A 115,343-nucleotide genomic window follows, 5' to 3' on the forward strand; every position below is an offset into this window, starting at 1 on the left:
CGGTACTTCCATTGGTGCAGGCATGCTGGCATTACCGCTGGTGTCCGCACTGACCGGTCTGGGCTGGGGCGTATTCCTGATGTTTTTGATGTGGGGGTTATCAACCTACGGCGGGCTGTTGATTGCCGAGGCCTGCCGGGCCTGCCCGGAAGCAGAGAATCTGCATGGTGTTATGGGGCGTTTGATGGGGCCGGTTGGCCAGGGTATTGCCGTGGTCGCCATGCTGTTTCTCTATTATTCCCTGTGCGCAGCTTACATTTCCGGTGGTGCCAACGTGCTGGGCAGCCTGTTGGCCAAAGAGGGTATTCACCTGCCTTTTCGCATCACGGCAACGGCGGTGGTGTTGCTGGTTGCCATTCTGGTGGTGACCGGTACCCGGGTGGTTGATGTGGTCAACCGGGTGATGTTCGCACTGATGCTGGCCCTGCTGCTGTATATCGTGGTGTCACTGTTGCCCGAGGTCAGTTTGAGTAATCTTCGGCTGGAGAACAGCACCCCTGGCATTTTATTCGCGGCGCTGCCGGTGTTATACACCTCATTTGGCTATCACTGTGCGGTACCCACCGTGGTTCAGTATGTGCAGGGAAAACCCCGGCGGTTTCGCTATGCCCTGATCGGTGGCAGCGCCCTTCCGTTCAGCATTTATGTGATCTGGATGGCGGTGGTGATTGGTGTGGTTTCTTCTGCAGTGGTGGTGACCATGGCACACCGTCCGGATGGTGTAACTTCGCTGATGGATGCCATAGGCCACCATTCCGGCGCGTCCGGTTTTGATTATATGATCAGTGCCTTTGCTGCCTTTGCCCTGGGCACGTCCTTCCTGGGGGTGGCTCTTGGGTTATTTGACTATCTGGCAGAAGTGTTCGGCCGTTCCCATGGTATTTGGGGGCGTATCGAAACCATCACGCTCACGCTATTGATTCCGTTGCTGGCGGCTATTTTTATGCCGGGGAGTTTTGTCACAGCCTTGGGGTATGCTGCTGTAGCCCTGGTGATTCTGGCGGTATTTATTCCCGTGGCCCTGGTCTGGAAGGTTCGTAAGCTCCATATGGAAGAACCCTATCAAGTGGCTGGCGGTATTCCGGCACTGGCCATTGCGATTATTGTGGGGCTTTTGGTGATTGTTGCCCAGTTTGGGGTGATCAGTGGTGTGTTGCCTTCTATTGGCTAAAAGGCTTTCTGGGAATAGACTCACTATTTCAGTGGCCCCGAACAATTCCTGCCGTGGTCAATTGGATCAAAAAGCAACTTGGAATCGTTCAGGAAGAGCAAAGAATGTCGGATGGATGTTGGTCGGTTTACATAATTCTTGCCAGTGATAGCAGCCTTTATACCGGCATCACCACGGATATTGAACGGCGCTGGCGTCAACATTGCGGTACTGCCGGGGGAGCCAGGTATTTCAGGGGGCGGAAGCCACAGCAGTTGGTCTATCTGGAAGGTAATCATAACCGTTCTTCGGCCAGCCGACGGGAAGCGGCCATCAAAAAGCTGACTCGCCCACAAAAGCTGAGCTTGCTCGCCTCACCGGAAAATTGCTGTGCTCTCTGGGCCGGGAAATTGCTTGATACCCATCGCTGACTCCCATAATCAGAGAGTGTCGCGCAAGCCTGAAGAACACGCTCCGAAGCTGGTCGGTTCCCGCTGACCCCTGGTACATCATTTCGATGAGTTTGCAGGGTTCCCTCTATCAATGACGCCCAAACTCCGTTCGTCCTGAGCGGAGTCGAAGGGCGTAAACACCACACCCTGAATAAAGACTGTGCCAATCACCCTTCGTCCGTACATCCTGAGCTGAGCCGAAGGGCGCTCAGGGTGAGTGGAGATTGTACACCTCAAACGCATCGAAATGATGTGCTGGCCCGAAAGCTTTTTAGCGCAAAAAGAAGCATAAATTATCATTTTGGGTTCAAGGTTGAACGTTTAGATAGTATGATCCTCAGAAATAGATGAAGCAAAAAGGATTTTTGTAAGACACCTGCCTCATAAAAAGCAGGCCAGGGAAATAACTGTTTCATCGCCTTCCGATAACAACAAAAAATAAGTATGAGGTGTTCATGGAAGCCAGTTTTTGGGATGGCAAGCGCGCCCCCGGTATTGCAGACCAAATTGATCTTGAAAAGTTCAAAAACCTGGGCGAAGTCATTGAACATGCAGTTCATCAATACGGCGACAGGCCAGCCTATACCAGCATGGGCAAAACGGTTACCTACAACGAAATCGATCAGCTAAGCACCCGGTTTGCTGCCTATCTCCAGAACCATACGACACTGAAGCCCGGTGACAGTATCGCTATTCAGCTGCCGAACCTTATTCAGTACCCCATCGTCGTTTATGGCGCAATCAAGGCTGGCCTGGTTATCGTCAATACCAACCCGCTCTACACCGCCCGGGAGATGAAGCATCAGTTTACCGACTCAGGAGCCAAGGCGCTGGTCTGCCTCAATGTGGTTGGCCACCTGGTGGAGGAAATCATTCAGGATACGCCCATCAAGCACCTGATTGTCACTGAACTGGCCGACCTGCTGCCCTGGCCCAAGCGATCACTGATTAATCTTGCCGTAAAACACGTTAAGAAGATGGTTCCCTCTTACCAGCTGCCACAGGCGCTGAGTTTCAATCAGGCCATGAAGCTTGGGGAAAAATCCCGGTACAGTAAGCCGCTACCGGCCAACCCTGATGATGTGGCGGTGTTACAGTATACCGGTGGCACCACCGGCGTGGCCAAAGGCGCTATGCTGACTCAACGTAGCCTGGTCAGTAATGTACTGCAGACGGTCAATGTGTTGTCCCAGACCGATGATAATGGTGTCCCAGTGGCAAAGCCTGATGGCAATACCGCAGTTGCGCCCCTGCCTCTTTATCATATCTACGCGTTCACCGTGCATCTGATGGCGTTCTTCCATCAGGGGGGACACAGCATTTTGATCGCCAACCCACGGGATATGGATACGTTCGTCAAGTCCCTGAAGCCCCACAGGGTGAATATCTTCATCGGCCTGAACACACTGTTTGTTGGCTTGATGAATCACCCGGAATTTAAAAACCTGGACTTTTCCGAACTGCGGTTAACCATGTCCGGTGGTACTGCCTTGCAGGCGGCGGTTGCCAACCGCTGGCAAACTATCACGGGATGTTCGATTTCCGAGGGTTATGGCCTCTCTGAAACCTCACCCGTGGTATCCCTGAACCCCGCAGGCAGTTACTCCAAACTGGGCACTGTCGGCTTGCCAATGTCCGGCACGGCGCTGAAGACCATTGACGATCAGGGTAATGAGCTGCCATTGGGAGAGCGTGGGGAACTCTGTGTCAAAGGCCCGCAGGTGATGAAAGGTTATTGGCGGCGCCCGGAAGCCACGGCAGAAGTGATTGACAGCGAAGGCTGGTTTAAAACCGGAGATGTGGCCATTATCGATGAACAGGGTTATGTGCAAATCGTCGACCGGGTTAAGGACATGGTGCTGGTCTCAGGCTTTAACGTGTACCCCAACGAAGTGGAAGATGTGGTTTCCAAGCACGATAAAGTGCAAAACTGTGCCGTTATTGGTGTACCCGATAAGAAAACCGGCGAGGCTGTCAAACTCTTTATTATTCCACAGGACAAAAGCTTAACGGCGGAAGAGGTCAAGGAGTACTGCCGACTGAACCTGACCGCGTATAAAGTGCCAAAGCAGGTTGAATTCAGGGATGTTCTGCCAATGACGCCAGTGGGTAAAATTCTGCGGAAAGATCTTCGCGCCGAAGAAATGAAGAAGCACGAAGCGGCTTCCTGATTTTATCGCATCAGCAAAGCCCCGTTACGTTCCGGGGCTTTGTAATTAAACTGACTTTTAATATGCTTGAAACTTATTGCTTCAATCCATTGATTCAGTTTCAGCCAGAATTCCGTTTTTTGGCGTATTTTTGAATATGAATTAAACTCAGTAATCAGGCTTTCATGAAGTAAGCAGGCGGCCACTTTTTATTTTTTCCTGAAATGCGAGTTAATGATTATGTTGGTAGTATTTTGATCAGTATTCTGGCGTTAATTAATCTTTCCTGTTTCATGCTGCTGATTTCTACCTTAACTGTTAACCTTTACTGACTCTCCAAACCATGTGATGAGGAACCTGATTCTTCGTATTATCCCTTATGACTTATGGCTCCGTCGTAATGTAATTGGCCGTTACGCATAACGATGTCGGAAAACACATTTTTGCGAGGTAATGGGAAAATATGCTCATTTTTTTATCAACTTTTTTACCAGCTATGCACGGGTTTTTGTCTATTTACAGGCAGAATTGTCAATGTTAAGTTTTTTACCAATTTTAAACCCTGCGTTTAATGGATCCTTTGATTTACCAGATTGGTTCAAACCATGAATATTTTTGATGAAGCTCTCGGTGTTCTGAAGTCTAAAGTTCAGGTGCGCAAGCTCTTTCACGATATGCACGCTGAAGACCTTCAGCGCGTTATCGGTCGCATTGAAGCCATTTACGAAGAAAAAGTGATGGCTCAAATGGAGGTGGAAGAGGAGCAGGCCCGCAAAAAAGAGGCGCTGGATGCGGTGGTTAAACAGATGAAAGAGCTTGGTCTCTCCCTGGGTGATATCAAAGACCTGTCAGAAGAGAAAAGCAGCGGTGGCCGTAAAGGAAAAACACGCCAGCGTTATTTGTTTCGCTACGAAGCCGTTGATGGATCATCAGTGGATTGGGAAGGGGCAACAACCGGGCGTATTCCTGCGGATTTCTCAGACTATCTTGAGCGAACCGGTAAAGATCGCAAGGCCTGTATCGTTTCTGAAATCTGATGCTTTAAACCCTTGCTTATTAAAGAGCCTGACAGGAACAGTCTTTAATTAACTTGCTGGTTTGGAACACGATCTCCGTTCATCCTGATTGCCATTCACCCTGATCTCCGTTCATCCTGAGCGGAGTCGAAGGGTGCCTGGCACAATGGTGAGCCGGAGTTCACGCCTTTGTTGCTTTCACGCCTGCCTATTTGATTTGACTGAGCCTTTTATCAATCATCTCCTTCAGAACATTTTCCTGGGTAAACCCACCCACCACCTCATCGGGAAACACCAGAGCCGGAGTTCCGGTAATGCCCAGCCTCTGGGCCAGCATGATATTACGGTCCAGTTGTTTGTTAATCTCTTTATCATCTACTACGGCGGTTTTCAGTGCCTCCACATCCAGCCCCTGTTTTCTGACAATGCTGGCAATGGAAGCCGAGTCATGCCGGGCACGATGAGACATCAATGCTTTATGCAGCGCCAGATAGGCGTCATTACCTTCAGCCCTGGCTGCCAATAAGAGTGCAGCCGCCTCTCTTGAACTTGGCCCGAGGATGGGCATGTCTTTATAGATAATTTTCAGGTCAGGGTAATTGTTGACCAGCACTTCCAGAACCGGGTCCTGTCGTTTGCAAAATCCACAGTTCACATCGCCAAAGTAGGCAATAGTCAGTTTGGGGGTTGAGGAACCGGCAAAGGGGTCATCACTGTGAAAAAGCTCGGCCATATTGCTGGTAAGCACCGAGTTTTGCGCCTGTGATTTGGCTAACTCTTCCCGCTTTTTCAACTCATTGACAACATCGAGAAAAATTTCAGGGTTTTCCATCAGGGCTTCACGCACCAGCTCTTTGACCTGTTGTTGCTGTTCCCGGTCCAGCGGTGCGGCCTGACTGCTGATTGGCAGGATAAGTGCGGTAGCGGCAATGGCCAGCAGCTTTTTCATGGTTAACGTCCAATGTAATGATCAGAAGTGTTTTTCACCATCATACCGGTTTGACGGGCGGTAATGGAATGCAGTCGCCATTGGTTAAGGCAATAATCTTGTAAATATTGCTATTTTTATTCTGCTTATTTATTAATCGCTGCCTTTGCTGATCAAAAAAGCCGGGACTCCGGAAAAACTTGATCCAGGTCAAAGTACATCGGGTCCAACCTGCGTATGGTTTTTATAGGGATAGCTTAAAGAGACCGCTTGAGAGCGTAGCGTCAAGACCGCTGGAGTACCCGAAAGAACAGATTATCGGTATCAGCCAATGAGATTGGAGAAGCCAAATATACTTCATTGCAGGTGTTGTATTGGCTTCAGGCATTTGCCAGAAAAACCCATTAAGCGGCTAAATGATCGCAGCCGGGGCCGATAACAACAGTTCCTTAAAAAAACACGTAAAGGACTGAAACAATGAAAGTAATTGCTGTTGCTGTAGCGGGAATGTTATTGGCTGGTGCTGTTCAGGCTGCTGATAAAGCGGAAGATCTTCAGAAACAGGGTATGGTCTGTTACTCAATGGGCCAGGTCAATGCCGAAAGACAATCCGGTGGACGTGGCATGGCTCCGGACCTTACTGTCAATATTGCTCCGACTTTTTATATCACCAGTGACCGTGACTATAAAGCCTGCCGTAAGATGGCGGCGGAAAAGGGCGCTCATGTGATTGTTGATCCGAATGCTTGATTTTTTGTTTGAAATGCAAAGGCTTGAGGTGCTGAGTGAAAATGATTTCTTGGTATTTCAGGCCAGTGTTTAGGTTCTGATCTTGTTCCCACGGGGCTCCGTGGGAATGTCTGTAACTCCCTGCCAACTACCTGCGACAAGAATATCTGCAAACTTCCATATGCATTCCCACGCTGAACATGGGATTGACTCACCCTGACTCTTACGTGTGCTGTTTCGTAGTTGATGCTAATTCTGTCAGTAAGGTTTTTCTGTGGGAGGGTGTAGCTGGTATGCATTCCCACGGGGGAGCGTGGGAATGAGGTCAGAACTTATGGGTAGGCTTGGACAGGCGTACATCCCTGACCAACAAAGTCTGAGTTAATGATAGTCTGGCAGTTCCAGCTGCCATCAGCAGCTCGATAAAGTCTTACATCGTTGTTTATAACGGCAGCATTTCCCACATTAAAGGTGAACTGGACGTAGCCTGCACCATTGCCGTCGTCATTAAAGGCAATTACACCGTTACTAGGCTGTACAACACCTAGATCTTGTGGCCTTTCACCTCTAATAAATGGTACTGCTGGGTTACCATTTTGAGCAGGTTGAGCGGCCCGTTCAGCTGTTTGGCCATCAGGGAACTCGCCAAAATTAAGCACATAATCCTCAAGGCTTGTTCTGTTAGAAGTCAAGCTAGCAACTGCAGAAGATACGTTAGAACGACCAACATAATTCTGATACTGCGGAATAGCCACAGCAGCTAGAATACCTGTGATTGCCACAACAATCATCAATTCAATCAGCGTAAAACCCTGTTGTTTTTTCATTTTTTCTGTCCCCCGGGAACATCATTTATAGTTTTTTTAGCATGCATCTTATTGCAAGACATGCGTCTTTTAACCACCCTACCCTGGGTACATCGTCCTTTCTAAGTGTGTATTCCACTAAGAGCTTATGGTTATCATTTATATAGCCCCGCAGAACACGAAAAAAGTAACATGGTTTGAAATGTGTCACAACACTAAAACCAGAGTTTTGCTAAGTTACAGCTTTTGTAGAACTCTCTCCTTGCGAGCCGACACCTGCTCCAACCCCCTAACTCCGTTCGTCCTGAGCGGAGTCGAAGGGCGTAAGCTCCATGCCCTGAATAAAGACTGTGCCAATCACCCTTCGACTCCGCTCAGGGTGAACGGAGATTGTACACATCAAACGCATTGAAATAATGCACGGTTACACGGTTCCAATGTATTTGATGGGTTCTCTCTATCAATGACGCCCAAACTCCGTTCGTCCCAAGCCCACCGACAGCATGATCAGTTTCAGGTATTTCATAAATTATGAACTGCCCGATTTATGGAAGAAGGCTGTCAGGAAGCGGTTGCCGTCAGGCGATGCGCCCACTTGGTTTTTGCTGCCAGCTGCATATCCACCACTTCGTCACTTTCATCGACGATTTCGCGGCCAAGCAGTGTTTCAATCATATCTTCCAGTGTCACGATACCACGGATATCGCCATATTCGGTGACCACCATGGCGATATGGCTGCGTTTTTCCAGGAACGTTGCCATCAGTTTTGGCAGTGGCTCCTTTTCCAGCACGGCAATAATCGGACGTTTCAGGCTTTCCAGTCTGGTACTGCCGCCTTCCCGAAGATGGGAAAGCAGAATGTCATTTCTCATGACAAAGCCGTTGATATCATCCGGGTCTTCACCGTACACAGGAATACGCGAGAAGCTGGAACCGGTGAACTCCTTCATATAAGCGTCAGTGGTCGTAGATTCCGGTAATGAAAACAGCACTGAGCGAGGCGTCATGATTTCCACAATCTGGAGATCACGAAACTTCAGCATGTTTTTCATCAGCTCAGACTCGACACCCTGCAGTGCACCCACCTGAAAGCCAAGGTCAGCCATCGCCTGAATTTCATCACGCAGATAAGGGTTGGTTTTGTCCTTCGGACTCAGCTTGCTGGTCAGTAACTCGGTGATCCAGATAATGGGCAGTAGCAGCTTAACCATAAAGCGCACACCAACGGCCATGACCGGAACCAGGGATTGCCACCAGGACGCACCAATGGTTTTTGGAATAATTTCAGACAATACCAGGATCAGTAAGGTCAGCACGGCGGAAAAAACTCCAACAGCGGCATCACCAAAGACTTTCGCCGCCTGGGCACCCGCACTTGCCGCACCAATGGTATGAGCAATGGTATTCAGGGTAAGGATAGCGGCCAGAGGGCGGTCAATATGATCGTGCAGCTCACGGACAATCTTTGCCCATTTGCTGTTTTTCTGCTCAAGGCTAACCACATAGGCCGGGGAGATACTGAGTAGGACGGCTTCAAACACCGAACAAACGAAGGACACCGCAATAGCGATGACAACATACGCAACAAGCGTAACCACGCATGGCTCCAAAGGTAATCAAGGGAATGCTATTCTAGCCTGAGAATTTAATCTTTGGCGATAGAAATTTCCGAATATTACATTGTAAAGATACGGAACATTCTTGCTAAATTGTGGTCAAAATGAATTGTATGGATCATTTGGCCAGCTTCTGACTGGAGAAGACTTGCGGATATGAATGTTTTCGAAAGAATTTCCGGTTTATTCCTTGGAGGTATCTTCCCCTCCAGTCCTCCGGCTGTTGGCAATTCATCATCAAGTGACGAGTTATTTGATGAATACACTCCATTTCTTCAGATGTCACCGGAAGATGATACTTCTTCCAGTGGCCCGGGCCGTGAAAGACGACCAATTCATAGCTTTGATATTGCCGCAACGGAAAAAAAGAGAGCGGATACCGCCAACCCGGTGAAGTTTGACTGTGTCATCATGCCACCTGATGATGACGTAGATGCACTGTTGGACAGGCTGTCTACCTTTGAGTATCAACGTGCACAAAATGGTGAGGCCGGTGCTGAGATTCACCTGATTCAAAGTTTTGAAGATTTGTCCAGGGACAACCTGCGCCAGCGTATTCATCTGGAAGGTGGTGGCAAATGCCAGCGTTCACCCGGCAAGTTATTTGACAACAGTCGCCCGATCAAGCTGGTGGTTGATTTACAGAAGATGCACCCCAGCGATACCGTGGCACTCAATGACCTGCTTGACCCGGAAAGCCCTGCATTAAATAAAATCAGATTAGGCAGTCATGTTGAGATACTGGTCCTGGTGCAAAAAAAGCAGCTTCATACCGGTAATACCTTTTCATTGGGTGCCGATACCTGTCGGCGCATAAACCGGGTAGACAATACCTGGGATTATCAGAAAAAGCTGGCATCCCTCACCAGCGTTCCTGAAGCACACCGCTCTATTCTTGATATCTCTCCCTGCGCCCCGGATGACAATAACCCGGCCCATGAACATGAAAAGTTCTCCATTAATTTGTGTCACGGCAGTGTTCCCTGGCGGCAAACACTGCTCGGGAGCTACGGTGTTAAGGCCGATCATGGATTCGGCTGGGAGGCGGGAGCCATTGAGAGAGAGGCACCTAAAAAACTGTGGATAACCGATGCCCCCGAAGGGGATCCGGCATTTACCCAGGCGCTGCGGAATATAAAAATCACCAGGGAAATCGAAGCACAGGGAGAAAAACTGTCACTGCCTGAAGAGATGTTCTTCCGGGTCAGACAATCCGGGGGGGAAGACAGGTCCCGGCTCCTTGGCAGTATCAGGCTGCTAGCCAATATCCCTGACGGTCCGCTCATCACCATCAATTCCGCTAATGTTAAAAGCTGGCTGAGCACAGTGGGGATTAACGACAAAGGAGAGAGTTGCGAACACCATCCTCTGAAAGAAGCCATTCAGGCAGGAGGGTCAATAGTGGTGACCTCGTCATTGGAGGAGGCGCAGTGGACACAATTACTTCATCGGCTCACAACGCTGATGGAAGCAAAAGAAACGAAAGTTCCGCTGACATTGCTCGAAACCAGACAACCAGAGTCTTTTTTTCCTGCCAGGCCTGACAGTTCGCCACAATTGGCGGGTGACGCATTTGAGCCAATGATCCGGATCCAGCGCAGTGAGGATCACGAAGCACTGGTGAATGATCTGTTCAACAGACACCCGGAGGCTGAGATTGTCCGTGTCAATCCTGAAACGACCCTGACACAGCTGGTTAATAACCCACACATAGCCTCTGAAGCCAGATACCAATACGGATTCCGCTGGTCCGGCTTGATGAAGGCTTTGCAGTCAAATAAACCGGTTATCTTGTGTGGCCTGGAGCAAAACCCCAGGTTGCAGCTTGAACTGGAAACCCTGCTGTTGAAACCGGGCCACTTCTTTGTCAATGGCAGTAAAGAGCAGATACCGGCGGATTCCAGAATTTACCTGGTATGGCCTGAAGGTGTCAGGACGGAATCGCCGGTATGGCACAGTGCAATTGCCCGGGAAGTGGCCGTGACTCCGCCGGCTCCTGAACACTCCCAAGCCTGGCACAAGCTGAAAGAGGGGCTGAAAAAACTGCACAGTGCTTTAAGGACGCTGCCGGAAAGGTTTGCCACTATTAATTGGCCAGCGTTGTCGGATGCCATGGTGCAATCGGTACTGAATGAAGCCAATGCCATCGTCGCGGAGGAGGGCGGCACCGAAGCGCTTCCTGTCCACTATCGCAAAGCCGTTGCAACATTGGTGACACATGTCGCCAGAAAAGAAAAACAAGTCAGAGCGTTCGCAAAGTCAATTACCCGACAAATATGGCCCGACCCGAATGGCTATTGGGTGGATATTGATAAGCTGACTGCGGTTCTTGGGGATGGTCACCTGATCAACAGTGCCTATATTACCAGCAACGGATGGGAGCTGGTTGAACTGTTCGGCGAGGGATTTTTCTCACACCCTGAGCCAATGGCGCTTGATTATAACCAGCCTGGCCACAGGAAAACACTGATCGCGCTGCTATGTCGCCACGCCCCCAGAGTTTACCAGCGGACGTTGAAAAAAAGACTTGGGTGTGATGATGAACTCTTGAATACACTGCCTGAGGCGACCTGCCGCTCATCCGTCATTACCCGGATTCTGAACAATGCCCTGTACGCCGGCTGGGATTTTCGGAAGCAACAGAGTATTCCGGTTCAGACGCGACTGGAGAACCTCTCCACCCGGATTCTGAGAATCCAGCAAAATGCCTCCGAAAACCAGCAGCGGAATTTGATCCGCAGCCTGCTGGAACGGCAATTTATTAATATTAGTGATGATGATCCGTCGGTGCTGGAGCAAATACTTTCAAAACGCATATCCCAGTACAGCAGGGGGCTCAGGAGGCTGGCTCGACTCAAACGACGAATCCGTGGTAATAAATTGATCACCCTTGAGGGCACCACCGGTACGGGCAAAAGCTATCTCGCCCATCAGGCAGCAAAATTGTCAGGCCCTACGTTTACCCTGACCATTGGCCCCAGCGCAGAAGAGAGCCATCTCCTCAAACGGTGGGTCTGGCAACCTCAGGGTGATGACCGTGAGATGACAGAGCAGGCGGGAATTATCCTGAAATGGGCCAGAACAGAGCCCGAACCCGGTGAGATGGTGACCCTGGTGGTGGATGAAGCGAATCTTGCCGCTAATCTTCTGGATAACGTGCTGGCCGGTATCTGGTCGGCCAATCCCCATATATTCTGTGGTTCCGAAAGAGTGGACATTTCACCTCAACACCGGGTTGTGTTCACCTGTAATCCCGGTGCCTACTCCGGCCGCAGTGAGCAAACGGTCCTGCAGGATCGGGGTATAAGGGTTCACTATCCCGCTTTAAGCCCTGAGTTCCTGAAAGAACAGGTGGTCTTGCCGACACTGAACAGGCTATTTTATGGGGCCTCTTTAAAAGGGCTGGATGACACTGCGGCCCGGCAGACTGCCGACACGGTGATGGAGCTGCAAAAGCAACTGAAACTGCTGCTGCCGGACCGGGTCTTCAGCCCCCGGGATCTCACCGACGTCTGTGGCTGGATCGCCTGTCAGCTCCATTACAGCGGCAGGCGTGTCACGCAAACCCAGCTCGATGATATGGTCTGGAACGGGTTTGACAGTGTCATCGCTCACTCACTGAATAATCAGACTCAGGCGTCTTACCAGATTTTAAAGCTGTGGTTTGAGCACCGCTATGAGGCCCACAAACTGCCAGCCACTGTGACAGGATACGACCTGCGTCTTGATCAGCTTTACGACACATTCTGTCGCTATGTTAACCGGGCAAAACCTGAATTTGATACATCATCACAGTCCGTTAAATCATTAATGCAGACGCTGGCCCAGGATCTTGATCGCCTCCGTCTTGAGCATGAAAGTGGCGTTCGCCATTCAGGGCGCAGGGCGACACTGGTTGAAGGCCCGGCCGGCAGAGGCAAGGACGCAACCTTGAAGTTGCTGCTGGATATGTGGGATGCCAGTGGTGAGACGGGCAGGCCCACCAATGTCCGTTACTTCAATGCCGGAGACTGTGACTGGGCTGAACTGAAGCAAGCCATCAGGGAAGCCCAGCAGGAAGGGACGGTTCTGGTGGTTTCAGAGTTGAACATGATCAGCAGTGCCGACCTTGAAGGTGAACTCAATGATGTACTGACCGAGCCTTGCACACCCGGCTTCCACCTTTTTGCCACCACCAACCCACCGGAATACAGCGGGCGCAGCGCATTTTCACCGGCACTTAATGATCGTTTCCGGATTATCAGAATCGATGATTACAATGAGCAGGAGCTGCGCAGGATTGCCCGGCAATTATTACCCCCGGAAAACCCGGATCAAACCGCTGAGCGTATTGCCGCCCTGCATTGTTACGTTTACCAACGGTTAAAAAAATCCGGGCAGGCCCTGTTCCCGGTTTGCCGTGATCTGCAAAAGCTCGCGGCAGCAGTCACGGCACAATCGGATTTAACGGCATTATTCTGTCAGCATTACTTCCTCTATATGGCAGCCGGAAAAATCGCCAAAGAGGAGGTTGCTGGTTTCCTTCGGGATTCAATGCCAGAGCAACCAGCAACGGTAGATGGTCATCGTTACGATCACGGGTTATGCCGCTGGCTTTTTCAAACCATTCCCGACCTGGACAGACCATTATTTATCCAGCGCTCAACATCCGGTGGTTTTGGTGTCACGCAGACACGGGAACTCGTTATTGATGAGAAGCTGTCGGATAGCGATGCCAGGGCAGAAATTATCAAGCGGACTGCCCAGTGGTTATGGCGGCACGAGACCGATCTGCCAGATGATCTGGGAGTCGGTGGTGATAATCAAAGCAAGGCGCTCTATGTTATGCAGCAGCGACAGTGGTTTCGTGCACGCATAAAAGACAGCGACGTTCTACCTTCGGAGGTATTTAAGCTCAGCGGCTGGAAGGCGGGTCCTGCCGAGTTGCAGGTTTCAGCCGGGCACATGGATGCTCTGAGGTACCTGGATGGGTTCCGACACATTTTTTCAGAAAGAGAGATCTGGGAACGCTTATTGGGCGGTGACCTGCAAGTGGACATCGACAGGCCAGTTTCAGTCTGGGAGGCTTATCTGAAGCCTGCCTGTCTGCCGGTTGCGGTGGTTTGCTGTCTTCCCGCTCTTGCCATTGCACGGTGTTTGCCTTACTTGCGTCGAACAACTGGCAAGAAACTTGACGGTAATGTGACGTCTCCTGTTAGAGAGCAGCCCCGGCAACGTGTGGGTTGGAGAGATGGTGGGAATGGCTACCAATCCATAGAAACCAGAACGGTCATTGGATGTTGCGGGTCTCAATCCGAGCCTGTATGGAGGGAAAGAACATTCTACGGTGAGGACATCATGAAATATCGGTTAGATGTCATTCGTTATCAAGTGACCGGTGAAGGCGATATTTACACGAAGGATTGGACACCCGGAAAGAGCGATTTAATCAGGGTCTTTCCTGAGGCAATGGCTCCAAATACTACGGTTCAACTGTATCCGTGGGAATCTTATGGGTGTCACACAATCAAGGTCGGACCAGGCCATAAATTGTTTCCTCTGCCCGGCAGGCAACCCAGGGAGGAGATAACTGAACTTCGAACGGAGCCGGTGCGGGCTCACCAGGTATTCCTGGATAACTATACTGGCCAGCACTGGATTCGGTTTTCAGGTTTAATCATCAACTGCAGTATTCATGTCCACTATAAACTGAGCAAAAAATGCGGTGACGCTGGTCTGCTTGAAAAAGCCAATGTCAGTAAAGTGCATGATACTCAACCAGTAGCGACTCAGAAAAAAAACAAATGCTGTTGCCTCCCGGCAGAACTGTTCAAACCCCATGATCGTAATCAGCGTGATGACCTGATCTCTCCACAGGGCAACCGTTGTCCGGAACCGGTCAGGCATCGCGTTGATGTCCTGTTCAATACGGTGCGGGCAGCTGCACAAGCCCCCATAATGCTGACCGCTAAGCAGCAGTTGGTACTGGATATTATCAACGCAACGGATGATCAGGGGCGCATTGCCGCAGCAGCGGAATATTGTCGTCAGTTTGACAATCAAAGTCACCTTAAGATCAAAGATGATTTGGCACAGATTCTGCTCTCAGAGGCTGTTGGCGCTTGCAGGCACCGTGCACCTGTTTTCAAATTTATTATGCAATATTTTGGTATCACCTGCCGTATTGTTAAAAGTGAGATCCATGTCTGGGCAGAAGTCTGGAATGGCCATGATTGGGAAACCTATGATTTGGGCGGTGCTTATTCGGAAGAGGATATTCATGGCCACAATCCTTACTTTCCAAAAATTGATGTTCATGATTTCGCAGAGCGGGAGACTGACCAGTACTCCCTTACTGCTTTAGCCCCCGGGGTAGTAGGGCATTTCAAAAAAGCCAATCTGGAAGGCTTTAGTCAGGGATGTGAACGCTTGTCAACCTGCAAACAATATGACAGCTCCTTCGTTGAAGAACAAAGGCAGGTGGAAGAGTCATTATTGGCTGGTTTGAATCAAATGGCTGAGTCGGGTTCAGATGACTGCAGGCAGGTTGTGGAACATATTGAATATGCTCAACATCAACTTGATGCACCGTCTCGCTACCATCCTCCGAAGAAAATGTGGGGTTTCCTTGAATCGGTACTGACTAAGCACTTGAAGCACTGCATTGAAAAAAAAGTGACTAATATCGGATGGTGTTCTGTTTTGGCTGCTTTTATTGTCCAAAAAAAGTGGTTTAAACCCAGAGTAGACTATTCATTTAATCTCTTTCTAAATCTCAAACAGTGGCGCTGGATCGAAGCAAATGTCCCATCGTTGGGAATGCTTGCCAACCAGAATATTGAAAACTGGTATGATCTCTGGAAGAACAATGAACTCCCTTTCTCTTTCTCGAGGCGTTATACCCAACAGATCAACGAGATGGTGACGGAGATAGATGAAGACACCCTGCCCACCGGGTGCTCGGAAACCTTTGAAACGTTGTTGGGCGCTTCTGCCAAAATTGAGCAGTGGACTGATCAGCCAGAAGATGGAATACCCGATATCAGTCGTCTTCTCCATGGGATCCCTGCCTACAGAAAAGTGACCTCAAGCCAGTCCCAGGTGGGTAAGCCTCTCTTCCTGATGACCAATGGCTTTATCGATACCCGCAACCAGCCGGAAGAGACTCAAACCCGTTTTGCACACTATCTTTACAAGCGTGCCCAATCTTTGAAGGCACCCATGAGCATTGGTCTGGCCGGAAGAGAGAATCTCAGTTTCAGACCGTTCCATGTGGTTAAACCAACAAGCACGGTTGACGTTAAAAATCTGCTACTCAACTATGATAAGTTCTTTTTCCCAGGTAAGTACTACCGTGATCAATACATCTCTGAGTTTGTCGCCAAACAGAAAGACAATGCTGAAATGTTGGAAAACACCAGAATCAAAAAAATGATGGATAGCGAGGATCTGGTGGTTATCAGGTCAGAAGATGTGCAGAAGATTTATGATGAATATGTCGAAAGCCTGGGGGTACAAAGCTGAAGTGGGTGGGTGCTGTTCAGCTTCTTACAGTAGACAATAAGCATCTATCCATTTAAGTGACTACTGTTCTGTGTTTGAACCACCAACCCATGGACCCTTTGTGCAATGCTTGCCAGCCATAGACCAGCTTTAGTCCTGCGTCCCTTCAATTGCTGGTATTTACCTTTATTTTGTGAAATCGATTTCGTTTTTTGGTTTATAAGTGTGGTTTTTCACACTTTTAGTGGGTTTTTCTTGTACTTCTTATGCTTTTGATTGTTAGAAACTCTAATACTACGAAAGGGCATAGAAAATTATTTTGTGTGTTGGTAATTCAGTGCAACGTTGTTGGAGTAATTGAGAATGGGAAGGTCGCTCCCCTCGTCTGAATGCACACATTATAAAGAGAGTTTCTATGTGGAATAAACTGAACAAGTCGATGATGTTCTGCCAAATGATGTTTGGCTTATCTTTTTATGGCGTAATGGTCATTTTGACCCGTTTCTTCCTGGAAGAGCTGCAATACAGTGAAGCAGACACCATGATGATCGTTGGTGCCTTCTCTTCCATCGGCCCTCTGTTCGCCATTGCCGGTGGCTTCATTGCTGACAAATTTCTGGGAGCCAAACGCTCACTGACGCTGGCTTACATGGCATTCGCAGCAGGTTACGCGCTGCTGGCATTTGGTGCTTCCATCACCAATGCTCCAATGGCTCTGCTGGGGATTGCTCTGGCCAGTTATGCCCGGGGCCTGATGTCTCCTTCTTACCCAAGCCTTTATAAGCGTACGTTCAAATCTCAGGAAGACTTTGAAAACTGCTACCCGATTAACTACTCGGTTAACAATATAGGTGCCCTGCTGGGTCAATATCTGTACCCAATGCTGGTGCTGGTTATTGGCTTTAAAGGTGGTTTTGCGCTCTCTTCTATCATGGCGGCTCTGGCGGTTACCATGCTGGTTATTTTCCACAAGCCACTGGTCGAGATTGGTGAAGATATCGACAAGCAGCCATTGAGCTCTATGAACATTGCTATCTTCCTGGCGCTGTCTGTTATCATGCTCGGTATGGTGTTCTTCATGTTCTCCGACATGGATACCGGCAAGTACGTTGTCTACGCCATTGGTGGTACCGCACTGTTGTATTTCATCTCCCTGATGTTCAAAGCCAGTCGGTCGGATGCTCTGAAAATGGGTACCATCCTGATCATGGCATTTCTGGCGACTGCATTCTTTGTGTACTACGGCCAGATGATGACTTCCATGACCATGGTGACTATCAATACCATGCGTGGTGAACTGCTTGGCTTTATCCCTCTGGCTCCAGAGGCATCCATGGCGATGAACCCTCTGTGGTGTATTGTTGCAGGTCCGGCCATTGCCGCGAGTTTCACGGCTCTTGAGAAGCGTGGTATTAACCTGTCTACTGCCAGCAAAGTATCCATCTCTTTCGTACTGGTGACTATTGCGTTTGGTATTCTGACCATGGCAGTTAAAGGCATTGATACCGATGTTATTATCAGCCCGGATGTATTCCTGGTGATCCACGGTTTCCTGGCCTTTGGTGAAGTGATTGTAGGTTCTCTGGTGGTTGCCTTTATTCTTTCGGTAACACCCAAGAAGATTGAGGGTTTCTCCGTGTCCCTGTTCTACATTGCCATGGCTCTGTCTGGCATCATCGGTGCGGTGATCTCCGGCAGTATTGCCATGGAAAAAGGACAGGAAATCACCCAGCAGTTTGTTCAGGGTGTTTACGGTGACTACTTTGCCATGCTGACAGCAGCCGCGGTGGCGATGGTGATTATTGCCCAGGTGTTTTCTTTTGTTATTCGCAAGATGCTGGACAGTGCAAATCGGCCTGAAGAAGATCTGACTTCTGCGTCCCAGACACCGCTCAGGCAATAACTGGTTATCCACTGAACTCATCATGGAGCAGCACAAACTTCCATTTTTGATGCCATCGAACCGCATTTCGAGACGTATCAGCTTGTTTGTGCTCATCTCATGATCTCACACCTGACGCAGTCAAGCTGCGTCTTTTCTGTAACGCTCACCACAGCGGTTCTGTCTTTAACTTCCCAAGGCAGTGGGTCGCTATAGTTCTTAAGGAATCTTCCTGACCATCAAACCCTGCCACTTGTACTGTTGAAGATAAAACCTGAGCCAACTATCAGCGGCAAGAAACACCTTTTATTCTTCCTTTCTTATGAGTGGAATAAGCAATAGTGTGGAATTTATAGAACTTTTTGCGTCAAGGAAGGTCTAAATGGAATGAGTATCTTATCAGGCATACGTTATAACCTTATTCAACGCATTTCTCCTGTACCCATACACGCCGACGTTGTGAAGCAGTGTTCTGTTTGCCTGGACGATATAACCGGCTCCCGGAGAGTTTCTGTCAATATTTGCAATCATTATTATCATACATCGTGTATTAAGAAATGGCTGAAGACAAGTAAAAATCCAACTTGCCCATTGTGTCGTCGTGATATTTGTATTATCACCGATACGGGGTTACCTCTCCACTATGCAGCTGCTCACGGCCAGCAGAAAGCCATTGGTGCTCTGATTGACAGAGGTGCGAACGTCAACTCTCGAACCAAAGACGGGAGGACGCCCCTCCACTGTGCAGCCGCTTAAGGCCAGCTGGAAGCCATTGGGGCTCTGATTGCCAGAGGTGCTGACGTCAACTCTCGAACCAAAGACGGAAGGACGCCCCTCCACTGTGCAGCCGAGACAGGCCGGCAGGAAGCCATTGATACCCTTATTGCCGCAGGTGCGGACGTCAACGCTCGAACCAAAGACGGGAGGACGCCCCTCCACTGTGCAGCCGAGACAGGTCGGCAGGAAGCCATTGATACCCTGATTGCCGCAGGTGCGGACGTCAACTCTCGAACCACAGACGGGAGGACGCCCCTCCACTGTGCAGCCGAGAACGGCCAGCGGAAAGCCATTGATGCCCTTATTGCCAGAGGTGCGAACGTCAACGCTCGAACCGAGGAAGGAGATACGGCCCTAAAAAGGGCCAGCGACAATAAAAAGTTAAGTCTCTCAATGATCAAGAGTTTTGCTAATGCTGGATTTGATGTTAATGCACCGTGTAATTATTTAGGTTCAACAATGCTTGTGTGTGCCGCTGAGGCTTGTGATTGGGGGTTCGTCGACGAATTGATGGCCAAAGGTGCTGATATTAACGCCCCCAGGAATATAAAGACTAAATATACGCCCCTCCACTTTGCAGCCGAGAAAGGCCAGCCGGATGCCATTGATGCTCTGATTACCAGAGGTGCGAACGTCAACGCTCGAACCGAGAAAGGAGATACGGCCCTAAAAAAGGCCAGTGAAAATAAAAAGTTAAGTATCTCAATGATCAAAAGTTTTGCTAATGCTGGATTTGATGTTAATGCACCATGTAATCATTTTGGTTCAACAATGCTTGCGTGTGCCGCTGAGGCTTGTGATTGGGAGTTCGTCGACAAATTGAAGGCCAAAGGTGCTGATATTAATGCCCCCAGAAATATAAAGACTAAATATACGCCCCTCCACTTTGCAGCCGAGCAAGGCCAGCAGGAAGCCATTAATGCTCTGATTACCAGAGGTGCGGACGTCAACGCTCAAACCACTGACGGGAGGACGCCCCTCCACTTTGCAGCCGCTCAAGGCCAGCAGCAAGCAATTGATGCTCTGATTGCCAACGGTGCCAACGTCAACGCTCGAACCGAGAAAGGAGATACGGCCCTAAAAAGGGCCAGCGACAATGAAAAGATAGATATCCCAATGATCAAGAGTTTTGCTAATGCTGGATTTGATGTTAATGCACCGTGTAATTATTTAGGTTCAACAATGCTTGTGTGTGCCGCTGAGGCTTGTGATTGGGGGTTCGTCGACGAATTGATGGCCAAAGGTGCTGATATTAACGCCCCCAGGAATATAAAGACTAAATATACGCCCCTCCACTTTGCAGCCGAGAAAGGCCAGCCGGATGCCATTTATGAACTGATTGCCAGAAAAGCGGACGTCGATGCTCGAACCAAAAATGGGTTTACGCCCCTCCACTATGCAGCCGCTCAAGGCCAGCCAGAAGCCATTGATGCCCTTATTGCCGCAGGTGCGGACGTCAACGCTCGAACCAAAAACGGGTTTACGCCCCTCCACTATGCAGCCGCTCGAGGCCAGCAGGAAGCCATTGATGCTCTGATTGCCGCAGGTGCGGACGTCAGCGCTCGAACCAAAGACGGGGTTACACCCCTAAAAAGGGCCAGCGACAATAAAAAGATAAATGTCCCAATGATCAAGAGTTTTGTTAATGCTGGATTTGATGTTAATGCACCATGTAATAATTTAGGTTCAACAGTGCTTGCGTGTGCCGCTGCGGCCTGTGATTGGAAGCTCGTCGACGAATTGGTGGCCAAAGGTACGGATATTAATGCCGGGAATATAAATAAATATACGCCCCTCCACTATGCAGCCGAGAAAGGCCAGCAGAAAGCCATTTATGCTCTGATTGCCAAAGGTGCGTACGTCGACGCTCGAACCAAAAACGGGGCTACGCCCCTCCACTATGCAGCCGGGAAAGGCCAGCTGGATGCCATTGTTGCTCTGATTGACAAAGGTGCAGACGTCAGAGCTCGAACCAAAGACGGGTTTACGCCCCTCAAATATGCAACCCAGCAAGGTCAGCAGGCAGCCGTTGATGTCCTGATTGCCTGCGCTGCAAAGCTCAAGAAGAGAACCACCGGTGCTCATGTCCGAAAAAAAACAGTAAGACAATGCTAAAAATCACCGCAAAAACAGCAGTAACGCAACCATTTAATGGAAGCCCCTGATAACAGAGGCCTTTTGAGGGGGGGATCAGGAAGTCATATCGTCAAAGAACTTCTTGACGCCATCAAAGAAGGATTGCTTTTTAGGCGACTGGTGACCGGCACCTTCTTTTTTGAAGGTGTCATCCAGCTCCTTGAGCAACTCTTTCTGACGCTCCGTCAGTTTCACTGGAGTCTCAACCACAACCCGGCACATCAGATCTCCGGCACTGCCACCACGGACCGGGACAACACCCTTGCCACGCAGACGGAACAGTTTACCCGTCTGGGTTTCCGCTGGAATCTTCAGCTTCACCCGGCCTTCCAGGGTGGGGACTTCCAGTTCACCGCCCAGTGCGGCATCGACAAATGTGATGGGTACTTCACAGTAGAGGTGTTTGCCGTCACGCTGGAAGATCGGATGATCAGCAACACTGACCTGAACGTACAGGTCTCCGGCTGGTCCACCATTGACACCCGCTTCGCCTTCACCGGCCAGACGGATACGGTCGCCGGTATCAACACCGGGAGGAATCTTGACGGAGAGGGTCTTGTATTCCTGAACGCGGCCTTCACCGTGACAGACGTTACAGGGGTCCTTAATCATCTTGCCTGTGCCGCGACAGTCAGGGCAGGTTTGCTGCACAGAGAAAAAGCCCTGCTGCATACGCACCTGACCAATACCGCCACAGGTGGTACAGCTGACAGGCTGAGTGCCTTTTTTCGCACCGGAGCCATCACACCCGTTACAGCTCACCAGTGTCGGAATACGGATTTTCTTGCTAACGCCGCGAACGGCTTCTTCAAGGCTGAGTTCCAGTTGATAGCGGAGATCGGCACCACGCTGGACGGAACTGCGGCTGCGACCACCGCCAGCACCGAAAATGTCACCAAAGACATCGCCGAAAATATCGCCGAAATTACCACCGGCAAAACCGCCAGCACCGCCCATGCCACCCATGTTCGGGTCAACACCGGCGTGGCCGTACTGATCGTAGGCCGCTTTTTTCTCGCTGTCGGAAAGAATTTCAAAGGCTTCGTTGATTTCCTTGAAGCTCTCTTCCGCTGCTTTATCACCCGGGTTACGGTCGGGGTGATATTTCATGGCCATACGACGATAGGCCTTTTTTATGTCCTTGTCTGAAGCGCTCCTTTCTACACCCAGCACTTCGTAGTAGTCGCGTTTTGACATCAGAAAAACCCTGAGCTACCTGCATTCACCAGTCGAGCATGAAAACACAGAGCTAACTGGATTCATGGTCAAGTCTGACAAAGCCATCATTTTGATATATACGACAACGCGGGAATGAATCCCGCGTTGTGACCTTATCATCAGTCATTGATGATCGAGTTGGTCTTACTTCTTGTCATCTTTTACTTCTTCAAACTCAGCGTCAACGGCGTCGTCAGCTGCATCCGCCTTTTGGTCGGCACCGGCATCAGCCTGGGCTTCGCCCTGCTGCTGAGCTTCAGCGTACATCTTCTGGGCCAGACCGGCAGAGGCTTCAGACAGTGCCTTGGTCTTGGCTTCGATCTCTTCCTTATCGTCACCTTTGACCGCGGCTTCAACGTCTTCGATCGCCTTGGTGATGGCCGCCTTCTCTTCTTCAGTGGCCTTGTCACCGGCTTCTTCCAGCGTCTTGCGGGTAGCGTGAGCCAGACTGTCAGCCTGGTTACGGGCCGCCGCCAGCTCTTCGAACTTCTTGTCGTCTGCTGCGTTGGCTTCAGCATCCTTGACCATTTGATCGATCTCTTCGTCCGACAGACCGGAAGATGCCTTGATCACAATAGACTGTTCTTTGCCAGTTGCCTTGTCTTTTGCAGAAACATTCAGAATACCGTTGGCATCCAGGTCGAAGCTGACTTCGATCTGTGGCATGCCGCGAGGTGCTGGCGGAATGTCTGCCAGGTCGAAACGGCCCAGGGACTTGTTGTGAGTCGCCTGCTTGCGCTCACCTTGCAGCACGTGAATGGTGACTGCGCCCTGGTTGTCGTCGGCCGTAGAGAACACCTGGGACTTTTTGGTCGGGATGGTGGTGTTCTTTTCGATCAGCGGAGTCATTACGCCGCCCATGGTTTCGATACCCAGGGTCAGCGGAGTAACGTCCAGCAGCAGAACGTCTTTAACGTCACCGGCCAGAACCGCAGCCTGGATGGAAGCACCCATGGCCACCGCTTCGTCAGGGTTAACGTCCTTGCGAGGCTCTTTACCAAAGAACTCGGCCACTTTCTGCTGAACCAGTGGCATACGGGTCTGACCACCCACCAGGATAACTTCGTCGATGTCAGACAGGTCCAGGTCAGAGTCCTTGACCGCGATGCGGCATGGCTCCAGGGAACGGGCAACCAGGTCTTCTACCAGGGATTCCAGCTTGGCACGGCTGACTTTAACGTTCAGGTGCTTGGGACCGGTGGCGTCGGCAGTGATGTAAGGCAGGTTGACGTCTGTCTGCTGAGTAGAAGACAGTTCAATCTTGGCTTTTTCAGCGGCTTCTTTCAGACGCTGCATGGCCAGTGGGTCGCCTTTCAGGTCGATGCCCTGGTCTTTTTTGAATTCGTCGGCAAGGTATTCGATCAGGCGCAGGTCGAAGTCTTCACCACCCAGGAAGGTGTCACCGTTGGTGGCCAGTACTTCAAACTGGTGCTCGCCATCTACGTCAGCGATCTCGATGATGGATACGTCGAAAGTACCGCCACCCAGGTCATAAACGGCGATGGTCTGGTCGCCTTTTTTCTTGTCCATGCCGTAAGCCAGCGCCGCAGCGGTTGGCTCGTTGATGATCCGCTTGACCTCCAGACCCGCGATACGGCCTGCGTCTTTGGTAGCCTGACGCTGGGAATCGTTGAAGTAGGCAGGAACGGTAATAACCGCTTCAGTTACTGACTCGCCCAGATAGTCTTCAGCGGTTTTCTTCATCTTCTTCAGGATTTCGGCAGAGATCTGAGGCGGTGCTTTCTTGTCACTTTTAACCTCAACCCATGCATCGCCGTTGTCCGCTTCGATGATTTTGTACGGAACCATCTTGATGTCTTTTTGAACGACGTCGTCTTTAAAGCGACGGCCGATCAGACGCTTGATGGCGAACAGGGTGTTGTCGGGGTTGGTAACCGCCTGGCGCTTGGCTGGCTGGCCTACCAGAATCTCACCGTCGTCGGTGTAGGCGATGATGGAAGGGGTGGTACGTGCGCCTTCAGCGTTTTCGATGACTTTGGATTTATCGCCGTCCAGGATCGCCACACAGGAGTTGGTGGTACCCAGGTCAATACCAATGATTCTGCCTTTACTCATTTTGAGTCTCTCCATTGCCCATAATCAGGGCGGAAAACTTTGAAATCTTTGTTCGCTGCCCAATGCTTTCAACCGATGTTGAGTCTGGTGAAACAGCGTTTAGGTGGTGATTACCACGATCTTGGTTTGCTATATGGGAGCGGTCTTTGCTTTTTCAAGGGGCTCTTGCAAGATTCTCGATCAGCCTCCCGGAGCCCCTCTTTGGTTAAGCCGCTTTGGAAACCACCACCATGGCCGGACGGATAACACGACCGTGCAGTGTGTAGCCTTTTTGGAAGACATTCATCACGGTGTTGGGTTCCATATCCGGGTTGGGCACCATGGAAATGGCCTGATGGAAGTTCGGGTCGAACGGCTGGCCTTCAGGGTTAACCTGCTCAACACTGAATTTTGCCAGGGCATCCAGCAGCTGCTTGTGGGTCAGGCGCATGCCTTCGAGCATGGTCTCGTGCTGACCTTCACCCTGTTCTGCGCTTTCAATACCTTTTTCCAGGCTCTCAACCACAGGGATCAGTTCGTTGACGAACTTCTCCAGGGCAAATTTGTGGGCTTTTTCAACGTCCTGCTCTGCGCGGCGCTTGGTGTTCATGGCTTCGGCATGAGCGCGCAGCGCCTGGTCTTTAGCCTGGGCTAGCTGCTCTTCGAGTTCTTCGATTCGTCTGGCGCTATCGTCGTTGGCCTGCTCTTCGGCTTGATCTTCTGAATCAGCCGCCTCTTCCAGAATCGGGTCAACGGCTGCCTCAGCGTCAGCAGAAATTTCAGTTTCGTTGGCTTCAGGTTGCTCGGCCTGATCTTCTGCTTTGGTGTTTTCTACAGTCATTCCAACGTTTCTCCGGATGTCAATCCAGCCTGAAATGCTGGCTGGAACGTGTCTTCGTGTTATGGGCCGTATTGCTTCCGTAGGGCCCCGGCAAAAGTAAATATTAAGTGATAGCCTAATATGGGGTTCATGGCAGCTTATTCAAGGGGAAATTTGCTTTACCAATTCGGGTTTTAAGTTTACTGTATAAATAAACAGTAACCCGATATGCAATTGGGATCGTGAGAGCTGCCATGCTGAACCAAATTTCCATCAGCAACTATGCCATCGTTGACCACCTTAACCTGGACATCAATCCCGGGATGACCGCCATCACCGGGGAAACCGGTGCCGGTAAATCCATTATGCTGGATGCCCTCGGGCTGGCCCTGGGAGGCCGGGCGGGCAGCGACTGTGTGCGTGATGGCGCTGATCGGGCCGATATCCGCGCCTGCTTTGACCTTCAGCGCATACCTGCCGCAATAGAGTGGTTGCAGGAGCGAGATTATGACGGTGAGCATGCTGGCGGTTCCGAATCCTCGGCGAACGAATGTATTTTGCGCCGGGTGGTTACCCGTGAAGGTCGCTCCCGGGGCTATATCAATGGTATCCCGGTCACACTTGCCGAGTTGAAGGGGCTGGGGGAGCTGTTAATCGATATTCACAGCCAGCATGCCCACCAATCATTGTTGAAAAAGAGCAATCACGCTGAGCTGCTGGATGAGTTTTCCGGCTCGCTGGCGCTGTCCCGGGAAGTAGCGGATATGGCCGCAGATTACCGCCAGACCTCTGCGCAATTGCATGCTTTATTGTCCGATCAGCAGGACCGGGAAGAGCGGGTTCAATTGCTGAGTTATCAGTTGCATGAGTTGGAGCAGTTAAACCTTCAGCCCGGGGAGGTTGAGCAGTTGGAGCAGGAGCATCGCCAGCAATCCCAGGCCGGTGCAACCTTATCGGCCTGCCATCAGATCACCCGGGTTTGTACCAGTGATGATGGTGATAATTTGCTGCAGCAGCTCTCTTTTTGCCTGCACCGCCTCAGTGAACTGCAGCTTGAGCATGCCGCCATCAATAACTCTCTGGAGATGCTGTCATCCGCGCAGATTCAGGTGGAGGAAGCGGTTGGCGAGCTGAATCATTTTATTGATCACTTTGATGCCGATCCGCAAAGGGCCCGGGAAATCGAAGACCGGCTCAGTGCTATTTTTGATCTGGCCCGCAAACACCGTATCCAGCCGGAAGCGTTGCTGGAAAAACAACAGCAGATCAGCGAAGAGCTGGAAAAAGTTCAGTGTCATGATGAACAGGTCGCCGACCTTGAACTGTCCCTGGAACAGCAGCAGAAAAAACACAATCAGTTAGCCGAAAAACTGTCTGCCAGACGTAGGGCCGCTGCGCGCAAACTGGAACAACAGGTGTCTGAACGCATTGCCTTGCTGGGTATGCCCAAAGGTAAGTTCTGTGTCGAGCTGACAGACATTCCTGATCGCACGGTTGCCTCTCAGGGCTTTGAATTCATCGAGTTTCTGGTGACCACCAACCCGGGGCAACCTCCGCGCGCCCTGGCCAAAGTGGCTTCCGGTGGAGAGCTTTCCCGTATCAGTCTGGCCATTCAGGTGATTATTGCACAAACCACATCAACGCCAACGCTGGTGTTTGATGAGGTGGATGTCGGTATTGGCGGCGGCACAGCAGAAATTGTGGGCAGTATGTTGAGAGAAGTGGGTAAAAAAGGGCAGGTGCTGTGTGTTACCCATCAGCCCCAGGTGGCATCCCAGGCCCATCAGCATCTGCACGTTAGTAAAAAAGTCAGTCGTAAGGCGTCCAGCACCCGTATTCTCGAGCTGGATGGTGAACATCGCGTACACGAAATTGCCCGAATGCTGGGAGGTGTTGAGCTGACCGCACCAACATTGAGTCATGCCCAGGAGATGCTGTTTCAGGCTCAGGTGCAAGCCGTATAAATGCTTCCGGTAAAGTTGCTTTAAATGAATTAAAGCAACCTCACAGGTTTGGATGTGGCGGAGTTAATGAAAATTTTTACCTGGTTTGCCACCTTTTTTGTCTGCTTCATTATCTGATTCTGATTCTGGTTCTGTCTCTGCATCAGCCTTTGTCTTTGCTTCAGGGTCGAGCTGAACCTCAATATCAATTTCAAAATCACCTTCCACGGGCTCAAGGGCTACGATTGGAAAGGTTGAGTGTCTGAGTTTTTCATATTCGAACCACTCGCAGCAGTAACTATAAGTACCATCCTCCATCGGGTATTCATAGGTAACGCAAAGTACTGGGCCACCGGCTCTCAGGCGGACGAGTTGACCGATTTTTGCTCTTATTTCCATATCTTTGAATCCTTATGCAAGTTTGATAGTTTTTTTAATAGACATTGTTTAATCATATTAGTTCCATCGTTTATTCTTGAATGAGTATTAGTGATAGTTTTTACCCTTATCGCCCTCTTCTGCTTCCGCTTCTGTATCTACTTCTGCTTCTGCTTCTATTTCCACTTCGGTGCCGGGCTGACCCTTAATACTGGCTTCAAACTCACCTTCCACCGGTTCAAGGGCTACGATTGGAAAGGTGTAATCTCTCAGTCTGTCATCTTCAAACCACTGGCAGGTATAGCTATAAGATCCATCAGCCATAGGGTATTCGCACGTAACACACAGTACGGGACCACCGGCTCGTAAGCGGACAAGTTGACCGATTCTGGCTCTTATTTCCATTTGCTTGATTCCTTTTGATTGAAAGTCTTTTTATAGACATTTTTTTATTATGTTAGTTCCATCGTTTTGCTCTTGACGGAGTTTTTGATTGGATAGTTACGTTTAACTATCTGGTTTGGCACAAAAATCAAGGGATCAATTACGAAACGAATGTTGATCTATCCGTTCTGATTAATTTCACTAACCTATTGAAGAAAAAATGAATTCCCCCTCGGCAGAAGCAGAGGGGGCAAGTGATCTCACAGGTTAGAGGTTAACTCTTGTTTTTTTCTTTTTTAATGCTGCTTATTTTTTCTTCTTTGGACGTACATAGATCACCAGATTGTGATCCACAATTTCAAAGCCGTGCTTTTCAGCAATAGCGTACTGACGTTTCTCGATTTCTTCGTCAATAAACTCGATAACGTCTCCGCTCTCCATGCAAACCATATGATCATGGTGCCCCCCGCGGGCGAGCTCAAACACGGAATGACCGCCATCAAAGTTATGGCGAACCACTAAACCGGCACTCTCAAACTGGGTCAGTACCCGGTAGACGGTGGCCAAACCCACATCCTCTTCAGCTTCAAGCAGAGCCTTGTAGACATCTTCCGCCGACATATGCTTCTCTTCGGCACCTTCAAGGATCTGCAGAATCTTCACACGAGGCAGGGTGACTTTTAGTCCTGCTTTGCGTAACTCTTGATTTTCCAACACGTTTCCCTAACCCTTTGCAAGATAATCCTGCTATTATCACATTTTCGTGCAGCTTTTTCATTTTGCTCTGCGAGCAGGCTGCTAGTCATTTTTGAGCAAGATAGTGGAAGTCTGAAACCGATGCCAAAAACCACGATCGCCCTGGCCGCCGCACTTTTCTCAGCCACCCTTCTGACAGGGTGCGCCAGCTCCACGGACAGTGGTTCGAAGCTTATCAGTTTCCCCGGTGCCTATAAAATTGATATTCAGCAGGGAAATGTCATTACCCGGGAGATGGTTGACCAGCTCCGTCCGGGCATGACCCGAGCCCAGGTCCAGTATGTCATGGGTACGCCATTGATCGAGGATACGTTTAACAGCAATCGCTGGGATTACATCTACAGCTTGCAGCCCGGTGGTAAGAGCCGTGAGCAGAAGACGGTTACGCTGTTTTTCGTAAACGATCAACTCCATTCCATTCAAGGTGACCTGGTACCTGGTAGTAATCAGCAGTAATCACTGCTGATACCACTCCTGAAGAACATCATCCTCAGTTATTACTGTACAGAATTCTTCTGTTTCGCCTGTTCAGCCCTGCGTTTGCGAACCTCTTTCGGGTCGGCAATCAAGGGGCGGTAAATCTCAACCCGTTCGCCTTCTTTAAGTAGCTGTTCTGCGGGCTTTAACACGGCCTTGCCAAAGATGCCCAGTTTCGCCTCGGCCAGATTAATCTCCGGAAAGTAATCAACGATGCCCGATTTCCTGGCTGCTTCCAGAACTGTAGTTCCCTCTTTGACCTGCAGCGCGATAATCTTCTGCTCATGGGCTCTTGCATAGGCCACTTCTACGTGGATAGTGGGTTCATCCATTAACATCTTAGCCATAAATCTGCTTCGCTCTTTTGCCAAAGGCATCGACCATGGCATTCATCATGTGGCCAATCAGACCACCCAGTGTTGCCTGAGTCAGTTTATTGCTCATCTCAAACTCCAGCTCAAGGGAAACCTTGCAGCCATCCTCAGCCAGGGGCTGAAATGTCCAGATACCGGATAAGTGTTTAAATGGCCCTTCCAGCAGTTGCATCTCAATAGACCTCCCGGGAATCATTTGGTTCCTTGTGGAAAAGCTATGATGCAATCCGGCCTTGCCAACTTCCAGGGTGGCTTCCAACTGTGCGCCTTCCTGACGGTCAATACGACCACCGGCACACCCCGGCAGAAATTCTGCATACGACTCAATATCGCTGACCAGATCATACATCTGTTCAGCGGAATACATGACCAGTGCGGAACGGGAAATCCTTGGCATACAAAGCGCCTTTCATAAAAAAAGGCCGGATAGAATAACCTATTCCGGCCCTTGGATTAATAGACAGTGTCAGGGGCTGTTGAGATCTAGAACAGCGCGGTAATCAACACCGTCAATACACACAGCGGCACGATCACACGGATCATGGCACGCCACAGGTTGAATACTCCCACGCTCAGGCCCAGCTCATGCACCAAGGTTGAACGCTTCATTATCCAGCCAGCGAAGATGGAGACCAGCAGACCACCCACAGGCAGCAGGATATTGCTGGTGAAGTAATCCAGCAGGTCGAAGAAGTTCTTCCCGAACAGCGTGAAGGTCAGGTCACCACTCATGGAGAACACGGTGCCCAGGCCAACAAACCAGATGGCAGCACAGAGAATCACCGTCGCGACGGTACGGCTCAGTGGTGTGCGCTCGATCAGCCAGGCCAGTGCCGGTTCAACCAGGGAGATAGCCGAACTCAGCGCAGCAATACCCACCAGAACAAAGAACAGGAAGCCAAACAGCTCACCCATCGGCATGTGCACAAAGGCGGCCGTCAGGGAGACAAACAGCAGGCCGGGTCCGGCAGAGGGCTCGAGACCATAGGCAAATACGATCGGGAAGACAATCAGGCCGGAGATAATTGCCATCAGGGTATCCAGAGCGGCAACGTTAATGGCGGTTCTTGGAATGGAGTTATTGGCGGGCATATAAGCGCCGTAAGCCATCAGGCAGCACATGCCCAGACTCAGGGTAAAGAACGCCTGACCCAGTGCAGCAACAAACGCTTCACCGGTAACTTTGGAGAAATCCACGGAGAACATAAAGTCAAAACCGCGCATAAACTGTCCGGTTTCCAGCATGCTGTAGCCCAGCATGATCAGCAGCAAGGCGAACAGGGCGGGCATCATCACCTGCAGGCCTTTCTCAAGACCTTTATGGATACCTCGGGCAGTAATCACCAGGGTGATCACCATAAAGACGGTGTGCCAGAAGATCTGACGTGGTGCCGATGACACCAGCCCACCAAAAGCATCACCCACCTGATCGGTGTTCATGCCGCTGAAGGCCCCGGTCACAATGTCCCAGGCATAAGAAAGGGACCAGCCAGCGATGACACTGTAGAAAGAGAGAATCAGGAAGCCCGCCAGCATACCCATCCAGCCGATAATGCCCCACAGTTTGCTGGCCCCCAGGTCACTGGTCAGCTTGCGAATGGCATTCAGGGGGCTCAGGCGGGTATGACGGCCAATGGCCGTTTCTGCCATCAATAGAGGTACACCCATAACGGCGATGCACAGCAGATAAAGCATAACGAAGGCACCACCGCCATATTGCCCGGCGATGTATGGAAATTTCCAGATATTACCCAGGCCGATGGCAGAGCCGGCGGCGGCCAGCAGGAAGGTCCAGCGGTTGGCCCAGGTTTTTTTCGATGTCGTTGGATTTTGTCCGGACATGGGTTCCCCAATGAGTCGAATTATTTTACTCAGAGGCTGTTTGAAAGGCAGGTGAGGTCTAACAACACAGAATAATTCTTATGGATAAGATACAGCTGCGACCATCTTTATCCATAAGGCCGGTTGTCAAAAACCAGAACAGCAACGCTGCATTTCAGACGGCTTCTTGCTTCTTGAACAATTGCCACGCGAGATTTTCACGGGAACAACACAATCCCGGTAAACCTCCAAGCCGAACAATCAGCTATAAAGACTACCTCAGATGAAACAGCATGCTGATGGAAGAGCGGAGAAGATCACACAGGTTGGTCGCTATTGTACCGGTCAGGCACTTCATCTCAACCGTTTTTTCCGTCTAATTGGTTAAAATAGAGTTTTTTGAATATTAAGGTTATTAAATGCAGAAATATTCACTATGCTAAACCTTCGTTGATCCGGTGCTATTGTCGAAACCCGTCCGGATCCCGCAGAATTAGTGACTTTACATTTAGCTGCTCCTATAATCCGCGCCATGGCAAAAAGTTCAAAGAAAGGCAAACAGGGCGACTCATCCATCGTCGTCAACAAGAAAGCCCGTCACGATTTTCATATCGACGAGACTTTCGAAGCAGGCATTTCCCTCGCCGGTTGGGAAGTGAAAAGCCTCCGGCAGGGCAAAGTCCAGCTGGTGGACAGTTACGTCCTGCTCAAAGATGGCGAAGCCTGGTTGATTGGTGCCCAGATCACACCGCTGATCACCGCGTCCACCCATGTTGTGGCAGACCCTCTGCGTGACCGTAAACTGCTGCTGCACCGCAGAGAACTGGCTAACCTGTTCTCGGTAACCCAGCAAAAAGGCCACGCCTGCATCGCCACCAAACTCTACTGGAAAGGCCATCTGATCAAATGCCAGATTGCCCTTGCCCGGGGTAAAAAAGAGTTTGATAAGCGTGCAGCCACTAAAGAGCGTGAGTGGAATATTGAAAAGCAGCGGGTTATGCACCGCGGCTGATAACCCCTGGCACACGGTTTCACTGTGTGCCGCTTACTCCTTTTTCTTAATGCAATTCACCTGGCTATTGAATTCGGGACTTGTTTCTGAGCAGTGCCTGTACAGTGAATAAAAACAGCTGGCGATGGGTTTCCCGGCTCAGTACTTCATACAGAAGGTGCTTATAGTCTTTCTCAGGAAAATTTAACGACAATGGTATTTTTTGCAGTGTAAAAATACTTATGTACTAAACACAGTTGCATTTGCTATCCACTTTTGGCATAAATACGACAGAGTTTTGTTACTGGGGGCGATCAGGATTCGACGACGGTTACGAAACCCAAGGTGCATGTCGAGGGCGTAGCGGCTCTCGTAAATCAAAACGCTACAAACGTATAGTTGCTAACGATAATAGCTTCAACGGAGCAATGGCTGCCTAATAACAGCTTTCTCCCGATCACTCTGTCTTGTCTGTTGGGTGGAAATTGATCGTTACCGAAAATAGAATCGCCACATCGGTCTTCCTGGAACCGGTGGGTTAAATCCACAGGATCGCGCAGTGTCACCCTGACCGTTGGGTCGTTCTGCGTTAACTTAATAACGGAAACTAAGCATGTAGAGCCGAAGGCGTAGAGCTGGCGGACGCGGGTTCAAGTCCCGCCGCCTCCACCAACCACCAAAACTGACTCAGGCCGACACAGGCAGAGTCAGGCAGATTAAAGGGCGTAAATTCAAAAGTTTACGCCCTTTTTCTTTTTTGGGAATTTTTGTTTCTGATGAAGAACTCGCATTACACGAATATCTTTCCCATCCACCCAGTATGAAACAATCATGGATACTTCCGGAATGATCAGCAATCTGCCACGGATGCCTTCACGCTGAACCCCCATAAGCGGTTGTTCTAATAAGTTTTCAACTTTCGTTTCAATGATCAGATCAGTCTTTTCTGCGGCTTCAGGATTAAAATCATAAAGAAACTCAAAGATCTTTTCCCGATCATTCAGAGACTCTTCTTCCCATAAAACCATCACTGACTGCCTCTGTTGCGAATTTTTGCTTTGCGCTTAGCCATCTCGTCTTTGGCTTTATCGTGTTCAACAAAATCCGCTGCTCCAGAGTCCAGTTTCTCAAATGCCTGGTTGACTTGTTGGGTTAGCCATTGATCGTGGGAGGATAACTTGCGCTGTTGTTCGGCCAGTTGCTCCGTAAACTCCCGGCATGCATCACTGATAGTGCGCCCCTGACTTTCAGCCATTTTTTGAGCCAGGCGTTTTGTTTCCTCATCGACTCGAAATTGTATTCTTGTTTCCATCGTGGTTTCCTTATTGCTGTGAGTACAAATGTTAGCACGATATAGAGAGGCTCACAAAAAACGAGTTAGGTGATTTGGCTATATCAGCATGGAACACGGTAAATCCAATTAGCCGTTCAAACGCCCCTCGTTTGGGAATTCAAAAATTATATGCAGAAAAAATAAGGCTTATTTAATCGATGTATTCCTGACAGGGGTTGAAAGGCAGGCGAACTCTCTGCAAAACTCGCTGGTCTTCGACTTATGACTATAATGCTGGACAGACGAAAAGCCTGTGACCAGACGTCGGCATAAATGCAACAATGCTATGAATGCTATGCAAAGAAAACCAACCACGGGCAGTGGTTGAGGCACCGGTAACCGGCCATCAATTTGTTCTGCCTTTGGGATCAAACATCCATAACTAAATCATGGTACTGACTACTAATGAATAACAGTAACTCCCCCGCCAAACCAACCATGGATTATGCCCAATTGCTGGAAGCCCTGAATCAGGCCAGCACCTTTGATCTGTTCCGGCTGAATGCCATGATTGATCGTGAGCTAGAGTCGTCAGAGCGTATTGGCCGGATCAAGGCGGCGCTGACCGTTGGACAAAAGCTGAGCTACTTTGATCGAAACAGCAACTCGCTGCGTGACTGCGAGGTGTTGCAGCTTAGGCAAAAGCGGGCACTGGTACTGGATTTTTCTGATGGCAAACGCTGGACGGTGCCCTACTACATGCTCAATCTTGAAGGTGCCGATGCCCGCGTTAATCATGAAGCTCAACAAGGCCTGAGTCGCCATGCCATTGCTGTGGGAGATCTGCTGGGTTTTAAAGATAAGCATGGGGAAGAACATTTTGGTCATGTCCTTCGTCTGAATACTAAATCAGTCTCCCTGCAGGTGGCTGAAAGACAATGGCGGGTCGCTTATTCTCTGCTCTACCGTGTTCTGGATGGGCAGGGTGACCAGGAAGGGGAGCTGTTGATTGACGGTGAGAGGGCAGATCAAAGCGGTGATGCTGTCCAGGGTTCATTGCTTGAGCTCTGATAAAATGACAATCAATCTGCCTGTAAAACGCTAAGACTGAGAACAGTATTTACCGAAGAAACCAGATGATTGAACGACACGCTGGAATACTTCGCTGAGAACCTTGATCCGCTGACCGAGCAATTGCAAAAAGGAGCGGTATTTTACATACCTCGAACCATTTTTTTAATTTTCCTCAATCCCCTGATGAGCGTATATATGGTTTGCTGATGCATTCTGAATAATCTACCGGGTTTGTCCAGCCAGCTGATGAATTAACCGTGCTGCCAGTCGGGCCGTGTGTGCATCGATATCATGTTTCGGGCAGGTTTCAGCGATATCAAAGAGTTTCAGCTTGCCGCAATGTTTGATGATATCCAGCAAAGGTTCGACAACCTCCGGTGGAATGCCTCTGGCAGCGGGTGCGCTGACGCCGGGGGCCAGGGCGGCAGGGAAGGCGTCAATGTCGATGGTCAGATAAATATGATCCACCCGGTCGATAAACTGTTGGAGATCTTGCTGTAACGATGGCAGGTTCAGCAGTGTCATTTCTTTATCGAGTCGATAGGCGACACCCAGCTGATCAGCTCGATTAAAAAGCGCCTGAGTGTTACTGCTTGCACTGATGCCAAAACAAAGGTAGTTAAACGGGATACGGTGCTCTCGGGCGTATTCAGAAGCCTGCCAGAATGGCGTTCCTGAGCTGGGACCCGCTTCGGGTAAACGGAGGTCAAAGTGGGCATCAAAATTGATAATGCCGACATTGATCGGGTCTTTACCCTGCCTCTGTTTTTCCAGATGCATCATCAGTCCCTGGTAAGAAGCCCAGCCAATTTCATGGCCTCCTCCCAAACCAATCACTAATTGATCATTGTCTAATAGTTGGCACATCTGCCCGGCATAGTCCTGTTGTGCCTGTTCAAGGTTGGTGCCATGGCAGTGAAGGTTGCCTGCATCCCAAACCGGGGCAGTGCGATTCCAGGGAAGGTTGGTCAGTGCCTGTCGAATATGGTCGGGCCCTTTGGCGGCCCCGGGTCGGCCCTGATTTCTCCGGACGCCTTCATCAGACTCAAACCCCAGTAAAGCAGCTCCTGGTTCGCCCCCCGGTGCATAAGGGCGAACTTTCTGGTGCCAGCGCTGTGCAGCCTGTGGATCGGTTTCCTGATCGATGCGGCCAGACCAGGAGAATGGTGGGTTTCTGGAGATGGTTGATTGCACAATTTGGCCACTTTTTATGATCAGGGAAGGGGAGATGCCCGTGAGCCCGGCCACCAGAGAGGCTGGATGGCTGACAGGCCAGAGTAACAGGTCGGCATCCAGTCCTGCTCTGATTCGGCCAGTTTTTTCTTGCAGACCCAGTGCCTGTGCCGCATGGCGGGTACAACCGGCCAGTGCCTCGGAAGGCGTCATACGAAACAGGGTACAGGCCATATTCATCATCAGTCGTATAGATGCGAAAGGGGAGGTACCAGGGTTCAGATCGCTAGCAATGGCAATGGGAACGCCAGCTTTTCTTAATGCTTCAATAGGTGGCAACTTGGTTTCCCGAAGAAAGTAGAAGGCTCCCGGCAACAGAGTGGCTACCGTGTTGCTGTTTTTTAACGCTTCAATACCGGACTGGCTGAGGTATTCCAGATGGTCCACGGATAGCGCCTGATATTTTACCGCCAGTTGGGTGCCGCCGCTGTCAGAGAGTTGCTCGCCATGGAGTTTGATGTTCATCCCATGGGCTTTGGCTGCTTTAAATACCCGTTCAGTCTGTTCCGGTGAAAAAGCAATGTTTTCACAGAACACATCCACGGCATCGGCCAACTGTTCTCTGGCCACCGCAGGCATCATTTCAGTGCAAACGTGTTCAATGTAATCGTCAGCCCGGTTTTTGTATTCCGGCGGCAAAGCGTGGGCACCCAGAAAAGTTCGAACGACAGTGACAGGGTACTCACTGGCCAACAGACTTGCGGCCCGGAGCATTTTGGTTTCGGTTTCCGTATCCAGGCCGTAGCCGGATTTGATTTCCAGTGTGGTCACCCCTTCAGCCAGTAATGCCTCAAGTCGTGGGCGGGAGTCGTCAACCAGTTCTTCAACCGTGGCTGCCCGGGTGGCTTTGACGGTGGAGAGAATGCCACCTCCCTGTTTGGCGATGGTTTCATAGCTGACGCCTTCAAGCCGCTGTTCAAACTCTCTGGAGCGGTCGCCGGCATAGACCAGGTGGGTGTGGCAGTCGATCAGGCCGGGTGTTAGCCAGTGTCCTTGTCCATCGATGGTCTCTTTCGCATTGCTACCTGGCGGTAATTCTGACTCTGCTCCTGCCCAGGCAATCTTGCCGTCCTGCACGAGCACGGCACCCTGGCTGACGCTGTGATAGGGGCAGGTGGCAGTGCGGGCCGGGTCCATGGTGGCAAGGTGAATATTCCGAATGAATAGGTCACAGGCGGTCAGTGATGGATCAGCGTTACTGTTGTTCATGGTGTTAGGCCGTTATTGGTTGACTGAATGATGAGCCACAGCTTCAGGAGTAATCAGCATTTGTTGTCTCCTTTAGATAATGCATGAACGTCAAAATAAATACTTGCCAGAAAAGTTCAAACGATACTCGATTAATGAAGTAATCGGTTCCCATATCCATTCTTGGGAAAAGAGCCGTGTGAAATTATCTTCTGAGTAAGGCGGCGATCATATTACCAAGTGCAATGCCAAGGAGTACTTCCACAATCAGGGCAAGAATAGCGTCCACTTCCTGCCTCAACAACTCACTGGCCATTCTGGGGAAGTCAACGGGGTTATTGTTGTTGGGTCGGATAAAAGCGACTCCGATCAACAGATCAAGAAATTTTGCAAAGGAAAAGAAGGAGCGTAACTCCATAGCCAGTGAAAGTATTCTGGCATTGTCCTCGAAGGTAATCGAGTTATAAGCAAATAACGTCGATAAAGAAATTGCGACAATACTCCGACGAGACAATACCCTGTCTATAATGCTCCAGTCACCTGCCCTGTCTACTTCAAAGGGAAAATATGCATGTCGGCATAAAGGGCAGTTCAGTTTTCGCTCTCCCCACTGGACGATGCATGAGCGTCCAAAAGTATGTCCACAACTCATTAAAGCCCGATAGTGTGTGGGAACATCATCATATTCTCCCAGACAAATACTGCACTGATCACTGGTAACGTTGTTCACTCTAACCTCGAGAAAATCCTTGAATTTTTTAGCGAAATCGTACAATTTGCATTATCTTGTTGTATATACAACTATATACAATAAGATAATATAATCAAACTCAGGATCCCCGGGATCGCCGGAACGTCTGAAAAGCTCCAATTGGCACAAATAAATTATGAATCAGAGCCTGTTACCCCGTTATCAGCAGATTAAGCACTATATTCTTGACAAGATTGAGTGCGGTGAGTGGACAGAATCCCGCAAGGTGCCTTCTGAGAATGAGCTCTGCCAGCAATTTTCGGTAAGTCGGATGACCGCCAGGAAGGCGCTGCAGGAGCTGACGGCATCGGGCGTACTGATGCGCCAGCAAGGGTTGGGTACGTTTGTGGCTCCTATCGAGCCACAATCGTCAATACTGACGGTAAAAAATATTGCCGACGAGATCAGGGGGCGAGGGCATGGTTACAGCAACCGGGTATTGCTTCTGTCTGAAGAACAGGCGTCCGAGGCCATTGCGGTTTCCCTTGAGTTACCGGAGTCAGCGAGCGTTTTTCATTCCATTATTATTCACTACGAAAATGGCCTGCCACTGCAATGGGAAGAACGTCATATTAACCCGCGGTTTGCTCCGGATTACCTGAAACAGGATTTTTCAAGGGAAACGCCCAATGTTTATCTGACCGGGGTTGCAGCGCTTACAGAAGCGACACATGTCGTGGAAGCAGTATTGCCTTCAAAAGAAGTGGCCGAAGCTCTGGCTATGGAAGCCGGTGCTCCCTGTCTGAGAATCACGAGAAGAAGCTGGTGTCGGCACGGTGTCGTCAGTCTGGCCAGGCTGATGCACCCCGGTGACCGATACCGCCTGGGAGACCATTTACAGTTTTCCTGATGACCTGCCGACAAGTCGGATCACAGGAGTAACACCGACAGCCTTCCGGGGCAATAACAACGATTGTGCAGGTGACAGTTCCACAATAAAGCAGCGTAACGTAGAGGACGGTGAATATGGCAAGTGAACAGGAGAAGATGCTTATAGCCGGTGGTAAAGAACCCGTTGGTAAAACCGGCAGTAAAGGCCATCAGCGATTTGATCCGGACCGAATCATTCGGGCTCCCAGAGGTTCTGAGCTGAATACCAGCAGCTGGCAGGTAGAAGCCCCTCTGCGTATGTTGATGAATAATCTGGATCCGGAGGTGGCAGAGCATCCTGAACAGCTGGTGGTTTATGGCGGTATTGGCCGGGCTGCCCGGGATTGGGCTTGCTACGACCAGATAGTGGCCACTCTGCAACGTCTGCAAACCGATGAAACATTGCTGGTTCAGTCCGGAAAACCGGTCGGGGTATTCAAGACCCACCCCGGTGCTCCCCGGGTGTTGATTGCCAACTCGAACATTGTGCCTTATTGGGCAAACTGGGAGTACTTCCATGAGTTGGATAAACAAGGGCTGATGATGTATGGCCAGATGACCGCAGGCTCATGGATCTACATTGGTTCCCAGGGCATTGTGCAGGGTACCTACGAAACCTTTGTGGCCATGGCCAAAACCCACTTCCAGGGGGATGCTTCGGGCAAGTGGATTCTCACCGGTGGCCTTGGCGGCATGGGGGGCGCGCAGCCTCTGGCGGCGACCATGGCCGGTTTTTCCATGCTGGCCTGTGAAGTGGATGAGTCCCGAATCGACTTTCGCCTGAAAACCCGTTACCTGGATAAAAAAGCGGCGACGCTGGATGAAGCACTGGCGATGATTGAACAGGCCAAATTGGCAGGCAAGGCGATTTCGGTGGGCTTGCTGGCGAATGCGGCGGATATATTCCCCGAGCTGGTTGAACGCAATATTACGCCGGATGTGGTGACAGATCAGACATCTGCCCATGACCCATTGAATGGTTATTTACCCAAAGGGTGGACGTTGGCACAGGCCTGCGAACGTCGTCAGGCGGATGAAACGGCTGTTACCCGTGCTGCACGAGAATCTATGGCTGTGCAGGTGAGGGCCATGCTGGAGCTGCAAAAGCGGGGGGCGGCAACTGTTGATTACGGCAACAATATAAGACAGATGGCGAAAGAGGTTGGGGTTGAAAACGCGTTTGACTTCCCCGGTTTTGTGCCTGCTTATATTCGTCCACTCTTTTGCCAGGGTATTGGTCCTTTCCGCTGGGCAGCCCTGTCCGGTGACCCTGAAGATATCTACAAGACTGACCAGAAAGTCAAAGAGCTGATTCCCGACGATGCACACCTTCATAACTGGCTGGATATGGCCAGAGAGCGCATCGCTTTCCAGGGTCTGCCAGCCCGAATCTGCTGGGTGGGTTTGCAAGACCGGGCCCGCCTTGGGCAGGCCTTTAACGATATGGTGGCCAGTGGTGAGCTGAGTGCGCCAGTAGTGATTGGTCGTGATCATCTGGATTCCGGCTCGGTTGCCAGCCCTAACCGGGAAACCGAAGGGATGCAGGATGGCAGTGACGCCGTCTCTGACTGGCCTTTGCTGAATGCCCTGTTGAACACTGCCTCGGGGGCAACCTGGGTGAGTCTCCATCATGGTGGTGGTGTAGGGATTGGTTACAGCCAACATTCCGGTGTGGTGATTGTCGCTGATGGTACCGAAGAAGCCCGGAAAAAACTGGGCAGAGTGCTGTGGAATGACCCGGGAACCGGAGTCATGCGCCATGCCGATGCAGGGTATGACATTGCCCGTGAGTGCGCACAGGACAATGGTCTGGACCTGCCCATGCAGTCGGGAGGGCAAAGGTATGAATGAGTTAGTGATTTCCCCCGGAAAATTATCGCTGAGTGACCTGCACAGGGTTAGTCGTCACGAGGTTCAGATCAAGCTGGGCTCGGACTGTTATGAAGCCATTCATAAAAGTGTGGCCTGCGTGAATCATGCGCTGGCAGAAAATCGGGTTGTGTATGGTATCAATACCGGTTTTGGTCTGCTGGCCAATACCCGGATTCCGGATCAGGAGTTGGAGGATTTGCAAAGGAGCATTGTGCTTTCGCATTCGACAGGTGTTGGACAGTTTATGGATGAAAGCACTGTCCGCCTGATGATGGTATTAAAAATCAACAGCCTTGCCCGGGGATTGTCGGGAGTGAGGCTGGAATTGATTGAAGCACTGATTCAACTGATTAACCTGGAGGTTTACCCCTGTGTCCCCGAGAAGGGGTCCGTAGGGGCCAGTGGTGATCTTGCGCCGCTGGCTCATATGAGCTGTTTATTGCTGGGTGAGGGGCATGCCCTGGTGGATGGTCAGCAGTTGACGGCCATGGAAGCCCTGACCTACGCCGGTATGGAGCCCATGAAGCTGGCACCGAAGGAAGGACTGGCACTGTTGAATGGTACCCAGGCCAGTACGGCCTTTGCCTTGCAGGGACTGTTTGGTGCGGAAGATTTAATGGCATCAGCCATCATCGCCGGGAGCCTCTCCATTGAAGCCGCCATGGCCAGCCGTCGTCCTTTTGACCCGCGCATTCACGAGGCGCGGGGGTTGCAAGGGCAAATTGATATTGCTCATGCCTACCGTACCATGCTGGATCACAGTGACATTGAGCAGGCACACATAGATTGTGACAAGGTTCAGGATCCCTACTCACTGAGATGCCAGCCTCAGGTGATGGGAGCCTGCCTGGAACAGATGCGTTATGCCGCGGGTCTGCTGGCAGTGGAAGCCAATGGTGTTACCGATAATCCCCTGGTCTTTGCTGAGCAGAATGAAATACTTTCCGGTGGCAACTTTCACGCCGAGCCAACCGGCATGGCTGCCGAAGCACTGGCTCTGGCCATTGCCGAAATCGGTGCCATCAGTGAACGCCGCATTGCGTTGCTGGTGGATCAACACCTGAGCGGATTGCCGCCATTTCTGGTGAAGAACAGTGGCGTCAATTCCGGCTTTATGATTGCCCATAACACGGCGGCTGCCCTGGCCAGTGAAAATCGTTGCCTCTGCCATCCTTCGGTTGCCGATAGTCTGCCCACTTCTGCCAACCAGGAAGACCATGTCTCCATGGCAACTTATGGTGCCCGTCGTTTACGGGAGATGAACAGTAATACGGCGTCTATTGTGGGTATCGAATTGCTGGCGGCGGCACAGGGAGTGGATATGAGGAAACCCTGCAAAACCTCGGAAACGTTGCAGCGGGTGATGAAAACAGTGAGAAAGGATATACCGTTCTATGATCAGGACCGGTATTTCTTTCCTGATATCCAGAAGGCATCGGAGCTGGTGGCCAGTGGTGAGTTAAGCGTTTATATGCCAGCAGAGCTGCTGCCAAGTCACTCTTAGTTTATGCAGGTGGCTAAATGCTCAACATCTGGTTAACTCATTCACGAGTCGGCTCCCTTCGGGGATCGACCTGTGCACGAAACCAATGTGCGCTATCCATATCTATTTTGGAATTTTTGTTCTGGAACTTGTCAAAACACATATGAATAGTTAATTAATCCTTACCTGTCTTGCAACAAGCTTTGTTGACAACAGCCCCTTGAAGAGAAAAGTTTCTTCGCTTACGCCATGCTCATACTCAACTTCATAAAGCAGCGTAAATGGTAGCCCGTCATTGCTGCCCAGCCAGTCGCTAAAACTGGAAAACCAGCCAACATATTGATGACTTTTATAATTGCCCAGCTCTTTCGCTAATAGCGGCTTGTAGGTTTCCCGGTGCTGGCCGGTGGTGGTAATCCAGTGATCTTTGGTTCGGATAATCAAAGCTGACTTATCGGTCGAGAGACTGTTGATATCCAGATTCGAGAAATAGCTGTCAACTTTCTTCTGATAAAAGAACTGCAGACTGATAAAGCCAGTGATAAAGGCTGACAGAGCAATGATGAATGCAATACCAATCCGTGCCAGCCATGAGCCTAATTGGTTATTTACCAGGGTTTTATTTTGCATAGCCATGCCTGCCTTTTTGAACCGTTCTTGAATAAGTACCGTCATTACTTTGGCTATCGGACGAATGGCAAAAAAAAGTAGCTGATCTGTCAAAAGAAGTGTGGCTGGGGGTACTGCACGATAAGCGGTATGGATGGTTTCACTCTATAAGAAGTCGGGTTTAGTGGTTTTATTATTCTAATCAACGGGATATGTCGTATTTATGGTGAGTTTGCCCTGTTGGCAAAACGACTTACAGGGTTTTGCTGCCACCGGGTTTGTGAGTGGGTAGCCCTGCACCATTACTGCACTTAACTATCCTGTTTAAAGGGCTGCAGGACGGTGCCGACAGATTGAGCAATGGACTTCAGCGCGCTGTCAAAAAACTCATTGGTCGAGGAAAAAAATATGAAAACAAGGATGTCGGAAATCCGTAAGATGTCGGGTTTTACCCTGATTGAATTGATGATCGTTGTGGCGATCATTGGTATTTTGGCATCGGTAGCGATTCCACAGTATCAAGCGTATACCAGGAACTCAACGGCTCAGGCAGCACTGAGCGAAGTGAAAGCATTTCAGACAGCTGTAGCGATTTGCGCACAGACAGCTACCATTCAATCCTGTCAACCTGGAGCTGCTGGTAGCGGTGTACCCACGGTGGATGGCACCAGAGTGTCCATTGGTACATACATAGACAATACTTATGCAGAGCTGATAGTGACGCCAGGGAGTTCATTTGGTGCTCAAACTCTGATTTTCCAATCGGATGCTACCGGTGGTAACTGGAAGATGTCTTGCCAAAATGGTGGAGATACAACGGCAAATAATCTTTGTGGTACAGATGCTGTCACGAAGTCCAAGCAATGGAGCGGTAAATCTGACGGTACTTTTGGAGGTTAACCCTTGCCTCGTTGCTTCTTTCCCACGCTCTGCGTGGGAATGCCAACCGCAAATACCAGTAGCTCCCGCTCTCAAACAAGCCCCAAGGCTTGAAAGCAATTCACCACAAACTCTATAAAAACAATGGCTGAACATTTGGCCAGCTCTGGTATGCATTCCCACGCAGAGCATAGGAACGAGACTCTTGGGGGTAGACTGTGTATTTACCCGGTTTTCCCACTACCAGGCTCAACCAGAAACTCAATCAACTCTCTAACTTGCTTCCTGTTCACATAGTCCTGTAAATCTTCCATCCGTTTACTGCCAATCGTTGGGCACTTGTCTGAAATCTGCCGGGATAACAATCCTCGTAAACCCGTGATACACCCAGCCAACTCGCGGGCATTGGTTTTCCCGATGCCTGGAATGCTCAGCGCACGGATCTCTTGCTCCAGGCTTTTTGGTCGTCGAATGGATTCGAGATATTGCTGGATATCCTGCGGATGCATCCCTGCCGATTGCAGTGAATGGGGTGTCAGCTGCAGAATGTCCACCAGTGTCTGGATGGTTCCCGTTTGACCCCATTGATGAATGGCTGGCTTGCTGATCGCTGCAAGATCAAGCCCCTGCTTACCGGTTAGCCATACCAGGCGAGCGATAAACTGTTGTTCACAACCCGGTGCCATAGAGAGGCAGGTAAAGGGCGTATAACGGCTTGTATCCGGGAGTTCCGGGCTTACCCTGTTTGCCGGACGAAACAACACCTTACCAAAGACCGGTATGGCACTCCCTTTGAGCTTGATACTGATTTGATCCCCCACGGCAATCGCTTTCTTTTCCAGATTCTGAACAGTGCCCAGTGAAAGGGTTGAGAGGGTTCTGTTTTTGAACAGTACGGGCTTAATATGAACCACGGGTGTGATATTGCCGGTTCGCCCAATGGTAAATTCAATCGCCTCCACATTTGATGTGGTGGTTGCTGGTGGAAACTTCCATGCCATGGCCCAGGCTGGAGTATCACCTGTCCAGCCCAGCTGCTTTTTGAAAGTTTTGCTGTCGGCCTTAATCACAATTCCATCCATTAAAAAAACGGGTTTGTTGATGGTTGCGTAGTGCTCAAGGCGCTGTTTGATTTCAGGGTAGGATGTTGGTTTGTGGGTATGCTCCAGGGTCAGAGGAAAGCCCATGTTCGCTAAAGCGGTTATTGACTGTAAACCGCTATTAAACGGGCTGTTTACCCACTGCCATGGGAAAAAATCAAAGGCTTTTACGGCTTCCGTTTCTGGATCAGACCGATTGAGCTGACCGGCAACCAGGTGTCGGGCACTGGCATACTGCTTAAGAATTGATGGAGCAATTATATCAAGCCGAGTGAATAGCTCTCCATGAAGAATGAGTTGGTTTTTTTCATCATTACCCAGTGTTTTTGGGATCAATGGCATCTGCCGGATATGATGGAGGATATCGACTCCAACTTCGCCATTTCCCCGGGTGGAAGCCTGGATTAACCGTCTGTTTTTATAGACCAGCTCCACCGCAACGCCATCAATCTTCGGCTGTACCAAAACACCACTGTCAGCGATTCGCTGTAAAAAGCGTTTTACTTCTTCTGCAGACTGCGCTTTCTTCAAGCTGCCCATTGGAGCCTGATGGTGAATTGTGTATTTATTGTGAGGCGTTTGGTTAAGGGATTTCTCTGTTGCAATGGAAGGGAAGCACGCTTGCCAGTATTTCAGTCTGGCAAGCAAGTCGTCGTATTCACCATCGCTGATAATCGGGGCGTTCTGGTTGAAATACAGTTCATCATGGTAAGCCACTTCATCCAATAGCCTGCTGATCTGCTCAGTGGCTTCTCCCTGATCCCAATGTGGGCAGTTATCTGCCCGGGCTTGTAGAAGAAAGATTAACAGGAGCGGTATTATTTTTTTCATGCTTCGATTAAAGCATGAAAAGGCGGGTGGTACCCCTCTTTTAGCTTTTCAGCAGCCCCAACGCTGGTTAACTGTGATAACCGTTTGGATTCGCCGACTGCCAGCGCCAGCTATCAGACACCATATCTTCCAACCCTTTTTCCGCTTTCCAGCCCAGTTCGCTCAGGGCTTTGTCCGGGTTGGCATAACAGGCGGCAATATCACCGGAGCGTCTTGGGGCGATCTGGTAAGGGACTGGCTGTTGTGATGCCTGTTCAAAAGCGGCGACCATTTCCAGCACGCTGTAGCCTGTACCAACCCCCAGGTTCCAGGCATGGATTCCCTCAGTTTTCTGCAGCTTCTCGATAGCTCGCACATGGCCAATAGCGAGGTCAACCACATGGATATAGTCCCTGACTCCGGTTCCGTCGTGGGTTGGGTAGTCGTTACCGAAGACACTGAGCTTGTCCAGCTTGCCAATGGCAACCTGAGAGATATAAGGCATCAGGTTGTTGGGAATATCATTCGGGTCTTCACCGATTCTACCGGAAGGGTGAGCACCAACCGGGTTAAAGTAGCGCAGCAAGGCAATTCGCCAGCTATTGTCCGATACCTGAAGGTCCTGAAGGATTTCTTCTATCATCAACTTCGAACGACCATAAGGGTTGGTGGCCGAGGTCGGGAAGTCCTCGCTGATGGGGAGGCTGGCGGGGTCGCCATACACCGTGGCAGAAGAGCTGAACACCAGGGTTTTCACCTTGGCCTGTTTCATGGCTTCCAGCAACACCAGTGTTCCGTGTACATTGTTATCGTAGTAAGCCAAGGGCATGGAGACGGATTCGCCAACGGCTTTCAGACCGGCAAAATGAATAACAGAGGATATCTCATGGTTGCTGAACAGTGAGTGCAACAGCTCATGGTCGCGAATATCCCCTTTGACAAACTTCAGTGTCTTACCAGTGATTTCCTGAACCCGCTTCAAAGACTCCTCACTGCTGTTACTGAGGTTATCCAGCACAATGATGTCATAACCATCGTTGAGCAGTTCGACGCAAGTGTGGCTGCCAATATAGCCAGCGCCCCCGGTTACAAGAATTTTTTTGTTCATAGTGTTGTTGCTCAAGGCTGCCTCCGTGTGTTTTAAAGCTGCTCGATGATCCGCATGGACAGATCCACAGACTGGCAGTCTTTGGTTAGTGTGCCAATAGAGATAAAGTCGACTCCGGTTTCGGCAATGGGCACCAGCGTTTGATCATTAATACCACCGGAGGCTTCCAGTTTCGGCGCTTTTCCGGAGAGTTCCCGGTTCAACCGGACGGTTTCGGCCAGCTGGGCCAGCGGGAAGTTATCGAGCATGATGATATCGGCTCCAGCCTCTCGGGCAATATTGAATTCTTCCATGCTTTCCACTTCGATCTCTACCGGTTTGCCGGGGGCGATTTCGTGAGCTTTGCCGACCGCTTGAGCAATGCCGCCACAGGCGGCAATATGATTTTCCTTAATTAAAAAGGCATCAAAGAGTCCGATTCGGTGGTTGTGGCAGCCTCCGGCAGCGACGGCGTATTTCTGGGCAACCCGCAGGCCCGGCAGGGTCTTGCGGGTATCCAGCAATTTGACGCTGGTATTACTGACCAGACTAGCATAGCGCTGGCAGCGGGTTGCGGTGCCAGAGAGGGTCTGCAGAAAATTCATCGCGGCCCTTTCGCCGGTCAGAAGGCTTTGGGCAGAACCTTTCAGGACTACCAGCACCTGGTTCGGCTCAACCCGTTCACCTTCATCTATATGCCATTCCAGCTGGACATTGGGATCAATCTGGCGGAAGACCTCGTCAAACCAGGGGCGTCCACAGATGATGGCATGGTTTCGACAGATAATTCTGGCGACAGATTGTTGGATTTTTGGAATCAGGGATGCCGTAATGTCTCCGGAACCTATATCTTCAGCCAATGCCTGACGAACATTGGTTTCTACGGCACCGTGAAGCTGGTCTCGCACAACCGGGCTCAGGTTTTCAGGCAGTGTATAGGATACTTTCATGGTCATTCCGGAGGTTACTGGTGTTCTTTGGCGAGGATTATATACATAAAGGAGAAGCCGTTGCAGGCTGGCCTGTTTTGACGCCGACAGCGCTGAGCCGATCCATCAGTTGGTGATGGCCGTTGACGGTGACTCCCAGGGAATTGGCCTGTTGGATCAGAAAATCGTTGATATAGGCAAGTTCCGTGGCTCTTCCCTTACGTGCGTCCTGGCAGGTTGATGATAGATTGCTGGCAGTGATCTGGCAGACACTGTACACGCTGTCTTTAAGTGCGGTGGCTGGAATCCCCAGCGCCTCCAGAACCTCGCTGGTCTCAATAATTAATTGATTCAGCCAGACCTGCTTTTCACCATTATCCAGCAGCTCGCCATTACGGCAGTCGAACAATGCCGTGAGGCCGTTGATACAACTGTTAATGGCCAGCTTTTCCCATAACTTCTGCTCAATGAAATCGCAGTGGTTGACCTTTAATCTGAAATTGTCGCAAAGCTCATGAAAGCCCTGTTCGGATCGTTGCTGATTGCGGAGAAGGCCAATCCAGGTCTGACCCTGGCCAGCGTGATGTACCTCAAAAGGGGCTGACAGATAAGCTCCATCGGTACTGGAGCCTGCCCAAATCGATTGTGTTGGTAAAGCGTCCCTGATGGTCTGCTGGCTCCCCATGCCATTTTGCAGCAACAGTATTTGGCAGTTATCCGCCAGATGTGGCTTTACGCTGTTCAGTGCAGACAGTGAGTCCTGCGCCTTGGTGCAGACAATCAGACGGTTGATGGTGCTGTCGATGGTTTCTGGCGAGACGATATCGACAGCAAATCGAGAGGTCTGGTCTGGCGTTGATAACTTAAGTGAAATGCGTTTCTTGTTAAATTGCTGATAACTGCTTTCTCTCAGGATCAGTCGGGGGCTTTCCCCCTTATGGAAAAGGCTGGCAGCCCAAAGGCAACCGATGCTGCCTGCGCCCAGAATATACCAGGGATCATTGTCCATTAATCTCTAAAGTCCATCAGCGAATGAAGATACGCCGAGTCTACCATTTGCTGCCTATACTCAAACAGCTGGTGTTTTACAGCTTTTCTAAACAAGAGTGGGAGATAGACAATGAGTCATACCTATAAAATGACTGAACTGGTAGGCAGCTCAACGGTCAGTAGTGATGATGCTATTCAAAATGCCATCGCCGCCGCTGGCATGACCCTGGAGCATATGGGCTGGTTTGAAGTGGTGGAGCAACGAGGCCATATCGAGGATGGCAAAATTGCCCATTGGCAGGTGACGGTAAAAATTGGCTTCAGGCTTAAGGGCAAAGATCAGTAGTTTCCGTCAAAAGGATCTGATCCTGCATATTCACCTGAACCTTGTCACTGGTGTATTGATTTTCTCCATGGTCTTTCCAATACAATCATGGATACAATAGTTGTTAATTGTTTCTTTCGATTTCTCAAGGAGATCATTCGCTATGCCTTCATTTGACATTGTCTCTGAAGTGGATATGCATGAGCTGGCCAACGCTGTTGACCAGGCAAACCGTGAACTGACTACCCGCTTTGACTTTCGGGGCGTTGCTGCCAGCTTTGAGAAAAGTGGCGAAAAACAGATCGTTATGACCACCGATGCCGACTTTCAGCTGGTTCAAATGGTAGAAATGTTGAAAACCAAGATGGTCAAACGGGGTATTGATGTTAAATGCCTTGAAGTAAAAGACCACTACGGTTCTGGCAAACAGGTCAAGCAGGAAGTGGTGGTTCGGCAGGGGCTGGAAAAGGATATTGCCAAAAAGATCGTGAAAATGATCAAGGATGCCAAGCTGAAGGTTCAGGCCGCCATCCAGGGCGATCAGGTTCGGGTGACCGGCAAGAAAAGGGACGATTTGCAGACTGTGATTGCCTTTTTGCGGGAAGCCGATCTGGACATGCCGTTGCAGTACAATAATTTCAGAGATTGATTGACTGTTTGTGACACAGAAAACCGTTTTCATTGGATGATGGAAACGGTTTTTTATTTCTCGGCTAAGCTGATATCTTCTTTTTTAAAATAGAACGTCTATTACAAGAAGCATGGCGCTGTAGAATTTCATATTTGCGATGGAGCATATTGCATGGGGCTGGCAGCAGATTCTTCGAAGAATTGGGGTGACGCTTGGAAAAGCTTTTTTAATCGTCGGGTGATTGCACTTCTTTTTCTTGGTTTTTCAGCAGGCCTGCCCATTCTGTTGATTTTCAGTAGCCTTTCCCTCTGGCTTCGTGAGGCTGGGGTAGAACGCAGTGCTGTCACTTTTTTCAGCTGGGCAGCGTTAGGTTATTCCTTCAAGTTTGTCTGGGCACCGCTGGTTGACCGCATTCCACTGCCGGTTCTGCATGATTTGCTTGGGCGTCGTCGGTCATGGTTATTGTTATCCCAGGCCTCGGTTATTGCCGCGCTGTTGTTTATGGCGGCCCATAACCCTGCTGAAGGTCTGTTCTGGATAGCCTGTGGTGCGGTAATGCTTGGCTTTTCCTCGGCCACACAGGATATCGTTATTGATGCCTATCGAATAGAAGCGGCGGATGATGACCTGCAGGCCATGATGTCCTCTGCTTACATTGCCGGGTATCGAGTGGGTATGCTGGTGGCCGGTGCTGGCACCCTGGCACTGGCCAGCTGGTTTACCATGACGGACGAAGGCAATTACGACTATCTGGCCTGGGCCTGGGCCTATCGCTGTATGGCCGTGTTTATGCTGATTGGGGTGGTTACCACTCTGATGGTTGCTGAGCCGGATGTTGATCGTACTTCCGAGTCGGTACACAGCACTGTTGATTATCTTCGCTTTCTGTTGCTCTTTGCCCTGGCGGCGACCGTATTTGTCATCTCTTTTACTCAGCTGGCTGATGCCTTTGGTGCTCTGAAAACCTTTTTGGTGGAGACCGGGCTGTCTACGCCCATCGCCGGTTTTCTGGCCGGTGCCGGTCGATTTGCAGGCAGTGTGGCAGCTGCTGGGGTTACTGCCTGGTTGCTGGTGAAAGTTCATCTGGCACCCAGAGCAATGGTGAAGGAAACTTATGTCGCTCCCTTTGCCGACTTCTTTGAGCGCTATGGTAAAGTAGCTATCTACATATTGTTATTGGTAGGCACCTACCGTATTGCTGATATTGTTATGGGCACCATATCCAATGTGTTCTACAACGATATGGGCTACACCAAAGAGCAAATCGCTACCATTACCAAAACCTTTGGCCTGATCATGACCATTGTCGGCGGCTTTTTGGGCGGAGTGTTAGCCATTCGCTTCGGTGTGTTGAGAATTCTCTGGGTAGGCGCATTGCTGGCGGCATTGTCGAATGTGCTGTTTGCGTTTCTGGCCAATCTTGAACCATCCAGCCTCTATCTAAGCCTGGTGATTGCGGCAGATAATCTCAGTGGTGGCATGTCGTCCGCCGCGTTTATTGCCTTTTTATCCAGCCTGACCAACCGGGCCTTTACGGCCATGCAGTACGCTATTTTCAGTTCGCTGATGACGTTGCTGCCCAAGCTGTTGGCCGGTTATTCAGGCACCTTTGTGGATTCCCTGGATTATCCGGTCTTCTTTATTGGCTCAGCGCTGCTGGGGCTGCCGGTTTTATGGTTAGTGTCGTATGTAGGGCGATTGCTGGAACGTCATGAGGCGGTAACTAAAACGTATTCTGAAGAGGGTAGCTGTTCCTGAGACAGAGAGTGTGTTGCAAAAGGCTATTCAGCCTTTTGCAACATCCTGTTAATGGGTTTCAGCCGGTGTGTCGTTTGATGAGTCCAGGAGTTCGGCAATCAGTCTCTGCCGCCAAAATTCCCGGGTTCCGTCGTTGGGTAGTTTGTTCAGTGTATCCTGACAGATGTGAACCATCGCCTTGAGAATATTTTCTTCCGGATAATTCAGGTTTTCCAGCTGGCGAATAATTTCGACGGCCAGGGCAATATCTTCCGACGCTCCATCCATGTATTTACTCTCCATGCCATTGATGCGCTTTCAGGTTGATTTTTCCGGATGAAATTGTCACTCCCTCCTGCTCCAAACGTTGTTTTTGCAGGCTGTATCGACTCGACCCATCAGGGAATGAAATCTGACCTTTGCCGTTAATAACCCGGTGCCAGGGAAGGTCGGTCCCGGCGGGCAGCTGTTTCAGGATATTGCCCACAACGCGCGCATAACCGGGGGCTCCTGCCATATCTGCCAGTTGGCCATAGGTTACCACACAGCCTTTCGGAATCCTGCTGATCAGATACCATATTTCCGAAGGGGTAAAGGGGGCGGTCAATGTTGGTTCTCCACGATACTTTCTATGATGATCGCCATGATACTCTTCATCATAAGTTCGACCACAAATAATAGATGTCAGGATATTTGAAAAGTTTGGAATGGGAAAGGAAATTGTGGAGCCTGTCGTATTTATGAGTTTTACAGGTGGATAACCTGTTCAGGAGAATTCCTTTTATGTTGCTCCAAAGGAGCCTTCGCTGTTTATCAAGGCTGCTGGGAATATTCTGTCTGTTTTCTATCAGTATGACATGGGCTGATACCGTCTGGATGAACAATGGCGATGTGTTGTCTGGCGACATTGTCAAGCTGGATTCTGGCAAGCTGAGTTTACAAACAAAGTATGCAGGTACTATTGAACTGGATTGGCGCTATGTCACGGCCCTGGACTCGGATAAAACATTCTGGGTCAGCCTGATTGGTGAAGAGAAGGCCAGATTGCGGCGGTTTGAAGGCCAGCAGACAGGCGTTACGGTTATTGATGAGAGTGGTCGAAAGCGCTCTTTCTCAGCAGTATGGCCGGTTGCCGCTATCCATATTGAAAAGCCGGTGATTGCCGATACCTGGGCGCTGGGAGGTAAGCTGGTGGCCACGCTGGACAGCAAATCCGGCAACGATGATGAGTTGTTGGTTGGTGTTGAAGGCAAGCTCAATATTGATGATCAGTGGAATAAAAATGCTTTTTACTGGGATATTGAAGTGGAAGATGATGACGGTATTAAAAGCTCTGAGTGGCAGGTTGGCTATTCATACAGCCGTTACCTGGATGAGCACTGGTTTGTGCAGGGAGCCGCAGAACAGGAATATGATTCGGAAGACGATCTGAGAACCCGTACATCAGTGGGTGGTGCCTTGGGCTATCGTTTTTGGGAAACCGCTGAAAGGGCGTTGAAAACCAGTGGGGGTATCAGTCAGCTCTGGGAAGACTATATTACCAATGAATCGCAGCGGGATTATGCCCTGACCTGGATCTTTAACTACCGAACACGACTCATGAATAACTGGGAATATTTTGCCAACAGCCGAACGTTCTTCCGGCTAAAACAGTCTACGACACTGGTTAATGTCAATCAGGGGTTAAACATTGGACTGACCGATCGCATTACCTGGAATCTGACGCATATTGTTGATTACGACAGTGACCCGGTGGATAAGACCAGAAATGTCGACAGCCGAATCAAAATGGGGATTGGTTACCAATGGTGAGGTCCGGAGCGCGGCAGGTGGGTGCATACTGGCAGTCGTCCTCTTGTGGGCATAAAAAACCGGGTTCTTATCAGGCAGCGCCGGAACGGGTACTGCCTTGAGGGTGGGAAAGCCGGTTTCTGTTGCTCAGGCTGCTCAGTAAGTTGCTTCTCTTCACGCTGTTCTTGTAAAGCCCGCATAGTGGTTTCCAGCCAGTTGGCTGCACGATAGAGCAGCGAGTGTCTGGTTAAATTGTCAGAGTGTTGATGTTCAAGGGGAAAAATCAGGGTTTTTCTGACTTTCATTGCTACCGGGTACTTTTTCAGAATTACTTCTGTTAATAGCGGCAGCACGGCGTTTTGATTGATGACAGATTACGGTTTTTTTACCCTCTCGCCTTTGGCAATGTACAGGCTCCTAAGGCTCCCGGAAGTAAAGAGGTGCTGCCCGTACAGTAAGCAGACACTCCAAAACCTCGGGCTGGTAAAAGACAGGATCGTCAATTGGGTATAGTACGGGCTATTGGGGTCATAAACCAGAGGCAGAGACGCTTTCAGCCACTTCTTCACTGAGGGGTGTCATTTCAGCGTAGGCTTTTCTATCCCGTTGTGATGTAGGGCAGGGTTGATTTCCGTGTGAACAGAAAACACAGCAATCGCCTTCCTGTGGGGTAATCAGTTTCTGGCAATTTCTGCATTCGTAAAGGTAAACACAGGCATCCTGAGGCATGGTTTCAACCGCATGGTGCAGACAGTCCGGGCAGGTGATGATGGACGTAGATACAAGAGTTTTTGCGCTTAAGGTATAGTTTTTACTGGACATACTCTTTCTCCTGGCACTTCTTGTGCCGTTCGTTGCATTTTTCTCTTTGGGCATAGGATAGAGTTATCGGCCTCCGTGTTGGTTTATTGACAATGAATACGTAAAACAAGGTGCACTGTCGTTTTTTGACGAACAAACACGTAACAAAAGCACCTCTTTTCAAACTACCCTATCTGACTTTTTATAAAAAGAGCGGCATGAATCAGGCCAGTTATGATGTAAGCATAAAAGGGGAATATGACCGTTTACTGACAGCCATAAAAAAAACCGGACATTTCTGTCCGGCTTTGTATGGGAAGAATTAAACGAACTTAGTCGTTTTCAGCCTGAATCGCAGTCAGGGCAATGGTGTAAACGATATCGTCAACCAAGGCACCACGGGAAAGGTCATTAACTGGCTTGTTAAGACCCTGAAGCATTGGACCGACACTGATAACGTCTGCACTGCGTTGTACCGCTTTGTAGGTAGTGTTACCTGTGTTGAGATCCGGGAAGATAAACACGGTCGCACGACCCGCGACGTTACTGCCGGGAGCCTTGCTCTGGGCTACCGACTCAACGGAGGCAGCATCGTACTGCAGAGGGCCATCGATAATCAGGTCCGGACGTTTGGCTTTAACGATTTCAGTGGCCTCGCGCACTTTCTCTACATCAGCACCGATACCAGAGGTTCCGGTGCTGTAACTGATCATCGCAATACGTGGCTCAATACCGAACGCCGTGGCGGAGTCAGCGCTCTGAATGGCGATATTGGCCAGCTGTTCTGCATCCGGGTTTGGATTAACGGCACAGTCGCCGTATACCAGAACCTGGTCAGGCAGTAGCATGAAGAAGACGGAGGAAACCAGTCCGCCAGCATCTTTTTTCGTCTTGACCAGCTGGAACGCCGGACGGATGGTGTTGGCGGTGGTGTGTACTGCACCAGAAACCAGACCATCTACCTCGTTCAGAGCCAGCATCATGGTGCCGAGTACTACAGTATCTTCCAGCTGAGCTTCCGCCATCGGGGCGGTAAGGCCTTTGTTCTTGCGCAGCTCAACCATCGGGTCAACATAACGGGTGCGGATGCTCTCAGGTTCCATGATGATCAGGCCATCCGGCAGTGTGATGCCGTTGTCTTTAGCGACCTGTTCAATAACGCTGCGCTGCCCGAGAAGGATACACTGGGCGATACCACGCTCCTGACAGATAACGGCAGCCTGAATGGTGCGTGGCTCATCGCCTTCTGGCAGAACAATACGCTTATTGGCACCCAGGGCTCTCTGAACCAGTTGGTAACGGAAGGCCGGGGGGGAGAGTCTGCGCTCTGCCAGGGCAGAGCATTGTTGCTTCAGCCACTCGGTGTTCAGGTTGGCAGCGATGGTATCCATAACCAGTTCAACACGAGCAGCGTCGTCAACCGGCAATTCGTTATGGCGACGATCCAACAGGGTTGCCGTGGTGTAAGAGTCTTCCCCGGTGAGCATGACAGGAAGACCTGTACCGATGGCCTTGCTGCACAGTTCCATCACGGGTTTGGAGGGAGTGATACCGCTGGTCAGCAGAAGACCCGCCAGGGGAACACCGTTCAGGGCCGCCATGCAGGTGGCCAGAATGATGTCATCACGGTCGCCCGGAGTAATCACCAGATTACCTGGCTTCAGGTGATGAATCATATTGGTGGGCGTTCTGGCGCTCAGGGTGTAAGAAGTCACCCGACGGGTATCCATCTCACCGGCATTGATGATGTCTGCTTTCAGGTGCTCGGCAATATCCATGGTTCTTGGGGAGGCCAGGTTATTGTCAAACGGAATATAGCCCAGCGGCTGGAATGGCTTGCGGGCAAATTCTGGCAGGCTCTGGAAATGGCCGTCTTTATTCAGGCTGGCAACCACGTCCGGCGTCAGTTTATTCAGGGCATAGCCGACGACATTCGGGTTCTTGATGCCACCAAAGCTGTCGGCAGCGATTTCCAGTTTGTCGGCCAGGTCTGCCAGAGAATCATTACCGGGCTCAGACACCAGGATGATGTCGGCATTAATGGTTTTGGCAATGCTGCTGTTCAGGCGATTGGCGTAGGGCATTTCCCGGGTCGGAACCAGACCTTCTACCACCATCACGTCACAGTCCTGAGAAGCCTGTTCAAACAGGGCTACGATCTCTTCCATCAGGACATCGCCCTTGTTATCACCCAGCAGGTCTTCAGCACGGTGGGAGGTAATGGGGGTAGGCGGCTCATGGTCCATGATACGCTGGACCAGTTTGGTGGAACGCTCTGGTCCAGTGTCGCCTACATGCAACTGGGCAATGGGCTTGAAGAACTTGACCCTGAGACCGAGATTATCGAGTGCTCGAACCAGGCCCAGGGTAACGGAGGTCAGGCCAACACCATAACGTGTTGGTGCCAGGAAAAATGTACGCATATCCGGACGAATCCTTCTCATGAAATACTGATATAAAAACAGGAGGTGAAACCTCCTGTTGCTTACATCATTTAGATAACCAGTTTAGCCAGCAATCAGCGCTTCGGTATCACGGGCAATCATCAGTTCTTCATTGGTCGCGACAACCATGGCTACGGTTGAGCCGGGTTTGGTGATAACACCGCTCTTGCCACGGAAGGTCTCTTCGTTGGCTTGTTCATCAACGTCAAAGCCGAAGATGGACAGACGCTCCATGACATTCTTACGGATCGTGCTGGAGTTCTCACCGATACCGCCGGTGAAGACCAGTGCATCAATGCGGCCCAGTTCAGCGGCAAAACCAGCGAGTTTTTTGGCCAGAACGTGGCAAAAGATGTCCAGGGTGAGCTGGGCACGCTCATGACCTTCTGCTGCGGCATTTTCAAGAACACGGCAATCGTTGTCCAATCCAGACAGACCGAGCATGCCGGATTTTTTGTTCAGGAGGTCGATGATCTCGTCCAGGGAGTAGCCGCATTGCTTGTTCAGGAAGCTGAAGACGTTCGGGTCAATATCACCGGAACGAGTACCCATTACCAGCCCTTCCAGCGGCGTCAGGCCCATGGTGGTATCAACGGATTCGCCGTTTTTGATCGCACAGGCACTGGCACCGTTACCCAGGTGCGCAACCAGGATAGCACTGTTGTCCAGGTCAAGACCCAGCATGTCGGCAGCGGTTTTGCTGACATAACGGTAGCTGGTGCCGTGCATGCCATAACGACGCAGGCCGTGCTCTTCGTACAGGTTGTAAGGAACCGCGTACAGGTAGCTTTCTGCCGGCATGGTCTGGTGGAATGCTGTGTCAAATACCACGGACTGTGGCAGCTCCGGGAAGTATTTTATGCAGGCACGGATACCCAGCAGGTGAGCAGAGTTGTGCAGAGGTGCCAGGTGGCTGCAGTCTTCGATGCCCTGGATTACTTCATCAGTGATCAGGGTGGATTGGGTGAACTTCTCACCACCGTGAACAATGCGGTGACCGATGGCTTCGATGTGTTCCATCAGGTTGTTCTCACGGAGAATGCCCACCAGTGCTTCGATAGCACCTTCGTGGCCAGCAGCGCCAAGATTCAGGGTTTGCTTCTCACCGTTCAGTTTCCAGGTGATGGAGGCTTCGTTGCCCACGAGGCATTCAGCAATGCCACTGATGCTTTCCTCTTTGGTTTTCGGGTTGATGACTGCGAACTTCAGGGAAGAACTGCCACAGTTGATAACCAGAACGCTGTCTTTGCTCATAGAATCTATTACCAGTGAAAATGACCGCACAGTTTTCGAAAATGCCCGTTTAATGCTTTTAATGTAAGCGAATTGTCACGAATATCGTCAAACGCCGCGGCCGGAACCAATCACAAGGAGGCTGTCTGGAAATAATGTCCGTAACGGAGATGGCAGAACATTGTGGAGGAAACATCGTTTTTGTGCGGTGAATAGTGGTGCTATTTACCGGAAAAACGAATGTCTGAACCCATGTGCTGTCACAGCAGCAGGACGGTCTATTCCAAGGCAACCTCCCGGATGATCATGACTTGTATAAAGTAGAAAAGCGGTATGAAAATATTATAACCATTGACCTGTGTCGGTGGACTGCGTATTGATGCGTATATCGTAACAAGGCTGTGGTTAATTGTTCTCCAATGTGTCAGAGCATATCAGAGGTTTTGTTCCAGTGCCGGAAGAACCAGCTGATCAATCATTTCCGGAACATTGGCAGCCAGCTGCAGCAGCTCATTCTGGTAAAGCCAGCCATAGGATCCTGCGGCAATCAGGGCCAGTAATGGAATCCACAGGCCAAAAACCTGGGCAATTCTCCCGGCGGAATAGGGAGTTGGCCCAAACCGGTTGGTACTGGCAGTACCTGAGGAAAAGGTCAGCCATAACAGAAACAGAAGGTTGATGCCCGGGATCACTAGCAGCAGGCTCTTCCAGCCACTGCGGTCAAAATCATGAAGCCTTCTGGCAGCCATGGTCAGCATAAGGAGGCAGGCAATAGTCATCAGGCCCAGTGTCAGGTGCAGTGACTCCAGAGGTGGGTAGAAAGGTGTCAGGTGAGGGGTTAAAAGCCCCGGAACCCAGCAGGCGCAGACGACCAGCAGCGCAATTACCCAGAGGGAGGCGATAAATCGTACTCTTCCCATTCTGGGGAGCAGTTGAAACTGCCCGGATGATTCGGCCGGTTGTTTCTGCTCCTGCTCCGGGATGGTTTCCGGTGGCGTTTGGGGCAGTTCTTCATTACTGGTCATAGAGAGAATCCGGCAATGGGCTCCTGCCTTCATCATGGCTCTTTCATAAGGACGGATTTCACTGGCGGTCATATTCTTGCGAATAATAACCGGCTTTCCTGAGAACAGACATTTCAGTTCTGCCTTGTCGGCATTCAGGAGCTCTTTCAGGTTTTTCCGAACCTTTCTTTCCTTAAAACCCGGCAGTATTTCTCCTTCGAAAACCAGTTTATAGAATGAGTCATCCATGGCGACCTGTCCTGAAATATGTCCTGAGACAGGTTATCGGCGGGCATGGTGGAGACTGAGGCTTTTTTGTGGTTAACCCCAGGGAGTATAAATATCGTAAAGGAGCAGTGGGTTCCCTTGGATTTTATGCTCCAGATGGTCAGCCTTCTAAAAGGGCTTAACAACCACCAGAATGACAATACCCACAAGGAAGACCACAGGAATTTCATTGAAAACCCTGAAAAATGTGTGGCTGTGGGTACTGGTGCCGTTGGCCAGTTGCTTCATATAGCGGGCGCACATATGGTGATAGCCCACGGTCAGAACTACCAGGGTCAGTTTTGCATGCATCCAGGGGGCACTGATGTAGCTGGGGATATAGTGTAACAGCCACAGGCCAAGCGTCAGGGTGGCAATCATGGAGGGGGTGGCGATGCCGCGCATCAGCTTTCTTTCCATGATGACAAAGCGATCCCTGCTGATCTGGTCTTCACTCATGGTGTGATAGACAAACAGCCTCGGCAGGTAAAAGAGAGCTGCAAACCAGCAGGTCATGGCGATAATGTGGAAAGCTGTTACCCAAAGCATGGTTAAACCCGATTGTTATTGAATTTGTAAGCATTCTTACAGGTTAGAAAAGTAAATCAAGTTGCATGCTTTAAATTTCTTGATTCAACGCTTTGGGGGCTGTGGATCTATAGCCGTTACTGTTTTTTCCTCACTGCTTGCTTTCATATAATCAGCGTACAGGTATGGCCAGTTTTTCGACCACCATGGAGGGTTTGGGATATCTCGGAGAGCTGCCCGTAAACCGTGATAACATGAGATGACGAAGTCATTTGTTGCCAGTAAGTCTTTATTCCGAATTCTATCGGCCAGGAATATTTCTGATTCTGTTTTGAGTTTGACCAGTTTTTTTCTGATATCTTTCCTGCTGCTCATTAACGCTGGTCTGCTGATCATCAACTCGGAGATTTTGTCGCAGAGAAGCCTGAGATCTTCCCGGAGCCCCTGAGGTCTGCCGATGATGTTTTGCAGTAATGCGCGTTCGGTTTTTTGTTCTTCCAGGACACAGCGGCCTCTGGCCAGTTTGGCTTCTTCTCTGTATTTATCTTGACGGGTGGTAAGCCAGGAGTGAGAAGTCCTGTTGTTCAGGCTTTCTTCCATAAAGTGGTCGCATATCAGCGTTGCCAGCTGTGTTATCGCCTGTTTCTGAGGTTTAACTTTTTGTAACGGGTTGATCAATTGAATGTCGTCAGATTCCCAGACGCAACAGGCGAAAAAAAAGCGTCTGCACTCTTCCCTGGAAAACCCTTTTGGGCGAACTCTGCCCCCCGTTAAAATTCTGGTTTCGCACTCTTTCATTAACTGTGTCAATTCGGAGGTGATTGTTTTATAGGTATTTGGATGCTCATGTAACTGAAGAGTAAGCTCTGGGCTGCTCAACAGTCTAAAGCATGGGGAATTGGGTACTTCCGGGCTGTCTTCTTCACATTGCTCATCAAATGATGGCCACCAGCCTGAATTAAGTTGAATTGGCGAATCTTCTTCTTCTGGTAAACAGTCATGGATGGTTTTTATTTCATGAAAGATTTGATGGATTGTTTCTAAAATGACCTTTTGTTTTTCGTCGATGTCTGGCATTTTCTTAGGTATGTTGAGCAGTTCTTCAAAATCTTGAGCATTTTTTTCTTCTGCTTGTCCGTTTAAAAGCACAAGCTTGTCTTGTGAGAGGCTGGTTGCTTCAGGTAACTGCATTAATTTCGCCAGCTGTTTTTTTATTTTGTCGAAATTAGTGTAAAGAGCTGCTGGGGAAACGGCGGCTCTTTGCTCAGGCTCATACCATGACATGAAATCAGTAACGGTTATCTGGCCAGTAGCTAACGCTTTAACTTTAGCCCTGATCAGTGCTTCAGCCGAAATGCCCTGGACATCAATAGAGAGTGCTGAATAAAGGTTGGTTCGATTTTTTTTTCTGGCTGAGACAAGCATTGATGTCCCTGCTGAAATATCGAGCGTTTTCCCGGTTCGCCTGAAAGAGTGGCGGATGCCCTTGACTGCACGCCCCATGAAGCCGGGCCTGGCAGAAGGCTCAGTGGTATTGTCATCTTGACTTGGCGTTTCTGGCAGAGCGCCAACGTTTGAGGTTGCTCCCAACTGGTTGACTTCCATCGGTTACACCCTTTTATTGATCTTCTCGCTTTCTAATCGTTTATAAAGTGGCTACAGGGACCCATTTGCCCCCGATAGACGTGAATCTATCAAATATTCTTGCTGGCTGAATGTCTCAAGCATCATTATTCGTCATTAATGTACAACTACTGTGCGTTACTGAGAAAACGCTCAATTGATTGCAGAGTAATAACACCAACAGCGTTGCATATTTCTACTTTTTTCCGCCCGTTCTTTTCCATGACCAGCAATACATCGAGACCTTTATCAAGCATGATTTTACGAGCTTCATATAAGGTAGACTGCATATCAATGGGCAGTGTCTGTATAACAACGTTGTCTCTTATCTGACTGGTTACATCCTCCTCTTGCTTTTGACATTCAAGCAAGTCTTTAGTTCTGATAATTTGCCCGGGTTGTCGATCGCCCAGGACGACCCAATGACTGTTTGTGCTGTTTATCCTCCTGAGTTCATTTGGTACAGACTCTGACGATAATGTCACCAGCTGTCTATCCATCAAACCCGCAACCCCTGTTCGATTCAACAACTGAGCCATTGGGGAAAGCTGAATACTCTGTCCACGTGCCAGGAACTGCATGGCAAAAATACTCTGTTGGCCACAGATCTGGCTGGAGGTCAGACAGGCGATCACGATAGCCAACATGGCTGGCAGAATAATCTGGGAACTGTGGGTCAGCTCCAGCACGGTAATCAGGGCCGTCAACGGAGCCTGAAAGATCGCCGCCATCATGGCGATCATCCCGGTGATGACATGAAAGGTGATATTGGTAGAAACCCCCGGCAACTGGTCAGCCAGTATAGCACAGCAGGCACCGACTGCGGCTCCGATCATCAACGATGGTCCGATCATTCCGCCGGGAACGCCCAGACCGATGACCAGTGGTGTAATCACCAGCTTGGCCGCCAGCAGGATAAAGAGAAACTGCAGATTTACCTCGTCGCCGTTCAGCAGGGCTTCAATGGTGTCATAGCCAATGCCCATGGTTGCAGGGACCAGAACGGCGACTATGCCCATTAGAAGCCCTGCGATTAACAGTGGGAATACGACCTTATTCTGGCGCTTTTGCATGGCAAAGATATTAATTTGAATAAACGCTGCGGCAAGAAGGCCAATAATGACCGCAGTGATCGCCGTCAGCATCAGGTCTTCGGGTACGGCAGAAGGAATGATCGGGATCTGAAAAGCCGGGTTAGGGCCGTAAACCGTTTGGGTCAGAACGGAAGCCACCACAGCGGATACCATGACCGGAATAAAGCTTTCCAGTGAATACTCTTTCATAACTACCTCCATGGCAAAGATCACCCCGGCCATGGGCGTATTGAAAAGTGCGGCAATGGCTGCGGCAGTACCACAACCCGCCAGTACTCCCAGAGTGTTGGCTGGCAGTTTCAGCATCTGGCCCAGAAAGCTGCCTGCCCCTGCGCCCATATGTACCGCAGGCCCTTCACGCCCCACCGAGAAGCCACTGACCAGCGCGATCAGTGCCGTCAAAAACTGGGTGATGGTGCCGGTAATGGGTAACCAGCCCCTGTTCAGGGTCAAGCGCTCGATCACATGGGCAATGCCAAAGCTTCTTTGCCCGGGGGGGCAGCGCTTGATTAACAGGATCAGGGCAATGGCTCCCCCGATAGGTGACAGGAAGCGAACCAGGGGAGGGAGAGCTTCATAACCACTTTCCACCGATGCGAGTGTTGCAAATACCTGTTCAGATATCAGGGCACGCTGAGAAACAACGCCAAAGTAAAACAGCAAATCCTCAAAGGCGATAAGAAAGCCTCCGGCCAGCAGCCCGGTCATCAGTGCCATCAGGGTCAGTTGTGGCAGCGCTTCTGATTGCGCCAGACGCAGCCTTAAATTCTGTATCGAGGGGTTGTTAAACATAGACGCCGCCTGGGTAAAGTTGTTCCGTTGCTGAGCGGTTATCAGATGATTTTGTTTCCTGGCATGGGGTGAAAATATGACTTTTTCAGGGTTATGGGCTTCAGTAATCGCTTATGCCGGAATTAAATAACGTCGGTTGACGTATGTAGTTTGCAGTTTACCGGATTGTCATTGCGTCTCTCTACCTGTTAAAACAGTGTTTTACTTTTCAGGTATGATTGAACGATTTTTGCACATTATTTCGATGATTTGATGTGTACAATCTCCGTTCACCCTGAGCGGAGTCGAAGGGTGATTGGCACAGTCTTTATTCAGGGTATGGTGTTTACACCCTTCTTCCGTGCACCCTGAGCCGAGCCGAAGGGCGCTCAGGACGAACGGAGCCTGGAAGTCATTGATAGAAGGAACCCATCAATTACATTGAAACCATGTACTAGTGCGCAGCATATAGCTGCTTCAGGAGAGATCGAGCGATGTCATCAGGAACGCTGTCAGGCATTGTCATTTTGCTGTTTTTTACCGTGCTGGGTGATGTATTAAGTGACGCATTCAGTCTTGCAGTTCCGGGCTCTGTGATGGGGTTGATACTTCTGGTTATTTATCTTCAGTTGTCTGGCGGTGTCAGTGAGTCGCTGGATACGGTGAGCCAGTTCTGTATCCGTTACCTGGCCGTGCTGTTTATCCCGGGCTGTGTTGGTATTTTCTTCCTGAGTGACCTGCTCTTGCAGCAATGGCTGCCTATCGCTCTGGCCATGTTGGTGGCGACTCCTGTTTCTCTGGTGTTAACGGCTGTTCTTCTGCAATGGCTGCTGAAACGCTTTGCCAGCACCTGCGGAGAGAATCATCATGGATGAGGTGATCAGTTTCTCTTACGGACTATTACAGCGGCAAATGAACAACCCGGTTGCCATTTTGTTGATCAATCTGGGCGCTTACCTGCTGGCGGAAAAGTTGTTTAATCGTATGGGGCGCAAAGGGTGGTTTCACCCGCTGTTTACCACCAGTCTGCTGGTTTTTCTGGTGATTCACTGTTCTCCACTTGAGCCCGATGTGTATACCAGGCACAGCGAGTTGCTGAAGATGTTGCTGGCACCATTTACGGTAGCACTGGCGGTTCCTCTGTCACGACAGCTGCACACTCTTCGTCAGTTAGCGGGACCTCTTCTGTGTACATTACTGATCGGTGGATTGCTGGCGGCGTTTATGGGTATGGGGATGGCTCTGGCAACCGGCGGCTCAAGAGACGTGGTGTTATCCATTTCTACCAAAGCCGTAACCACAGCGGTTGCCCTGGTGATGGGCGAACAGTATGGCGCTATTATTTCCCTGGTAGCGGCGGTAGTCATTATTTCCGGCGTTTATGGATCGCTGGTGGGGCCAGCACTGTGTCGCAAGTTTGGCGTGACTGATCCAAGGGCCATTGGCTTTGCCATGGGCGTAAACGCTCATGCAGGCGGCACGGCCCGGGCTTTTGAGCTGGATCTGACCATGGGAGTCTATTCCAGCCTGGGAATGTGCCTGTGTGCTGTCTACATGCCGCTGCTTGTGCCATGGCTGATCCGCCTATTATTGTAATTAGCCTGAGAAAACCCGATGTTCGATAAAGAAGACCTGCTCAAAATCGCCAACCAGACCATGCCTTTCGGGAAGTATCAGGGCAGAAGACTGATCGACCTGCCAGAGCCCTATCTTCTCTGGTTTGCTGGCAAAGGGTTTCCGGAGGGTGAGCTGGGTAAGCTGCTGGCATTGACTCTGGAGATTCAGGTCAATGGGTTGAATGACCTGATTACGCCATTAAAAATCACTCAGTAGTCTCCTTCATTGGAGCGACGATATCCCGGAGAGTTCTGGTAAGATCGCCGGTTCAAACAATAATCCAGACGTAACGGAAGCAGCAGATGATTAAAGTGGGGATTGTCGGTGGAACGGGCTATACCGGAGCGGAGCTGTTGCGGTTGCTATCGGTTCATCCAAATGTTGAGTTGCGTATGATCACCTCCCGTTCTGAAGCGGGAAAGCCGGTCAGTGAACTTTTTTCCGGGTTACGGGGAAAGCTTGATCTGAACTTTTCGCTTCCGGATAACCAACAGCTGACCTCATGTGACCTGGTGTTTTTTGCCACACCCAATGGTATTGCCATGGAGTCTGTGCCGGAATTACTGTCTGCCGGTGTTCGGGTGATTGATCTGGCGGCTGACTTTCGTTTGCGCGATACAGCGCTGTGGCAGCAGTGGTATGGTCTTGAGCATGTCTGCCCGGAGGTATTGGCAGAAGCGGTCTATGGCCTGCCAGAAATGAACCGTGCCGATATTGCCAGCGCCCGGCTGGTGGCCAACCCCGGCTGCTACCCAACGGCAACGCAGCTGGGTTTATTACCCCTGTTGAGGGCAGGGCTGGTGAGTGGCAATATCATTGTCGATGCCAAATCGGGAGTCAGCGGCGCTGGCCGTGGTGCCAATGTGGGCACGCTGCTCTGCGAAGCCTCCGAGTCTTTCAAGGCCTATGGTGTTGCCGGTCATCGTCATTTGCCGGAAATTCGCCAGGGTATTGAGCGCATGCCAGAAACGGGGGTATCGCCATTTACCGGCGACCTGGTATTTGTTCCCCATTTGACCCCAATGATCCGCGGTATCCACTCCACGCTGTATTGCACCGTCAAAGATCATAGTATTGACCTTCAAGGGTTGTATGAGAGTACCTTTGCCGATGAGCCCTTTGTTGATGTTATGCCTGTGGGCAGCCACCCGGAAACCCGGTCGGTTCGCGGATGTAACCAGTGTCGTATAGCCATCCATCGTCCACAGGGCGGGGATACGGTGGTGATATTGTCTGTTATTGATAACCTGGTCAAAGGGGCAGCAGGCCAGGCCGTTCAGAATATGAACATAATGTTTGGACTGGATGAAATGACCGGCCTGGACTTCCCTGCTGCTATGCCTTGATAAGAGACGGTATCATTATAGTCATAAAAAAGCGCTGCTTCTCTCTGGTTTAGCAATCAGAGGGAGGCATTGGGTTTTGTCTGATTTCAAGTTAATTGTAAATTTTTTATTTTTTTTAACAGAAATTTTATTCTCTTATTTTTTTGTCTATTTTTGATGGCCTAAAGAAAAAATAATATACAGAGGTTTTAGCTATGGACACGAAAGGTCATCAAGCAAATCCTGTTAATAACCAGCAGGTAACCTATCCACAATCACAAGCGCCTCTTTCCTCATCCGACGCATGTCGATTACCCGCTGGTTCTGGCCATCGAGAATCAGTGAATTACTTTGGATACTCCTTAAATTCACAAGATCCCAATAGACAACATTTGGCACATGCTCCCAGTGACCGTCCCAATACCAATTCGGGGCAGGTGAGAAACGTTGATTATCTGGCGCAAGGTGTTGTATCAACAGCCACTGTTCGCCCGCAACTATACCCGGATCTTCCTCCATACCCGGATCTTCCTCCATACTCGGATCCTCCGCCTCCATACCCGGGAACCGATGACCAACAGTCCGGGGTTGGCTCTCAACCATCAATAACCACCTCGTTTCCCTCGCCCATAGAAAAGTTTCAACGAGCATTTACACCTGAGCAGCAATATGCGATCCAGCAGGTGCTGGGTGGTTCAATCAACGGATCAACCTGGCTGGCCTATCGACTGGCCGCCCTGAAAAATTATGAACTGCATTTTATTATTGATAACAGCATGTCAATGGATACCCAGGATGGCATGGTACATCCTGAGGTCGGAGTAAGAATGTCCAGGTTTGAAGAGGCGGTCTATCGGTTGAGTCATGTTGCCGATTTATTAGCCCATATTCCGGTGATGGGAATAAAAATTCAAAGTTTCACTCAGGAATTCCCACCAATTGATACCGGTGGCACGCCAGCCGAGGTTGCGATGCAGATGAAGAGGTGTCTGGACAGTATTTTCAGGGCTAAGAGACTCCCTTCAACCCCGCTCTATCCTGCTATGTTAAAAAGCATAGAAGAGTCTGAACGTTCTCCGAAATCTCCCCCCCGTATTATCTATGTATTTAATGATGGTGAGCCCAATAACGGAGGCTCTAAAGAGCATATTTTTGAATTACTGAAACACCGAAAGGCTGAGAGGAGTCCGGTGTGCCTGGTTGCCTGTACTGATCTAGAGTCATCAGTCGAGTGGATGAACGAGGCAGATGAGCAGCCAAACGTTCATGTTGTTGACGATTTCCAATCAGAAATGAGAGAAGTGAAGGGGCACCAGGGCGCAGCTTTTCCCTTTACAGAAGGCTTCTACCTTATGTCCACTTTGCTTGGTCCCATTGACCCGCTGTTTGATAAAGCGGATGAAAATCACATCTTTGATCATGCGGATTATCAGGAAATCTGTGGCTATAGCGTATCGCCAGCGGAGTATGACTTATATCGAAATGAAGCTTATAGACTGCAAAATGAGCCTTATCGACAGCAAAACCGGCAGGCTGGAAATGAGCCTTATCGACAGCAAAACCGGCATGCTGGAAATGCACCTTATCGACAGCAAAACTGGCAGGCTGGAAATGCACCTTATCGACAGCAAAACAGGCAGGCTGGAAATGAGCCTTATCGGCAACAATACCGGCAGGCCGAAAATGAAGCTTATCGATTACGAAACAGGCATAATGAAAATAATGAAAATTCTGATTACTGTTTAATTTCATAGCGTTACTGGCTGCCTGCAGGAAGTATGTATTCTCTGTCGCTTAACGGCTTGACCAGTTCAAACAGCAGATGGAAGTAGCGCAGCAGCCAGGGAATAGCGACTTGCCATCAACTTTGACAAATAACGAAGGTTAACGATGACCTAGGTTTTTGTTTTTGTTCCTGATGATGGATAGACCCCCATAAGCCTTGCAAAAACCTCTTCTGCCTTTTTAATTTCTTCTTTTTTAAATCCCTGGGTCATAGAGGGATTAAGATCGTAAAACCAGCGTCTCAGGCTGGTTCTCAGAGATGTCAGATTCTTCCAGTGTTTGCCTCGACGAAATATACGATTGATGGTAATTTCAATATCTTTTTTTGAGGTTGGCTCTTGCAGGCAGGCATTAATAGTGTCTTTAACCGCATCTAATCTTGCTTTAGTTCTTTTAGGGTGATTTTTAGAAGATTTGTTTTGGCAAGTTACCTTTCTTTTCTTAATTGGCCGGGAGTTCGCTTCTCCTTCTGAGTGTGATTTACCCTGGCTTCTGACTGTAGATGTTGTTTCCGCTAAGGGATGTTTCCGGAATCTGCGAGTTACTGTTTGAACTGAACTTTGGCATTTCAGGAGGCCTGTTTCAGAGTTTGCTGCATGGGGAGCTGCTTTTACTTTACCGGGGATAGCATTTCGTGCTGCTTTAATGCCAGGGATATTATCGTATTTTTTTAAATGAATTAATCCTTTCAGAGTTTGCAAGGAATTTTTTTTACTATCATAGGTGACTCCAATCGTATCGGTAATATCACGAAAAAGGCTTTCGTGGGTATGGCTGAACAATCGCATCATAATGCAAAAGCTTGTTACTACAGTTTCAGCATCCTCGGAGTATTGTTTGTCCAGAAATTTGCTGCTTCTACTGTCGGCGTTTGAATGAAAAGTGCTTGAACAAAATCTTGAAAACTCAATTACGGTTCTCTCTTGCGGTGATATATGTCTGGGCTTTGACTGCTCTACATCTTGTTGTGGCTCTGAACCTTCTTTAAGCATGAATGTACAGGATTTTGCTGGTTTTATCCGGCCATTTGTCATGGTTTGTCCGTGGAGCTTTTTTGCAACTTGTCCGTGGAACTTTTTTGCAAGAGGTCGTTGGATGTTGGCATCGGGGGTAATTGGTGTGGTGGAAATATCCATAATGACTTCCTTTAGCGAAGTTTATTTTAATAATGATATAAATTAGTTATTTTTTTTGATGAAAAGTTCCATAACTGGTGAAATTTAATTTTATTTGAATATATTCAAGAGAGTTTTTTAGAACAAGATGGTGTAGGTAGTTGGCCAAAAGGAATCATATGTTTCTGACTAAATGGGCGGTCACTCTCGGCAACTGCTCCATACAGATATTGGTAATGGCGAACCCTGATTGAATAGAATGATGGAACCAAACTATATTTTTCTTGTCTGAACTCTATAGCGGGTCGAATCATTTTAGAGGATTGAAGGTGTTTTCCAGAGTCAAGTGTTTATCCATAACCTCATTAACTGTATGTATTTACTTGCTTTCCTGCGTTTCCAGCGCTCATGGGAATCAAGAGGTTCATACATTAAATAGAAACGATGTTATCAATAATCTCCATCGAGTTGTTGATAGAAGCCTGCTGGAAGAGTTTGAAAACAATGGCCTTGCATCGGTTGCCAGTGGCACTGTTGGTACAATGATCGGCGTCAGTTGGACTGGCCTTGCATCGGCAATCACAAAAAACAGTGCCAACCCGTTTTTTATTGATTTTACGGTCAGGGCATTCCTGACCGGGGCTGCGCTTGGGACTCTTTCCGTGGTATCCCGAACGTATTTAAAGACCCCTTTCGATTACCTTCACCTGCCACTTGGCTGGGGGTTTTACAAATTAGCACAATTGCAGGACTGGGTCCTGCGTGAGGAGACATCCCGCGAGCTTGAACAGAAATACTCCGAATTTCTCGACCCGGTAGCCAAACGTTTAACGGCCGTTGCTGAGCAGGTTTTTGATATCCCTGCCGATTACTGGACAATCTCAACCATGAATAGTGGTGTTCCCAATGCCTTTGCAACCAGTGGCTATAATATTGCGATTTATCATTCGTCTTTTCCCCTGGCGAAAAATCAGGCTGGCATGGCCTGTTTTCTGGGACATGAAATGGGTCATATATTGGCAAGGCACATGGGGCAGGGTTTAAGTGATGTCCTTTTTCTGAATCAGCTGGCCCTGGCCAGTATTCCGTTTGCCAACTCAATTTTGCAGAATCGTGAAACTCAGGCTGACGAAATAGGCATCTACCTGACAGCCTTGGCTGGATATGACCCTTCAGAATGCTCCAGAGTCTGGGGCAGGGCTATCGCTTATAGTGGAAGTCTGCGAGAAGTGGTCAATATATTCCTTTCAGCACACCCGACCAGCAAGACCCGCATGAATGCCCTGAAACACCATGGCGATGTTTTACAGGCCTATTATTTGAACACGCCAGAAGTGCTTGGGCTGGGGCTCGAATATGAACTTTAATGGCTGTTTGGTCAGTCTCCCGGGAGCAACTCAGTTGCCGTTGCCGAAAGTGACCGATCATCTGGTTAAAACTTATGATCCCTGTGTTTATACCAATTCCACCTTCTAAATATGAACTGCGCAGCCATTTTGAACCGCTGGATCTTCGTTGGAATTCCTCGCAATAGCCCTGCTATTACTCGTCATTCCGCCTTGCCCAGCTGTCCAAAATGACTTGCTCGATATCATATTTAGAAGGCGGAATTGGTATTACCTGATTATGCTGGCTTTATAGCATTCAGGGTTGCAAAACAGGTTTCTCTGGCTGAGGTAATAAAGCTGGCAATATAGGGTTGCTCCTTTTGTTCTGCTCTAATCGCTGCATACAGTGTTGACCACAACCCCTCTTTACCAAGTCGAACTGCCGCAACGTGCCCTTTATCAAGATATTCCGCCAGTGCCCAGCATGGCAGTGCAGAAACACCTCTCTGGCTGGCAACCAGCTGCAGCATCATCAATGTTAACTCTGCTGTACGGATATCAGCAGGCTCAATATCTGCCGGGTCAAGAAAATCGTAGAAGACCGCCAAACGACCTTGTTCAACAGGGTAGGTGATCAGTACTTCCTGTTGCAGGTCAAGAGGTGTGACAAACTCTCGTTCTTTTAATGGGTGTGTCCTGGCAATGGCCAGCAGCATCTCATAACGAAAAAGGGGGATGTACTCGATGCCATCAATGGGCACTGGGTCAGACGTGACCACAAGATCAAGTTCACCCCGGGAAAGAGCCGGTAAGGGGGCAAAATTAAAGGCAGTGGAGAAATCCATTTCTACTTCTGCCCAGTGTTGCCGGTACTCTGTGATGGTTGGCATTAGCCACTGGTAACAACTGTGACACTCAATGGCAATATGCAACCGTCCGGCTTTGCCGCCCGCCAATCTCATCAGGCGTTGTTCTGTAGCCTTGAATCTTGGCAGCACTTCTTCAGCCAGCTCCAGAATATTTAACCCGGCAGTGGTAAACCGGGGTGGCCGGGATTTACGGATAAACACTTCCATCCCAATACGATGCTCCAGCTCTTTCAACTGATGGGACAAAGCGGATTGGGTGAGATGTAAACGGCTGGCGGCTTCTACCAGGCTGCCGCTTTGGTGAATGGCTTTCAGTGTTTTAAGGTAACGTAACTCAAGACCCAGGTTTTGCATTGTCATTGTTTGCCTTTCTTCTATCGTCAGTTCACAAGAGCATCATTATTAGTTTTTTTCATTTTTATTATTAGAAAAATGAGTTTGATTCAATTCTAACTCTCCAACAGAATCGTGACTACTCTTTGATCCATCCTGAAAACAATAAGTCTGACGATCAGCCCGGAGTTATTTCATGATCACTACCCATAACCTTGGATTTCCCCGAATAGGTGCTAACCGTGAGCTGAAGAAGGCTCAGGAAAGTTACTGGCGCGGTGACCTGTCCAGGGCAGAGCTTTTGGAAGAAGGCCGTCGCCTGCGTAAACGACACTGGCAGTTGCAGAAAGAATCAGGTATTCATCTGATTCCGACGGGTGATTTTGCCTGGTATGACCAGGTGCTGAGCCACTCTTTGATGCTGGGTGCGGTGCCGGAGCGATTTTCGGAAGCGGACCCTGGTGATATTGATACCCTTTTTCGTATGGCCCGAGGTCGAGCACCTACCGGAGAACCAGCAGCAGCCTGTGAAATGACTAAATGGTTTGATACTAACTACCATTACATAGTGCCGGAGTTGCACAAAGGCCAGAAGTTCCAATTGTCTAACACCGCTATTCTGGATGAAACCGCTGAGGCTATTGAACAGGGCCTCAGGGCAAAACCGGTACTGATTGGCCCGCTGTCCTGGCTGTGGCTTGGTAAAGTCAAGGGCGAGTCTTTTGACCGATTGGAGTTGCTTGACAGTGTTGTCGAGGTGTATGGCAAAGTTCTGGCCAGACTGGCTGAAATGAATGTGGAGTGGGTACAGGTTGATGAGCCCATTCTGGCTCTGGATCTTCCACTGGAATGGCATCAGGCGTTTGAATCGGTATATAACCGGTTGCAGAGTTGCCATGTAAAAATTCTGTTGGCCAGCTACTTTGGTGGTCTCAATGGTACTACGACCACGGTCGTTAATCTGCCGGTGGATGGTCTGCATATTGATCTGGTCCGGGATCCGGATCAGTTACCGGCACTGCTTGATCGCCTGCCTGCCTACAAGGTTTTATCAGCGGGTGTTGTTAATGGTCGGAATATATGGCGCTCCGACCTGCAGCAGATAGTGCGGCAATTGAAGGAGGCAGAGGAGCGGCTGGGTGATCGGCTGTGGGTAGCGCCTAGCTGCTCATTACTGCATGTTCCGGTTGATCTGGAGCAGGAAACCGAGCTTGATGACGAGCTGAAATCCTGGTTTGCCTTCGCCAGGCAGAAGTGTGAAGAGGTCTCCGTGATTGGTCGGGTTTTATCCGGAGGGCATCAGGCACAGGACCCGGTGGTGTTGACATTGATTTCCGAGGCCGAAAAAGCGGTATCTGCCAGGCAACACTCTCAGCGGGTTCATAATACAGCGGTAGAACAACGGTTGACGTCATTAAATGATGACAGGGATATTGATCATCGTCGCTCACCTTATGCGGTAAGGGCAAGGCTACAGCATGAAAAACTGAATCAGCCTGAATTTCCTACAACCACCATTGGCTCTTTTCCCCAGACACGGGAGATACGACAGAAGCGCTTACAGTTTCGCAAAGGGGAGCTGGATGAGCAGTCTTATATCGAAGCGATGCAAGCGGAAATACGCAAGACCATTAAAAGGCAAGAGTCGCTTGGTTTGGATGTTCTTGTCCATGGCGAAGCAGAACGTAATGATATGGTTGAGTACTTTGGCCAGCAGCTGGAAGGGTTTGCCTTCACAGCCAATGGCTGGGTACAGAGCTATGGCAGTCGCTGTGTAAAACCCCCCATTATTATTGGTGACATCAGCCGCCCTGAGCCGATGACCATTGCATGGAGCCGCTATGCCCAGGAGCAGACCAGCCAGCCGGTTAAAGGCATGTTAACCGGGCCGGTTACCATTCTTTGCTGGTCATTTCCAAGAGATGATGTGAGCAGGGAAACGTCCTGTCTCCAGTTAGCGTTGGCCTTAAGAGATGAAGTTGTTGATCTGGAGAATGCGGGTATTGGCATTATTCAGATTGATGAGCCAGCCATTCGGGAAGGCTTGCCTTTGAGAAAAGCAGACTGGCCTGCTTACCTGGAGTGGGCGGTGAAGAGCTTTCGCATTGCTGCCAGTGGCGTCAAAGATGAAACCCAAATCCATACCCATATGTGTTACAGCGAGTTTAATGACATTATTGAATATATTGCCGCCATGGATGCGGATGTCATCACCATAGAAACTTCCCGCTCAGATATGGAACTGCTGGATGCTTTTGAAGCGTTTGAATACCCGAATGAGATTGGACCCGGAGTTTATGATATTCATTCGCCAAATGTGCCCAGTATTCAGTGGATTCAACAGCTGATGACTAAAGCGGCACAAAAAATACCCAAACAGCGTTTATGGGTAAATCCGGACTGTGGCTTAAAGACCAGAGACTGGCAGGAGGTAGAAGACGCTTTAAGAAATATGGTTGCAGCTGCGAAAATATTAAGATCCGGTTAAGTGAGGTTACCACTACCTGAAAAAAAAAGCTGGCTGAAGAAAAAAAGCTGGGTCATGAGTAGTAAATCTGAAAAAGAGCCCAGCTTTTTACACTTGCTTAAATAATATAGGAAAAGTACCGTATTTTTTATTTTATAATCTCAGGCTTTTATAAATTTTTTGCTCTGTCTTTTTTGTTCTGGTTTGATTATTTTTCAGGGCTTCTTTTAACTGGGATTTTTCTCTATCTGATTTTTCTATTTTATCAATCATCAGCTGCCGTTCGGCCTGTAAAGCGTTGAGTTTTTGTTCAAGGTCAGCCACCTTTTTTTGTTCATCATGAAAAGCAAATTTTACCAGGCTCTCTGATAGTTGATCTTTTTTCTGGAGTAGTGCAAATTCTTTTTTAAGCATTTCCAGATCCTGTTCAAGAGTTAATGATTTTCTTGATAATTGCAGGTTTTCGTTTATGACTCCATTTAAGAAATTTTTAGTTTTCCTGTCTTTATACTCCAGGTCTGCCTGCCTCGTCTTCAGTTTGACAATCTGATTTTTTAAATATGTTATCAGTGGGGTATCTTGGGGAGCTACCTGAAATAGCTCTGGTGTTGATGCTAATGGTAAAGTTTCTGTCATATCGTATAGTGCAGGCTCTCTCCCTTCAGGGGTATGTTGTTGAAAGCCAGAGGGTGTTGTCTCATGTCCTGAAGCTGGAACACCCAGGGCCTCAATTGGAGCAGCCCCTCTTTCTTCAGGGTTGTGTTGTTGAAAGCCATAGGGTGTTGTCTCATGTCCTGAAGCTGGATAACCCCATATCTCATCCGGTACAGCCCCTCTCCCTCCGGGGCTGTATTGCTGGAAGACAAAGGGGATAGCCTCATCTTCTGAAGACGGTGCTTCCCCGGTTTGTGGTTGCAAAGTGCAGGATGATCCTGAAGAAGAGTGGTCATCGTGCATCTGTTGACAAGGTGGCCATGGGAAAATTTCCTGTGGAGCAACGGCCTTCATTATAGATAAGTCACCTGTTGGATACAGTTCTTCATTGGTGCCAGTTTGTGGTTTGTATATGCTGATATCAGGATGAGATGGGGGGGATGGAATCCAGGTATGGGGTTGCACCTGTTCGTTTTGCTCCTGTGGACTTGGAATAGCGGAGTGGGATGGGGTAACAAGAGAATGGGTATCTTTAGTCTCCTTCGGACTGTTCCATGAACATTCATCAACGGTTTTGCACGGCTCTTTTTCATAGCATACTAACTCCTGCTCAAGAAACTGAAAATCAGGGGCTGAAATCCAGGGTTGCTCAGAATACTCGAGTGTTTTTCCTGTTTCCCCTGGTTTTTGCAACGTTTTCTGTATCATGGAGTTAACTTGGCTATTACTGTTTGCAGGCTCTTTAATGGCATGTAATGAGTCAAAAGTAGCTGTTTTTATATAAGGTGAATCAGGTTCTATTATACCATCGGGTTCTTCTAAGGGAGCTGTTGCTGAAACTTCTGCTATTTTAAGATTTATTGCTTTATCTGTTTTTTTATCTAAGTTTGTTTTTTTACTGGTTGTCATGCTTGCTTTTGTATCTGTATCTGAATCAGTTTCTGAATCAGTTTCTTTTTCTGAAACCATTTCTGGCTCTGTGATTTTGTCTTTTCTTGTGGTTGTTTCTTCGTTTGTGTCTTTTTGTGTGTTGTCACCTTTTTTTCTATTTGTGTCTGTTTTGGCAGTTTTTTCTATTTTTGTATTAAAATATATTATTTCATCTATATTTTCTTCTGATCTTAAGCTAGATTCTGGTTTTGATCTTAATTCTGGTCTTAATCTTGGTTTTGGTCTCGGTTTTAATCTTGGACTTAATTCCTTATTTATCACTGAAGATAAGTTTTGATTTGCTTGGGTTTGTGATGTTTTTAATTCTGGGTTCTTGGTAATAAATGACAGAAATTTCTTGAGCGTGATATGTTCGCTATTTTTTTTGCGGTGTGTTCCCGGAATGGATTGGTAAAGTTCATTAATTAGCTCACGAATTTCTTTTCGGCGATTGGCTTCATTGAGATTTTTTATAAATTTCTTTGTTTTTGGGTTAGTGTTGGCTGAGTAGGATAATGTTTTCCTGTTTTTACGATTAGGACAGGTATGATTGGGGGCACTTTTCTTTTTTACAATCCCGATGCAGGTTAATAGTAAATTTCTTTTTGTTGGTTTGATGCTTATAGTTGTTATATCTTTAAGAACATGATTGATGTCAGAATATAGCTTAGTCAGTTTTTTTCTTCTTCTGCATTCAGCGATGGCGCTGGCTATTCTTCCAGATTTATTATTCATTTGATCAATTGAGATGCACTCCTTATCCTTTTTGTCTCTGTTATGGTATTTAAACGATGAATATTTATTGTCCGGCTTTGCTATTTTTTGTTCATGTGGTCTCAATCTTTTGACTGAGGTTTCGTTTGAAGTATTTAATGGTTCCTTGTTGCATTGTTCATTTTTTTTATTTGCTGAATAATCAGGGTTTGTTCTTTTACGATTTATGCTGGCTGCATTATCTGAAGCTTTAATAGATGCCAGTATTGGAGAGTCAACTGCGCTATCATTGTGAGTTGTTGAGTATGAGATTTCCTGATGTGGCATACCAACAGATTGATGAGTGAATGACCTGAAAAATGGGATTTCACCCTGTGCGCCCGGTAAATATCTGGTTGGGGCAATACTAATGACAGAAGGCTTTGATGGTCCTGCTTCCTGAAGGGGTTGTGTTAACAGTTTAACCAAGGGAGATGTCTGTTGATAGGTTTTAGAGTGAATGCCGTCCATTTAACTACCCTTAATGGTTTTTAATTGCCTGATGAAATAGGAATATCAGGTGGCGAATCAGCCAGTATTTAGTATGTGTGTCTTGATGATCTCTTTACCTGTAAATGGTTAGTCATGTGTCTTTGAAACAATCAGGAATAAAAGTAGTCTGGAATTGTATATAAGTGTAATTCTTAATTATTTTTATTATGTCCGCTATCAATACCTCGGGTGAATTGTGCAATAACTTGCTATTAAATACCGAGATAGCCGTGCTTACCGGTAGTGATTTTGGTTTAATGGCAGTCATAACGTTGTGAAGAAACAGGTATTGGGGATGAAATGGTTAAAAGTTCTGGTCGTGAGCCTGAGTATTTTTCTGGCAGGGTGTCAGACGGTATCAACAACCAACTCAGGGACTATTGGTGTTCAGCGTGAGCAGAAAATGTTCTCTTTGCTCTCTGAAAGCCAGGTGAATGCCATGTCTGCCAGGGCTTATCAGGAAGCTCTGAATCAAGCTCGGGAAAAAGAAGTGCTGAACCGCAAGTCAGCAGATGTGAAACGTCTGCGCAGGATTGCTGACCGGCTGGTGTCCCATGTTGGTGTGTTCAGGCAGGATGCCCGAAGCTGGCAGTGGGAAGTTAATCTGATGACGGATAAACAGCTGAATGCCTACTGCATGCCCGGGGGCAAGATTATGTTTTACACCGGCATTATTGACACTCTGAAGCTGACGGATGATGAAATTGCCGCCATTATGGGACACGAAATGGCTCATGCACTCAGGGAACATGGGCGGGAGTCTATGTCTCAGGCCTATGCAGTGCAGTTGGGGCAGGATACCCTGGGGATTCTGCTGGGGGTCAGTCCTGAGTTAATGAGTGTTGGCAGTACCGTGGTAAATTATGCGCTTACCTTGCCTAATAGTCGTACCAATGAGGCCGAGGCTGACCTTATCGGTTTAGAGCTGATGGCCAGGGCTGGATATAACCCGGAGGCTTCTGTCAGCCTGTGGAAAAAGATGTCAGCGCAAAGTGGTGGCAGTGTGCCGGAATTTATGAGCACACACCCTTCCCACGATACCCGTATAAACGGGCTGAATGCCAATATCAGGAAAGTGGATCATCTTTACAGGCAGGCGATTAGCAAAAGCAATTAATCCATAAGTTCTACGGGATTGGCCGGATCCATACCGCTACTAAAAACCTGTGGTAATCATAGATTACTCAACACTGTTATGAGCCCCGGCCAATCCATTCTTCGTCAAAGACACTGATTTCTTTCCAACCATTTTCGCGTATTTTTCGATCGATGCTTCTGAGAAGTAAGGGGCCCGGCTTTTTCTGCATGAGGAACTGAACTAATAGCCGATGGGTCAGTCAGACCCATTAATCAGACAGTTCAAATTATAAGTTAGAACGGGGATATTTAAGTGTGAATACCTTCTCATTCAACGATTGTAATCGGATACCACCAGCAGCCCCGTTAGTCTCTGAACGAGAGGGTAAAGAAACTGAAAAATGCGTTATCTGCCTTGATGGTCTGGATAAAAGTCCCATTGCAGCAATGTTTCCCTGCACCCATATCCATCACAAGTCGTGCATTGATAAGTGGCTAAGTGGTCCAGGTCATGCCGATATTGGTTGCCCAATGTGTAAACGTAAAATTACTCATTGTTTGTACTCTGAGAAGACGCCACTCCACGTGGCAGCCGCCGGAGGTCGCTCTGATATTGTCAATGGCTTGCTTGAACACGGTGCCAATGCCAATGCCAGCACCAAGGACGGGATAACTGCCCTCCACTGCGCCGCTGGCAAAGGTGATGAGGCGACTATCAGGCATCTTGTCAAACAGGGTGCCGACGTCAATGCGCTCACAACAGCGGATTACCCTGAGACTCCGCTTCAGCTTGCGGTATTTAATGGTCATGAAGCGGCCATAACAGCTCTTATTGACTACGGTGCCGACATTAATGGCCACGCCCCGGATATAAGACGCCCACTTCACTTTGCAGCTGCAAATGGTTTCCTCAATATCATTGATGTTCTGCTTAACAAAGGTGCTGATATCAACATCGGTAGCAGGACCCCTCTGCATTTTGCGGTGGAACATGGAAAACATGATGCCATCCGGCTGTTGCTTGGCAGGGGTGCCAATATCAATGCCCAATCCTCACGGTTGTCAAAACAGTTTGGGTTTGAAATGGTAAGACACCTACTTATGAAAGTGGAAATGAGGGAGAGAACCGACAAATCGACGGTAAGTAACGGTGAAAGGGAAGGCTGCCAGAGACTGTACGGAAAAACACCGCTTCACATTGCTATTGACACCGGCCAGGCCGAGATCGTTGATCTCCTGCTGACCGCTGGTGCAGCCACTGATGTACTTATTGACAGTGGTGAGACGCTATGGAGCTGGATAAACAACGAAAACAAACTGACGGTACCGATAATCAGGTCGTTAACCCTTGCTATAAGTAACACTGAGGCACCCTGTGACGATATGCGTGCAGGATTACTCGGCGCATTGATTGAAATCAATGACTGGAACTTATTCGACCAATTGTTCGCCAATACCCCGAATGCGGACATTAATAAACTTCATTATCCAGGTTCCGGTCAATCAGCCTTTCACGAGGTGGTTAAAGAGGGGCAAAAAGACAAAATCCAGGCCATGATAACCCGGCGTGCCGATGTGAATGCCCGTGACTACCGGGGATGGACGCCCCTGCACTGTGCAGTCTACAGCCGCCATCCGCAAGACGCCATTGAGGTACTGGTTGGTTCTGACGTCAATGGCAGAAACAACGAGGGACAAACACCTCTGCATCTTGCGGCTAAATCAGGTAAGTCAGACGTTATTGTTCAACTGATTGACCGTGGTGCTTCTGTCAATGCTACCACCGACAGAAGGGTCGATGTTACAAGGTGGACGGAGGTTGAGGGTTATCAGTCAGCCATGGCAGCACTGGCATTGGAGCGTTTCAAACAGGAGTTTTGCCTGAGAGGCTTGCTATTAAATGGCCAACCGGTCATACCGGATGCGATGGTTAAGATAGATAACATCGGCATGATGACCCCCCTCCATTATGCAGCCCAGGGAGGTCATGTAAAAGCAGTTCAGCACCTGCTTGTCAGAGGAGCTTCCATCAACGAAAGAGCCCAGAACGGAATGACACCACTGAAACTTGCAGAATCTGAGCTGATGAAAGCTAAAAAGATAAAAGTGTTAGGCCTCACCTCATTCCTTGTGAGGCAGCAGGGATCAGGCTTGACCGTCGCAGAAGCAAAAGTTAAATCCTACTCAGACATCATCAGCCTTCTAAAGGCTCAGTCATCACTAACCTCCGTACCTTCGGTACCTATCTGAGGACCTTCAATGTTGTCATTCAATCGGGGTGTAGGATAACGCAGCCCAATGGTAAAACGAGGGCGTATAATTCCTGACATTGGTGTAGCCAGCCGCCTTCAGCACCATCACCATGTGTGCGGACCGGATACCGGCGGTACAGTAGACGACAATCGGGCTGTTTTTTTGAATATCCTGATCCGATAATATTTTGCTAATGTCGTCAAATGATTTCAAGATGCCACTGGCTGTGAACAGCTGCTGAAATGGTAAGCTCACTGCCCCGGGAAGATGCCCTTTGCGCTGTTCACCCAAGTCCATTTTGCCGTGGAACTCTTCTGGTGATCGCGAGTCGATAACGCGAAACTGAGAGTAGTCCCGGTAAAGGGCTTTGGTATGAATGGTGGCTGAAGAATCCCGTTGGGTTATTGTGTAATCACTTTTGGTATTGAAGAAGGTTGGGATGATGGTGGTTTTCAGCCCTTTTTCTTTCCAGTGAGAGTACCCGCCATTAAGAATGCGGACATTCTTTAACCCTGCCACGTGCAAACTCCAGGCAATTCGGCCATCTTCACCCCACCCCCGTTGAGCATCGGCATAAACGACAATATTGTCTGTTGGGCTCAGGCCCAGCTTCTGTATCTGGTATTCCAGCTCCTTATTGTCAAGAACTGTTGCCCAGTTCTCGCTACCGGCAGCCCCATTCATATCAGAAAGTGATTGCCACTGAACTGAGCGGGCTCCCGGGATATGTCCCTTGAGATACTCAGAGTATGCCCGGGCATCGATCAGCAGGTAATGGTCGGGATTGCTGGCAACCGTTTCTGCACTGATAAAATAATCCTCCGGTACTGCATAGGCGAACCTGAAGGGCAGAATCAGTAGCAGGAAGAAGAAAATACATCTTTTGAGGTATTGGGATAATACTGGTTTCTTATTCATTGCCAACAGGCCTCGATTCACGGAAATAGACAGACTTCAGGAAAAAGTCATCGACCTGATCAAGGGCAAAGTGACTGGTCAGCCTGGCCACTCCCTCCCGGCCAAACCAGCGGGAGATAAAGAAACAGAGTGTAGCCGCGATCATGGCGCTGCTCCAGGATAGCAGTGCCCCCTGCCACCAGCCAAAAATGGCGGCGTTGGCAAAGGTAAGAATAAAAGCAGGCAGCGGCGCTGCTACTGCCTGGATCACCATCAGCAGTCCTGAAACCAGAGGGGCCCACAGTCCGAAACTGAGAATGTAGGTGCGTACCTTGTCGATATCCAGCGATGAAAGAATTCGGATCATCTCAAATAGCCACTCACGGGCTGGCGGGGTAGCCAGAATAGCGGCAGCTGTCAGCAGAACGATCAGTGGTTTGGTAATAGATTGAATAGTCATTAATCAGGTGTAAACGCAGTTCTTTAAGGAACCCTTCCATGCCTGGTTGAAGTTTCCCAACTGCCAAAAGATGTGAACGTTGAAATTGGGTCGTTGGCCACTGTGAAATCAGCAGCTGTGGTTTTTTTGCAGTTTGAACATAAACTATTCGGTTTTTATATTTAAACTCCGACGTTTACTTCAAACATTGATTCCAAGGAGTTAATCGGTCCTCAAAGCGCGAGGGAGGGTACTCGTGCATGAGCCCTGTGTCAAACCGGGGCCGTTCGAGAGATCGGCGGTGAACTTTATTCTTCAGCGGTTGTCAGAATGCCGGTCATATTCAGGATTTTGCCCAACTTTCACTCGTTCTGTGAAGATAAGAGGAAAGGTATGTCAAACCCATCTTCGCAACCGGCAATCTCTGGTGCAGTGCACTCTGGCTGGAATTTCCCTCCCCCTGATGATCAGTCGGCAAGTTCCGCCGCCACCCACTTGCCGGATACCCATAAAGCTACGGCGTTTTGTCGGCGAAATACGACGTTGGCTTCTCATGAAGAGCAGCACCTGAAGATTCATGGCTATTCCACCGAGGAAATCGCCAGGTCGGAAAAAGCCCTGGTCCAGCGCAATATCACCCCAAGCAACAGTGAGATCATTGGTCATCTTCAGTCAGACAACGGTGATACACTGGGCACCATTAAACAGTGTATTGAAAACGGGTTGAGTTCAACAGCAGGGGTTCAGGGCAAACTGCGATTGTTGATCGAACTGCAAAGCTACACCAAATCATGTGTAAAAACCGCCGCTGAGAATCTCAATCGTCAATACTCTTCCTTCTGGCCAGATCGCCAGAGCATCGTAACTATGGTCAATAAATGGCCCAGCACGTTGCAACGACAGGGCGCTGTTATTTGCAAAAGCTGGCCAGAGCTGCTGGTTGACAATGCTGTACAAGTGGATTTCAGCTCCAGCATAAGTATCTGTTCCAATGAACTTAACTTTCAGTTAGCGCCACTGGATTGCCTGTCATTTTTACGACTTGTCAAGGATATCTGGTTTGATGCCCTGAGTTGTGGAAATATCTGTGCCATCGACAGAGTCAGTCACCTGCTGGTTACGTTTGCCTGGGAAATGTCTTCCAATCTCTATTATTTGCGCGGTAGCTCTCCCACGCACGACCGTCACGAGCGATTTGAGCAAGTGGTTCAGCAAATGCTGCAACAAGGTATTCACTGCATTGATGATATTGACGCGTTTGCATTTATGCTGGTAACCAAGCCCCACATCTGGCGCAATCATCAAAGTGATGTTCTGCAACTGATGATCTGCAGGGCGTTCAAAGGCCGGGACCAGCAACTGTCTCCACTCTGTGCCCAGTGGCGGGAGGATGCAAAGAGCCACGAACAAATCGCTAAAACAGTAGAAACAGAGATCATCCCTGACACAGCTTCCGCCATGCATTACCTTAACGACATACACGGTTATCTGATGCAATACAGGGACAGGCACCCTAACTGCAGCGACAGCAGCCAAATACATAACGCGAAATACTTTGATCCTGTCACCCTGCAATTAATGTCACCAATCCTTGCCCCTGACCTGACAACCACACCCGCTCTTGAGGTGACAGGTGCGACTCTATCGGCCTATTTCAATTTCTGCCTGGACCATCAGGCGTCGTCATCAAATAAAACATTTGAGGACTTCCTGACGAACAAAGTCGTACCGGATATCAGCGAGCCGGGATATTTTGGACTTCTGGAAAGCACTGACAACGCCGAAAGCATGGCATCGAGACCAGGCACCAGCGCAGAGTTGAGTACCATCCGTAGTCACGGTGAAATGCCCAAACGCAGAAAGAAGTTGGCCAAATCACCCGTGGTGCCAAGAAGCCTCACCAGGGATTGATGATCCTGTCGGGTTTATTGGTGCCAGCACTTGCAGGAAATGTTTATTTCTTCGGAATTTTGCAGAAACCTTCTGCTGGCACATCCAGGGCGGCGTTGAATTTGCTGGACATGTTCTGAAAAGCGATCAGGCCAGTCAGTTCAATAACAGCGTCATTATTGAAATGCTCTTTTAGCTGCTTCATCAGTTCAGGGGTTACCTGTTGGTCGCTATAGGTAATCGCTTCGGTATATTCCAGGGCAATACGCTCCTGAGCATTGAAAAGATCAGAGTCTTGCCAGTTATCCAATGCTTCTACTTTATCCATGCTGCCTGCACGTTTTGCCAGGGTCATGGCATTGATGTCAACACAGAAGGAGCACCAGTTAACCTGGGATACTCTGACGGTAACCAGCGAGCGCAGCTCCGGTGACAGGGGTGACTTTTTTCGATCCAGCACGCCGTAGAGCGTGGCTACAGCGGCAAATAACCGGGGAACTCTTGCCCATAACAAGCCCGGCTTAAGGACTTTTCCATAGCGACGCTTCTGGCTCCAGAAAAAAGGCATTAGCCACCAAGGATAAGAGCGAAGGGGTTTATCCGGTACATACATGGCTGATTCCTAACTTGCAGTTCCATAGTAGGTCAGCCGATGGTGGCAGGAAAGTTGGATGTCTACAATCCTGTTGTTGGTTTTTTCTATTCGACTATATGTAATAACATATGGTGACAGTCAGGTATTTTCTTTAAAATATCCTGCTTTATGATTCCAATGAAGAAGAGGTCGTCTCATGGACGTAATGGAGCAAATAAAAGAACAGGTTGAATCCCATACTATTCTGCTGTACATGAAGGGCTCTCCCAAGTTGCCCCAGTGTGGTTTCTCTGCCAAGGCGGTTCAGGCGTTGATGGCCTGTGGCGAACAGTTCGCTTTTGTGGATGTTCTGGCTAACCCGGAGATTCGTGCCAATCTTCCCAAGTATGCTAACTGGCCGACCTTCCCACAACTGTGGATTAAGGGTGAGCTGATTGGTGGCAGTGACATTATTATTGATATGTTTAACAGCGGTGAACTGCAGCAGTTGATTGCTGAAGCGGCTGGTTCTGCTGAAGGTGCAGAAGACTGATTTTGCAATCGTTTTCATCCTTCCCTTCCGGTGTGATAAAACCGGAAGGTTATCTTTCTCCTAGGAGGCTGACCTAGAATAGCGCCCGTAGCGAGGATGGCAGAAAATTGAGGATAAAAAGTCGGAAATTTTTAGTGAATAGTGGTTCTATTTGCTAAAAATTTCCGACTTTTTAGACCAATTTGCTGCTACCGCAGTAGGGCAGTCTATTCTCGGTCAGCCTCCTAGTACCTGACTCATTGAGTCCCTGTCAGTATCTCCTTTCTGCTGTAATTACTCCAAAGGCTCCTTTCCCGGGGCAAAGTCATAAGGTAAGGAGTGAAAACCAAATAAGTCTGACTGTTCAGCCATCAGAGTATCCTGAGGCTCTAGCCAGTTTATGGCAGCATTTACCGGAGGTGCTGAATTGCACAGCTTTTTGGGCGAAGGCTCAGTATTGGTATTGCCCGGGCTGAACATTGTTGCATCTGTTGTTACAAAGGCTATGGGTAAAGTTGCTGCGGATATTACCTGCTGCCCTGAAGTGCCGGGATAAGAGTGGAGCCTTACCGGTTTTGGAGGGCCATTTTTTTTCTTGTACGATAGCTTTGTTTTGGCTTTTAACATGGCCCTTTCATTAAAATGTTCAGTTTTGTGCCCGGGGCGTTGATGTTTATCGATATTAGTGTGATCTGGGATTGATATGCCAGCAAATGCTTCCAGTATTTCCTGATCACACTCTGAATCGCTTTCTGATTCATTTTGCGGCGTTTTTGTTGTCTGTTCAGATTTCCTGGCAAGGGGAGAAAATGCAGAGTCTTCTCCAAACAGGACGTAGTTTGATGGCGGATGTGGGGTAACCTTCAGCCCTCCGCTGGTATGTCCGATATCTGGTTTTCTTGTGGGATTTGGTTTTTTGACACCATTATCGGGTGCTTCATTCCAGAAAAGCAGCGTCTTTCCAGTAGGAACGCCAGTATTTTGCATAAACACACGCCAGTAAAGTCATTTCTACACATACTTTGATGTTTTAATTCCCAATTAGTTCATTTTTTTTGTGCGAAAAAAAAAAAGCTTTCTGAACCCTGTCTTCATTCAGGATTTGCTACCGCAATAAACTCTGCTTTGTGGGGGGAGGAAAAGAGTGGATTCCGGCTGGGCCAGTCTTTAGAAAGGCGGCACGTCAACAGGCTCCGGGTTGTATTTTTCTTCTTGCTCCTTTATCTGTATGTGGCTTGTGATAAAAAAAGTAGTCATTTGTTTCTACTGCGGTAGGCGAAAACCGTGGTCATGTGTATCATTGTATGCGCAGTTTTTGTGATGCGTGATTCAATGTGAGATGACATATTACTTGGACTCTCGTATTAATACGCACAACTTTGTAAATGATAGCTTTTTATATGACAGCTTTTTAAATGACAGTTTCATAAAGCGTAGGAGAAATATTTATGGGCGTTTTAGTAGGCAAAAAGGCTCCTGACTTCACAGTCCCTGCTGTACTGGGTGACGGCTCTATTGTTGATGCTTTTACCCTGTCCGAAGCCATTCGTGGCAAGTACGGTCTGCTGTTTTTCTACCCTCTGGACTTCACTTTCGTATGCCCTTCTGAGCTGATTGCCCTGGATCACCGTATGAGTGCTTTCCAGGAGCGAGGTGTTGAAGTGATCGGCGTTTCTATTGACTCTCACTTTACGCACAATGCGTGGCGTAATACGCCTGTGGACCAGGGTGGTATCGGTCAGGTGAAATATACTCTGGCTGCTGATATGACACACGACATCTGTAAGTCTTATGACGTTGAATCAGAAGGTGGTGTGGCATTCCGTGGTGCTTTCCTGATCGACAAGGAAGGTCTGGTTCGCTCCCAGATCGTCAATGACCTGCCGCTGGGCCGTAATATGGATGAACTGATTCGTCTGGTTGATGCCTTGCAGTTCCACGAACAGCACGGTGAAGTTTGCCCGGCTGGCTGGAACAAGGGCGACAAGGGCATGACAGCCTCTCCAGACGGTGTGGCCCAATACCTGTCCGAGAGTGCAGATGGTCTCTAGGTTGATAAATGCCATATATACAGCCTTTTTAAAAAGTTTTTTGCAGTGGAATACTTGACTCACGGCAAAATAACCTTATCATTCGCTGCCGTTGGTTGGTGACGAGATGTCGCTGCCAGGCATAGTTCCCTGATAGCTCAGTTGGTAGAGCAAATGACTGTTAATCATTGGGTCGCTGGTTCGAGTCCAGCTCGGGGAGCCACTTATTCTTTATGTTAGTCTGTGGCTGGCATAAGAGCGGGTCGTTAGCTCAGTCGGTAGAGCAGTTGGCTTTTAACCAATTGGTCGTAGGTTCGAATCCTACACGACCCACCATTTTATTTTATGCTGAAGCATAAACCGCCCTGTAAATCGGCGGTTTTTTTATCCTGATCAATAAGGGTCAGAGATAGTCTAAGCATTGCGTTCTTTAAAAGATTCTTTGTTAAGAATGGGTCGTTAGCTCAGTCGGTAGAGCAGTTGGCTTTTAACCAATTGGTCGTAGGTTCGAATCCTACACGACCCACCATACAGCATTGAGATTTGTAAAAAGTCCCTTGTTGAAGAAACTGTTGTCAGTACAGTAAAACTGTCGATTAGTTCCCTGATAGCTCAGTTGGTAGAGCAAATGACTGTTAATCATTGGGTCGCTGGTTCGAGTCCAGCTCGGGGAGCCACTTATTCTATCTGTCAGCCTGTGGCTGATGTAAGAATGGGTCGTTAGCTCAGTCGGTAGAGCAGTTGGCTTTTAACCAATTGGTCGTAGGTTCGAATCCTACACGACCCACCATACAGCATTGAGACTCATAAAAAGTCCCTTGTTGAAGAGACTGTTGTCAGTACAGCAAAACTGTCGATTAGTTCCCTGATAGCTCAGTTGGTAGAGCAAATGACTGTTAATCATTGGGTCGCTGGTTCGAGTCCAGCTCGGGGAGCCATTTTTCTTAACTATTATGAAGTGCTGTTGTTGGTGTTTTCAAATCCTGTCGCCTTTATCTTGGCACTCACTTCTTCGACTGCACGCACAGTATGGAGTCGAGCTAGCTGCATTTCTGCCAGGTCAATCACCCTGTCTGCCATGGCAATGGTTTCCTGCCTGTGAGCAATCATTATCCGGGAGATGCCCAAATTTTTTAACACCTTGTTTACCTGCTGCTCGGAAATGGTATCTAGGTGGCTGGTCGCTTCATCCAGGAACAAAATCGCAGGGTCTGCGTATAACGCTCTTGCCAGTAATAGGCGCTGAATCTGACCTCCAGAAAGTGTATTACCCATATCACCTACCAGAGTCTGCATTCCCATTGGCATAGCCATTATTTCAGGCAGTATACCCACCTTGGCTGCACATTCTTCGATACGAGCCTGATCATGTTGGGCGGCAAAAAACGCAATGTTATCAGCTATTGAACCGGACAATAGCTGGTCATCCTGCATCACAGCAGACGCCTGCCGCCGGTAGTTTCTAAGACCAAGATGTCGTATATCTTTTCCATCCAGCAGTACCTGCCCTTTACAAGGCTGGATTAATCCCATCATAATTTTCATTAGTGTTGTTTTGCCAAATCCGGAAGGTGCAACAATCACAACAGACTCACCAGGCTGAATATCCAGGTTAATGTTTTCCAACAGCCAAGGCTCTTCATCATTGTACTTGAAGCACACATCCCTAAGGCTGATTTCTCCATTGGCTTTAGTTAGCGTGGTATGGGGGGTATCGAGATGTTCCTCATCTTCTGTCAGGGCAATATCTGCAATTCTGTCCAGATGTAAAGTGAGCATTTGGTACTCAAACAGCTTGTCTATAAACGTCTGGGCCTTTCCTGAGAATTGCTGTCGCCAGGCCAGAAACGCATAGAGCATGCCGATTGAAAAAATATTATCTAGGATCAGTAAAGCCCCCAGCCAGATCAGTACTATGTACTCCACACCACTGCTTAGGCGGTGAAAAGTGTTCCAGGCAATCTGTAACCTACCCACTCGAATATCCGCATTCACCCAGTCAGCATAACTGTTCTGCCATTTCGAGATACGAACCGCTTCCCGGTTAAATAGTTTCAGGGGCTGGATGGCTCTTACAGATTCCATAAAGTCAGAATCCTCCTTGGCAGCCATCATAATGCTTTCTTCTGTACGTGTTTTGAGAGGTCGAAAAAACGCCAATCGAAACAGGGTGTATAGCAGCACTGCTCCCAAGGCAACAGTTGCCAGTTTGGGACTATAAATATACATCATCGCCAGTGTGACGACAGCCATAAGGCCATCCGTCAGTCCCTCAATAAAGCCTGTACTCAGCATCTGGTTAACTTGGCTCAATGAGCTGAATCGAGAAACCACATCCCCCATATGTCGCTTTTCAAACCAGGGTAGTGGCAGGCGCAGAAGGTGCCGGAACAGATTGCTGGCCAGCTGAATTCCTAGATGACTACGCAGGAAAAGAATAACCCAAGACCGGATGGCAGAAGTGGCCACATTAAAGACAGTGAGTAGCAAGAAACCCAGCCCCAGAACAAAAATTAGGTCTCGGTCATTATTCACCACCACATTATCAATGGTGAGCTGCATAAAATAAGGCGTGACCAGGGCAAAAACTTCCAGCGCCAGCGCCAGGAAAAAAATTTGTACCAGACTTCGTTTCAGGCCACTGATATTGGTCCAGAGGCTTGAAAGCCCCATTTTTTTAGTTTCTTTCTTTCGTTTAAACGATGGGGAAGGCTGTAGCTCCAATGCAATGCCGGTAAACGACTTGGAAGTATCTTCCCAGTTCACATGCCGAACACCCGAACTAGGGTCGTGTATAAGAATGCCTTTGCGGCTGACTGATTTCAGCACTACAAAGTGATTCAGGTTCCAGTGCAGAATGCATGGACGACGCAATTCTTTTATTTCATCAAGATCAAGCTGCAATGCCCGGCTATTCATCAACAGCTGTTCGGAAATATTCATCAGTTGCTCCAGAGTGGAGCCACGCAGACTGACGGAAAACCTATTCCGCAGAGTATTCAGGTCAATTTCATGACCAAAGTAACTGGTCACCATGGCAAGGCAAGCAAGGCCACACTCAGCCGATTCACTTTGCAAAACAATGGGGAGTCGGCGTTTAAACCCAAAATTCAGGAGACTAAAAACTTCCATGCTGACACCCGGTGGTTATTGTTATAGCGGACTCACCCAATGGTTGTTTCTATTTTTTTAGGCATGCTCAGCCTGAAAAAAAGCTACGGCCTTTCAGACTGTAAAGTGGCTCCAGCAACCATTCAATAATGGAACGGGATTCCCCCATAAGGTCAGCACTTAGCAGCATTCCGGACTGCAAAGGGTACTGTTCACCAAAAGCTGTGACCGACTGATGGTCTAGCGCGACTGTGATTCGATAGACAGGTTCTGTCACGCTGGCTGGCGCGGGTATATCGTCAGGAGCAATAATAGTGCGAGATATATCTGAAACCTGTCCCCGATGAAAACCAAACTTCTGATAAGGAAAGGCTGGATAGCGAATCTGCACAGGTTGCCCTTTTGTTGTAAACCCGATAGCTCTGGTGGGGACATACAGCTCTGCCTGCAACTTACTCTGCTCGGGCAGGATCGCCAATATCTGGCGACCAGGAACAATGAGGCCTCCTTTGCGTACCAATACACTGGTAACCGTACCACTAACGGGAGCCGTAATCAGATAGGATGAGCGCCCCTCTGTTTCTATAGACCGCTCCCGAAGTTCTGCGATCACTGCCTGCAAAGAAGACAGGCTAACTCCTGTATCTACATCAACTCGCTCATACTGATTTCCAGCTTCCGTCAGTCGGGAGTACAGGCTGACTTTTTCTTTCTGCAGGCTTTGGAGATCTAGCTTGCTACTGAGCAGCACAGTGAGTTTGGCATTATAATCAACCTGCGTCAGGTGCCCTTTACTCAGCAGGATTTCAAGCCCTTTGAGTTCTTGCTCAAGAGTATCGGCATGTTGTTTTTGGGTAGCTATCTGCTCCGTAAGAAAACCTGCTTGGTGTTTCAGGTCTTCTTGTAACAAGGCAAGTCGTTGTTTCTCAAGTTGAGCTAGTTGTTGCTGCTGGCTGATCTGCTGTTGAAAAGAAGCAATAGCTACCTTTAGCTGTTCCTGAAGTCGCTTTTCCATACTGCCACCAACCAGTTGCCTGTCGGTTTTTACACGCAGCATGGGCGAACCTACGGTTACTTTATGTCCTTCAGTTACCAAAAGATCCACAACAGTGCCAGACTGTTCACCGATTATCCGGCTTAGCCCTTTCGTTGGTTGCAATACCCCAATGACTGTTTCTGACTTTGTATAACTGCCCCAGAGCAGGAAAGTTACTAAGGCGCACAGTAGGGTACAGACAAAAATGACTAGATAGAGATGGGGAAAAGGGTTGATAATCAGTATGCTGCCACGATCTGACCGGTGAGAATAGTTAATCACTTCCTTTCGAAATAAACTTTTCGTCTCTGACATATCCGCATAGTTCTATTCATTTTTCTGGTTAATGGTATTGACATCTTCATCATTGTGCAATTAACTTTTGTTTTGTCGGCTAGGATGTAGACAAGGATTAACAATGGAATACAAAATGAAAGAATTAGATAAGAGTGAAATCAAAGAAGTTAGTGGCGGAGTACCTAGCGCTGGAGAAGTTGGTGGTGCTGCACTCTCTGGAGCATTAACAGGCGCACTAGCAGGTTCAAGGCTAGGTTTGCCGGGTGCAATTGGTGGGGCCATCTTTGGGGCCGCTATGGGAGCAAGTATGAGATTGGCTATGTACACCATGAAATAGCTCACATCGTAACCAAAAAATTGCTGGTAGCCATTTGAAATTGTCGCTTTCATAGTTTTCTACTGGTTGCTAGCAGCTATTACGCCGGAACAACACTAACTCTCATGAAGATTAGCCATGAAAAAAATGTTTTTATTTCAACGATTCTTATCAGCCGTAGGCGCATACTCTATTTCGCTGCTACTACTTCACTACCTTGACTTTCTTCCATCAAGTAGCATTAGTGATTTAGCAATCATGGGGTTGGTTATATCATTTTCATATGCATTATTTGAAGTCTTTGCAATGGAACCATTACTTTTGAGGAGGAAATTTAAGAAATCAAGTTAGAAGAAACCTTTTTCTTGATTCCAAAATTAACAGCCCTCTTCCTGCGTAGCCCAGCCAGAGATGATTTCAGTGAATCTAGTTTCATACTTGATGCTTCATGAACCTCTCTGGGAGCATTTTTCTTTAAGGCAATCCGATTGGTGATCCAGAACAGTACGAAACTTATCCCCCCAGACGGTTATAGCTTCTCTTTTTCTCATAGTTGCCAGTCCATTTGGATGTCGGATCTTCCTGACTTGCAACGGGCCAAAGCGAATTTGCTGAGTCAATGATTTTTTCCAGTGGCCACCCCCCTTAACCAATGCCCAGAGCAACGCTTTTACCCGCCCTCTCACAAAACCTTGATGAACATGATCTGGGCTATACAAATATTAAAGTAGAAAGATAACGGCCATCAGAAATCTGTACTTCCAGCAGGTGTCGTGTCATTCTATCAGGCTGATAGAAAGTGGCCAGTCCCGCCTGTCTTGGTCGGTCTTTCAGCAACCTGAAACTGGTTCGGGAGACACTGGGCAGCTCATAGTACTCCAGCGTTATACCCCAGCTTCTGGAGACTGCCAGTTGCTCACAGGCCTCCCTGAAGAGGCGAAGGCCTCCGGTTTTATCCTGGTTTGAGCAGACTATCTCACCATAATCAACCGGCTAGCTGGGACTGTCTTTTGAGGGATCACCAAGACTGCCCGTTTCTGTTTCGGCCTCTTCTGCTGGTCGAATCCCCCCTTTGCTGGCCATGATTTGCTTGCTGCTCCCCTTCATAAACCAGTTCAACATCGGGGTCCACAGCGTATTCAAACGTCACTGGTCGAATTTCAGCAAAGCGGGTATGCCGTCCAGTTCCAGCATCATCTTCCTGTTCGTCAATCTCCAGTGTTTCAGGTGTACCCAGTAAAAACAGGTGAAGCAGAAGCCTGAACTCCGCCATTTTTGACAGGTTGTTTCCGTGCAGGGTGAGAGAACAAAGGTTTGTAGCCATGATCTGGCAGCCGGGTAAATCCCAGCACCTCCCTAACAAATACCGTATTCCCCCATATAGGGCCTGCATATTCCACCTTCATACCCGGAAGATCGGGTATATCCATGATGAAGGTAAACCGCCTGTATGTTTGGGATACCCTGCTTTCCTGTTGCTCCACCATATGCCGGTAAACGCTGGAGAACAATCTTGACGGTTCCGGATGTAACAGCAACCAGATTAAATGATACAGAACCTGCGGATTATCGATCAGATACAGAGGTGTTTCTTCTCTGAACTTTATCTCAGCCTGCCCCTGAAATGGCCTGTGTTGATTCACCGGTGCTAACTGGTTGAGACCTGCAGGCATAAACAACTGTCGGGCAATAGGCTTGTTTCGAATCAGTAACGCTCTCGCTAGTTCGATAACAGGCAAAACATAGTTTCTGTTACCTTGTCGAAAAACATACATCTGTTGCTGACAAAGTTCTGGCTGAGAGTAGAGAGGCCACAGACTGGCAGGGATGGCATTCGCAGCAGTCTCTACCTTCCAATCACTCTTGCCGGGCAGGGTTACCCAAAAGGTTTCATCTGCTGGCATGGGCTCAGGTATTCGATCCTGAAACCACTGCCCAATCCGCAAATCAGCTAAAGCTTCGACCCTGAAATAGTGCGGACTCAGTTCTGCTTGCTCATTCTGCAGGTAAGCAACCAGCTTCCAGCCCTGATTAGGCTTTAAAAAGAGATTACCGAGGTATATCAGTCTATGGCGCAATGGCACTGACTTAAGCTCACTTCCCTTGGTATTTCTTGAGTCTGCGTGCCTGCGACCTTGAATGTTGGAGCCTTTTATGCGGTTTTCATGGTCGTTTTGATGACATCAAAATCAATCTCGACGTGCCAGCGTTTCAGATACAGCGCAATGATCTCTGTCCGGGGATACTCCTCAGCATCCAATAAAGTGGTGATGATGGTGCGACGTTTGTTCTTGACAGCACGGATTACCAGCTCTGCAGGCATCTGATCATAAAGCTCCTGACTCATCTACTCAGGCCGGACTGGTCTTGTTAATTTGAATAATCCAACCTTGCTACCCAGCTTGTGATCGCATTTCCGGAAATCAATATGGCGGGCACCATTTTTCTCGAAAACCACGTCAGCCTTGGCTTGTAACAGCAAAGCCAACAGGAAGTAGTTCTCAAAATTCGCATCACCTAACAGGATGTCGCCATCCTGCAGATGGGAGAACAATTTCCTGAGCAAAGCTTGTTCTCCGGTTTCTTTCCCTTCGTAGGCAGCCACAGCAAAATCAAGCAATGCGCCACTGCCAAGACATATTAAAACAAGAATTCTGAGAATCGGGAAACCAAGCCCTTTTTTTGAGTGCCAGGCTGAGGATATTCTTTCTGATTTTTCTCGGTGTCAGGCATCAACAATGTTGAATCATCAGTAAGCAGTACACGACGTTGATGCCATAGCCATGATTCTGGTGAGGCGTGATCAAGGCTATTGCCAGATATGCGCAGCAAACCTCTTACGGATACTTCACTCAACCGTTGCCTCGCTTTGCAATATGCGCTGGTGTCAGTGTTGGGCACCTTGTTCTTGTTGCCCTTGACAACCTGGTCTCTCGCTTCATCAATGAGGGCGTGGCGGCATGACTTGGTGTCGCTGGCCACCTGTCGCATGAACAAGATTAATGTTTTGATGGGTGGAAAATCCCTTACCCTGCAGCCGGGGTAACAATTCTGAAAAGAGTTAAGGTCATCAGAGGTAAGGATTGATGAAAATTCATCACTTTCAGTCTGTGCAAATTGGTGAAGGCATTCATCTGCGAGGGACAGAAACTCTTGGCTACACTTGTTCATGGCTTGCTCGGAAGGGAAATATTTAGGTTTGTGACTCTTTATAGTCGCTTCTTTCCGAGTAAGCCTTGAATTATCAAGGGCTGAGGCCTTAAGTCAGTGCCATTGGGGTAACACCAGGTTTCTGGCAGCGCCATCTCCCCAGCCTGCAACCGGTAACCAAGCGAGGTAGGCACCAAATACCAGGGAAAGAATCGCCGTCAGCAACCGCTTGAGAATTATAGGAGAACATGGACAATTCGCTCTTTCCTCTGGAGTTCCCTCTTCGTTTTGTTATTCATGACCATCCGTGGCACACGACAGCTTTTGAGCGCACTCCTGCTGTACAACAGCAGGAGGCTGTCCAGTTACTTAATAGAAAGGTATCGGGCCCGATGGATATCGGAGACGTTATCAATCCAGCCATCAACCTTCGGACTTATCAGGTTTTTGGATACATAGTGGTAAATAGGTGCATTCGACTTATCATAACCCGCTTGTTTCATCAGCTTTTGCGCTTCGGCGACACGCTCGGCCTGATTCATTCCTTTCCAGCTGACTTCAGGAGATGAGCCGTAGTCGCCAGTATCGGGTGGTACAAAGCTTTATGCCGCTACTTCACCCGTTCTCAACACTTTTTCAGTGAGAATTTTGCGATCAATGGTCATCGCCAGTGCCCTCCGGACACGCAGGCCTTTCAGCGCATCATCATCGAGGTTAAGAGGGTAGTAATAAACGCCGAGATACGGTGCGATGCGCACGTAGTCCGGCATGTTTTTCTCCAGCCATTTCAGGTCTGAAGAAGCAAAGTCTGTTTGAATATCAACCTCGCCAGCCCGAACTCGCTTCAGTACAGCTGAACGGTCTTCCTGTGGGTAGTAAAGCAGTTCATCCAGCGATACATTCGCAGCGTCGTAGAATTGCGGGTTTTTTTCCAGGCGAATCTGAGCGTTAGGTGTCCACTCACTCAGAGTGAACGCGCCATTGCTGACCATGTTGCTATCTTTTGCCCAGTTTTTACCCAGCTCTTCGATTTTGTGACTCGGAACAGGGAAGGCGGTGTAATGGGCCAGCTGTGCAATAAAGTAAGGGGCCGGGCCGGAAAGTGTAATTTCGAGTGTACTATCATCAATGGCTTTTACTGCAAGCGCTTCAGGACCTGTCTTGCCGGTGTTGTACTCTTCAGCACCTTTGATGGTGTAAAGAAGGGAAGCATAACCCGCAGCAGTTTCAGGCTTCAGGATACGTTGTCCGGAGTGGTTAGCAATGTGCCGGAAAGCGCAATAGAAACAGCCAGCAAGCCAGCTTTAAGTTGCTTGAATTGTTTGATTTTCACGGGTGCTACTTCCTCTTTTCATGGTCTTCTTATGTAGTAAGTATCGACAGTCTACTTAAGCCCGGAGGGTATCCATGCTCAACAACGTAGCGATATATAGAAGTACGAAGTCGTGTAAGCGTTCAAGCAGGGAGCAGACTCCCCCTACTTGTCGAGATCGGCTTTTAATGGATTGGCCCCGAATTTCTCTTTCCAGAGTCGCGGTATCAATTCCCTGATATCACGGGCCGGGTGGAGGCTGATGCGTTGGAGAACATCAACCAGGTATTTGTAGGGATCGATGCCCGCCAGCTGGCAGCTGGTGATCAACGTCTGGCACACGGCAACATTGTCTGCGCCTTCTTCCGTCCAGCAGAACATCCAGTTCTTTCTTCCCATCGGGATGCAACGAAGGCCACGTTCAAGATGATTGGTGTCTATCGCTACCGTTGGATCGTTCAGGTAAACCTGAAGCTCTTTTTCCCGCTTGTGAACATAGCCCAGTGCCTTGCTCAGAGGGTTGCTGGGAACCAGGTCAAGCCGTCTCAGCTGCTCCCGGTTCCACTCAAAGAACTGGTCAACCAGGGGTTTGGCTTTTTGTTGGCGATAATCACGCAGTGCGTCGCCTTCCAACCCCTGACGACGGATGTCATCTTCAACCTTGTACAGTGCGCCGATCTGTTTCAGGGCTTCTTTTGTCGCTTCGGGTTCCGCTTTTTCTGACTTGACGAAATAACGTCGGCTGTGTGTCCAGCACTCGGCATGAGTGATCTTTGGGTATTTCGAGCAAAGGCTAGCGTAGCCGGGGTAGCCATCTGTGAGTAATACCCCTTCAAATTCTTTCAGGTAAGGCTCAACCACATCACAGGAGCGGCTGTCGGAGTAGATAAAGGCTATTTCTTCGTGGTCGCCATAAAAGCACCAGAAGTAGCCTTTTTTCATTTTACCCTTACATTTCAGCCCAGCTTTTGAGGGTGTTTCATCCAGTGCCAGGGTGTGACTTTCAAGGCAGCTATTCAGTACTTCATGGGCGACAGGTTGTAACAACTGGCCAGCACGCTGCTCCAGATTGGTCAGCGTGCCACGACTGACGGTGATACCGCTGGCTTCCAGTCTCTGATGTTGACGGTAAAGCGGTAGCGGTATTTCTCAACCAGCAGGCCAGCTATAAAGCTCACATCGGCAAAGCTGCGGTCAAACAGGCCGGAGGGGGCTGCCGCCGTGCTCAGGGTTTGGTCTGCCTTGTGGCGAACGACGTCCCTCTGGTATTTCAGAATAACGTAACTGCCCGGTCGCTGCGCCAGACGATGGGTATATTTATGATCAATGATTTCATACTGGTCGGCGTCTTCACCCTGCATTTCAGGAGCCGGAATATGAATCAGCTCAACAGGTACACCTTCCGTGAAGCGCAATCCCTGATCGGTAACACAGTCATCCGGCCTGTGCTTCTTTCTGCGCTCATAGGTGATGGTTTCTGTTTCCGGAACTTCTGGAGACTCAATGTTCTTGAGGATCTCCCCGAGAGCCAGCTGGTCCGGGTTTTCTATCAGTCTCTTTTCCGATTTTTCACCGAACAGCTGTTGTTTAAACCAGGCCAGCTGATGTTTGAGGGACTCGTTTTCCTGCTTCAGGTGTTCGTTCGCAGATTTGTGTTCCTGCAACAGCACCTGCAACTGCTTGAGCAGCTGCAGGTGAGAGGGTTGATTGGCAGGAACAGGAAGATTCATAGCCCTTGAATGTAGCTGCTATTCAGAGGTTGTGCTGTTCGATGTATCAGGTTTTACATAACGTTTGTGATAGCGGATAGAACGGGTATCAATACCGTCAATGATCAGCTTCAGGTCGGTCAATGCCAGCAGTTGTTTAACCGCCTGACCGGCGTGGGAGTGAAACTGACCCTGCTCCAGTCGTTTACTCCAGATGCAGTAACCGCTACGTTCAAAGTACAGCACCTTGCACTGGTTTCGGCGACGATTGATAAAGACGAACAACTGCCCACTCAACGGGTCTTCCTCAAGGGTATTTTTCACCAGAGCAACCAGGCCGTTGTATGACTTCCTCATATCGGTGGGGCGGTTATAAAGCCAGACCCGCACCTGTGATTCAGGAAAAAACATGATCAACGCCGCATACGCAGGGTTACACCACCGGGTAATTCGAGTTCAATTTCCCATGGAGGCAGGTCTGATGGTGTGTTGTGAAAATCAGTTTTAAATTCGAACCAGTCAGGGTCTGGTTGTGCTGGTTGATCAGGCCTTTCGGTTGCCTGCCTTAGTTTGCGCTTCCACAATGTGAAGGTTGACAGGCAGATATTGCGCGAAAGGCAAAAGGCTTTCTGGCTGATGCCGCTTTCCTGCTGTTGATCGATGAGGCCTTGCCACTGTTCAGAAGTGCGGCGGTTTGGTTGTTTTTGATTCACGGCTCGCTCCTGTTTTTGAAACAGGGGTTAGCGTGGCAGACAGATGATGGGTTTTGAAGACGTCCTTAAATAAGCGCTTACGAAGTCGTTTTTATTGTGTTAGCAAACAACTTGCCAATAAGAACAGATATGAATATGTATTGCAATCTGTCTTGATCAGCAGGGGGGGAGGTTATGATTCTTGCCTGGCAGGTTTTTCTGAAGATTGCAGATCTCGAAACTCACGAGCGAATTTCAAATGATTTGACGTTACGCTGTCCTCGACTCGGGACAGACGACTTTCCAGTCTTGTTACTTTACGGGCCAGTTGACTGACAGAGTTTTTAGACAGTCCAGGCGCTGCTTCTTTATCATTAATAAGGACATCGTCGTTTTGTTCTGCCGACTCAGAGTTTACATCTACTTCTATTTTCTTGATCCGACGCCCTCGATAAGTGTCTTTTCCTGAGCTAATGCTGAGGACAACACCAATGGCAATATAGGCAAGGATGGCACGAGAGGTTGACGTGAAATAAGCAATACCTGCTGCACTGAGCCGAACCGCAAGAACATCCAGATGAAATCGGTTGGCAATATAGCTGCACACGCCCATGATAGCGGGAGCGGCTTCACCCTCCTTTTGCTGAGTGAAAATTTTTCTGATCACTCTCATTGACGAGTCCTCCAGCCCGGAACTTCATTGTCCAGAATACGCTCCAGAACATGAACTCGTTCTTCCATGACTTCTACCCGGTGTACAGTGGCTTCAAAAAGCTCCTGAGAATCTTCATCCAACTGTCTGGCCTGACGCAATTGTGTCAGGTAGTGGAAGACAAGCCAGGGCAGGAACAGGAATAAAATCAGAATGGCACTGATAGGGACAATGCCGTCGATGACATATTCCATAGGTATTGTGACTCCCTTTTTGGATCAATTCAGTATTGTTGTTTTAACCATTCTCAAACGGCTTTTTCAGGATTTTCTGTGGACAGAGATGCTTTTAGAGAGGCCAGTTCTTGTTCCACTGCACTGTTCACTTCAAGACTCTGGAATTCCTGCTCAAGTTTTGAAGTACCAAGACCTTCAGCTTCTAACTGGCTATCCAATGCATCCAGATCCCTTTCCATCTCTTCGAACCTGGCTTCCTGGCGCAACCGGGCTTTTTCCCGGGTGCTCTCCCGCATTTTCAGACGATTCTGGCTCACCTGCCTTCTGAGGCGCAGAGAATCAAGACGTTTGCGAGCTACCTTCATGGCATTTTGAAGACGCTGTATGTCTTCATCATGGCGGCCAAGCTGCTGTTCCATTTCTGCCAGATACTGTTCTTTTTCCCGGGATTCTGACAGCAATCTTTGCTTTTCTGCCAGCGCGTGGCGGGCAAGGTCTTCACGGCTATGCTCAAGTGCCAGTCTGGCTTTGGCGGTCCACTCTTCAATATTGCTCAATCTGTTCGCCAGCTGTCGTTCGATATCTTTTTTATCGGCGATCAGGCCTGCGGCATCGGAGCGCACTTCAACCAGGGTTTCTTCCATTTCCTGAAGCATCAGGCGAGCCATCTTTTCAGGATCTTCTGCCTTATCCAGCAGAGCGGTGATATTTGCATTCAGGATGTCACTGAGACGGGAAAAAATACTCATGACTGCGCTCCCTGATTCGGGTTGATTTTCAAAAAATTAATAATGCGTTTTTCGTCTTTTTTCTTGTTTAAATGGCTGTTGTTGTCATTTTGCTGAACGGTCTCATTTAATGGCTGCTGGTCAAAGAGGTGCTCATTAATCAACTGGTGATGTCTGGCGATATCTGCTGGCAGCTCTTTCATCAGTTCTTGTTCTATTTGCTCCATGGCTTCCGTTTGCAGTGCTTTGATTTCAGTGTCAGAAATCATTTCTGCCCACGGTGGCAGCTCATCGGCAAGAGCAACTGTGCTAATCAAACCAAGTGAGACAATAACAGATTGAAGCAGTGCTTTCATGTTTAGAATTCCTTTCATTAACTATTTACTTGCCATTTAACAGTTCAGAAACTGTGCCAACCTGACAAATTACAATAACCTGCTGTTTATTATAGAATTATTAAATTTCTGTTTAGAGCTGACAATTTTTGGCCGTGGTCTTTTTGGCCACTATGTGGTTTGATAGACCAGACAATGGTTTAAATCGCAAAAGCTTTCGAATAACAAAAACAATGCCCAACATCATTTCCTCCAGGAAGAAGACTTTGATCGGCTCATCGCCTGCATTTCTTGAGATGCTTGAGTCAATTTCCCGCTATGCTCGCCATGAGCGTCCGGTATTAGTGATGGGAGAGCGGGGAACGGGTAAGGAAGAGGTCGCAAGTCGTTTGCATTATCTGTCACCACGATGGCAACAGAATCTTGTTAAGCTTAACTGCGCCGCATTCAATGATGAACTACTGGATTCAGAACTGTTTGGCCACGTGGCCGGTTCATTCACCGGTGCACGACAGGCGAGAACGGGTCTTTTTCAAGCGGCTGATGGAGGAACTCTTTTTCTCGATGAGTTGGCGACCATGGGGCCAAGGCTGCAGGAAAAATTGCTAAGGGTTGTGGAATATGGCGAGTTATACCGGGTTGGCAGCTCCAGGCCTGTGCAGGTTGATGTGAGGGTGGTAGCCGCAAGCAATGAAAACTTACCTGAGCTTGCAAGAGAAGGACGCTTCAGGGAAGACCTTCTGGATCGACTGGCGTTTGATGTGGTGGCTATCCCTCCTCTGCGAGCCAGACAGGAAGATGTCCTGTTACTTGCCAATCATTTTGCAGTGCGAATTTCTCACGAGTTGGGAGAGATAGAGGACGACATAGGCTTTGCAGGCTTTTCAGGCTCAGCGATTGAAACGCTGGATAACTATCAGTGGCCTGGCAATGTCCGGGAACTTAAGAATGTTGTTGAACGCAGTGTATGTCATGGCATCCCGGGTGAACCCATTGAGGACATTGTGCTTGACCCATTCAGTTCCCCATGGCTTTCCGGATTAAAATCATCGAACGAGCCAGACGTAAAGACATCCAAAGATGAATATCGAAGCTCTTCTTCTGATATTGATGTAACCAATAAAACTGGACAGCTGGAATTATGGCTTGAGCAGATGAGAGAAGGGCAGGTCGTAGAGTTGAAAGGCGTCCTGGCAGAGACAGAGCGCTCATTTGTCCATCATGCCATGGAAAACTGCCGGCATAATCAAAAAGCGGCAGCAGAAATGTTGAGTTTAAGTTATGACCAGTTCAGGTCATTAATAAAAAAATACGGAAAGGAGCAGGTAAGAGAGCAAGAAATAATTGTCTGAGGTGTCCGGGTTCCCACTCGGAGCGGTGGGAACGCACACCAACTTCACTCTCAATTCAATGGGCCGAAGGAACCGCATCCAGCAACATTTTTGTGTATTCATGTTGTGGCTGAGTCAAAACCTGTTCAGTCAGACCCTGTTCAACAATCTTGCCACCCTGCATGACCGCAACGCGATGGGCGATGTGAGGGATAATGGAAAGATCGTGGGTGATGAACAGATAGGATACCTGTAACTCCCTCTGAAGCTCTAACAGCAAGTCCAGTACTTCAGCCCGAATGGAAACATCCAGGGCGCTGGTGGGTTCGTCACAGATAATCAGATCCGGCTCTACGGCCAGGGCCCGGGCAATGGCAATACGCTGTCGTTGACCCCCTGAAAACTCATGTGGGTAGCGGTGACGATGCTCAGGCTCAAGCCTTACTCGGGCAAGCAGGGATTCAATGCGCTGAATCCGCTCCTCTTTAGAAAGTTCAAGACCAAGGCTGACCATTCCCTCTTCAATAATATCCCCAACGGTCATGCGTGGGTTCATGGAAGAGAACGGGTTCTGGAAAATAACCTGAATCTTCTTGCGCAGCGGCAGCATTTCCCGGCGGGTTAGCTGATTGACACAAAGGCTGTTGTACCAGATGTTGCCGGCAGTGGCTTTCTCAAGGTTAAGAATGGCACGCCCCGTTGTGGACTTACCACACCCGGATTCACCAACCAGGGCCAGAGTCTCCCCTTTGCCAATGGCAAAACTGATGCCATCAACGGCTTTGGTGTAGCTGTGTACCCGCTGAAATAATCCTTTGCGCACCGGGAAGTGGATTGTCAGGTCTTCCACGGTTAACAGGGACGCTTCTTTTTCCAGTGAACGGTACTCGTCCATATCCGGAAGACTATCAATCAGCTGTCGGCTATAGGCTTCTTTTGGATCGGCAAAAAAGGCTTCACAAACATTCTGTTCAATGATCTCTCCCTGGTACATAACGCCGACCCGATCAGCAGTCTGGCGAACAACCCCCATATCGTGGGTGATCAGCAGAACGGCCAGTTTTCGCTTTACGGTCAGCGTTTTAATCAGTTCCAGAATCTGTTTCTGAATCGTCACATCAAGAGCGGTGGTTGGCTCGTCCGCCAGGAGAATATCGGGTTCACAGGCCAAAGCCATGGCAATCATCACACGCTGTTGCTGACCACCGGACATTTGGTGGGGATACCAGCCAACCCGCTTCTCCGGGTCAGGCAAGCCTACTTCCCGAAACAGTTCAACCGTCCGCTCACGGATTTCTGAAGAACTCAGCGAGGTATGAATCTTCAAGGTCTCTGCAATCTGAGCCCCAACGGTCTGTACCGGGTTCAAGGCAGTCAGTGCATCCTGAAAAATCATGGCGATCTTTTTGCCGCGTATACCGCCCATTTCCTGTTCCGTTAAAGCGAACAGGCTGGTTTCAGGCAAGGAGATTTTACCCCTGGTAATGGTCAGTGCATCCGGCAGTAGTCGCAGAATGGACAGGGATGTTATGGATTTGCCACTGCCGGATTCGCCAACCAGTGCATACACTTCACCTTTTTTCAGGTCAAAGCTGACATCCTTCAAAATGGTCGTATATGGCTTATGACGCAAGCGAACGTTCAGGTTGCTGACGGAAAGCGCCAGCGACTTATCGACTGTTTGCTTTTTTATAGTGAGTTCACTGGTGGCCGTTTGAACGTAGGCAGTGGATCGTGCTTCAGTCATTGTTACCGTCATCATGCCGTCTCCAGTTTGGTTTTTGGGTCAAACGCGTCGCGCACCAGGTCAGAGAACAGGTTGACGGACAGCACCAGGGTAAACATCAGGAAGAAAGCTCCGCACAGATTCCACCAGATAGATGGTTCACGGGACAGTTCTGTACTGGCCATATTGATCATATTGCCCCAGCTGGCCATGGCAGGATCAATACCGACACCAATGTAGGCAAGCACGGCTTCAGCCAGTACCAGGCCGCTGAAGTCCAGTACAAAGGAGATCATGATGATATGGCTCAAATTAGGCAGGATATGCCGTTTGATAATCTGGAAATGACTGACACCAAAGGCATGTGCAGCCTGAACGTAGTCAAGCTGACTGATCTTCAGGGTTTCTGCTCGCAGCAGACGACAGAGGGTTGTCCAGCTGGTGATACCCAGAATAAAGCACAGTGCCAGGAACTTGGCATCGGCTTTTTCCAGGCCAATCTCAAAGAACTGTGGATTATTGTTGATCCAGACCTGGAACAGCAGAACGGAGGCTGCGATCAATAGCAAACCGGGAATAGAGATAAGCGTCGTATAAATATATTGCACGACATCATCAATCCAGCCTCTAAAGTAACCGGCTGCCAGCCCCAGGCTGATAGCCACAGGCATGGTGATCAGGGTAGCCAGTGTGCCAATCAATACGCCGGTCCGAATGCCTTTCAGGCTTTCAAAGAGCGTGTCGTTTCCGGCCTGATCAGTACCCAGAACATGATAAAGATTGCCCAGGGTGATCAACCAGCCAAGCACAGCCATGATAATGGCAAAGGTAATCCAGGCTGACTTCCAGGGCAGAGGGCTTATCTCACCAGCACCGGCAGACTGGCTTCTACGCAACCAGAGGGCATGAAGGCCGATCAGTGCCAGGGCAACAGCCAGGCCTTTGCCAATTCCGATCAGTGAGTTAATAGCAATATCTTTAACAAATGATTCCGGGCTTGCCAAATGCGCACCGCCATAGGCCAGCTCCGGGTAATCCCGAACCCGCTCTCCATCCGGCAGTAACAGGTTTTCCTTATTCCATGATTTCAGGGCAAAAGGTGCTGAGTAGGTACGCTCAGGTCGTTCACCCATCTCACCGAGGGCAAGATCCAACAGGCTGTTCACATCATTGCTGTAAAACACCTGTTCACTGCTTTGACCTTCTGCAGCAGGCAGTGCTTTACGGAAATGGACGGAGTCCACCAGGGCAATCACCACATAGGACATGATGATAACAAAGGTTGCCATGCCCAGTCTGGTGGCGAACACCTGTCGCCAGCGTTCCATGTTTTGGGGGTTGCGCCGAAAGGAGGCGACAAACAGGGAGATTGCACCGACCAGCAAAAAGATCAGCACATCACTCCATAAAATGGTCCACATAAAGCCTTCACCAAACAGGCCGGGTCCGATTTCGAAATCCATAATTACGTCCCTCGCTGTTTAGCTCAATCGCACCCGGGGATCTGCCCAGGTGTACGAAATATCGGTCAGAATCAAACCAATGATGTAAAGAACAGAGCCGAGAAAGACCATCGCCCTGACAATGGCAAAATCCTGTGCACGAATAGCGTCCAGCAGGTAGCTGCCAAGGCCCGGAATACTGAAAAATGACTCCATCACCAGGCTACCCATAAACAACACTGGAATCACAACCACCACCCCGGTGAGAACTGGCAGCATGGTATTGGGCAAAATATGCCGGAAAAGCACGCCTGCCTCACTGACGCCTTTGGCCCGGGCCGTTCTGGCAAAATCCTGTCCGGCTACTTCGATAAACAGCGAGCGGTACCATCGGGCGCTGGCACCAATGCCGGAGATCACACCAATCACAATGGGCAATATCAGAAAACGCCAGCCATCTATCCCGTCATTAAATCCGGATACCGGGAATAGGCGAGACATCTTCGCCATGTAGTACTGGCCGAAAATGATATAGAACAGATAGGAGATGGACATCAGGGTGACAAAGACCACCACCGCAAAACGGTCCAGGCTGCTGCCACGAAACATCAATACCATCAGAGCTACCGAGATGTTGACAAAAATCCCGATAAAGAAGGTAGGAAGAGCCAGTGCCAAGCTGGGCCCCATGCGATCCAGAACGTCGGACTGAATACTTCTGCCGGCATCGGAAGTGCCGAAATCGAAAGCAAACAGTTTTAATGACTTGTTAAAAAAGATGGTGTCTGTGAGGGTTCCCAGTCCATCGGCATCACCGTTAAAGAACAGGGGGTGGTCATAGCCTTTTTCTGCGATCCACTCCTGTACCGCTTCTTCGGTGACGTATTTATCCCCAAGATGAGCCGTTGCCATATCTTCAGGCGTGTTGACGATAAAAAATAAAACAAACGTCAGCAGATTTACGCCAATCAAAATTGGAATGGCGTAGCACAGTCTTCTAATTATGTAGGAAAACATATTTTTATCTCTACGAAGCATCAATCGTCAGTTTCTGCCTGCGGCGATAAGCCCTGACACCCGGAACAACCAAAAGGAATAATAAGCCGATACTGGCCATCAATGGCCAGACAATGGGTTGGTTCCACTCTTTCTGCTTTTGTTCTCTGAGCGCAGGATCAACGCGAACGTATTTCAGGGTTCCCTGACTAATACCGTGGCGCTTGGTGTTGTACACCCACTGGTTGGAGAGGTAATACTCTTTGTTATTAAAACCCCAGATCCATGGGCTGTCTTTCTGGACAATCGCGACCATCTGATTGATAGCTTCCAGCCGCTCTGGCCCATTGGCCAGTGTTTTAACTTTGTCGTATAAACGATCAAACGCCGGGTTGTCATAGTTGGTAGAGTTACTGCCGGCACACTGACATTTCACCAGGCCCTGTCGACTGTCCAGAAGGAACAGGAAGTTTTCAGGGTCCGGGTAGTCAGCCAGCCATCCCCAGCCGAACATCTGGGTATTGCCCTGGCGCATTTTTTCTTTAAATCGCGGGTAGTCGGTGGTGCGGAACTCAAGTTGTACGCCAATCCTGTCCAGCTGTTTTTTGATCCAGTCCGCCCTTGGGCTGCTGTCCGCAGAGGTGGTATCCATATAGAGGATCAACGGCTTACCGGTTTCGTGGTGTCGTCCATTGGGGTATCCCGCCTCAGCCAGTAATTGCCTGGCGTACTCAATGGATTTTCTTTTGGGTGTTTTGGTTGCCGGGTCCCAGTCAAAGATATAGGCGTTCGTTGCCGCTTCTCCTTCGGCATAACCATATAAGCCCGGTGGGATGGGGCCCTGGGCTACCTGTCCTATACCATTGCGGAAAATATCGATGTACTCCTGATCGTTATACACGATGCTGATGGCCTGACGAAGCTTGCGCTTATCTTCTGTATATCCGCCAACGACAGGATCGACCATATTAAAGCCGGTGTAGAAGAGCGAGGGGCGGATTTCTTCATCAACAATAATATTGCGTGTTTCCAGTTCCGGGGTCAGCTCGAGTCCATCCGGGCCGACAGTAAACGCCTGGTCAAAAGTGGCCGTATTGATGTTGGGGTCACCATCACCGGAACGGTCGTAGTAACCTTGAGTGAACTTACTCCACATGGAGGTGGCTGCTTTTTCATAGCGGAAAACGGCTTTGTCAATAAACGGCAGCGGCTTTCCAGCATCGGCCAGGTAGCCTTTTTTCTGATCATCGACCGAACCATCAGAAGGGTAGAGTTCTTGTCGGAAATTCGGGTTTCTCTCCAGAACGATTTCACGATTGGGTGAGTTCACCGTCATCATAAAGGCACCGGTACCAATAGGGTTCCAGTCCAGCGTCAGGTTGCGATCTGGAAATCCGGGGTTGTGGTAAAAGCGATCGGCTTCCCAGGGGACAGGCGCAAAGAAAGGCATGGCAAGCCAGTATTGAAACTGCGGATAAATGCCTTCAATGCGAATGGAAAAGGTATAGTCATCCACCCTGGTCAGTCCTTCCATGGGGTGAGTGCGAAGGTCCAGCCACGCCTCTTCCTGTCGGTTCTCTTTGGCCCATGCACCAAAATCTTTCATGCCGACAATGTAATCGGTCATCAAACCAAGCAGCGGTGATTTGTTGACCGGGTCAGCCATCCGTTTGATCTGATAGATGTAATCGTCTGCTTTCAGTTCCCGGGTGCCAGTCACGGGAAAGTCACCGAGCAACCTGTACTGTTCACTTTCTTGTGCAGAATTAAACAGGTAAACCGGTTTGCCCTGGTCGTCTTCTGCAAGTGCAGGGTGGGGCTGATACATTGTACCCGGCTTGAGTCGTATGGTAATCAGGCTGAATGCAACATCCTGACTGTCGTCAGATACCGGATTTAAATTCTCGTCAAGCAACTCCAGTGTTGGCATTGATGCAGCAGTAGCAGGCTCCAGCTCATAAGGGCGCTTGAGGAAGTGGTATTGCAGTGGTGGCTCATAAATCTGGTCAATAAACAGCTTCTCTTCCGCACTGTAGGAACGGACCGGGTCCAGATGTTTGGGCCGGGTAATGAAACTGCCAAAGTAGGTCACGTCTTTTGAATCGACTGGGGGATTCGGGTCATTCCAGGGGCCTGAGCATCCCGAAAGCACTAGAGTTGCAGTCAGAATAGCGGCCCACTTTGAAGTGGGACTTTGCGGCATGATTGTTCTCTTTATTGTTATCGGAGGTCAGAGCCAGTGGGCTTCTGTTCGCCATGCGTTGGGCAAATGTTGAGCCAGAAACGCATACATTTTCCAGAGATAGCCAAGGTGTTGGCTGATCAGCTGCTAACGAATTCTACGTATTTATCCCTATCTCGTCACCTTTCAATTAATAATACGTCTTATGACGTTTAGTGGTGCGGCCATAAAGCAAAATGCACCAATATGGCGCAAGATAGAAAAGATTACTGACAGGGGATGGTTGGAAAAATTACAGAGTAAAAGCCTTTGTTATCTGCAATTGGCTAGTAAAATATCCTTTCTGTGATGCCTGTAAGTGAAAATACCTATTTTTTTGCGTTGTTTGGTTGATTTTTCTCTTTAAAAAAACTTACAGTGCGCTTACCTGTAACAAAAATGAAATATACGTACGGCTATGTAAGTATAATTTGTTTCTGTTTTTTAATCCTTGTGTTTGCGGGTGACGTAAAAATTGGAATGATGATTGCATGGTCGCGTTTATGGATGTGAAAGCATTACAGGTATGACTGCATCAATGTCTAACCGACAATTGCAGTATAAATTGGTGATAAGCCAATAGTGTTGTGAAGGCTAATAACCGGATCAGCACAGGGGAGCTACAAGGGGATGTCTCCATCGGAGATGGAAGTAGTAAGAGCGTAGCCCGCCACGGCGGTGTACAGGCAGGGAGCCAAAAGCTCAGGCTGGCCATAATAAACACAACAAGTGAGCAAGGAAAAATAATGTTTAGAAGGACGGTGTTGAGCACAGCGGTTGCTGTTGCTTTAGGGTCTTCGTTTGTCTCGTCGGCAGCGTATTCTAATGAGGATTCGGTTGAAAAGCTGGAGAAAATCCAGGTGACCGGGTCGCGGATTTCTCGGGTGGATGTTGAGGGTCCATCTCCTGTAGTGGTTATCTCTGCTGAAGATATTGAAAGCAGAGGTTATACCGATATTTTTGAAGCACTGAATTCATTGAATCAAAATACGGGTGGTTCATTAAATCAACAAAACAGTTTTAGCTTTACCCCAACAGCGCAAGCGGTAAATTTGAGGGGCTTGGGTGTTGGTCGAAGCCTCATTTTGATTGATGGTAAGCGTCTTCCCATGTTCCCCCTTGGTGCTGGTGGTGCTGAAAATTTCACCGACATAGGACAAATTCCTATTGCGGCAGTGGAGCGTATCGAAGTACTGACAGATGGTGCTTCTGCTATCTATGGCTCTGATGCAATGAGTGGTGTTGTTAACGTAATTCTGAAGAAGGATTATGAAGGGGCTGAAGTGAAGCTGCGCACTGGTGACGCACATGAAGGTGGTTACCAGAATAACAGGCTTGAAGTTTTGGCCGGTACAGCTGGCGAAAGATCCAGGGTAACGTTTATCGCCCAATTCCAAAACAATGAAATGCTTCGTAATGCCGATCGTGACTGGGCAAATAATGATGATAGCGATCGCAGTCAGTTTTCTGCTTATAGTTCATACGGTGCTTCTTTTCAGGCAGCGGATAAAACAGTGACTATACCTGCTGATTGCGAAGGCCTGCTTGGTAAAAATGCTGTACTTCGATCTGATGGGAAGTGTGGCTATAACCGTTCAGCACATAGGACTCTCAAGCCGGAAAATGAAAGTTTCGATTTGATGGCGAACTTTGAGTATGACCTTTCTGATGATATGACCGCATTTTCCCGTCTGAGGTTTGGTCAGAAAGAGACCTTGGCTTATTTTGAGCCAAATGCCTACGACGTTGAACTTTCAGCTACCGATCCAGGTAATCCAACCTTTGGTACTCCAGGCGCTCAGAAAGGAGAATTTACTCGCCGAATGGTGGAGTTTGGAGAGCGATCCAGTGGCGGTGAAAGCCAGTATCTTGGAGCCATGGCTGGAGTCAATGGCCTGTTTAATGATCAGTATGACTGGGAAACTACCATTGGTTATACCATCCAGACAATGGATGTAACAAGCGAAGAAATTATCCAGAAAACCATCGATGATATGGTGAAGGCTGGAACGTTGAATCTTCTGGAAGAGATTCCTCAAAGTGTTGTTGATGCAGCCCGAGGTACTTCTAAAATTGACTCAGAATCTTCCATCATCAGCTGGACAGGGTCTTTTTCTGGTGACCTGATGGAGCTGCCTTCCGGAACTGCTGCTTTTGCTACCTTTGCGGAAATTAACCGCACTGAGTATGAGGATGTCAGGGATCAAGGCACCCTTGATGGCATCTATGTAGGTAAAGGTGGTACCTCAGGCGGTGGTGAGAGAACCCAATATGGTGTTGGTGGTGAGGTGATGGTTCCAGTTGTTGAGGATTTGGAAGTTACCCTTGCCGGTCGTTTTGATGATTACAATGATGACTCAAAAACCGGATCAGCATTCACGCCGAAAGCTTCTTTTGCCTATCGTCCAGCAGATGTGTTGATGGTCCGGGGTGGGGTCGGTAAAAGTTTCAGAGCCCCCGACATGCAGCGTTTGTTTGGTGGCACGACAAAAGGATTTAACAATTCTTCTGATCCAACCTACTGTGAAGCAACGAAGTCTTCTGGTGGCACGCCCGCAGAGATAGTGGAGGCTTGCGGTACTCAATATTTTGATACTGAAGTTGGTGCGAATAAAGAGCTTGAAGAAGAAAAAGGAACAAACTATTCCTTCGGTATTGTTTGGGAAGCTATGGATGATCTGACGGTAACGGCTGATTGGTACAAAGTTAAGTTGACTGATCTGGTTGTTACTCCTGATCTGGGGCGCATTATTGCTGACCCGAGCCGCTATGCAGGTACTCAGGTAATCCGTAAAGGCGATGGCACCATTGATAAAGTTATCTATGGTCCTGTCAATCAGGCGGGTGAAAATGTTGAAGGAATAGACCTCAGTGTTCGTTACCAGTTCCCTGAAACCAGCTTTGGTTTATTCTCAACAGAGTTTGCCACTACCTATTTAATTAAACGTGAAACTCAAACTTCTGATACTGATCCGATGAAAGATGTTACAGACCATGAGCCAGGAATTCAGGCATCGGTTAATTTGGGTTGGGAGTATGACAAGCTGTCTTCGAATCTCTTTGTGAAGTATCGCGACTCTTATTGCTCAGAGTTTGCCAATGATTATTATTTTACTGACTGTGAAGCAGCCAAGTCGGCGGGTTATGAAACCAAAGTGAGTAGTATGACTACATTCAATCTGTCGGCTAAATATCGTGTGAATGAACAGGCAGTGGTTGGTATGGGTATTACCAACCTGTTTGATAAGACACCGCCAGCTGACCCTCTGGATGGTACCTCGCCATATTACGCGGAAACTTATGATAATCCAGTAGGTAGGGCATACTACCTTGAGGCCAGTTACAAATTCTAAATTGTAACTGATTTCATTCCCACGCTCCGTGTGGGAATGCATATCTAAACCCTAAATGGATGCTCCGACATGGAAAGGACGCCAACACTATCGCTCATATCTTTCAGAGGGAAGCGTTCAGCTTTCCTCTGAAAGATACACAACAAAAACATCATGGGAAATGGCAGTCCATGTACAAAAAGAAAACAACCCACAAGGTGAAGAGCCTGTGCAGCACGCTGCTACTCAGCACTGCGTTGTCCGCTTCAATAGTCATTCCAACCGCATTTGCCCAGGACCCTTTGAGCAGTGCACTCACAACACAGCAGAAAACCGATAAAGCATCCCAGCGCTCCCAGGCGAAGGTGAATACCCTTTCTGACCAGACCCAGGAACTGCTGGCTGATTACAAAAGCACCATTCGTCAGGTTGAGGCGTTAACCGTTTATAACCGCCAGCTGCAAAAAGTCGTCAATGCTCAGCAAGCAGAAATTGAATCCATGCTGGCCCAGATCGAAACACTGGATCAGACCAATATCGAAATCACACCACTGATGTTGAAAATGGTGGATGGTCTGGAAGACTTTATTGCCCTGGATGTGCCCTTCCAGCTGGAAGAACGGACTGGCCGTGTCGCCCGTCTCAGGGAAACCATGGATAGCCCGAACGTCACTACCTCGGAAAAATACCGCAAAATTCTTGAAGCCTATCAGATTGAAAACGACTTCGGTCGTACCATCGAGGCCTATGAAGCCAGCCTCGGTGAAGGTGACGATACCCGTACCTACAACTTCCTTCGTATCGGTCGCCTGGCGCTGCTTTACCAATCTCTGGATGGCGAAGAAACCGGCCAGTGGAACAGCGACACCCGCCGCTGGGAAGTACTCCCGGATAACTACCGTGCCGGTGTTAACCAGGGCCTGAAGATTGCCCGCAAACAGGCACCCCACAACCTGATCAAACTGCCGGTACGCGCTGCGGAGGATGCATAATGAAGTACATTACCGCTATTACAAAAGCAGTGGTAAAACCACTGGTGGTATCCCTGGGGCTTGGCCTGACATTCTCGGCCGGTGCCAGCGAAGGTGCTGCTGCGCTGCAGGATCTTTTGAATAAAATCAAGGCAGACAGCGTTACCGAAAGCCGTGACAACAAAGCCCGTGAAGCACGCTTCTTAAGTGATAAAAACTCACAACAGCGTTTGCTGGCAGAAGCTAAAGCGGAGCTTAAGGCCCAGGAAAACCTGAGTGACCAGTTGCTCAAGCAGTCGGACGACAATGAAAAAGTTCTTAAGGAAACTCAGAATACGCTGGATATTCGCTCTGGAGAGCTGAAAGAACTGTTCGGTGTTGTGCGTCAGTTTGCCGGTGATAACAAAGGTATCTTTGAAGCCTCCATGATCACCGCACAATATCCTGAAAGAACCACTTTTATGGCGGAAATGGCCGAAAGTAAAAAACTGCCCACAACCGCCAAACTGGAACAGTTCTGGCACGAAGTACTCCGTGAAATGGTGGAATCCGGTCGTGTGGTTAACATGTCGGCCACGGTTGTTTATGGAGAAGGCGATGAGGCTCAGAAAGACATCATTCGTGTCGGTAGCTTTAATGCCATCGCCGATGGTAAATACCTGACTTACTCTCCAGCCGTTGGCAAGTTCCAGGAGCTGTCCCGTCAGCCACAGTCAGGCATTCTCTCTGCCGTTGCTGAGCTGGAAGCCTCTGCCACCGGTTATACACCGTTCTATGTAGACCCATCTCGTGGTCAGATTCTCTCACTGCTGGTGCAAAGCCCAAGTATTGGGGAACGAATCGATCAGGGTGGTGTTGTCGGCTATGTCATCCTTGGTCTGGGTGCCTTTGGTCTGCTGCTGGCGGCTGCCTGCTTTATTAACCTGACACGAATTGGTCAGGGTGTTCGCAAACAGCAGAAAACCGATCAGGTCATCAAAGGTAATCCTCTGGGTGACATCATGCAGGCTTATCAGGATAACCGTGATGCCGACCTTGAAACCCTCGAGTTGAAACTTGATGAAATCATCATGCGTGCAGCGCCTTCTATTGAACGCGGTGTGGGTGGTATCAAACTGATCGCTTCAGTAGCACCACTGTTGGGACTGCTGGGAACCGTGGTTGGTATGATCGCTACCTTCCAGGCCATTACCCTGTTTGGTACGGGTGATCCGAAGCTGATGGCAAACGGTATTTCCGAAGCACTGGTAACCACCATGCTGGGCCTGGTTGTCGCCATTCCGACCCTGTTTACCCACAGCCTGGTGAATAGCAAGAGTCGTCGTCTGATTCAGGTACTTGAAGAGCAGAGCGCCGGTTTTATTGCCCGTCATCAGGAGCAGGACCTGAATACTGGCGCACGTAATGCTCGTACTACGGTGTCCGTCAACGCTGCTGAACCGGCGTAAGGAGTAATCCATGCTCTGGTTACTGGAAGAAATTGACTCCATTCGCCGCTTTTTAGGCATGGGCGGTGATGTACTGATGATGCTCTTTGTGCTGACCCTGATGCTCTGGGTGCTGGTAATTGAGCGTTATCTGTTCTTTTTTCTCGAAAGCCCGAAGCTGGTTAAGGGAACCATTGAGAAGTGGCAGAACCGGTCGGACAAGTTGTCCTGGCAGGCCCGGCATATTCGTACCGCCATGATCTCCGAGGTCTCCCTGAGTGCAAAGCAGGGGCTGCCCATGATCAAAACCCTGATCGCCCTTTGTCCATTATTAGGACTGCTGGGAACAGTAGTGGGCATGGTTCAGGTATTTGATGTACTGGCCGTCACCGGTACCGGCAGCCCAAGGGCCATGGCCTCGGGTATTTCCAAGGCCACGATTCCTACCATGGCAGGAATGGTGGCCGCACTGTCCGGTCTTTATTTCAGCGCATTGCTTGAGAAGCGTGCCGACCGGGTGAGCCATAAAGTCGCCGATTCCATGCAGCATTGATTGAATTGCCATTGCACTGCCCCCGGCAGTGCAACGGGTGAGAGGAAAGAATAATGAGAAGACGCTATAGCAACGGCGCACAGGAAGATGCGGGGATTGATATGACACCGATGCTGGACATCGTGTTTATCATGCTCATCTTTTTCATTGTAACAACGTCGTTTATTAAAGAAGCCGGTATTGATGTTAACCGGCCTACGGCCAATTCCGCCCAGGTGGTGAAAAAAGGCAATATCATGATCGCCGTGAGCGACACCGGTGCGGTGTGGATTGACAAACGCCGGGTAGAAGTGGGTGCGGTTCGTGCCAACGTTGAACGCCTGAAGGCAGAAAACCCGGAAGGTGCGGTGGTAATCCAGGCGGATAAGAAATCCGAATCTGGCATTGTCGTAGAAGTCATGGACCAGGTGAGACTGGCGGGTGTTTACAGCATCTCCGTGTCTGCACGGGAACCATAAAGCTGTTGGATCGGTGTAGTGAGAGGTGCGTATGCGTTATTTAGCAGCACTCGGTCTCGGTTTTGTGGTGGCACTGGGGTTGTTTGCGGTGATGAATGCCCTGGTCAACAACAACCGCCATGAACTGGTCGAGGCCGATGATAACCGGATCAGCGAGTTTATTCGCTTGCAGCGTCCGGAAACCATCAAAGAGAAAAAGCGGGAAATCCCAAAGCCCCAGCCTAAACGGCCACCGCCACCGCCAGAGATGAAAATCTCCCAGCAGGTGGATAAGCCGGTGATCGAGCAGGTGAAGATGGAAGTGCCCCAGGTGGATGTGGATCTGGACCTGGCCGTAGGCGACGGTGCTGGCCTGTATGCCTCAGGTGGTGTTTCTGCTGGTGGTGGTCCGGTTCCTCTGAATAAGTTCAGCCCCATGTATCCCCGTAAAGCACTGCAAAGTGGTGTGGGCGGTTCAGTGGTCTTTCAGTACACGGTTAATGCCGATGGCCGGGTATCGGACGTAAAAATTGTCAAAGAAAAGCCCCGTGGTAAAGGATTCGGCAAGGCGATTAAAAAGGCTGCTCTGAAATGGAAATTTAAACCGGCAATGGAAGACGGTGTTGCGGTGGCACGTACACAGCAGCAGGAATATGAGTTCGTCTTGGAATAACGAGTGGAGTAAACCATGGACAGTATAAGGTTAAGTCTAAAAAAGACGGCTATGGTTTCTGTGCTGCTGGCGGGCATAAGTGCTCCGCTGGCCATGGCCGCTCCCAAAAAAGCGCCAGAGCTGCGGCAGATTACCTATAAGTACATTCTCAAAGCCCAGGAACAAATGGCTGAAGATGATTATGCCTCGGCTCGTCAAAGCCTTGAGCATGTGCTTGGCAAAGTAAAAAACAGCAAATTCGATAAGGCGGCGGTTAACCAGATGCTGGGCGTCGTATTTGCCAACCAGGAGCAATACGACAAAGCCATCGGTTATTTTCGATCAGCCCTGGCTGATGATGCACTGCATTTACCCGCAGCTCAGCAAGTTCGCTATAACCTTGCACAGCTGTTGATGATGAAAGGTCAGTACCGGGAAGGGATAGAGCAGCTGAAAGTCTGGATGGCTAATCTGGATGAGAAAGTTGCGATACCGGCCAGTGCCTGGATTATGCTGGCCAACGGCTATTCCAGAATGCAGGAATGGAAAAATGTGGTAGATCCGGCGAAGAAGGCAATTGCA

Annotated in this window: 101 protein-coding genes, 6 tRNA genes and 1 other RNA gene (2 of these 108 cut by a window edge); 50 read left to right on the plus strand and 58 right to left on the minus strand. The window is 49.0% G+C overall.

All coding sequences use genetic code 11. From position 1 onward, the window contains the following. From ACO6UX_RS19795 to ACO6UX_RS19810, 4 genes are all read left to right on the plus strand, one after another. On the plus strand, positions 1-1,171 hold the 3' portion of the coding sequence (locus tag ACO6UX_RS19795) for an aromatic amino acid transport family protein (RefSeq protein ID WP_422450072.1). It extends 38 nt beyond the left edge of the window; 1,171 of the gene's 1,209 nt are visible here — the last part of the coding sequence; the start codon falls outside the window, past its left edge; its stop codon occupies positions 1,169-1,171. Positions 1,172-1,275: 104 nt separating this feature from the next. Continuing rightward, complete coding sequence (locus tag ACO6UX_RS19800) at positions 1,276-1,581, plus strand: GIY-YIG nuclease family protein (RefSeq protein WP_422450073.1); 306 nt, start codon at positions 1,276-1,278, stop codon at positions 1,579-1,581. Between the two features lie 476 nt (positions 1,582-2,057). Continuing rightward, complete coding sequence (locus tag ACO6UX_RS19805; RefSeq protein WP_422450074.1) at positions 2,058-3,773, plus strand: AMP-binding protein; 1,716 nt, start codon at positions 2,058-2,060, stop codon at positions 3,771-3,773. Positions 3,774-4,357: 584 nt separating this feature from the next. Next, positions 4,358-4,789, plus strand: coding sequence for a hypothetical protein (locus ACO6UX_RS19810; RefSeq protein ID WP_422450075.1), 432 nt, complete (start codon positions 4,358-4,360; stop codon positions 4,787-4,789). A 187-nt stretch (positions 4,790-4,976) separates the two neighbouring features. On the opposite strand, the gene ACO6UX_RS19815 is transcribed toward ACO6UX_RS19810, so the two are convergent. Continuing rightward, positions 4,977-5,717, minus strand: coding sequence for a DsbA family protein (locus ACO6UX_RS19815; protein WP_422450076.1), 741 nt, complete (start codon positions 5,715-5,717; stop codon positions 4,977-4,979). A 456-nt stretch (positions 5,718-6,173) separates the two neighbouring features. Between ACO6UX_RS19815 and ACO6UX_RS19820 the strand changes: the two genes are divergently transcribed. After that, the gene (locus tag ACO6UX_RS19820; RefSeq protein ID WP_101745032.1) at positions 6,174-6,446 is read left to right on the plus strand and encodes a hypothetical protein; all 273 of its coding nucleotides are present in this window, start codon (positions 6,174-6,176) and stop codon (positions 6,444-6,446) included. 311 nt (positions 6,447-6,757) lie between these two features. On the opposite strand, the gene ACO6UX_RS19825 is transcribed toward ACO6UX_RS19820, so the two are convergent. Then, positions 6,758-7,252: a pilin gene (locus ACO6UX_RS19825; RefSeq protein WP_422450077.1), complete on the minus strand. Its 495-nt coding sequence runs from the start codon at positions 7,250-7,252 to the stop codon at positions 6,758-6,760. A 540-nt stretch (positions 7,253-7,792) separates the two neighbouring features. After that, positions 7,793-8,830, minus strand: a complete 1,038-nt coding sequence (locus tag ACO6UX_RS19830) for a CNNM domain-containing protein (protein ID WP_422450078.1) — start codon at positions 8,828-8,830, stop codon at positions 7,793-7,795. A 174-nt stretch (positions 8,831-9,004) separates the two neighbouring features. Between ACO6UX_RS19830 and ACO6UX_RS19835 the strand changes: the two genes are divergently transcribed. The 4 genes from ACO6UX_RS19835 to ACO6UX_RS19850 all read left to right on the plus strand — a co-directional run bounded on the left by ACO6UX_RS19835 (position 9,005) and on the right by ACO6UX_RS19850 (position 21,104). Then, entirely contained in the window at positions 9,005-16,351 is a 7,347-nt protein-coding gene (locus ACO6UX_RS19835) for a hypothetical protein (RefSeq protein ID WP_422450079.1), read from the plus strand. A 394-nt stretch (positions 16,352-16,745) separates the two neighbouring features. Then, entirely contained in the window at positions 16,746-18,233 is a 1,488-nt protein-coding gene (locus ACO6UX_RS19840; RefSeq protein ID WP_422450080.1) for a peptide MFS transporter, read from the plus strand. Positions 18,234-18,599: 366 nt separating this feature from the next. Continuing rightward, the gene (locus tag ACO6UX_RS19845) at positions 18,600-18,968 is read left to right on the plus strand and encodes an RING finger domain-containing protein (protein ID WP_422450081.1); all 369 of its coding nucleotides are present in this window, start codon (positions 18,600-18,602) and stop codon (positions 18,966-18,968) included. A 6-nt stretch (positions 18,969-18,974) separates the two neighbouring features. Beyond that, positions 18,975-21,104: an ankyrin repeat domain-containing protein gene (locus tag ACO6UX_RS19850; RefSeq protein WP_422450553.1), complete on the plus strand. Its 2,130-nt coding sequence runs from the start codon at positions 18,975-18,977 to the stop codon at positions 21,102-21,104. A 75-nt stretch (positions 21,105-21,179) separates the two neighbouring features. Here the strand turns inward: ACO6UX_RS19850 and dnaJ are convergent, their stop codons facing one another. From dnaJ to grpE, 3 genes are all read right to left on the minus strand, one after another. Then, on the minus strand, positions 21,180-22,322 hold the full coding sequence (gene dnaJ / locus ACO6UX_RS19855; RefSeq protein WP_422450082.1) for a molecular chaperone DnaJ: 1,143 nt from the start codon (positions 22,320-22,322) through the stop codon (positions 21,180-21,182). A 165-nt stretch (positions 22,323-22,487) separates the two neighbouring features. Further along, positions 22,488-24,419, minus strand: coding sequence for a molecular chaperone DnaK (gene dnaK / locus ACO6UX_RS19860; protein WP_422450083.1), 1,932 nt, complete (start codon positions 24,417-24,419; stop codon positions 22,488-22,490). Between the two features lie 205 nt (positions 24,420-24,624). Then, entirely contained in the window at positions 24,625-25,239 is a 615-nt protein-coding gene (grpE, locus tag ACO6UX_RS19865) for a nucleotide exchange factor GrpE (RefSeq protein ID WP_422450084.1), read from the minus strand. A 233-nt stretch (positions 25,240-25,472) separates the two neighbouring features. On the opposite strand from grpE, the gene recN reads away from it, so the two are divergent. Beyond that, the gene (gene recN, locus ACO6UX_RS19870) at positions 25,473-27,182 is read left to right on the plus strand and encodes a DNA repair protein RecN (protein WP_422450085.1); all 1,710 of its coding nucleotides are present in this window, start codon (positions 25,473-25,475) and stop codon (positions 27,180-27,182) included. Positions 27,183-27,245: 63 nt separating this feature from the next. Here the strand turns inward: recN and ACO6UX_RS19875 are convergent, their stop codons facing one another. The 3 genes from ACO6UX_RS19875 to fur form a co-directional block, all read right to left on the minus strand. Next, positions 27,246-27,560 (minus strand): DUF2158 domain-containing protein, encoded by a 315-nt coding sequence (locus ACO6UX_RS19875; RefSeq protein ID WP_422450086.1) that lies wholly within the window; start codon positions 27,558-27,560, stop codon positions 27,246-27,248. Positions 27,561-27,647: 87 nt separating this feature from the next. Beyond that, a complete protein-coding gene (locus tag ACO6UX_RS19880) occupies positions 27,648-27,944 on the minus strand; it encodes a DUF2158 domain-containing protein (protein WP_422450087.1) in 297 nt (98 codons plus the stop codon). Between the two features lie 285 nt (positions 27,945-28,229). Then, a complete protein-coding gene (gene fur / locus ACO6UX_RS19885) occupies positions 28,230-28,640 on the minus strand; it encodes a ferric iron uptake transcriptional regulator (protein ID WP_101745083.1) in 411 nt (136 codons plus the stop codon). Positions 28,641-28,760: 120 nt separating this feature from the next. On the opposite strand from fur, the gene ACO6UX_RS19890 reads away from it, so the two are divergent. Next, entirely contained in the window at positions 28,761-29,135 is a 375-nt protein-coding gene (locus tag ACO6UX_RS19890) for an outer membrane protein assembly factor BamE (RefSeq protein WP_101745082.1), read from the plus strand. A 41-nt stretch (positions 29,136-29,176) separates the two neighbouring features. On the opposite strand, the gene ACO6UX_RS19895 is transcribed toward ACO6UX_RS19890, so the two are convergent. The 3 genes from ACO6UX_RS19895 to ACO6UX_RS19905 all read right to left on the minus strand — a co-directional run bounded on the left by ACO6UX_RS19895 (position 29,177) and on the right by ACO6UX_RS19905 (position 31,372). Continuing rightward, positions 29,177-29,503 carry an RnfH family protein gene (locus tag ACO6UX_RS19895; RefSeq protein WP_422450088.1) on the minus strand — a complete coding sequence of 109 codons (327 nt, stop codon included), beginning with the start codon at positions 29,501-29,503 and terminating at the stop codon, positions 29,177-29,179. Further along, positions 29,496-29,927, minus strand: coding sequence for a type II toxin-antitoxin system RatA family toxin (locus tag ACO6UX_RS19900; protein WP_269675517.1), 432 nt, complete (start codon positions 29,925-29,927; stop codon positions 29,496-29,498). Before ACO6UX_RS19900 ends, ACO6UX_RS19895 begins: the two co-directional genes overlap by 8 nt. 86 nt (positions 29,928-30,013) lie before the next feature. Continuing rightward, complete coding sequence (locus ACO6UX_RS19905; protein ID WP_422450089.1) at positions 30,014-31,372, minus strand: sodium-dependent transporter; 1,359 nt, start codon at positions 31,370-31,372, stop codon at positions 30,014-30,016. Between the two features lie 511 nt (positions 31,373-31,883). Between ACO6UX_RS19905 and smpB the strand changes: the two genes are divergently transcribed. Together smpB and ssrA are read left to right on the plus strand one after the other, a co-directional pair. After that, a complete protein-coding gene (smpB, locus tag ACO6UX_RS19910) occupies positions 31,884-32,363 on the plus strand; it encodes an SsrA-binding protein SmpB (RefSeq protein ID WP_101745079.1) in 480 nt (159 codons plus the stop codon). A 285-nt stretch (positions 32,364-32,648) separates the two neighbouring features. Beyond that, positions 32,649-33,014, plus strand: a transfer-messenger RNA (tmRNA) gene (ssrA, locus tag ACO6UX_RS19915). 59 nt (positions 33,015-33,073) lie between these two features. Here ssrA and ACO6UX_RS19920 read toward each other — a convergent pair. Together ACO6UX_RS19920 and ACO6UX_RS19925 are read right to left on the minus strand one after the other, a co-directional pair. Continuing rightward, positions 33,074-33,370, minus strand: coding sequence for a type II toxin-antitoxin system RelE/ParE family toxin (locus tag ACO6UX_RS19920; RefSeq protein WP_422450090.1), 297 nt, complete (start codon positions 33,368-33,370; stop codon positions 33,074-33,076). Then, a complete protein-coding gene (locus ACO6UX_RS19925; protein WP_422450091.1) occupies positions 33,370-33,654 on the minus strand; it encodes a type II toxin-antitoxin system RelB/DinJ family antitoxin in 285 nt (94 codons plus the stop codon). Before ACO6UX_RS19925 ends, ACO6UX_RS19920 begins: the two co-directional genes overlap by 1 nt. A 426-nt stretch (positions 33,655-34,080) precedes the next feature. Between ACO6UX_RS19925 and ACO6UX_RS19930 the strand changes: the two genes are divergently transcribed. Next, the gene (locus ACO6UX_RS19930; RefSeq protein WP_422450092.1) at positions 34,081-34,686 is read left to right on the plus strand and encodes a hypothetical protein; all 606 of its coding nucleotides are present in this window, start codon (positions 34,081-34,083) and stop codon (positions 34,684-34,686) included. A gap of 225 nt (positions 34,687-34,911) precedes the next feature. Here the strand turns inward: ACO6UX_RS19930 and hutI are convergent, their stop codons facing one another. Both hutI and ACO6UX_RS19940 read right to left on the minus strand, forming a co-directional pair. Next, positions 34,912-37,131 carry an imidazolonepropionase gene (hutI, locus tag ACO6UX_RS19935; protein ID WP_422450093.1) on the minus strand — a complete coding sequence of 740 codons (2,220 nt, stop codon included), beginning with the start codon at positions 37,129-37,131 and terminating at the stop codon, positions 34,912-34,914. A 184-nt stretch (positions 37,132-37,315) separates the two neighbouring features. After that, entirely contained in the window at positions 37,316-37,840 is a 525-nt protein-coding gene (locus ACO6UX_RS19940; protein ID WP_422450094.1) for an RING finger domain-containing protein, read from the minus strand. A gap of 157 nt (positions 37,841-37,997) precedes the next feature. Here ACO6UX_RS19940 and hutC point away from each other — a divergent pair, with 157 nt between their 5' ends. The 3 genes from hutC to hutH all read left to right on the plus strand — a co-directional run bounded on the left by hutC (position 37,998) and on the right by hutH (position 42,107). After that, positions 37,998-38,711: a histidine utilization repressor gene (gene hutC, locus ACO6UX_RS19945; protein ID WP_422450095.1), complete on the plus strand. Its 714-nt coding sequence runs from the start codon at positions 37,998-38,000 to the stop codon at positions 38,709-38,711. A gap of 137 nt (positions 38,712-38,848) precedes the next feature. Further along, positions 38,849-40,582: a urocanate hydratase gene (gene hutU, locus ACO6UX_RS19950; protein ID WP_422450554.1), complete on the plus strand. Its 1,734-nt coding sequence runs from the start codon at positions 38,849-38,851 to the stop codon at positions 40,580-40,582. Beyond that, positions 40,575-42,107 (plus strand): histidine ammonia-lyase, encoded by a 1,533-nt coding sequence (gene hutH, locus ACO6UX_RS19955; RefSeq protein WP_422450096.1) that lies wholly within the window; start codon positions 40,575-40,577, stop codon positions 42,105-42,107. Before hutU ends, hutH begins: the two co-directional genes overlap by 8 nt. Before the next feature lie 150 nt (positions 42,108-42,257). Here hutH and ACO6UX_RS19960 read toward each other — a convergent pair whose 3' ends face one another. Continuing rightward, positions 42,258-42,716: a hypothetical protein gene (locus ACO6UX_RS19960; RefSeq protein WP_422450097.1), complete on the minus strand. Its 459-nt coding sequence runs from the start codon at positions 42,714-42,716 to the stop codon at positions 42,258-42,260. Positions 42,717-43,055: 339 nt separating this feature from the next. On the opposite strand from ACO6UX_RS19960, the gene ACO6UX_RS19965 reads away from it, so the two are divergent. Continuing rightward, positions 43,056-43,595, plus strand: coding sequence for a pilin (locus ACO6UX_RS19965; RefSeq protein ID WP_422450098.1), 540 nt, complete (start codon positions 43,056-43,058; stop codon positions 43,593-43,595). Positions 43,596-43,798: 203 nt separating this feature from the next. Here the strand turns inward: ACO6UX_RS19965 and ACO6UX_RS19970 are convergent, their stop codons facing one another. The 4 genes from ACO6UX_RS19970 to ACO6UX_RS19985 all read right to left on the minus strand — a co-directional run bounded on the left by ACO6UX_RS19970 (position 43,799) and on the right by ACO6UX_RS19985 (position 48,509). Next, entirely contained in the window at positions 43,799-45,505 is a 1,707-nt protein-coding gene (locus ACO6UX_RS19970) for a DNA ligase LigA-related protein (RefSeq protein ID WP_422450099.1), read from the minus strand. 67 nt (positions 45,506-45,572) lie between these two features. Then, positions 45,573-46,592 (minus strand): UDP-glucose 4-epimerase GalE, encoded by a 1,020-nt coding sequence (galE, locus tag ACO6UX_RS19975; protein ID WP_422450100.1) that lies wholly within the window; start codon positions 46,590-46,592, stop codon positions 45,573-45,575. A gap of 32 nt (positions 46,593-46,624) precedes the next feature. Beyond that, a complete protein-coding gene (gene nadC / locus ACO6UX_RS19980; RefSeq protein ID WP_422450101.1) occupies positions 46,625-47,521 on the minus strand; it encodes a carboxylating nicotinate-nucleotide diphosphorylase in 897 nt (298 codons plus the stop codon). A 37-nt stretch (positions 47,522-47,558) separates the two neighbouring features. Continuing rightward, the gene (locus ACO6UX_RS19985) at positions 47,559-48,509 is read right to left on the minus strand and encodes a ketopantoate reductase family protein (protein ID WP_422450102.1); all 951 of its coding nucleotides are present in this window, start codon (positions 48,507-48,509) and stop codon (positions 47,559-47,561) included. Positions 48,510-48,620: 111 nt separating this feature from the next. Here ACO6UX_RS19985 and ACO6UX_RS19990 point away from each other — a divergent pair, with 111 nt between their 5' ends. From ACO6UX_RS19990 to ACO6UX_RS20000, 3 genes are all read left to right on the plus strand, one after another. After that, positions 48,621-48,836 (plus strand): dodecin, encoded by a 216-nt coding sequence (locus tag ACO6UX_RS19990; RefSeq protein ID WP_101748417.1) that lies wholly within the window; start codon positions 48,621-48,623, stop codon positions 48,834-48,836. A gap of 142 nt (positions 48,837-48,978) precedes the next feature. Then, positions 48,979-49,464, plus strand: a complete 486-nt coding sequence (locus ACO6UX_RS19995; protein ID WP_101748418.1) for a YajQ family cyclic di-GMP-binding protein — start codon at positions 48,979-48,981, stop codon at positions 49,462-49,464. Positions 49,465-49,617: 153 nt separating this feature from the next. Continuing rightward, complete coding sequence (locus ACO6UX_RS20000; protein ID WP_422450103.1) at positions 49,618-51,204, plus strand: AmpG family muropeptide MFS transporter; 1,587 nt, start codon at positions 49,618-49,620, stop codon at positions 51,202-51,204. Between the two features lie 48 nt (positions 51,205-51,252). Here ACO6UX_RS20000 and ACO6UX_RS20005 read toward each other — a convergent pair whose 3' ends face one another. Together ACO6UX_RS20005 and ACO6UX_RS20010 are read right to left on the minus strand one after the other, a co-directional pair. After that, entirely contained in the window at positions 51,253-51,471 is a 219-nt protein-coding gene (locus tag ACO6UX_RS20005; protein ID WP_422450104.1) for a hypothetical protein, read from the minus strand. Between the two features lie 4 nt (positions 51,472-51,475). Continuing rightward, entirely contained in the window at positions 51,476-51,790 is a 315-nt protein-coding gene (locus tag ACO6UX_RS20010) for an MGMT family protein (RefSeq protein WP_101748421.1), read from the minus strand. Between the two features lie 176 nt (positions 51,791-51,966). Here ACO6UX_RS20010 and ACO6UX_RS20015 point away from each other — a divergent pair, with 176 nt between their 5' ends. After that, on the plus strand, positions 51,967-52,995 hold the full coding sequence (locus ACO6UX_RS20015) for a DUF481 domain-containing protein (protein WP_422450105.1): 1,029 nt from the start codon (positions 51,967-51,969) through the stop codon (positions 52,993-52,995). On the opposite strand, the gene ACO6UX_RS20020 is transcribed toward ACO6UX_RS20015, so the two are convergent. The 8 genes from ACO6UX_RS20020 to ACO6UX_RS20055 all read right to left on the minus strand — a co-directional run bounded on the left by ACO6UX_RS20020 (position 52,983) and on the right by ACO6UX_RS20055 (position 62,760). Beyond that, positions 52,983-53,279, minus strand: a complete 297-nt coding sequence (locus tag ACO6UX_RS20020; protein ID WP_422450106.1) for a hypothetical protein — start codon at positions 53,277-53,279, stop codon at positions 52,983-52,985. The genes ACO6UX_RS20015 and ACO6UX_RS20020 overlap by 13 nt on opposite strands. A 223-nt stretch (positions 53,280-53,502) precedes the next feature. Further along, positions 53,503-53,796: a GDCCVxC domain-containing (seleno)protein gene (locus tag ACO6UX_RS20025; RefSeq protein WP_422450107.1), complete on the minus strand. Its 294-nt coding sequence runs from the start codon at positions 53,794-53,796 to the stop codon at positions 53,503-53,505. 311 nt (positions 53,797-54,107) lie between these two features. After that, positions 54,108-56,198 (minus strand): phosphate acetyltransferase, encoded by a 2,091-nt coding sequence (gene pta / locus ACO6UX_RS20030; RefSeq protein ID WP_422450108.1) that lies wholly within the window; start codon positions 56,196-56,198, stop codon positions 54,108-54,110. Between the two features lie 84 nt (positions 56,199-56,282). After that, positions 56,283-57,473, minus strand: coding sequence for an acetate kinase (locus tag ACO6UX_RS20035; protein ID WP_422450109.1), 1,191 nt, complete (start codon positions 57,471-57,473; stop codon positions 56,283-56,285). 413 nt (positions 57,474-57,886) lie between these two features. Further along, complete coding sequence (locus tag ACO6UX_RS20040; RefSeq protein WP_422450110.1) at positions 57,887-58,705, minus strand: DUF805 domain-containing protein; 819 nt, start codon at positions 58,703-58,705, stop codon at positions 57,887-57,889. A gap of 147 nt (positions 58,706-58,852) precedes the next feature. Beyond that, a complete protein-coding gene (gene hemJ, locus ACO6UX_RS20045) occupies positions 58,853-59,272 on the minus strand; it encodes a protoporphyrinogen oxidase HemJ (RefSeq protein ID WP_422450111.1) in 420 nt (139 codons plus the stop codon). Between the two features lie 84 nt (positions 59,273-59,356). Next, positions 59,357-60,676 (minus strand): hypothetical protein, encoded by a 1,320-nt coding sequence (locus tag ACO6UX_RS20050; protein WP_422450112.1) that lies wholly within the window; start codon positions 60,674-60,676, stop codon positions 59,357-59,359. A gap of 326 nt (positions 60,677-61,002) precedes the next feature. Next, positions 61,003-62,760 (minus strand): chloride channel protein, encoded by a 1,758-nt coding sequence (locus ACO6UX_RS20055; RefSeq protein WP_422450113.1) that lies wholly within the window; start codon positions 62,758-62,760, stop codon positions 61,003-61,005. Between the two features lie 473 nt (positions 62,761-63,233). Between ACO6UX_RS20055 and ACO6UX_RS20060 the strand changes: the two genes are divergently transcribed. The 5 genes from ACO6UX_RS20060 to ACO6UX_RS20080 all read left to right on the plus strand — a co-directional run bounded on the left by ACO6UX_RS20060 (position 63,234) and on the right by ACO6UX_RS20080 (position 67,435). Next, positions 63,234-63,614: a CidA/LrgA family protein gene (locus tag ACO6UX_RS20060; protein WP_422450114.1), complete on the plus strand. Its 381-nt coding sequence runs from the start codon at positions 63,234-63,236 to the stop codon at positions 63,612-63,614. Further along, complete coding sequence (locus ACO6UX_RS20065) at positions 63,607-64,335, plus strand: LrgB family protein (RefSeq protein ID WP_422450115.1); 729 nt, start codon at positions 63,607-63,609, stop codon at positions 64,333-64,335. Before ACO6UX_RS20060 ends, ACO6UX_RS20065 begins: the two co-directional genes overlap by 8 nt. Positions 64,336-64,353: 18 nt before the next feature. Next, positions 64,354-64,572, plus strand: a complete 219-nt coding sequence (locus ACO6UX_RS20070) for a DUF3820 family protein (protein ID WP_422450116.1) — start codon at positions 64,354-64,356, stop codon at positions 64,570-64,572. An 86-nt stretch (positions 64,573-64,658) separates the two neighbouring features. Beyond that, entirely contained in the window at positions 64,659-65,702 is a 1,044-nt protein-coding gene (gene argC, locus ACO6UX_RS20075; protein WP_422450117.1) for an N-acetyl-gamma-glutamyl-phosphate reductase, read from the plus strand. Between the two features lie 371 nt (positions 65,703-66,073). Then, positions 66,074-67,435, plus strand: coding sequence for a hypothetical protein (locus tag ACO6UX_RS20080; protein ID WP_422450118.1), 1,362 nt, complete (start codon positions 66,074-66,076; stop codon positions 67,433-67,435). Positions 67,436-67,576: 141 nt separating this feature from the next. On the opposite strand, the gene ACO6UX_RS20085 is transcribed toward ACO6UX_RS20080, so the two are convergent. Further along, positions 67,577-68,602 (minus strand): hypothetical protein, encoded by a 1,026-nt coding sequence (locus ACO6UX_RS20085; RefSeq protein ID WP_422450119.1) that lies wholly within the window; start codon positions 68,600-68,602, stop codon positions 67,577-67,579. A 362-nt stretch (positions 68,603-68,964) separates the two neighbouring features. On the opposite strand from ACO6UX_RS20085, the gene ACO6UX_RS20090 reads away from it, so the two are divergent. Continuing rightward, positions 68,965-69,948 (plus strand): M48 family metalloprotease, encoded by a 984-nt coding sequence (locus tag ACO6UX_RS20090; RefSeq protein ID WP_422450120.1) that lies wholly within the window; start codon positions 68,965-68,967, stop codon positions 69,946-69,948. 257 nt (positions 69,949-70,205) lie between these two features. On the opposite strand, the gene ACO6UX_RS20095 is transcribed toward ACO6UX_RS20090, so the two are convergent. Continuing rightward, positions 70,206-71,138, minus strand: coding sequence for a LysR family transcriptional regulator (locus ACO6UX_RS20095; protein ID WP_422450121.1), 933 nt, complete (start codon positions 71,136-71,138; stop codon positions 70,206-70,208). 169 nt (positions 71,139-71,307) lie between these two features. On the opposite strand from ACO6UX_RS20095, the gene metE reads away from it, so the two are divergent. Continuing rightward, a complete protein-coding gene (metE, locus tag ACO6UX_RS20100; RefSeq protein WP_422450122.1) occupies positions 71,308-73,599 on the plus strand; it encodes a 5-methyltetrahydropteroyltriglutamate--homocysteine S-methyltransferase in 2,292 nt (763 codons plus the stop codon). 132 nt (positions 73,600-73,731) lie between these two features. Here the strand turns inward: metE and ACO6UX_RS20105 are convergent, their stop codons facing one another. Then, on the minus strand, positions 73,732-76,386 hold the full coding sequence (locus ACO6UX_RS20105) for a hypothetical protein (RefSeq protein WP_422450123.1): 2,655 nt from the start codon (positions 76,384-76,386) through the stop codon (positions 73,732-73,734). Positions 76,387-76,702: 316 nt separating this feature from the next. Here ACO6UX_RS20105 and ACO6UX_RS20110 point away from each other — a divergent pair, with 316 nt between their 5' ends. Next, positions 76,703-77,524, plus strand: coding sequence for a M48 family metallopeptidase (locus ACO6UX_RS20110; RefSeq protein ID WP_422450124.1), 822 nt, complete (start codon positions 76,703-76,705; stop codon positions 77,522-77,524). Positions 77,525-77,799: 275 nt separating this feature from the next. Then, positions 77,800-79,734: an ankyrin repeat domain-containing protein gene (locus ACO6UX_RS20115; RefSeq protein WP_422450125.1), complete on the plus strand. Its 1,935-nt coding sequence runs from the start codon at positions 77,800-77,802 to the stop codon at positions 79,732-79,734. Between the two features lie 15 nt (positions 79,735-79,749). Here ACO6UX_RS20115 and ACO6UX_RS20120 read toward each other — a convergent pair whose 3' ends face one another. Together ACO6UX_RS20120 and ACO6UX_RS20125 are read right to left on the minus strand one after the other, a co-directional pair. After that, entirely contained in the window at positions 79,750-80,655 is a 906-nt protein-coding gene (locus ACO6UX_RS20120; protein WP_422450126.1) for a sulfurtransferase, read from the minus strand. Next, complete coding sequence (locus ACO6UX_RS20125) at positions 80,648-81,094, minus strand: TVP38/TMEM64 family protein (protein WP_422450127.1); 447 nt, start codon at positions 81,092-81,094, stop codon at positions 80,648-80,650. The genes ACO6UX_RS20120 and ACO6UX_RS20125 overlap by 8 nt, the downstream gene beginning before the upstream one ends. Positions 81,095-81,466: 372 nt before the next feature. Between ACO6UX_RS20125 and ACO6UX_RS20130 the strand changes: the two genes are divergently transcribed. Further along, a complete protein-coding gene (locus ACO6UX_RS20130) occupies positions 81,467-82,984 on the plus strand; it encodes a hypothetical protein (protein WP_422450128.1) in 1,518 nt (505 codons plus the stop codon). Positions 82,985-83,027: 43 nt separating this feature from the next. On the opposite strand, the gene ACO6UX_RS20135 is transcribed toward ACO6UX_RS20130, so the two are convergent. Next, positions 83,028-83,576 carry a carboxymuconolactone decarboxylase family protein gene (locus ACO6UX_RS20135; RefSeq protein ID WP_422450129.1) on the minus strand — a complete coding sequence of 183 codons (549 nt, stop codon included), beginning with the start codon at positions 83,574-83,576 and terminating at the stop codon, positions 83,028-83,030. A 178-nt stretch (positions 83,577-83,754) separates the two neighbouring features. Between ACO6UX_RS20135 and grxD the strand changes: the two genes are divergently transcribed. Beyond that, a complete protein-coding gene (gene grxD / locus ACO6UX_RS20140) occupies positions 83,755-84,090 on the plus strand; it encodes a Grx4 family monothiol glutaredoxin (RefSeq protein WP_209275513.1) in 336 nt (111 codons plus the stop codon). A 273-nt stretch (positions 84,091-84,363) separates the two neighbouring features. Here the strand turns inward: grxD and ACO6UX_RS20145 are convergent, their stop codons facing one another. Next, complete coding sequence (locus ACO6UX_RS20145; RefSeq protein ID WP_422450130.1) at positions 84,364-85,056, minus strand: hypothetical protein; 693 nt, start codon at positions 85,054-85,056, stop codon at positions 84,364-84,366. 461 nt (positions 85,057-85,517) lie between these two features. Here ACO6UX_RS20145 and ACO6UX_RS20150 point away from each other — a divergent pair, with 461 nt between their 5' ends. The 7 genes from ACO6UX_RS20150 (at position 85,518) to ACO6UX_RS20180 (ending at position 87,037) form a co-directional block, all read left to right on the plus strand. Continuing rightward, complete coding sequence (locus tag ACO6UX_RS20150; RefSeq protein ID WP_101746706.1) at positions 85,518-86,120, plus strand: peroxiredoxin; 603 nt, start codon at positions 85,518-85,520, stop codon at positions 86,118-86,120. 126 nt (positions 86,121-86,246) lie between these two features. Then, a tRNA-Asn gene (locus ACO6UX_RS20155) sits at positions 86,247-86,322 on the plus strand. A gap of 37 nt (positions 86,323-86,359) precedes the next feature. Continuing rightward, positions 86,360-86,435: transfer RNA gene (locus ACO6UX_RS20160), tRNA-Lys, on the plus strand. A 117-nt stretch (positions 86,436-86,552) separates the two neighbouring features. Continuing rightward, positions 86,553-86,628, plus strand: a tRNA-Lys gene (locus ACO6UX_RS20165). 72 nt (positions 86,629-86,700) lie between these two features. Continuing rightward, positions 86,701-86,776: transfer RNA gene (locus tag ACO6UX_RS20170), tRNA-Asn, on the plus strand. Between the two features lie 37 nt (positions 86,777-86,813). Then, positions 86,814-86,889 (plus strand) — tRNA-Lys (locus ACO6UX_RS20175). 72 nt (positions 86,890-86,961) lie between these two features. After that, positions 86,962-87,037: transfer RNA gene (locus ACO6UX_RS20180), tRNA-Asn, on the plus strand. 13 nt (positions 87,038-87,050) lie between these two features. Here the strand turns inward: ACO6UX_RS20180 and ACO6UX_RS20185 are convergent. Then, on the minus strand, positions 87,051-89,135 hold the full coding sequence (locus ACO6UX_RS20185) for a peptidase domain-containing ABC transporter (protein ID WP_422450555.1): 2,085 nt from the start codon (positions 89,133-89,135) through the stop codon (positions 87,051-87,053). Here ACO6UX_RS20185 and ACO6UX_RS20190 point away from each other — a divergent pair. After that, a complete protein-coding gene (locus ACO6UX_RS20190) occupies positions 89,112-89,258 on the plus strand; it encodes a hypothetical protein (protein WP_422450569.1) in 147 nt (48 codons plus the stop codon). The two genes, ACO6UX_RS20185 and ACO6UX_RS20190, sit on opposite strands and share 24 nt — an antisense overlap. Before the next feature lie 40 nt (positions 89,259-89,298). On the opposite strand, the gene ACO6UX_RS20195 is transcribed toward ACO6UX_RS20190, so the two are convergent. Beyond that, positions 89,299-90,315: an HlyD family secretion protein gene (locus tag ACO6UX_RS20195; RefSeq protein ID WP_422450131.1), complete on the minus strand. Its 1,017-nt coding sequence runs from the start codon at positions 90,313-90,315 to the stop codon at positions 89,299-89,301. A gap of 349 nt (positions 90,316-90,664) precedes the next feature. On the opposite strand from ACO6UX_RS20195, the gene ACO6UX_RS20200 reads away from it, so the two are divergent. Further along, positions 90,665-90,880 carry a Blp family class II bacteriocin gene (locus tag ACO6UX_RS20200; RefSeq protein ID WP_422450132.1) on the plus strand — a complete coding sequence of 72 codons (216 nt, stop codon included), beginning with the start codon at positions 90,665-90,667 and terminating at the stop codon, positions 90,878-90,880. A gap of 1,202 nt (positions 90,881-92,082) precedes the next feature. Here the strand turns inward: ACO6UX_RS20200 and ACO6UX_RS20205 are convergent. From ACO6UX_RS20205 to ACO6UX_RS20270, 14 genes are all read right to left on the minus strand, one after another. Then, positions 92,083-92,763, minus strand: a complete 681-nt coding sequence (locus ACO6UX_RS20205) for a hypothetical protein (RefSeq protein ID WP_422450133.1) — start codon at positions 92,761-92,763, stop codon at positions 92,083-92,085. Between the two features lie 248 nt (positions 92,764-93,011). Next, positions 93,012-93,206 carry a hypothetical protein gene (locus ACO6UX_RS20210; protein WP_422450134.1) on the minus strand — a complete coding sequence of 65 codons (195 nt, stop codon included), beginning with the start codon at positions 93,204-93,206 and terminating at the stop codon, positions 93,012-93,014. Then, positions 93,207-93,464, minus strand: coding sequence for a hypothetical protein (locus ACO6UX_RS20215; RefSeq protein ID WP_422450135.1), 258 nt, complete (start codon positions 93,462-93,464; stop codon positions 93,207-93,209). A 35-nt stretch (positions 93,465-93,499) separates the two neighbouring features. Then, positions 93,500-94,030: a hypothetical protein gene (locus ACO6UX_RS20220; RefSeq protein ID WP_422450136.1), complete on the minus strand. Its 531-nt coding sequence runs from the start codon at positions 94,028-94,030 to the stop codon at positions 93,500-93,502. A 344-nt stretch (positions 94,031-94,374) separates the two neighbouring features. After that, on the minus strand, positions 94,375-94,551 hold the full coding sequence (locus ACO6UX_RS20225; RefSeq protein ID WP_422450137.1) for a hypothetical protein: 177 nt from the start codon (positions 94,549-94,551) through the stop codon (positions 94,375-94,377). 60 nt (positions 94,552-94,611) lie between these two features. Beyond that, on the minus strand, positions 94,612-95,274 hold the full coding sequence (locus tag ACO6UX_RS20230; RefSeq protein ID WP_422450556.1) for an ABC transporter substrate-binding protein: 663 nt from the start codon (positions 95,272-95,274) through the stop codon (positions 94,612-94,614). 212 nt (positions 95,275-95,486) lie between these two features. Further along, a complete protein-coding gene (gene tnpC, locus ACO6UX_RS20235) occupies positions 95,487-96,467 on the minus strand; it encodes an IS66 family transposase (RefSeq protein WP_422450557.1) in 981 nt (326 codons plus the stop codon). After that, positions 96,395-97,051, minus strand: a complete 657-nt coding sequence (locus ACO6UX_RS20240; RefSeq protein ID WP_422450138.1) for a hypothetical protein — start codon at positions 97,049-97,051, stop codon at positions 96,395-96,397. The genes tnpC and ACO6UX_RS20240 overlap by 73 nt, the downstream gene beginning before the upstream one ends. 18 nt (positions 97,052-97,069) lie before the next feature. Continuing rightward, complete coding sequence (gene tnpB, locus ACO6UX_RS20245; protein ID WP_101745387.1) at positions 97,070-97,441, minus strand: IS66 family insertion sequence element accessory protein TnpB; 372 nt, start codon at positions 97,439-97,441, stop codon at positions 97,070-97,072. A gap of 2 nt (positions 97,442-97,443) precedes the next feature. Then, complete coding sequence (gene tnpA / locus ACO6UX_RS20250; RefSeq protein ID WP_422450139.1) at positions 97,444-97,743, minus strand: IS66 family insertion sequence element accessory protein TnpA; 300 nt, start codon at positions 97,741-97,743, stop codon at positions 97,444-97,446. Between the two features lie 172 nt (positions 97,744-97,915). Then, positions 97,916-98,395 carry a hypothetical protein gene (locus tag ACO6UX_RS20255; RefSeq protein WP_422450140.1) on the minus strand — a complete coding sequence of 160 codons (480 nt, stop codon included), beginning with the start codon at positions 98,393-98,395 and terminating at the stop codon, positions 97,916-97,918. After that, positions 98,392-98,628 carry an envelope stress response membrane protein PspB gene (gene pspB, locus ACO6UX_RS20260; RefSeq protein WP_101746715.1) on the minus strand — a complete coding sequence of 79 codons (237 nt, stop codon included), beginning with the start codon at positions 98,626-98,628 and terminating at the stop codon, positions 98,392-98,394. The genes ACO6UX_RS20255 and pspB overlap by 4 nt, the downstream gene beginning before the upstream one ends. A gap of 53 nt (positions 98,629-98,681) precedes the next feature. Continuing rightward, complete coding sequence (locus ACO6UX_RS20265; RefSeq protein ID WP_422450141.1) at positions 98,682-99,359, minus strand: PspA/IM30 family protein; 678 nt, start codon at positions 99,357-99,359, stop codon at positions 98,682-98,684. After that, a complete protein-coding gene (locus ACO6UX_RS20270; protein WP_422450142.1) occupies positions 99,356-99,694 on the minus strand; it encodes a hypothetical protein in 339 nt (112 codons plus the stop codon). Before ACO6UX_RS20270 ends, ACO6UX_RS20265 begins: the two co-directional genes overlap by 4 nt. Before the next feature lie 245 nt (positions 99,695-99,939). On the opposite strand from ACO6UX_RS20270, the gene pspF reads away from it, so the two are divergent. After that, the gene (pspF, locus tag ACO6UX_RS20275; RefSeq protein ID WP_422450143.1) at positions 99,940-101,025 is read left to right on the plus strand and encodes a phage shock protein operon transcriptional activator; all 1,086 of its coding nucleotides are present in this window, start codon (positions 99,940-99,942) and stop codon (positions 101,023-101,025) included. Between the two features lie 55 nt (positions 101,026-101,080). On the opposite strand, the gene ACO6UX_RS20280 is transcribed toward pspF, so the two are convergent. From ACO6UX_RS20280 to ACO6UX_RS20295, 4 genes are read right to left on the minus strand one after another with little or no spacing between them, the layout of a single operon-like run. Then, positions 101,081-102,766 carry an ABC transporter ATP-binding protein gene (locus ACO6UX_RS20280; RefSeq protein WP_422450144.1) on the minus strand — a complete coding sequence of 562 codons (1,686 nt, stop codon included), beginning with the start codon at positions 102,764-102,766 and terminating at the stop codon, positions 101,081-101,083. Further along, a complete protein-coding gene (locus tag ACO6UX_RS20285; protein ID WP_422450145.1) occupies positions 102,763-104,193 on the minus strand; it encodes an ABC transporter permease in 1,431 nt (476 codons plus the stop codon). The genes ACO6UX_RS20280 and ACO6UX_RS20285 overlap by 4 nt, the downstream gene beginning before the upstream one ends. An 18-nt stretch (positions 104,194-104,211) precedes the next feature. Continuing rightward, the gene (locus ACO6UX_RS20290; protein ID WP_422450558.1) at positions 104,212-105,210 is read right to left on the minus strand and encodes an ABC transporter permease; all 999 of its coding nucleotides are present in this window, start codon (positions 105,208-105,210) and stop codon (positions 104,212-104,214) included. Next, the gene (locus ACO6UX_RS20295; protein WP_422450146.1) at positions 105,200-107,371 is read right to left on the minus strand and encodes an ABC transporter substrate-binding protein; all 2,172 of its coding nucleotides are present in this window, start codon (positions 107,369-107,371) and stop codon (positions 105,200-105,202) included. The genes ACO6UX_RS20290 and ACO6UX_RS20295 overlap by 11 nt, the downstream gene beginning before the upstream one ends. Positions 107,372-107,976: 605 nt before the next feature. Between ACO6UX_RS20295 and ACO6UX_RS20300 the strand changes: the two genes are divergently transcribed. The 7 genes from ACO6UX_RS20300 to ACO6UX_RS20330 form a co-directional block, all read left to right on the plus strand. Beyond that, entirely contained in the window at positions 107,977-110,742 is a 2,766-nt protein-coding gene (locus ACO6UX_RS20300) for a TonB-dependent receptor plug domain-containing protein (protein WP_422450147.1), read from the plus strand. A 170-nt stretch (positions 110,743-110,912) separates the two neighbouring features. Continuing rightward, the gene (locus tag ACO6UX_RS20305) at positions 110,913-111,713 is read left to right on the plus strand and encodes a DUF3450 domain-containing protein (protein ID WP_422450148.1); all 801 of its coding nucleotides are present in this window, start codon (positions 110,913-110,915) and stop codon (positions 111,711-111,713) included. Then, on the plus strand, positions 111,713-113,140 hold the full coding sequence (locus ACO6UX_RS20310) for a MotA/TolQ/ExbB proton channel family protein (RefSeq protein WP_422450149.1): 1,428 nt from the start codon (positions 111,713-111,715) through the stop codon (positions 113,138-113,140). Before ACO6UX_RS20305 ends, ACO6UX_RS20310 begins: the two co-directional genes overlap by 1 nt. Before the next feature lie 10 nt (positions 113,141-113,150). Beyond that, positions 113,151-113,672 (plus strand): MotA/TolQ/ExbB proton channel family protein, encoded by a 522-nt coding sequence (locus ACO6UX_RS20315; protein WP_101746722.1) that lies wholly within the window; start codon positions 113,151-113,153, stop codon positions 113,670-113,672. A gap of 53 nt (positions 113,673-113,725) precedes the next feature. Then, positions 113,726-114,130, plus strand: coding sequence for an ExbD/TolR family protein (locus tag ACO6UX_RS20320; protein WP_101746723.1), 405 nt, complete (start codon positions 113,726-113,728; stop codon positions 114,128-114,130). A 31-nt stretch (positions 114,131-114,161) separates the two neighbouring features. After that, on the plus strand, positions 114,162-114,782 hold the full coding sequence (locus tag ACO6UX_RS20325) for an energy transducer TonB (protein ID WP_163369531.1): 621 nt from the start codon (positions 114,162-114,164) through the stop codon (positions 114,780-114,782). A 15-nt stretch (positions 114,783-114,797) separates the two neighbouring features. Next, positions 114,798-115,343: the beginning of a tetratricopeptide repeat protein gene (locus tag ACO6UX_RS20330; RefSeq protein ID WP_422450150.1), read on the plus strand. It continues 696 nt past the right edge of the window; the window shows 546 of its 1,242 coding nt (coding positions 1-546); the start codon lies at positions 114,798-114,800; its stop codon lies beyond the right edge, outside the window.

The organism is Endozoicomonas sp. ALB091, from assembly GCF_049310265.1.
Taxonomy (GTDB): Bacteria; Pseudomonadota; Gammaproteobacteria; order Pseudomonadales; family Endozoicomonadaceae; genus Endozoicomonas.

Bases quoted from the DNA above. Each gene is read 5' to 3' on its own strand.
- ACO6UX_RS19965 (WP_422450098.1), top strand. From the start codon at position 43,056: ATGGACTTCAGCGCGCTGTCAAAAAACTCATTGGTCGAGGAAAAAAAT.
- ACO6UX_RS19890 (WP_101745082.1), top strand. From the start codon at position 28,761: ATGCCAAAAACCACGATCGCCCTGGCCGCCGCACTTTTCTCAGCCACC.
- hemJ (WP_422450111.1), bottom strand. From the start codon at position 59,272: ATGCTTTGGGTAACAGCTTTCCACATTATCGCCATGACCTGCTGGTTT.
- argC (WP_422450117.1), top strand. From the start codon at position 64,659: ATGATTAAAGTGGGGATTGTCGGTGGAACGGGCTATACCGGAGCGGAG.
- recN (WP_422450085.1), top strand. From the start codon at position 25,473: ATGCTGAACCAAATTTCCATCAGCAACTATGCCATCGTTGACCACCTT.
- ACO6UX_RS19810 (WP_422450075.1), top strand. From the start codon at position 4,358: ATGAATATTTTTGATGAAGCTCTCGGTGTTCTGAAGTCTAAAGTTCAG.
- ACO6UX_RS19920 (WP_422450090.1), bottom strand. From the start codon at position 33,370: ATGGTTTTATGGGAAGAAGAGTCTCTGAATGATCGGGAAAAGATCTTT.
- ACO6UX_RS20125 (WP_422450127.1), bottom strand. From the start codon at position 81,094: ATGACTATTCAATCTATTACCAAACCACTGATCGTTCTGCTGACAGCT.
- ACO6UX_RS20020 (WP_422450106.1), bottom strand. From the start codon at position 53,279: ATGAAAGTCAGAAAAACCCTGATTTTTCCCCTTGAACATCAACACTCT.
- ACO6UX_RS20070 (WP_422450116.1), top strand. From the start codon at position 64,354: ATGTTCGATAAAGAAGACCTGCTCAAAATCGCCAACCAGACCATGCCT.
- ACO6UX_RS19835 (WP_422450079.1), top strand. From the start codon at position 9,005: ATGAATGTTTTCGAAAGAATTTCCGGTTTATTCCTTGGAGGTATCTTC.
- ACO6UX_RS19985 (WP_422450102.1), bottom strand. From the start codon at position 48,509: ATGGACAATGATCCCTGGTATATTCTGGGCGCAGGCAGCATCGGTTGC.
- ACO6UX_RS19845 (WP_422450081.1), top strand. From the start codon at position 18,600: ATGAGTATCTTATCAGGCATACGTTATAACCTTATTCAACGCATTTCT.
- ACO6UX_RS19925 (WP_422450091.1), bottom strand. From the start codon at position 33,654: ATGGAAACAAGAATACAATTTCGAGTCGATGAGGAAACAAAACGCCTG.
- ACO6UX_RS20055 (WP_422450113.1), bottom strand. From the start codon at position 62,760: ATGTTTAACAACCCCTCGATACAGAATTTAAGGCTGCGTCTGGCGCAA.
- hutI (WP_422450093.1), bottom strand. From the start codon at position 37,131: ATGAACAACAGTAACGCTGATCCATCACTGACCGCCTGTGACCTATTC.
- ACO6UX_RS19970 (WP_422450099.1), bottom strand. From the start codon at position 45,505: ATGAAAAAAATAATACCGCTCCTGTTAATCTTTCTTCTACAAGCCCGG.
- ACO6UX_RS20185 (WP_422450555.1), bottom strand. From the start codon at position 89,135: ATGGTGACCAGTTACTTTGGTCATGAAATTGACCTGAATACTCTGCGG.
- ACO6UX_RS20290 (WP_422450558.1), bottom strand. From the start codon at position 105,210: ATGCTTCGTAGAGATAAAAATATGTTTTCCTACATAATTAGAAGACTG.
- ACO6UX_RS20050 (WP_422450112.1), bottom strand. From the start codon at position 60,676: ATGCTTGTCTCAGCCAGAAAAAAAAATCGAACCAACCTTTATTCAGCA.
- tnpB (WP_101745387.1), bottom strand. From the start codon at position 97,441: ATGTTTTTTCCTGAATCACAGGTGCGGGTCTGGCTTTATAACCGCCCC.
- ACO6UX_RS19820 (WP_101745032.1), top strand. From the start codon at position 6,174: ATGAAAGTAATTGCTGTTGCTGTAGCGGGAATGTTATTGGCTGGTGCT.
- ACO6UX_RS20315 (WP_101746722.1), top strand. From the start codon at position 113,151: ATGCTCTGGTTACTGGAAGAAATTGACTCCATTCGCCGCTTTTTAGGC.
- ACO6UX_RS20285 (WP_422450145.1), bottom strand. From the start codon at position 104,193: ATGGATTTCGAAATCGGACCCGGCCTGTTTGGTGAAGGCTTTATGTGG.
- ACO6UX_RS19990 (WP_101748417.1), top strand. From the start codon at position 48,621: ATGAGTCATACCTATAAAATGACTGAACTGGTAGGCAGCTCAACGGTC.
- ACO6UX_RS20220 (WP_422450136.1), bottom strand. From the start codon at position 94,030: ATGAACAAGTGTAGCCAAGAGTTTCTGTCCCTCGCAGATGAATGCCTT.
- ACO6UX_RS19840 (WP_422450080.1), top strand. From the start codon at position 16,746: ATGTGGAATAAACTGAACAAGTCGATGATGTTCTGCCAAATGATGTTT.
- ACO6UX_RS20000 (WP_422450103.1), top strand. From the start codon at position 49,618: ATGGGGCTGGCAGCAGATTCTTCGAAGAATTGGGGTGACGCTTGGAAA.
- ACO6UX_RS20270 (WP_422450142.1), bottom strand. From the start codon at position 99,694: ATGAAAGCACTGCTTCAATCTGTTATTGTCTCACTTGGTTTGATTAGC.
- ACO6UX_RS20025 (WP_422450107.1), bottom strand. From the start codon at position 53,796: ATGTCCAGTAAAAACTATACCTTAAGCGCAAAAACTCTTGTATCTACG.
- grpE (WP_422450084.1), bottom strand. From the start codon at position 25,239: ATGACTGTAGAAAACACCAAAGCAGAAGATCAGGCCGAGCAACCTGAA.
- ACO6UX_RS20320 (WP_101746723.1), top strand. From the start codon at position 113,726: ATGAGAAGACGCTATAGCAACGGCGCACAGGAAGATGCGGGGATTGAT.
- ACO6UX_RS20150 (WP_101746706.1), top strand. From the start codon at position 85,518: ATGGGCGTTTTAGTAGGCAAAAAGGCTCCTGACTTCACAGTCCCTGCT.
- ACO6UX_RS19880 (WP_422450087.1), bottom strand. From the start codon at position 27,944: ATGGAAATAAGAGCCAGAATCGGTCAACTTGTCCGCTTACGAGCCGGT.
- ACO6UX_RS20040 (WP_422450110.1), bottom strand. From the start codon at position 58,705: ATGGATGACTCATTCTATAAACTGGTTTTCGAAGGAGAAATACTGCCG.
- ACO6UX_RS20145 (WP_422450130.1), bottom strand. From the start codon at position 85,056: ATGCAAAATACTGGCGTTCCTACTGGAAAGACGCTGCTTTTCTGGAAT.
- ACO6UX_RS20240 (WP_422450138.1), bottom strand. From the start codon at position 97,051: ATGAATCTTCCTGTTCCTGCCAATCAACCCTCTCACCTGCAGCTGCTC.
- ACO6UX_RS20130 (WP_422450128.1), top strand. From the start codon at position 81,467: ATGTCAAACCCATCTTCGCAACCGGCAATCTCTGGTGCAGTGCACTCT.
- ACO6UX_RS20015 (WP_422450105.1), top strand. From the start codon at position 51,967: ATGTTGCTCCAAAGGAGCCTTCGCTGTTTATCAAGGCTGCTGGGAATA.
- grxD (WP_209275513.1), top strand. From the start codon at position 83,755: ATGGACGTAATGGAGCAAATAAAAGAACAGGTTGAATCCCATACTATT.
- ACO6UX_RS19995 (WP_101748418.1), top strand. From the start codon at position 48,979: ATGCCTTCATTTGACATTGTCTCTGAAGTGGATATGCATGAGCTGGCC.
- dnaK (WP_422450083.1), bottom strand. From the start codon at position 24,419: ATGAGTAAAGGCAGAATCATTGGTATTGACCTGGGTACCACCAACTCC.
- ACO6UX_RS20325 (WP_163369531.1), top strand. From the start codon at position 114,162: ATGCGTTATTTAGCAGCACTCGGTCTCGGTTTTGTGGTGGCACTGGGG.
- ACO6UX_RS20135 (WP_422450129.1), bottom strand. From the start codon at position 83,576: ATGTATGTACCGGATAAACCCCTTCGCTCTTATCCTTGGTGGCTAATG.
- hutU (WP_422450554.1), top strand. From the start codon at position 38,849: ATGCTTATAGCCGGTGGTAAAGAACCCGTTGGTAAAACCGGCAGTAAA.
- ACO6UX_RS20200 (WP_422450132.1), top strand. From the start codon at position 90,665: ATGGAATACAAAATGAAAGAATTAGATAAGAGTGAAATCAAAGAAGTT.
- ACO6UX_RS19875 (WP_422450086.1), bottom strand. From the start codon at position 27,560: ATGGAAATAAGAGCAAAAATCGGTCAACTCGTCCGCCTGAGAGCCGGT.
- ACO6UX_RS20255 (WP_422450140.1), bottom strand. From the start codon at position 98,395: ATGAGAGTGATCAGAAAAATTTTCACTCAGCAAAAGGAGGGTGAAGCC.
- ACO6UX_RS20095 (WP_422450121.1), bottom strand. From the start codon at position 71,138: ATGACAATGCAAAACCTGGGTCTTGAGTTACGTTACCTTAAAACACTG.
- galE (WP_422450100.1), bottom strand. From the start codon at position 46,592: ATGAACAAAAAAATTCTTGTAACCGGGGGCGCTGGCTATATTGGCAGC.
- ACO6UX_RS20305 (WP_422450148.1), top strand. From the start codon at position 110,913: ATGTACAAAAAGAAAACAACCCACAAGGTGAAGAGCCTGTGCAGCACG.
- ACO6UX_RS19900 (WP_269675517.1), bottom strand. From the start codon at position 29,927: ATGCCAAGGATTTCCCGTTCCGCACTGGTCATGTATTCCGCTGAACAG.
- ACO6UX_RS20280 (WP_422450144.1), bottom strand. From the start codon at position 102,766: ATGATGACGGTAACAATGACTGAAGCACGATCCACTGCCTACGTTCAA.
- dnaJ (WP_422450082.1), bottom strand. From the start codon at position 22,322: ATGTCAAAACGCGACTACTACGAAGTGCTGGGTGTAGAAAGGAGCGCT.
- ACO6UX_RS20205 (WP_422450133.1), bottom strand. From the start codon at position 92,763: ATGCCAGCAGATGAAACCTTTTGGGTAACCCTGCCCGGCAAGAGTGAT.
- smpB (WP_101745079.1), top strand. From the start codon at position 31,884: ATGGCAAAAAGTTCAAAGAAAGGCAAACAGGGCGACTCATCCATCGTC.
- nadC (WP_422450101.1), bottom strand. From the start codon at position 47,521: ATGAAAGTATCCTATACACTGCCTGAAAACCTGAGCCCGGTTGTGCGA.
- ACO6UX_RS19805 (WP_422450074.1), top strand. From the start codon at position 2,058: ATGGAAGCCAGTTTTTGGGATGGCAAGCGCGCCCCCGGTATTGCAGAC.
- ACO6UX_RS20310 (WP_422450149.1), top strand. From the start codon at position 111,713: ATGAAGTACATTACCGCTATTACAAAAGCAGTGGTAAAACCACTGGTG.
- hutC (WP_422450095.1), top strand. From the start codon at position 37,998: ATGAATCAGAGCCTGTTACCCCGTTATCAGCAGATTAAGCACTATATT.
- ACO6UX_RS20265 (WP_422450141.1), bottom strand. From the start codon at position 99,359: ATGAGTATTTTTTCCCGTCTCAGTGACATCCTGAATGCAAATATCACC.
- ACO6UX_RS19800 (WP_422450073.1), top strand. From the start codon at position 1,276: ATGTCGGATGGATGTTGGTCGGTTTACATAATTCTTGCCAGTGATAGC.
- pta (WP_422450108.1), bottom strand. From the start codon at position 56,198: ATGCGTACATTTTTCCTGGCACCAACACGTTATGGTGTTGGCCTGACC.
- ACO6UX_RS19825 (WP_422450077.1), bottom strand. From the start codon at position 7,252: ATGAAAAAACAACAGGGTTTTACGCTGATTGAATTGATGATTGTTGTG.
- hutH (WP_422450096.1), top strand. From the start codon at position 40,575: ATGAATGAGTTAGTGATTTCCCCCGGAAAATTATCGCTGAGTGACCTG.
- ACO6UX_RS19930 (WP_422450092.1), top strand. From the start codon at position 34,081: ATGAATAACAGTAACTCCCCCGCCAAACCAACCATGGATTATGCCCAA.
- ACO6UX_RS19905 (WP_422450089.1), bottom strand. From the start codon at position 31,372: ATGTCCGGACAAAATCCAACGACATCGAAAAAAACCTGGGCCAACCGC.
- ACO6UX_RS20120 (WP_422450126.1), bottom strand. From the start codon at position 80,655: ATGAATAAGAAACCAGTATTATCCCAATACCTCAAAAGATGTATTTTC.
- ACO6UX_RS20005 (WP_422450104.1), bottom strand. From the start codon at position 51,471: ATGGATGGAGCGTCGGAAGATATTGCCCTGGCCGTCGAAATTATTCGC.
- ACO6UX_RS20085 (WP_422450119.1), bottom strand. From the start codon at position 68,602: ATGGATATTTCCACCACACCAATTACCCCCGATGCCAACATCCAACGA.
- ACO6UX_RS19960 (WP_422450097.1), bottom strand. From the start codon at position 42,716: ATGCAAAATAAAACCCTGGTAAATAACCAATTAGGCTCATGGCTGGCA.
- metE (WP_422450122.1), top strand. From the start codon at position 71,308: ATGATCACTACCCATAACCTTGGATTTCCCCGAATAGGTGCTAACCGT.
- ACO6UX_RS20295 (WP_422450146.1), bottom strand. From the start codon at position 107,371: ATGCCGCAAAGTCCCACTTCAAAGTGGGCCGCTATTCTGACTGCAACT.
- ACO6UX_RS20065 (WP_422450115.1), top strand. From the start codon at position 63,607: ATGGATGAGGTGATCAGTTTCTCTTACGGACTATTACAGCGGCAAATG.
- ACO6UX_RS19895 (WP_422450088.1), bottom strand. From the start codon at position 29,503: ATGGCTAAGATGTTAATGGATGAACCCACTATCCACGTAGAAGTGGCC.
- ACO6UX_RS20105 (WP_422450123.1), bottom strand. From the start codon at position 76,386: ATGGACGGCATTCACTCTAAAACCTATCAACAGACATCTCCCTTGGTT.
- ACO6UX_RS20035 (WP_422450109.1), bottom strand. From the start codon at position 57,473: ATGAGCAAAGACAGCGTTCTGGTTATCAACTGTGGCAGTTCTTCCCTG.
- ACO6UX_RS20190 (WP_422450569.1), top strand. From the start codon at position 89,112: ATGACCAAAGTAACTGGTCACCATGGCAAGGCAAGCAAGGCCACACTC.
- ACO6UX_RS20060 (WP_422450114.1), top strand. From the start codon at position 63,234: ATGTCATCAGGAACGCTGTCAGGCATTGTCATTTTGCTGTTTTTTACC.
- ACO6UX_RS19815 (WP_422450076.1), bottom strand. From the start codon at position 5,717: ATGAAAAAGCTGCTGGCCATTGCCGCTACCGCACTTATCCTGCCAATC.
- ACO6UX_RS20110 (WP_422450124.1), top strand. From the start codon at position 76,703: ATGAAATGGTTAAAAGTTCTGGTCGTGAGCCTGAGTATTTTTCTGGCA.
- ACO6UX_RS20210 (WP_422450134.1), bottom strand. From the start codon at position 93,206: ATGAGTCAGGAGCTTTATGATCAGATGCCTGCAGAGCTGGTAATCCGT.
- pspB (WP_101746715.1), bottom strand. From the start codon at position 98,628: ATGGAATATGTCATCGACGGCATTGTCCCTATCAGTGCCATTCTGATT.
- ACO6UX_RS20225 (WP_422450137.1), bottom strand. From the start codon at position 94,551: ATGAATCAGGCCGAGCGTGTCGCCGAAGCGCAAAAGCTGATGAAACAA.